Here is a 111663-nt window from a genome sequence, read left to right on the forward strand (position 1 = left end):
AACCCGGGCCCACTTCACTGACTACCCCGGAGCATTCCAGGCCAAGGGCCTTGCTGGCTCCGGGAGGTGGGGGATAGAGCCCCGCACGCTGCAACAGGTCGGCCCGATTGAGGCCAGCAGCCGCCACCCGAATGCGAACTTGCCCCACATCACAGGCCGGACTTGGCTCTTCCACCCACTCCACATGACCTTCAACGCCTTGCAATGCTTTCACAGTGCCTCCATAGTGAGTCTGGACTGAGCCCGGAGCGGTAGCACCGGGCTTTTTGCATTATGCGACCGGTCCTTATGGAACCGGCGACTTCAAAGACGGCCTAATATGCGTTATCAATTGCCCCCGCGTCGAATCAGCATGAAGCATTTGTTCCCCAGCACCGCCCTCGCTCTTTTCATTGGTTTCGGCCTGCTGCCGATGTCGACCAATACGTTCGCAGCCAATAGCTGGGACAATCTTCAGCCCGATCGCGATGAGGTAATTGCCAGCCTCAATGTCGTTGAACTGCTCAAACGTCATCACTACAGCAAACCGCCGCTGGATGATGCGCGCTCGGTGATCATCTACGACAGCTACCTGAAGCTGCTGGATCCGTCGCGCAGCTACTTCATGGCCAGCGACATCGCGGAGTTCGACAAATGGAAAACCCAGTTTGACGACTTCCTCAAGAGCGGCGACCTGAACGCCGGGTTCACCATCTACAAGCGCTATCTGGACCGGGTCAAATCCCGCCTGGACTTCGCCCTGGCCGAGCTTAACAAGGGCGTCGACAAGATCGACTTCACCACCAAGGAAACCTTGCTGATCGATCGCAAGGATGCTCCTTGGCTCAAGACCACCGCCGAACTCGACGACCTGTGGCGCAAGCGCGTCAAGGACGAAGTGCTGCGGATGAAGATCGCCGGCAAGGATCCCAAGCAGATCCAGGAAACCCTGACCAAGCGCTACAAGAACCAGCTGGCGCGCCTGGACCAGACCCGTGCCGAAGATATCTTCCAGGCCTACATCAACACCTTCGCCATGTCCTACGACCCGCACACCAACTATCTGTCGCCGGATAACGCGGAAAACTTCGACATCAACATGAGCCTGTCGCTGGAAGGCATCGGCGCCGTGTTGCAGAGCGACAATGATCAGGTCAAGGTCGTGCGCCTGGTGCCGGCAGGTCCTGCCGACAAGACCAAGCAGGTAGCCCCTGCGGACAAGATCATCGGTGTGGCCCAGGGCGACAAGGAAATGGTCGACGTGGTGGGCTGGCGCCTGGACGAAGTAGTCAAGCTGATCCGTGGTCCGAAAGGCACCCTGGTACGCCTGGAGGTAATCCCGGCCAGCAATGCGCCAAACGACCAGACCAGCAAGATCGTGCCGATCACCCGCGAAGCGGTGAAGCTCGAAGACCAGGCGGTGAAGAAGTCGATCCTCAACCTCAAGCAGGACGGCAAGGACTACAAGCTCGGGGTGATCGAGATCCCGGCCTTCTACCTGGACTTCAAGGCCTTCCGCGCTGGTGATCCGGATTACAAGAGCACTACCCGCGACGTGAAGAAACTGCTGACCGAGTTGCAGAAAGACAAGGTCGACGGTGTGGTCATCGACCTGCGCAACAACGGCGGCGGTTCCCTCCAGGAAGCCACCGAGCTGACCAGCCTGTTCATCGACAAGGGTCCTACCGTGCTGGTGCGCAACGCCGACGGCCGGGTGGATGTACTGGAAGATGAAAACCCCGGCGCCTTCTACAAAGGCCCGATGGCACTGCTGGTCAACCGTCTCTCGGCTTCGGCTTCGGAGATCTTCGCCGGCGCCATGCAGGACTACCACCGCGCCTTGATCATCGGCGGCCAGACTTTCGGCAAAGGCACCGTGCAGACCATCCAGCCGCTGAACCACGGCGAGCTGAAGCTGACCCTGGCCAAGTTCTACCGGGTTTCCGGGCAGAGCACCCAGCACCAGGGCGTGCTGCCGGATATCGGCTATCCGTCGATCATCGACACCAAGGAAATCGGCGAAAGCGCCCTGCCTGAAGCCATGCCATGGGACACCATCCGCCCGGCCATCAAGCCTGCGGTAGACCCGTTCAAACCGTTCCTGGCTCAGCTCAAGGCCGAACACGAAAGCCGTTCGGCGAAAGATCCGGAGTTCGTGTTCATCCGCGACAAGCTGGCCCTGGCACAGAAGCTGATGGCGGAAAAAACCGTCAGCCTCAACGAAGCCGATCGCCGGGCACAGCATGCCGACATCGAAGCCAAGCAACTGGCCCTGGAAAACGCCCGTCGCAAGGCCAAGGGCGAGGAGCCACTCAAAGAGTTGAAGAAAGAAGACGAGGACGCGCTGGCCGCTGCCGAGCCGGACAAGACCAAGCCGGAAGACGACGCCTACCTGAGTGAAACCGGGCGCATCCTGCTGGACTATCTGAAGCTCAACACCTCGGTGGCCAAGCACTGAGGATGATGGCAATTTAATTCGATCACGCCTCGGATCGTCATTAAACAGTCATCATTCTGTCGTGAAATAAAGGACCGGGCGCCGCTCTCTAGCCAGAGCCGCGCCCGGTCCTTTTTTTATCGACAGAGATCGCCATGACCACGACCGAACAGCTCAGTGCATTGAGTTCAATCCTGGCTCAAAGCGGTTTGCACAGCCTGTTCCAACCGATCATTTCCCTGTCCGAGCGGCGCATCCTGGGTTATGAGGCCCTGAGTCGCGGCCCCTCAAACAGCCCTCTGCACTCCCCTGTCGCGCTGTTCGCCGTCGCGCGCCAGGCCGGGCGCCTGAGCGAGCTGGAGATTGCCTGTCGGCAAAGCGCCTGCAAACGCTTCAGCGAACAACAACTGCCCGGCAAGCTGTTCCTCAACGTTTCACCGGAATCCCTGCTGGAGGCCGCCCACCAACCAGGGCGTACCTTGCAGCTGCTTGAGGACTTCGGCATACCCCCCAGCCAGGTGGTGATCGAGCTTACCGAACAGACCCCGATCGACGATCTCCAGTTGCTGCAGAACGCCCTGCACCATTACCGCGACATGGGTTTCTCCATCGCCCTGGACGACCTGGGCGCCGGTTATTCGAGCCTGCGCCTGTGGTCGGAACTGCGCCCGGACTACGTGAAAATCGACCGGCACTTTATCGACGGCATTCACCAGGATGCCCTCAAGCGCGAGTTCGTCGGCTCGATTCTGCAAATCGCAAAAGCCTCCCGCGCCCAGGTGATCGCCGAAGGGATCGAACTGACCGAAGAACTGGCAGTGCTGACCGAGATGGGCGTCGACCTGGTCCAGGGCTACCTGTTGTGTCGCCCCCAGGAACAGCCGCCGAGGGACGCTCGGGCAATGATGCCCAAGCATGATCACACCAGCGTGGCCCTCAACGATGATGGCAGCGACCTCAGTGCGCTGCTCAACGAGCAACCGGCCGTTGCCCGCAATACGCCCACCGCCAACGTCCTGGAAGCCTTTCGCCGGCAAGCCAACCTCAACTCCCTCGCGGTGCTGGACGAACAGGGGCAGCCTTGCGGCATCGTCCATCGGCACTCGCTCTCCGACGCCCTGCTCAAGCCCTTTGCCACCGACCTGTTCGCCCGCAAGCCCATCAGCCGCCTGATGAACGATGACTTTCTCGCGGTCGAACTCAGCCAGTCCCTGCAGCAGGTCAGCCGCCTGATCACCAGCCGCGCCCGCCAACGCATCGAGGAAGATTTCATCATCACCTTGAATGGCCATTATCTGGGGCTGGGGCGGGTCATCGATGTGCTCAAGCTGATTACGGAGCTGAAGATCCAGCAAGCCCGCTACGCCAACCCGCTGACTCTGCTGCCCGGCAATGTGCCGATCCAGCAGTGCCTGAGCCGCCTGCTGCAGCAAGCACGGGAATCGGTGATCTGCTACGTCGACATCGACAGTTTCAAACCCTTCAACGATATCTATGGCTATGGCCGCGGCGATGAGGTGCTGCTGTGCCTGGCCCAATGCCTGAACGACCGGGTAGACCCGAGCCGCGACTTCGTCGGACATATCGGTGGGGATGACTTTCTGCTGGTGCTGGGGCCGGAAGACTGGCGCCGACGGCTCAACCAGTTGCTGGATGACTTCCACAGCCAGTGCCGGCGCTTCTACCGCAGCGAACACCTGGAGGCTGGCTGCTTTGTCGCCCCCAATCGGCAAGGTATCCGTCAGGAATTTCCCTTGCTGTCACTGTCCATCGGCGTAGTGCACCTGTATCCACAGGCCTGTGGCCAACTGGACTCCAGCCAACTGGCGGAGCTGGCCTCCCAGGCCAAGCATCACGCCAAGAATATCCAGGGCTACAGCATCCATGTGATCGACAGCCTGGAAGCGGCAGCCAGCCTGGGAGCGCAAAACCTCAGTGAGCCGCTGCGGGATCAGTCGGCTGATCGAGCTGCGTCAGTTTGAGCGCCGCAAGAGGATGCCCGGCCTGGGCCGAAAGCGTCCACCAGCGCGCCGCTTCGACAGCGTCGGGAGCCTTGCTGGGCGAGCCGGCCAGGCTGATCACGCCCAACTGATAGGCTGCCTTGCCATCCCCCGCCAGTGCAGCCAGACGCAGCAGGCGTTGACCTTCTTGACGGGCGCCAAGCCCCTGCCCACGAAAAGTCAGGATGTGCCCATAAAAGCTCAGCGCACCGACATTGCCCAGATTGGCCATGCGCGCGAACTGACCTTCCATCCAACGCCAGACACGGGGTTGGCGGACAAACCACGGCCAATGAAACAAACGGCGCGCCAGCCAATAGCCGAGTCGCGCCTTGAGTGCCAGGAACATTCAAGCCTCCGCTGATTCGGGATACTCGTACTCGAAGACCCGCACCACTTCCGAGGCATGCCATGAAGCCGCGGCAACACCGTCGGAAGGGCCGGAAAAACGCCCCAGACGCTCCACGCACTCGAAGAAGCCGGTACGCGGCAAGCGGCTGGCCCCCTGGCTGATCACCAGGGAACTGCGCAAAGGCTGTTCGGCCCGTGCATCCAGCGCTGCCAGATGCTCCAGCGCGGCTGTCAGGGTCTGCATGGCCGGGCTGGGCAGTTGCAAGCGCTCCAACAAGGCTCGATAGGTTAAAAGATGCCGCTGACGACGGGCCTGATCCAGCTCACCCAACAGCCCATCCCAGTGCTGACGACTGATCCTTACACTCACGATTGCTCCCTCCACCCCGGCACCGTCAACTCCCAGGCCAGGCTGCGGCGAATCGCAGCGTCGGGTTGACGCTCGCCACTTTCAATCAGGGCCAGGTAAGACGGACTGATACCAACTTTGCGGGCCAGCGCCTCGATGGCGATGCCCTTCCCTTCGCGCAGACTGCGCAATTGATCCAGGCCCGGAAGATTCTGGGCTGGTGGCGCTGCCTGAGAAGTTGCGACAGCGTGCGGTGGTTGTTCGGTAAGACCTGCGGCTGACAATAAAGCTTGATACTGAGCCCACGGCAGAACCGCATATTCGGGCTCGCCATCGCGTTCAATAATCTGAATATCCATTACTACCCCGTAGGACAACGACACTTAGCGAGTCGGACTTTTCCCTTGAAGTGTAATCCTAACAGCGGCAATGGTCGCGGGGAGCATGATTGTTGTGGGAGGCGGTGAATACCCTTAGTTTTTCTGCGGTCCTTCCAGCAGCAATTGCTCCGCAGTGTCCGGCAAGCGCTCGACAACCGCGAGCTTTTCCGGCATTTGCCGATTGCGCCAGGCTCGGAAGGCGTTGAGTTCGTCATCCAGGGTTTTCATCAGCCAAGCCAGAACGGCGATATCGTCAAGCATGCCGAACACAGGAATAAAGTCGGGAATGGCATCCACCGGGCTGAGGAAATACATCAAGCCTGCCACCACCGACAGCAGCGCCTTGGGGCTGATGGCCCGGTACTCGCCACGCCAGTAGGCCAGGCACAGTGCCTGCAACAAGCGCAGGTCCTGCTTGACCTTGCCCAGGCGTCCGCCCTGGCTGGCGCCTTTGCTCGCCACGGCGAACAGCAGCGTGGGCAAACGACCGCGGCTCAGCAAGCGCCCCGCCAAAGGCAGGAAACGAGCAAAATTCCAGGGTGCTTTCATCATCACTCCCACTGAAATGTTATCCACACAAATTGTGGATAACCTTGTGAACAGAGCTATTTTTCACGGCTGAAAGCCCCGTTTCATAAGGGCTGAGCTCAGATCGGGCGTTTTTTACTCACATAAAAAAACCCATAATTTCATTGACTTGGCAGGCTCCAGCGACTAGCTATCGCTCATACCCTGTTCAGACCACCCACACTGCCGTCGGTTCGGATAATTTGCCAGCAGCAACCTGCAGAAACGACAACGCCCCGTAAGAACGGGGCGTTGCTTCAGGCGCTAACGCAGGTTACTTGGCGGCGTCCTGCTTGGCTGGATCCTTGATACCCAGCAGCTCCAGTTCGAAGACCAGCACCGAGTTGGCTGGAATCGCCGGGCTCGGACTCTGGGCGCCGTAGGCCAGGTCGCTCGGGATGTACAGCTTGTACTTCTCGCCCACGTGCATCAGTTGCAAGCCTTCGACCCAACCCGGGATCACGCCGCTGACCGGCAGATCGATCGGGCTGCCACGCTCTACCGAGCTGTCGAACACAGTGCCGTTGGTCAGGGTGCCGGTGTAGTGAACAGTCACGACATCAGTCGGCTTGGGCTGAGGACCGTCAGCCTTTTTCAATACTTCGTACTGCAGACCGGAAGCGGTGGTGGTCACACCGGTTTTCTTGCCGTTCTCTTCGAGGAATTTCTTGCCGGCAGCCGCCGACTCTTCGCTCATCTTGGCCATGCGCTCTTCGGCACGCTTTTGCAGCGCGGCGAAGGCTTCGACCAACTCTTCATCCTTCAGCTTCTGTTCTTTCTTGCCGACGGCATCTTCGATGCCCTGGGCGACCGCTTTGGAATCCAGGTCATCCATGCCTTCCTGAGCCAGACTCTTGCCCATGTTCAGGCCGATACCGTAGGAAGCTTTTTGCGCCGGGGTTTTCAGCTCTACGCTGGTCTGCGAATCACAACCCGCAAGTACCAGGCTAACCAGGGCCACCGCCGCCGCCAACCGATGCTGTTTCATGCTATTTCCTTGTTCATGCGCCTAAAGGGCAATCGAATAAAGCCGCGAGCTTATCAGGCGACCACGACCAATGGCTACCGGCGTAAGAGTAGTAAATGGCCGATAAGTTCACGTCTTTAAACGCGTTTTCATGCTCTGGGGTACACCCTGCCCAGGCCGCTTACCGAGGCGCTTGAACGGGCGCGAATAACCATAGCTCAAGTAATGGCTACTTGCCGCGTCAGATGAGCTCAGGCATAAGGAAACGAAATTCGACAAGGAAGTACATCTTGCGCCTCATCTATCGTGTGTTGCTGTTGATTGCCGTGCTGATCGGCATTGTCCTGGCTGTGGTCCTGTACTACGTGGCCAATCCGAAACTCCCCGACTATGTACCCGTTGAACAGGTGCACTACCTGGACCAATGGGATGCCAAGGATCGCCAGACCTACTATTTCACTCCCCAGGGCACCCAGGTCAAAGGCCTGCGCTATGAATGGTTCAGCGCTCTGGAACTGCCGTTCTCCGAGCAGCCCTTTGCCGCTCCCGAGTACCTGGCCCGCTTCGGCTTCCTGGTGGAGCCGGGGCAGAAAGCCACAGCGCAGAATCCCGGCAACCTGCCCGTGGGCTTCGCCCGCCATCAGAATCCGGGCAGCGCGGAACAATACCTGGACATCACCTGTGCTGCCTGCCACACCGGCGAGCTGCGGTTCAACCATCAAGCCCTGCGCATTGATGGCGGCTCGGCGCAGCACGTACTACCGTCCAGTGTACCGACCCTGCGTGGTGGCAGCTTCGGCCAGGCCCTCGTGGCCAGCCTGACCAGCACCTACTACAACCCCTGGAAATTCGAGCGCTTCGCCCGCAAGGTGCTGGGCGCCGACTACGAAGCCAGGCACGAACAGCTGCGCAAGGACTTCAAGGTCTCGCTGGATAACTTCCTGCGGGTGGCCTGGAATGATACCCATCGCGGCCTCTATCCAACCGAAGAGGGTCCGGGCCGTACCGACGCCTTTGGCCGCATCGCCAATGCCAGCTTCGGCGACGCCATTTCCCCTGAGAACTATCGGATCGCCAATGCCCCGGTGGACTACCCGCAACTCTGGGATATCTGGACCTTCGACTGGGTCCAGTGGAACGGCTCGGCGCAGCAACCCATGGCGCGCAATATCGGCGAAGCCCTGGGGGTTGGCGCCACCCTGAACCTGTTCGACGCCAACGGCCAACCCCTCACCGGCGAGGCCCGCTACCCTTCCAGCGTACGTGTCCGCGATCTCAACCTGATCGAGGAAACCTTGCAGCGCCTCAAGCCACCGGCCTGGCCAGAAGCCTTGCTGGGCACGATCGACAAGCCGCTGGCCGCCAAGGGCCGCGAGCTGTTCGCCAGCAACTGTGCCGGCTGTCATGTACCCTCGGTCAGCGACAACAACGGCCGCCCCGTGCAGCAGTTGAAAATGCTTCCGGTAGCGGTGATTGGCACCGACCCGAATTCGGCGAGCAATATCGCCGACCTGCGTTATGACCTGAGCTCCTTGCAGTGGGATACCGCCGAACTTGCCAGGTCCAATGTCGAGCTGCACCCGACACCCAGCGAACCGCTGGACCTGCGTCAACTCTCGGCTGCCAAGGGCCTGGCCTACATCACGGCCTTTGTCGAAGAGCGCGCCTATAGCGACGCCAAGGTCACCCCCGAGGAGCGCCCGCGGCTGGACGGCTACGGGCTGCCGATCGGCGTACGCGAGTTGCGCGCCTACAAGGCCCGCCCGCTGGCCGGGGTCTGGGCCACACCGCCGTACCTGCACAACGGCTCGGTACCCAACCTCTATCAACTGCTGTCTCCGCAATCAGAGCGCTCGACAACCTTCTACCGCGGCACCTTCGAGTACGATCCCAAGCACCTGGGCTATCGCCCGGAAGCCTTCAAGAACGGTTTTGAATTCGATACCCGCATCAGCGGCAACCACAACAGCGGCCACGAATTCCGCGCCGGCCAGCGCGGCAATGGCGTTATCGGCCCACTGCTGCAGCCAGAAGAACGCTGGGCCTTGCTGGAATACCTAAAAGTGCTGGGCGGACCATTGGAGTCGCAATTGCCATGAAACTCGATCTCGCCAGAAAACGACCGTCCCTGCTGGCCCGACTGTGGCTGCGCCTCGGCGCCTTGCTGGGCAGGGCCCTGTTATTGCTACTGGTCATCAGCCTGCTGGGCTGGGCACTGTCCAGTGCCTGGTTCGCCTGGCACCACCGAGGCCCGGTAGCGGTGCAGGAGCAGGTTCCTGCCGATGAGGCAGCCCGCACCCAGGACATCATCCAGACCGCGGTGCGCATCGTTGACCAGCACCGCGAAGGCACCCGCTACCTGCGCGATGCCCATGCCAAGGCTCACGGTTGCGTGAAGGCGCAAGTCCAGGTCCTCAACGACTTGAGCCCGCCACTGCGCCAGGGAGTATTTGCCACCCCTGGCCAGACCTGGCAGGCCGTCGTACGCCTGTCCAACGGCAACGCCTACCCGCAGTTCGACAGTATTCGCGACGCCCGCGGCATGGCGATCAAGCTACTGGATGTTCCCGGGCAACAATTGATGGCGTCGGAATCACAACGCCGTGAACAGGACTTCGTGATGTTCAATCATCCGAATTTCTTCGTCAGCGACGTAGCCGAATATCAGCAGAACATCGCCGCCCAGGCGGACGGCAAGAAAGTCGGAGCATTCTTCCCCGGGTGGGATCCGCGCACCTGGCAGGTACGGCATCTGTTCATCGCCCTGGCGACCCTGTCACCGGCCCCGGCCAGCCCGACCCAGACCATCTACTACTCGGTCTCGCCCTACAAGTTCGGCAATGCCAACGCCAAATTCCGGGTCATGCCGGACCCCGAGAGTTGCCCGGCCTACAGCCTGCCAGCACAGAACCAGGATCTGCCCAACTTCCTGCGCAGCGCCCTGACCCAGCAGCTCTCCACCGATCGGGTTGCGGCCTGTTTCGTACTGCAGGTCCAGCGCCAGGACCCGAACCGTTTCATGCCGATCGAAGACACCAGCATTGAGTGGAAAGAAAGTGACGCCCCCTTTGAAACGGTGGCGCGGGTAACCCTTCCCGCCCAGGACTTCGATACCCCGGCGCAAAACCTGGCTTGCGACAACCAGTCCTTCAACCCCTGGTTCGGCCTGGAAGCCCATCGCCCCATCGGCGGCATCAACCGTCTGCGCAAGGCTGTGTATGAAGCCGTCAGCGACTACCGGCACAGCCGTAACGCCGAGCAGTAGGCAAAAACGCAAAAAGCGGCCCTCGGGCCGCTTTTTTCATGCGCAGGATTCGAACCGATACAAATCCCAGACAGCAAAAAGCCCGCATTGAGCGGGCTTTGTGTGGCGACCTGGCGTTCAGTGTTCCAGGTTGCCGAATATGGCGCAGCGGACGGGACTCGAACCCGCGACCCCCGGCGTGACAGGCCGGTATTCTAACCGACTGAACTACCGCTGCGCGTAGCGTTGAAAGTAAGTGGTGGGTGATGACGGGATCGAACCGCCGACATTCTGCTTGTAAGGCAGACGCTCTCCCAGCTGAGCTAATCACCCTTTACCTTCGTTGCGGGGCGCATTATGCCACAGAAATCCTTAAAATGTTGATTTAATTAATAATTTTATTAAAAAAACCAAATTTCCATGTACAGCAACACAACCCACGTAACTCTTTACAGCAAAAAGCCCGCGTTAGCGGGCTTTCTGTGGTGACCTGGCGTTCAGTGTTCCAGGTTACCGAATATGGCGCAGCGGACGGGACTCGAACCCGCGACCCCCGGCGTGACAGGCCGGTATTCTAACCGACTGAACTACCGCTGCGCGTAACACTGAATGCGAATGGTGGGTGATGACGGGATCGAACCGCCGACATTCTGCTTGTAAGGCAGACGCTCTCCCAGCTGAGCTAATCACCCTTCACGTTCGGTGTGGCGCGCATTCTACGGAGCAGCCCCCACTCTGGCAAGCACTTTTTATAATAATTTTTTCAGGCCTTCCAAAGGCTTAGCGAAGGGTTGGCCTGAGCAGCAGCGAAGAGAATAATGCCCTCCTTTGTATAAAGGAGAGATTCACCCCATGTGGTTCAAAAACCTGCTGATCTATCGCCTGACCCAAGATCTGCCTTTTGATGCTGAGGCGCTGGAAACTGCACTGGCGACCAAACTGGCGCGCCCCTGTGCAAGCCAGGAGTTGACCACTTACGGTTTCGTCGCCCCTTTCGGCAAAGGTGAAGACGCCCCGCTGGTTCACGTCAGCCAGGACTTCATGCTGGTAGCCGCGCGCAAGGAGGAACGCATCCTGCCTGGCAGCGTGGTGCGCGATGCGGTGAAGGAAAAGGTCGAAGAGATCGAAGCCGAACAGATGCGCAAGGTCTATAAGAAGGAACGCGACCAGATCAAGGATGAAATCATCCAGGCCTTCCTGCCCCGTGCGTTTATCCGTCGCTCCTCGACCTTCGCCGCCATTGCCCCGAAACAGGGCCTGATCCTGGTCAACTCGGCCAGCCCGAAGCGCGCCGAAGACCTGCTCTCCACCCTGCGCGAAGTCCTCGGCACCCTGCCGGTTCGCCCGCTGACCGTGAAGATCGCTCCCACCGCGATCATGACCGAATGGGTCAAGACCCAGAAAGCCGCCGACGACTTCTTCGTACTCGACGAGTGCGAACTACGCGACACCCACGAGGACGGCGGCATCGTGCGTTGCAAGCGCCAGGACCTGACCGGCGAGGAAATCCAGCTGCACCTGAGCACCGGCAAGGTGGTCACTCAACTGTCCCTGGCCTGGCAGGACAAACTGTCCTTCATGCTCGACGACAAAATGGTGGTCAAGCGCCTGAAGTTCGAAGACCTGCTGCAGGATCAGGCGGAACAGGACGGCGGTGATGAAGCCCTCGGCCAGCAGGATGCCAGCTTCACCCTGATGATGCTGACCTTCGGCGACTTCCTGCCGGCGCTGTTCGAAGCCCTGGGCGGCGAGGAGATTCCGCAGGGCATCTGACGCCTTGCCCGGATAACCGCTACGCACTAGACGCCACCGCCTTCGGTGGCGTTTTCACATAATAAGGAACAGGTCATGCGCGCACTGGCTGCACTGAGCCGCTTTGTCGGCAACACCTTCGCTTACTGGGTACTGATCTTCGCCATCCTGGCATTCTTCCAGCCTGGCTGGTTCGTCGGTCTCAAGGGCGCCATCGTGCCGCTGCTGGGCCTGGTGATGTTCGGCATGGGCCTGACCCTGAAACTCGAAGATTTCGCCGAAGTGGCCCGCCACCCATGGCGCGTGGCCCTGGGAGTGGTGGCCCATTTCGTGATCATGCCCGGGGTGGCCTGGGTGCTCTGCCAGGCATTTCACCTGCCGCCGGAAATCGCCGTCGGGGTGATCCTGGTCGGCTGCTGCCCAAGCGGCACCTCTTCCAACGTGATGACCTGGCTGGCCCGCGGCGACCTGGCGCTGTCGGTGGCCATTGCAGCGGTTACCACTCTACTGGCCCCACTGCTGACCCCGGCGCTGATCTGGTTGCTGGCCTCGGCCTGGCTACCGGTCTCGTTCATGGAGCTGTTCTGGTCGATCCTGCAAGTGGTGCTGCTACCGATCGTGCTGGGAGTGCTGGCCCAGCGCCTGCTGGGCCAGCGGGTGCAGCACGCGGTGGAAGTACTGCCGCTGGTTTCCGTGGTGAGCATCGTCATCATCGTCACCGCGGTGGTGGCCGCCAGCCAGGCGAAAATCGCCGAGTCAGGCCTGCTGATCATGGCCGTGGTGATGCTGCACAACAGCTTCGGCTACCTGCTGGGCTACTTCACGGGTCGTCTGTTCAAGCTGCCACTGGCGCAACGAAAATCCCTGGCCCTGGAAGTCGGCATGCAGAACTCCGGCCTGGGCGCGGCCCTGGCCAGCGCTCATTTCTCGCCACTGGCGGCGGTACCCAGCGCCTTGTTCAGCGTCTGGCACAACATTTCCGGGGCCCTGCTCTCGACCTATTTCCGGCGAATGGAAGATCCAGCCGAACAAAAGCTGGAAATACAGCGAGGCCATGACTGAGGAAAAAAATACTCGCCCACGTGAGAGTGGGCAGTATACTGCGCATCGCGAGGACGACCTCGCGACTCATTCGAGCGATCAATTCCGGGGACGACCCCATCAACCGATGAGGTAGGCATGTCCTGGATCATTCTGTTTTTTGCCGGTTTGTTTGAAGTGGGCTGGGCCGTCGGCCTGAAATACACCGATGGCTTCAGCCGCCCGCTGCCCACCGCCCTGACCATCATTGCCATGGCCATCAGCCTCGGCCTGCTGGGCCTGGCGATGAAGGAACTGCCCCTGGGCACGGCCTATGCCATCTGGACCGGAGTCGGCGCCGTCGGCACGGTGATCGCCGGCATCATCCTGTTTGGCGAATCCATGGCTCTGGTGCGCCTGGTCAGCGTGGCGCTGATCATCGCCGGCCTGGTGGGCCTGAAAGTCAGCGCCAGCTGAAAAGCCCAGGCAGAAATGAAAACGCCCGCAAATGTGCGGGCGTTTTCGTATCCGGCAGCTAGCGCCGTGGGCCCCGCAACTGCGCCACCATGGCCTGCAACTGCGCCGGTTCGGCCGCGTCCACCGCCACCGATGGCCCGGCCACCAGGGTCACTCGCGACCAGAAGCGGTGGAAGAAACCCTTGCTCGGATCGCGACTGAAGAAGCTGCCCCACAAGCCTTGCAGAGCCATGGGAATCACCGGCACCGGGGTTTCCTCGAGAATCCGTGTCAGCCCGCCCTTGAACTCGTTGATCTGGCCATCGGCAGTCAGCTTGCCCTCGGGAAAAATGCACACCAGCTCGCCATCGCGCAGGTACTGGGCAATGCGCTGGAAGGCTTTTTCATAGATCTGCAGGTCTTCATGCCGACCGGCGATGGGAATGGTTCCAGCGGTACGGAAGATGAAGTTCAACACCGGCAGGTTGTAGATCTTGTAGTACATGACGAAGCGAATCGGCCGACGCACCGCACCGCCAATCAGCAAGGCATCGACGAAAGACACGTGGTTGCACACCAGCAGGGCAGCACCTTCATCAGGGATCAACTCCAGATTGCGATGCTCGACGCGGTACATGGAATGGCTGAGCAGCCAGATCATGAAACGCATGCTGAACTCGGGCACCACCTTGAAGATGTAGACGTTGACCGCAATGTTGAGCAGCGACACCACCAGGAACAAGTGGGGAATGGTCAGCTGGACCATGCTCAGCATCACGATAGAGACAATCGCCGAGACCACCATGAACAGCGCATTGAGAATGTTGTTGGCGGCTATCACCCGGGCCCGCTCGTTTTCCGGGGTACGGGACTGGATCAGGGCATACAGCGGCACTATATAGAAGCCACCGAAGATCCCCAGGCCAAGGACATCGAACAGCACCCACCAGGCATGGGCAAAACCCAGCACTTCAATCCAGCCATGACCCGTGGCGCTTTCCGGGATACCACCGGAATGCCACCACAGCAGCAGGCCGAACACCGTCAGGCCAAAGGAGCCGAACGGTACCAGACCGATCTCAACTTTGCGCCCCGACAGCTTCTCGCACAGCATCGAGCCTACGGCAATCCCCACCGAGAACACCGTCAGGATCAGGGTTACCACGGTCTCGTCGCCGTGCATCCATTCCTTGGCATAGGCCGGAATCTGGGTCAGGTAGATGGCGCCGACGAACCAGAACCAGGAGTTGCCGACAATCGAGCGCGACACCGCCGGGGTCTGCCCCAGCCCCAGGCGCAAGGTGGCCCAGGACTGGCTGAAGATATTCCAGTTCAGGCGCATCTCCGGGGTCGCCGCGGCAGCCCGGGGAATGGCGCGGCTGGCCAGGTAGCCCAGTACCGCCACACCGATCATGGCGCTGGAGACTATCGGCGCGTAATGCTCCGAGGACATCATGACCCCAGCGCCGATAGTGCCGGCCAGGATCGCCAGGAACGTGCCCATTTCCACCAGGCCGTTGCCTCCCACCAATTCCTCTTCACGCAAGGCCTGGGGCAGGATCGAATACTTCACTGGGCCGAACAGCGCCGAGTGGGTGCCCATGGCGAACAGGGCCACCAGCATCAGCGACAGGTGATCGAAGGCGAAGCCCACCGCCCCCACCACCATGATCGCGATCTCCCCCAGTTTGATCAGGCGGATCAGCGAGTCCTTGGCGAACTTCTCGCCAAACTGCCCGGCCAGGGCGGAAAACAGGAAGAACGGCAGGATGAACAGCAAGGCACAGAGGTTGACCCAGATCGACCGGTCACCCTCGATGCTCAGCTTGTAGAGAATGGCCAGGATCAGCGACTGCTTGAAGATGTTGTCGTTGAAGGCACCGAGGGATTGCGTGATGAAAAACGGCAGGAACCGCCGCTTGCGAAGCAAGGTGAACTGCGAAGGGTGACTCATCTTCCATGTCCCTGAGTGGCGTGGATACTGTTATTGGAATGTCGAATATCGATCCAGGCCACAACCTTACCTATCTTTGCCGATTATTTCCGTAACCCCGCAATGCACGGCGAGACAAACAGCTCTCCTTTATAAGCCCCCTGCACCGTTCGCTTGGCCACGATCAGCCACATCACCGCCAGCGCCGCCACCAGTACCGCGCCAAACACACTGAAAAACCCCAGGTGCAAGGTGCTGCCCAGTTTAAGGGTGGCCAGCGAATACACGCCCAGAGGAAAGGTAAAGCCCCACCAGCCAAGATTGAAGGGTATGCCTTCGCGCAGGTAACGGCGGGTGATGAGCACGGCCATCAACATCCACCACAGACCGAACCCCCACAATGTGAGCCCCGCCACCAGGCCCAGGCCGGCGGCAATCTCACCGACGCCGGGCAAGCCATTGGCAGCAAAGATCGCCGGTGCATCGGCGCCCAGTACCAGCATGCCCAGGGCACCGGTGCCGATTGGCCCCAGGGCCAGCCAGCTCGACGCCGCCATGCTTTCATGGGGCAGTTTGTGCAGCGCCATGCGCAACAGCAGGATGGTCAGGATGCTGAACGCCACCGGCAGCGAAAAGGCCCACAGCACGTAGCTGGTGCTGAGCATTACTAACTGCCCGTGGGCATCCAGCAGATGAGGCGCAAGCAGGCCGCCACTGGCCGCCGCCACTTCGGCCGCCACCACTGGCAGCAGCCAGACCGCGGTCATCTGGTCGATGCTGTGTTCCTGGCGGGTGAACATCATGTAGGGAATCAGGATCCCGCAGGCCAGGGACATGGCCACATCCAGCCACCACAGCAGTTGCGCCACCTCCACCACACCATCGCCCCAGCGAGGTATGCCGAACACCAGCAAGCCATTGATGATGGTCGCCAGGCCCATGGGGATGGTGCCGAAGAACATCGAGACCGTGGAGTGCCCGAAAATCCGCCGCGCCTCGTCGAAGAACAGTACCCAGCGTGCGGTATACATCGCGGTAAACAACAGGAACAGGGCGATGGTCAGCCACCAGAAACCCTCTGCCACCTGGTGCAAGCCGGGAACCTCGGCCGGCCACTGGGCCAGCGCCAAGGCCAGAACCCCGGTGCCCATGGTGGCGGCGAACCAGTTGGGGGTGAATTGGCGAATGGCTTCGAGGGGATGCGGCAGATGGCTCAATGGCCAGTGGCCGGTTTTAACGCTATTGGGGCATGTCATGGTCGTGTCTCCTGTCCTCCGATGAGGTAGGAAACATGGTAGAACCTAATCGAATATCTATATAACGGGTAATTTCTCTATCTGTTATCTATTTTGCAGATAAACATCTATGCACGGCCCCAGGAGCGATCACCGCAATCGGACCGCGCCCGGCGACACGCCCGTATCTGATTGGCGTACAGCACCTCTCCCCTGCGGCTTCCCAGGCACAATCCCGCAGCCCTTGAAGCCTCGGGCTCAAAGCCCCGACGCCCCACACGCCGTCACCGGGCGCTGGCGCATCAGGGCCAGCAGTGCCCCGAGGGACAAGAGAACCAGTACCGCACCATAGCCGTCGGTAGTAGCGATCAGGCCGAAGCTGCGGGTCAGGTTGCCAGCCAACAACGCCGGCAGACAGAAGGCCAGATAGCTCAGCACATAAAACGCCGACATCAGACCCGCACGCTCATGAGGCAGGGCCAGTGGCACCACACTGCGCAGCGCACCGAGAAAACCGGCACCAAAGCCGCTGCCCAGCACCAAGGTGCCAAAGAAGAACAACGGCAGGCTGGCGCTATGCACCGCAGCGAGGATCAGCATCACTCCCGTCGCCAGCATCCCGGCGCCCAGGCGCAGCACCCTGTCTGCAGGACGCTGACGCAGGGAATAGATCATCAGCGCGCCGCTGAGTGTCAGCACCGCCACCAGGCCACCGCCGATCAGGTTCGAGGTGGAGCCGGTCGCCGCACGGACCAGCGAAGGCGCCAGCGACAGATAGAAGCCGCCCACCGCCCACACCGCCACGTCCACCGGCAAGGCCAGCCATAACGCGCGCCGCGCTTGCACCGGCACATGCAGCGTGGGTTTCAGCGAAGCCCAGGCACCGGGTTGCGGGCTGACACTTTCCGGCAAGCGCCAGACATACCCGGCCTGGAGCACGAACACCCCGAGCAGCAGCCAGTAGCTCAATTGCAGCGGCCAGGGCGCAAACTCCACCAACAGGCTGGCCCCCATGGCACCACAGGCCATGCCCAATAGCGGCGCAACGCTATTGACCAACGGCCCCTGCTGGCGATCGGTATCCAGCAGGGCCGCCCCCAGCACACTGGTGGCCATGCCGGTGGCAAAGCCTTGCATCACCCGCGCGGCAATCAGCCACTGCACTCCGCTTTCATTGATGAACAGCAACATCGCCAGGATATTGAGCAGCAAGGCGACAAAAATCACCGGTCGCCGCCCCAGGTGATCCGACAGCGACCCTACGGTCAGCAGAGCCGCCAGCAGGCTTATCGCGTAGACCCCGAATATCAGGGTCAGCACCGCCGGGGAAAAGTGCAGGTTTTCCTGATACAGGTGGTACAGCGGGGTCGGTACGCTGGAGGCAGCCAGAAAACTCAACAGGGTAATGGCCAGAAACACCAGACTGCGACGGTTGGACACGCAAGTGTCGATAGCACCGGACATAAGCACGCTCCACTAAAGCTAATATTTTGCTTTTGCGCAGTGTGCTACCCGCCAATGCTTAAAGCAAATTCTTTGTGTTAAGGTGCCGCCCCATGGCTATCAAAGAAGGTCTGCGCCCCGGCGGCCGTAGCGCCCGGGTCCAGGAATCCATTCACACCGCGGTCCGCGAGCTCCTTGAAGAGCAGGATCGCTCGTCCCTCACCGTGCCGCAGATCGCCGCCCGAGCAGGCGTCACTCCGTCGACCATCTACCGGCGCTGGGGCGACCTGTCGGCCCTGCTGGCCGATGTCGCCCTGGAACGAATGCGCCCGGACAGCGAACCGGCCAATACCGGCAGCCTGCGCGGCGACCTGCGGGCCTGGGCCGAACAGTATCTGGACGAAATGAGCTCGGAGCCCGGGCGCAACATGATGCGCGATGTGCAATGCAGCGCGACCCCGGGCTATTGCGTGACCATCCTCAGCGGGCAGTTGCAGTGCATCCTCGAGCGCTATCAGGGCCACACGGAAAACCTGCCGGACATCGACCGCCTGCTGAACCTGCTGGTAGCACCCACAGTGTTTCGCATCCTGTTCTCCGCCACGCCACTGCCGGTTCAGGAACTCCATGAACTGATCGAGATCGCTCTGCAGCCGTAGCCCTTCCCCGCCTCGGCTCAGCCCTGCGACATCAGGCCGCGCTGATACCTTGGTCGACACTGACGCCAATCCAACATCGTGCCAGACTGTCTGGCCGGGCTGAGGTGCCCGGTGTCTTTGTTCCGGAGTTTCCATGTCGTTGTCCAGCGGGCTGATCGCCGCCGTTGCCCTGGCCTATATGGCCATCATGTTCGCCATCGCCTTCTACGGTGACCGCCGCAGCGCGCCACTTCCGCCGCGGGTGCGGGCCTGGGTATACAGCCTGTCGCTGGCGGTCTACTGCACCAGCTGGACCTTCTTTGGCGCGGTGGGCCAGGCGGCCGAGCAGCTCTGGGCCTTCCTGCCGATCTACCTCGGCCCCATCCTGCTGCTGGTGTTCGCCCCCTGGGTGCTGCAGAAGATGGTGATGATCAGCAAGCAGGAGAACATCACCTCGATCGCCGACTTCATTGCTGCCCGCTATGGCAAATCCCAGTCGCTGGCGGTGGTGGTGGCGCTGATCTGCCTGGTGGGGGTACTGCCCTACATCGCCCTGCAGCTCAAGGGCATCGTGCTTGGGGTCAACCTGCTGATCGGTGCTGGTGCAGACGCCATGGGCACCCGCGCCCAGGACACGGCGCTGATCGTGTCGCTGATCCTGGCCCTGTTCACCATCGTCTTCGGGACCCGCAACCTCGATGCCACCGAGCACCACCGCGGCATGGTGCTGGCGATTGCCTTCGAATCCCTGGTCAAGCTGTTTGCCTTTCTCGCCGTCGGCGCCTTCGTCACCTTCGGCCTCTATGACGGCTTCGACGACCTGTTCAACCAGGCCATGCTGGCTCCGCGACTGGAGCAGTACTGGAAGGAAACCATCAACTGGCCGTCGATGGTGGTGCAGACCGGAGTGGCGATGATGGCGATCATCTGCCTGCCGCGGCAGTTCCACGTCACCGTGGTGGAAAACATCGAACCCCAGGATCTGCGCCTGGCCAAATGGGTGTTCCCGGCGTACCTGGCCCTCGCCGCGCTGTTCGTGGTGCCCATCGCCCTCGCCGGGCAGATGCTCCTGCCCAGCAGCGTATTGCCGGACTCCTTCGTCATCAGCCTGCCCCTGGCCCAGGCCCACCCCGCCCTGGCTCTGCTGGCATTCATCGGCGGCGCCTCGGCGGCCACCGGCATGGTGATCGTCGCCAGCGTGGCGCTGTCCACCATGGTCTCCAACGACATGCTGCTGCCCTGGCTGTTGCGCCACAAGAATGCCGAGCGGCCGTTCGAAGTCTTCCGCCACTGGATGCTCTCGGTGCGCCGGGTGAGCATCGTGGTCATCCTGTTGCTGGCCTACGTCAGCTATCGCCTGCTGGGCTCCACCGCCAGCCTGGCCACCATCGGCCAGATCGCCTTCGCCGCCGTGACCCAGCTGGCACCGGCCATGCTCGGGGCGCTGTACTGGAAACAGGCCAACCGCCGCGGTGTATTCGCCGGCCTGGCTGCCGGTACCTTCATCTGGTTCTACACCCTGATCCTGCCCATCGCCGCCCACAGCCTGGGCTGGTCCCTGAGCAGTTTCCCCGGCCTGGCCTGGCTGCACGGCAATCCGCTGAACCTGCCGATCACCCCGCTGACCCAAGGCGTAGTGCTGTCCCTGGCGGGCAACTTCACCCTGTTCGCCTGGGTCTCGGTGCTCTCGCGCACCCGAGTCTCCGAGCACTGGCAGGCCGGACGCTTCATCGGCCAGGAAATCAGCGGCCGCCTCAGCTCCCGCTCGATGCTGGCGGTACAGATCGACGACCTGCTGAAACTGGCCGCGCGTTTTGTCGGTGAGGAACGTGCGCGCCAGAGCTTCATCCGCTTCGCCTATCGTCAGGGCAAAGGCTTCAACCCGAACCAGAATGCCGACGGCGAGTGGATCGCCCATACCGAGCGCCTGCTGGCCGGTGTGCTCGGCGCCTCTTCCACCCGCGCGGTGGTCAAGGCCGCCATTGAAGGCCGGGAGATGCAGCTCGAAGACGTGGTGCGCATCGCCGACGAAGCGTCCGAGGTGCTGCAGTTCAACCGGGCCCTGCTGCAAGGGGCGATTGAAAACATTACCCAAGGCATCAGCGTGGTCGATCAGTCGCTGAAGCTGGTGGCCTGGAACCGCCGCTACCTGGAGCTGTTCAACTACCCCGATGGGCTGATCAGCGTGGGCCGGCCAATTGCCGACATCATTCGTCACAATGCCGAGCGCGGCCTGTGCGGACCTGGCGAGGCAGAAGTCCATGTGGCCCGGCGCCTGCACTGGATGCGCCAGGGTCGGGCTCATACTTCCGAGCGGCTGTTCCCCAATGGCCGGGTCATCGAACTGATCGGCAACCCCATGCCCGGCGGCGGCTTTGTCATGAGCTTCACCGACATCACCCCGTTCCGCGAAGCCGAGCAGGCCCTCACCGAGGCCAATGAAGGGCTGGAACAAAGAGTGGCTGAGCGTACCCACGAACTGTCGCAACTCAACGCAGCACTGACTGAGGCCAAGGGCACGGCGGAAGCGGCCAACCAGTCGAAGACGCGTTTTCTGGCCGCGGTCAGCCACGATCTGATGCAACCGCTGAACGCCGCGCGCCTGTTCTCCGCGGCCCTGTCCCACCAGGACGACGGCCTGTCCGCCGAAGCCCAGCAACTGGTGCAGCATCTGGACAGTTCGTTGCGCTCCGCCGAGGACCTGATCAGCGACCTGCTGGACATCTCGCGCCTGGAAAACGGCAAGATCACCCCTGATCGCAAGCCCTTTGCCCTCAACGAACTGTTCGACACCCTGGGAGCCGAATTCAAGGCCCTGGCCCAGGAACAGGGCTTGCAGTTCCGGGTGCGCGGCAGCCATCTGCGCATCGACAGCGACAGCAAGCTGCTACGTCGGGTGCTGCAGAACTTTCTGACCAATGCCTTCCGTTACGCCAAGGGCCCCGTTTTGCTGGGAGTGCGCCGCCGTGGTGAAACGTTGAGCCTGGAAGTCTGGGACCGGGGGCCGGGTATTCCCCAGGACAAGCAGCAGGTGATCTTCGAAGAATTCAAGCGCCTGGACAGCCACCAGACCCGCGCCGAGAAAGGCCTGGGCCTGGGCCTGGCGATTGCCGATGGCCTGTGCCGGGTGCTCGACCATCCGTTGCAGGTACGTTCCTGGCCCGGCAAAGGCAGCGTATTCAGCGTCAGCGTGCCCCTGGCCCGCAGCAGCGTGGTGGCTCCAGGCAAGGCAGCCGAGCTCAACGGCCAGCCCCTCAATGGCGGGCAAGTGCTCTGCGTCGATAATGAAGACAGCATTCTGATCGGCATGAACAGCCTGCTCACCCGCTGGGGCTGCCAGGTCTGGACCGCCCGCAACCGCGAGGAATGCGCGGCGCTGCTCAAAGAAGGCATCCGCCCGCAACTGGCCCTGGTGGACTACCACCTGGATAACGGCGAGACCGGAACCGAGGTCATGGCCTGGCTGCGCACGCAACTGGGCGAGCCGGTACCGGGGGTCGTGATCAGTGCCGATGGGCGCCCTGAAATGGTCGCCCAGGTCCACGCAGCGGGCCTGGACTATTTGGCCAAGCCGGTGAAACCGGCGGCCTTGCGCGCCCTGCTGAGCCGGCACCTGCCCCTGGGCTGACGGGCCTTTGCCGGATTACTCCGGCAATTCCAGCTCGCGTCCTTCGGCGTCGGTCATGGCCCGCTCCAGCAAGTCCGCCGGCAAGCTCTTGCTGGCCCGGGCGCCAAGCAGCTTGAGCTGCTCGCTACGGCTGACCAGGTTGCCACGCCCTTCAGTCAGCTTGTTACGTGCAGCGGCGTAGGCCTTGTCCAGTTGTTGCAGGCGATTGCCCACTTCATCCAGGTCCTGGATAAACAGCACGAACTTGTCGTACAGCCAGCCGGCGCGCTCAGCGATCTCCCGGGCATTCTGGCTCTGGCGTTCCTGCTTCCACAGGCTGTCGATCACCCGCAAGGTGGCCAGCAACGTGGTTGGGCTGACGATCACGATATGCCGGTCAAAGGCTTCCTGGAACAGATTCGGCTCGGCCTGCAGAGCCGCGGAAAACGCTGCCTCGATGGGCACGAACAGCAGCACGAAATCAAGGCTGTGCAAGCCTTCAAGGCGCTTGTAATCCTTGCCGGCCAGACCTTTGACGTGATTGCGCAAGGACAGCACGTGCTGTTTCAGAGCCGCCTGGGCGACCTGCGGATCGTCGCTACCGACGTATTGCTGGTAAGCCGTGAGGCTGACCTTGGAATCCACTACCACCTGCTTGTCACCCGGCAACATGATCAGCACGTCAGGCTGGAAGCGCTCGCCATCCGGGCCCTTGAGGCTGACCTGAGTCTGATACTCGCGGCCCTTTTCCAGGCCGGCGTGCTCCAGCACTCGCTCCAGAATCAGCTCGCCCCAGTTGCCCTGAGTCTTCTGGCCCTTGAGGGCACGGGTCAGGTTGGTGGCCTCATCGCTCAGGCGCAGGTTCAGCTGTTGCAGGCGCTCCAGCTCCTTGGCCAGGGAGAAGCGCTCCCGGGCTTCGGCCTGATAGCTTTCCTCGACCCGCTTCTCGAAGGACTGGATGCGCTCCTTGAGCGGGTCCAGCAACTGCCCAAGGCGCTGCTGGCTGGTCTCGGCGAAACGCTGTTCGCGCTCATCGAAGATCTTGCCCGCCAGCTCGGCGAACTGGGCCCGCAACTCATCCCGCGAGCCTTGCAGATCGGTCAGGCGCTGCTGGTGGCTGTCCTGCTGCTCACGAAGCTCGGCATTCAAGGACGCCGCCAGGGCATCCAGCCGGCGCAATTCGTTTTCTTTGGCGGCCCGTTCCAGGTTCCAGGCGTGGGCGGCATCACGGGCGTTATCGCGCTCGATCTGCAGCAATTCGACCTCGCGGCGCAGGGCTGCCAGGTCCGCCTGCTTCAGAGCATTGGCCTGGCTCAGGTCGCTGACTTCATCGCGGCTGGCATCCAACTGTGCTGCCAACCCCTCCTGGGCCAATTGGGCCGTGGCCAGGCGCTCTTCCAGCAGGCTCAGCTCAGTCTGGCTGGAACTGGCCCGGCGTTGCAGTTGCCAGGCCAGAACCAGTAGCGGCAGCGCCGCTCCCGCCAGGCCAAGCAGCAAGCTGGTCAAGTCCATAGCCATAGCGATTCCTGCCGTAGAAAGAAGAAATGAAGGTTAACCAAGCGTCCGAGTGTTGGACAGCTCAGTCTTCGATCCGGCCCAGCTCCAATTGCGCACGGCGGTCGCCGGCACGGGCAGCCTGGCGCAACAGGTCATGGCCGATGCGACGATCACGGGCGTTGCCGCATTCGCGGCACATCAGCTGGCCCAGGCGACTCTGCGCCGCGACCACGCCTTCCCGGGCCGGCTGCTTGAGCAGGCGTCCAGCAAAATGCTTGACGTTGGGGTTGTGACCAAGGCGCGGGCTGTCCAACAGCCAGAGAGCAACGCGCAGGGAAAACCGCTTGGGTTCGGTAACACTGGCAGGGGTCGCGGTAACAGAAGGTGATACGGAGCGAAACTTCATAAAGCACTGTGGGGCAGATCGGAAGGCGCGCCACTCTACTCCTTTTTTCGCCCGGGTAAAGCCTAAAAGAGCCAGCACGCCCGTCCTAGAGCAAGCGCTTGGGACAATCCACAGAAGCTGTGGATAACTCAGTGGACAACCCCTCCACAACCCTCCCAAAGCCCCATGAGACGGGCCTTGCAGTCAAACTGACGATTTTTTCACCAGTAAAAAAAAGCGATGTTTATCATTGACTTAAATTCTCGAGACAGGCTAGGGGGCAGGCGTTGGGGAAGGTGACAACGGGGTGACACGCTGCGCAACAAGTGTGCACAACCTTGCGCAGATTAACGCCGGTAACGCACTGTTTTCGTACACGCCACAACAGCAACGGTTACACAGCTGATGCTTGAGCCTCTGGCCTCTTCTGAAAGTTTTTTCCTAGCACACTTGCATTATGTCGTTCAACTCAATAGAATTCTCGCCGTTAGTACCAAGCTGAAAGTCAATTCTGGTCGAACAAGTCCCATCGACAGCGTCTCCAACCGAGCACAACGTCGAACACCAAGGACCGACCACCTCGATGGTTTCCAGGTAAAGCTCACCCTATCGCCCTTGATACGAATTCAACGGCAGTGCTCGAGCCATTTACTCTGACCGAACCAACCTGCAAATTGATCAGGATCTCCACCCTGGGCCCCGAACCTTTGCCCTTGCTGTGTTGCCTGCCCTCCTAAGTACCTACCTGCCAGCCCTAGCGCAACCAATCAACGCGCTGCAACTGGCTGCTTTGTTCCAGTCAGGTTCTTCGTTTGACCAATGCTGGTCGACGTTTACTGGAACGTTTTAACGTTGCACGGTTCTTAACCGTGTCATTTGTAGGAACACCTAATAATTATGTCTACTCAAATCCAGACTCAGGATGCCATTCGCACCCTAACCCACGCCTTTGCACCGTTGAACTGCCTGATCATGGCCGCTCGCAAAGGTTGCTTCAGCTTCACCCTGGTCAACGAACATGGGATCGCCCGTCACAGCGAACGCCTGTATCCCGACCAGTATTCCAGCGCCGAACCGCTGCAGGCAGTGATCGAACGTGCGCGCCAGGCACTGGTTGCCTGATACGCCGAACTGCTGAAAACCCTGAAAAGCCTCGCCTGATCGCGGGGCTTTTTATTGCCTGCGATTTGCCCATTTACCCTACAGAGCAAAGTACCAATCGATATAAGGCTTATAACAAGAGGACGGAAATATTTTAAAAACAGTCCTTTACAGCACAGATATGACACTACACTTCAACTCGAGCGGCCTGAACCGCTTCCGGCAAACCTGATCCTTTTTTGCTGCCAAGCGCCCTTCAGGTTTCGCCGGCCATTTCACGCTTCGAGGGCTTTATGGGTATCGCCGCCAGCGAGTTGTGCCGCTATGTGATCCGCCCGACGCTGATGTACCTGGGCAGCCATAGCAAAACCGCTGAAGTCCTGCTGCTGGGCATTGCCGCCAGCCAATCGGCGCTGGGCTCAGCCCTGCACGATCGTCGTGGCCACGGCCTCTACCGCATCACCGAGTTGCGCCATCAAGCCCTCTGGGACCAGTACCTGGCACTGGATCCGGAACGGGCCAGCCTGGTTCGCGGGCTGGCCAGCCAGCATGCGTTCCTCAGCGGGCCGCACCTGGAACTGACCGTCAACCTGCGTTACGCCACCGCCATTGCCTGGTTGCTGGTGGAAGAGCAACACACGCCGCTCCCCGCTGCCGACGACCTGCTCGGCATGGCCCGCATCTGGAGGAAGACCTTTCAACCACAAGGACGTTTAAGAGATTTCGCCTACGCCTGGCAGACCTGCATTGCACCGTTAAACCAGGTCGCCTGCTGACAACGACTTTTGCAAAATCGGAGAAAGAAGCCGATTTTGGTCGGATTGTCCTACAAAACCGCTCTAAATCAACTGTTGCAGCCTATAGCGCCGAGATCGAAATGTTGGTAATTTTCGCCTCGGTGATCACCAGGAGTTCTAATAATGAAAAAAGTAATGCTCAAATCCACCATAAGTCTCGCGGTTGCACTTGCCTCTACCCAACTTTTCGCCAGCGGTTTTGCTCTTAACGAACAAAGCATCAGCGGCATGGGTACCGGCTTCGCGGGTCGTTCCTCTTCTGCCGAAGATGCCAGCACCGTTTACGGTAACCCTGCCGGCATGTCCCTGCTGCAACGTGACCAGGTAACGGTCGGTGTAGCGGCAATCGATGCCAAGACCAACCTGAAAAACGTCAAGGGCGGCCCACCCGGCGGCACCAGCGACGGCGACATGGTTCCGTTCACCAGCGTTCCTATGGGGTTTTTCGTCAAACAACTGGGCAACGGCTGGGCATTGGGTCTGGGCGCCTATGCACCCTTCGGCCTGGTTACCAACTATGAGTCCACTTCTGCCAGCCGTTATTACGGCGACAAGAGCGTAGTCAAGGTCGTCACCCTGCAACCGACCGTCAGCTATGCCTTCAATGACATGGTATCGATCGGCTTCGGCCCGACCATCAACCGCCTGAGCGGTGAACTGACTTCCGCGACCCCGTTTCCAAACCCTGCGCTCTTCGGCCGCAATGATGGCAGCGTGAAGATCAAGGGTGACGATACCGCCATCGGCTACAACGTCGGCATCATCGTACAGCCTACCGACACTACTCGCCTGGGCCTGACCTACCACTCGAAGGTCAAGTACAAGCTGGAAGGCCACACCAACATCGCCGGCCCGGGCTTCGGTCCGTTCAATGGCGGCCGGTACGACGCCTCGCTGGACATCACCACTCCGGAAGTCGTCGACTTCTCTGTCACCCAGAAACTGGATGACCAGTGGACCGTCTACGCAGGTAGCACCTGGACTCGCTGGAGCCGCCTGAAAGACATCACCGTGAACAACGAAGGTGTTCCTGCCCTGCTTGGCGGTTCCAGAGGCCCGATCGGCACCATCACCGAGCCACAGAACTGGCACGACACCTGGGCCTCGGCTGTTGGTGTTTCCTACAAGGTCAACAAAGAGTGGGTTCTGCGCAGCGGCCTCTCGGTTGACCAGGCGCCAACCAACAACACCGACCGTTCCGTACGTATCCCTACCGGTGACCGTAAGGCCATCAGCTTCGGTGCCGGCTACAGCCCGACTGAAGACCTGACTCTGGACCTGGCGGTTTCCTACCTGAAGGAAGAAGACGTCAACGTCAACAGGACCGGCAAAGGCAATGCCTACAGCGCTACTTACCAGAACAGCGCATGGGGCTACGGCCTGGGCGCCACCTACAAGTTCTAACGAACTCTAGGACGCGCAGTTTCAAACCAATAAAAAACCCGCAGATGCGGGTTTTTTATTGGCTAATGAATAGGCTTTCTCAGGATTTCGACGCCAATGCCTTCTCCACCGCTTCGATGAATTCCGGATTGTCCGGCTTGGTCAGGCTGGAAAAATTGGCAATCACATTGCCCTGGCGATCCACCACGTATTTATAGAAATTCCACTTCGGCGCGCTGCTCTGCTGCGCCAGCACCTTGAACAGGTGCACCGCATCCGCCCCCCGAACCTTCTGCGGCTCGGTCATGGTGAAGGTCACGCCGTAATTGACATAGCAGACCTTGGCAGTCTCCGCGCCATCCTTGGACTCTTGCTTGAAGTCATTGGAGGGCACGCCCACCACTTCCAGCCCTTGATCCTTGTAACGCTGGTACAGCGCCTCGAGGCCTTTGAATTGCGGAGCAAACCCGCAGAAGCTCGCCGTATTGACCACCACCAGCGGCTTGCCGGCAAAGCGCTGGCACAGATCGATGGATTCCTTGGCGTGCAATTTGGGCAAGGAGCCCTGCAACAGGGGCGGACAGTCCACCGCCCATGCAGAGCCGGCCAAGGTCGCGAGTAAAGCTGGGACCGCAAACCAGCGCATAGCCATGTCCAGAATCCTTGTCAAAGTGTCGGGCTACGACGTTACTCGCCCCCTCGTTCCCCTAGCAAGCGCCCATGCCCAACTGCATCAGCGCCAGCCCGCCCCGGTGCCAGCCCCACCAGGCCAGCAGCAACAATAGAATGCCGAGGCCCAGGCCGGCACCGCGCAGCAGCCAGCGGTTCATGCCGCGCTGGCCTGCAAACGCGCCACCGGCCGCTCGCGCACCGGCCAGTTCAGTGCTGCAGCCAACAGACTAAGGAGAATCGCCACCTGCCAGATCAAGTCGTAGCTCCCGGTACGGTCATACACCACGCCCCCCAGCCAACCACCAAGGAAAGACCCCAATTGGTGGAACAGGAACACAATGCCGCCGAGCATGGACAGGTTGCGCACGCCAAACAAGGTGGCCACGGTGCCGTTGGTCAAAGGCACGGTGGACAGCCAGAGAAAACCCATGGCCATGCCGAACAAGTAGGCGCTGGTCTGAGTCACCGGCAACCACAGGAACAGCCCGATCACCACCGCCCGTAGCAGATACAGGCCCGTCAGCAGGCGCGGCTTGGACATCCGCCCACCCAGCCAGCCGGCGGTATAGGTACCAAAGATATTGAACAGGCCAATCAGGGCCAGCACCGTGGTGCCCACGGTCGCCGGCAAGTGCTGGTCCACCAGATACGCCGGCAGGTGCACGCCGATGAACACCACCTGGAAGCCACAGACGAAAAAGCCGAATGCCAACAGCCAGAACCCTGAATGGGAACAGGCTTCACGCAAGGCCTCCATTAGGCTCTGCTCATGCCCCAGCGCCGGCAGCGGTTTGTCCTTGAGCATGCTCACCAATGGCACGATCAAGGCCACCAGCAAGCCCAGCACCAGCAGCGCCGTAGACCAGCCCAGCCAGCCGATCAGCCCCAGGGTTCCGGGGAGCATGGCAAATTGACCGAAGGAACCTGCCGCACTGGCAATCCCCATGCCCATGCTGCGTTTTTCCGGCGGCAAGGCGCGGCCGACAACACCGAGAATTACCGAGAAGGACGTACCCGACAGACCTATGCCGATCAGCAGCCCGGCACTCAGGGACAGGGTCAGGGCCGAATCCGACAGCCCCATGAACACCAGCCCGACCGCGTACAGCACGCCACCCACCAGCACCACTTTCGCCGCACCAAAACGATCGGCCAAGGCTCCGGTAAAAGGCTGGGCCAGCCCCCAGATCAGGTTCTGCAGGGCAATGGCGAAGGCGAAGACTTCGCGCCCCCAGCCAAACTGCGCGCTCATGGGCGGCAGGAACAGGCCGAAGCCATGCCTTATCCCCAGCGACAAGGCCAGGATCAATGCGCTGCCGAGAAGCACCCAGCCACTAGTACGCCACATCGATGACATTTTTATTCTCCAGTTACGGGTATGTACCCGCTTATAGTCGAACGAAAGGCGCTCAAGACAGTTCGTTCAGCAAGGCCAACAAGGTTTCACGCTTTTCCACCCCCAGGCGATCGATCAACCGCTGCTGAGCCGCTTCCCACGCAGGCAAGGCCGCCACCAGCCGCTCATGCCCGGCCTCGGTCAACAGCACCAGCCGGTTTCGCTGATCGTCGCCTTCCTGCAGGCGCACCAGCCCTGCAGCTTCCAGGACCCGCACATTGCGCCCGAGCGTGCTGCGATCCAGCCCCATGGCTTCCGCCAGGCTGGAAATGCTTGGCTGATCAAGGCGCAGCAGGTTGTTCAGCAGAGAATACTGGGCAACGTTGATCCCGAAGCCATCAAGGGCGCCGTCGTAGTACCTGCTGACGCCACGGGCGGCGCGACGCAGGTTGGTGCACAAACACTGAGAGGGAAGCATGATGCGTGTATATACCCGTGATTATTCCAAGGCAAGATTTTTCATGAAAATTGTCAATCCCGTGCTCCACTCAAAACAGCGCCACCCCGAACAATACGGCAGTTTCCAACAGTTCAAGCACAGCCCCGGCAGTGTCTCCAGTGGTACCACCCAGGCGCCGCATCATCACTTGCCGCAGCCAGAAGAACAGCACAGTGGCCAGCAGCACTGCCCATAACCCGCTGTAGCCCCCCAGCAGCAAACAGGCCAGTACGCTCAGGCCCAGCACTTGCCGCCCGGCCAAACGTGGCAGGTGGTCAGCCAGCGCCTGCCCCAGCCCACCGGCACGCACATAAGGCGTGCAGAGAAACAGGCCTAGCAATGCCCCGCGGCCGATCAGCGGCGCCAGCAACAAGGCAAAGCCCTGCTGCTGTTCGATCAGCGCCACCAGGGCGGTGAACTTGAGCAGCAGCACCAGCACCAGGGTCACCACGGCGATCGGACCACTACGGGGGTCCTTCATGATGCTCAGAGTCCGCTCTCGATCGCCAAAGCCCCCCAGCCAGGCATCGGCACTGTCCGCCAGGCCATCCAGGTGCAGACCACCGCTGAGCAGGACCCAGGCGGTCAACAGCAAGGCCGCATGCAGCAACAGGGGAACACCACCCAGCATGGCATTCAGCACCCACAACAGCACGCCGAACAGCAGCCCCACCAACGGATAGAACAACAGCGAGCGGCCCAGCTCTTCAGGCCGAGGCATGCCCGGCAGGCGGACCGGCAGGCTGCTGAGAAACTGCAAGGCAATCCAGAACGGCAACATCTCAGCCCTCCTCGCTCATCCGGCCTTCGCTGGCGACCTGCAGGCGAAACAGCGCGCCATGACCCACTTCAACGTTCAACAACTGCTGGCGCGGCAGCCCTCGAGCCCGGGCCAGCAGCAAGCGCATGACCCCGCCATGGCTGACCAGCAGCACACGCTGCCCGGCGCAGGCCTGGTACAAGCGCTCTATCGCCCCCAGCACCCGCAGGGAGAACAGCTCTACCGGCTCGCCCCCAGGCGGGGTGAATGCATAGGGATCGGCCCAGAAACGCCCCAGGTCATCGGCGTCGGTTTCCATCAGCGCCGCCGCGCTCTGCCCTTCCCAGGCGCCAAAGTGCAGCTCCTGAAGGTCGGGCTCAAGGCTCAGCGGCAACTGCAACTGCCCCGCCAGCTCTTGGGCGAAACGCGCACAGCGCTGCAATGGCGAACTCAGTACCCGGTCCCAGGGCCCCCGCCCCTGGACGGCTTCGCGCATCTGTTGCCAGCCCGTTGCAGTCAACGCATCGTCCAGGCTGCCGCGCAGGCCACCACCCAGTTCGGTTTCACCGTGGCGCAACAGGTCCAGGTACAAGGTCATGCCGGACGATCCGCCACCGCTGCTTCGGCGAAAGTCGCCATCTGCCCGTGCAGGTCACAGGCCAGCCGCAGCAACGGCACTGCCAGGGCGGCGCCGCTGCCTTCACCCAGGCGCAGGCCCAGGTCCAGCAAGGGTTCGGCTTGCAGGGTCTGCAGCACATGCCGGTGCCCGGGCTCGGCGCCCTGGTGGGCGAACAGCAACCAGGGCGCGCAGGCCGGATTCAGACGCACCGCCACCAACGCGGCGACGCTGCAGATGAAACCGTCCACCAGCACCGCAATGCCCTCCTGGGCACACGCCAGGTAAGCCCCCGCCAGCGCCGCCACTTCAAAGCCACCCAGGTTGAACAGGGTCTGCAAGGCATCGCCGCGAGAGGCATCGTGCAGCGCCAGGGCACGCTCGATAACCTGCGCCTTGTGATTGACCCCCTCGGCATTCAGGCCGGTGCCCGGCCCGGCCAGTTGTGCCACTGGAATACCCAGCAGGGCACAGGCAATGGCACTGGCCGCGGTGGTATTGCCGATGCCCATTTCACCGCCGATAAACAGCTGGGCGCCGTCGGCATGAGCCCGCAGCGCGCTGTCGCGGCCGGCTTGTAGGGCCTGCTCGCCCTGTGCACGGGTCATCGCCGGCCCCTGGACAAAATTCTGCGTGCCGGGCCCCAGGTTCAGGTGGCGCACCCCCGGCAGGTTCAAGCCTGGCGTCACTGTTCCCAGATCCACCACCTCCAGTTGCGCCTGCAGTTGCCGGGCCAGCACGCTGATGGCCGCTCCGCCGCTGACGAAGTTCAACAACATCTGCCCGGTGACTTCCTGCGAGTAGGCGGAAACGCCCTCGGCCACCACCCCATGGTCACCGGCGAAGATGGCGATCCATAGCCGCTCGATGCCGGGCTTGAGCCGTCCTTGCAGGCCCGCCAGGCGTACCGCCAGTGGCTCCAGGCGCCCGAGAGAGCCGGCCGGCTTGGTCAGTTGCTGCTGACGCGCCAGGGCCTGCTCGACCATCTGGGTGTCGATTGCCTTGCAGGGTTCCAGCCACCAGGAGTTACTCATAACGCAGTTCCTTTCAAAGTCAGGGGCAGGCCGGCGACCGTCAGCACCACTCGCTGACAACGCTCGGCCAGGGCTTGATGCAGCCAACCGGCTTCATCCACATAGCGGCGAGTCAATTCGCCCAACGGCACGACACCCATTCCGGTTTCGTTGCTGACAAAAATGATCTCCCCCGGCAAGCTCGCCACACACTGCAACAAGGCCTCGCGTTCGGCGGCCAGGCGCTCGGGGTCCTCAAGCATCAGCAGGTTGGTCAGCCACAGGGTCAGGCAGTCCACCAGCAGGCAGCGCCCTTCGCCGGCAGATTCCTGCAGCACACGAGCCAGCTCCAGCGGCTCCTCGATCAAACCCCAATGGGCCGGACGCCGATCGCGATGATGGGCAATGCGTTGATTCATCTCGCCATCCAGGGGCTGGCTGGTGGCGATGTAGGTCACCGCCAGGGCGCTGTCGCCGGCGAGCTTTTCAGCGAGGCGGCTCTTGCCGGACCGGGCACCGCCGAGGATCAGTTGCAACATGCTTGGGCACCTCTGATAGGGAAGACGGCCTGGGTTGAGCGCTCAAAGGCCACAGAGCCGACGCAGTGCAGCGGTGTCCAGGTGATGCTCCACCAGATCCGCCAGACGCTCGATATCGCGTTCACGCAAGGCGTGGTAATCCACCTCCTGCACCGCTTCGAGCCCGGCCCAGCGCAACAGCGCACTGCAGGCCGCAGGGGTTTCGAACAGACCGTGCAGGTAGGTGCCGAGGATCTGCCCGTCGGCGCTGCAGGCGCCATCGCTGCGACCGTCGTCCAGTTGCACGGCGGCAAGCTCCAGGGCCGGCCCGCGAGTGACCCCGGCGTGAATTTCATAACCACTGACAGCGGCATTCTCCAGGCTCAGGCGACCGCTGACGTTACGCAGCTGCTTCTCTTCTTCGAGCACGGTTTCAAATGCCAGCAGGCCCAGGCCGGGGCTGGAGCCCGCAGCGTCTTCGAGCCCGAGCGGGTCATGCACCTGCTCGCCAAGCATTTGCAGGCCTCCACAGATGCCCAGCACTTTGCCGCCGTAGCGCAGGTGGCGGGCAACCGCCCGATCCCAGCCGTTGCTGCGCAGGTAGGCCAGATCGCCCCGTACGCTTTTCGAGCCGGGGAGGATGATCAGATCGGCAGCAGGAATCGCCTGGCCGGGGCCGATGAATTGCAAGTCGACCTGAGGATGCAGGCGCAACGGATCGAAATCCGTGTGATTGCTGATGCGCGGCAGCACCGGCACCACCACCTTGAGCAACTGTTCGACCTTACCCACCTGGCGCTGGTCGATACCGTCCTCGGCTTCCAGGTGCAGGTCCAGGACATAGGGCAGCACGCCGATCACCGGCTTGCCGGTGCGGGCCTCCAGCCAGTCCAGGCCCGGTTGCAGCAACGCCAGGTCGCCACGAAAGCGGTTGATGATGAAGCCCTTTACCCGGGCCTGCTCACTGGGAGACAGCAGTTCCAGGGTGCCCACCAAATGGGCGAAGACTCCACCGCGGTTGATGTCGGCGATCAGCAGCACCGGGCAGTCCACCGCCTCGGCAAAGCCCATGTTGGCAATATCGCCGGCCCGCAGGTTGATCTCCGCCGGCGAGCCGGCGCCTTCCACCATCACCACCTGATAAGCGCTTTTCAGGCGCTCATGGGAAGCCAGTACGGCCTGCATGGCGATGGCCTTGTAGTCGTGATAGGCCACCGCGTTCATGCTGGTCACGGCGCGGCCGTGAATGATTACCTGAGAGCCGGTATCGCTGTTGGGCTTGAGCAGCACCGGGTTCATGTCGGTGTGGGGCGCCAGATTGGCCGCCTGGGCCTGGACGGCCTGGGCCCTACCGATCTCGCCGCCATCGGCAGTCACCGCACTGTTGAGGGCCATGTTCTGGGGCTTGAACGGCACCACGCTGAAACCCTGGCGCCGCAGCCAACGGCACAGGGCCGTCACCAGGGTGCTCTTGCCGGCATCCGAGGTGGTGCCTTGAACCATCAGAGTGCTCATGGATATTCCTTGCGATAGGCCTGCAGCGCCTGTTCCAGGCGATCCCAATCGGCCTCCTCGGCGGGCAGGCCGAAGCGCAGGCTGCTGTTATGGGTAAACAGCCGCAGGAGAATGCCGCGGCGCGCCATGAAGTGATAAAGCGATTCGGCCTCGGCACTGATCAGCCACTGAAACAGCGCACAACCGCCCTGGGGCTTGAGACCATGGCGCTCGAGGACTTCAACCAAACGCTCGCTCGCCGCTTCGCTGCGCAACCTTTGCCGGGCGTGCCCCTGGGTATCGCGCAGGCAGGCCTGCCCCACCACCCGGGTCGGCCCGCTGACCGCCCAGGGTCCGACCTGCTCCGCCAGCAGTTTGAGCAGCCGGCGCTCGGCCAGGACAAAACCCAGGCGTACTCCGGCCAGACCAAAGAACTTGCCGAACGAACGCAACACAATCAGCCCCACCTGATGGGCGTGGCGGGCCAGGCTCAGGTGCGGGGTGTTATCCATGAAGGCTTCGTCCACCACCAGCCAGCCGCCACGCTGAGCCAGGCGCGCGTGCCAGTCCAGCAGGCGCTCCGGGGTCAGGCTCAGTCCGGTAGGGTTGTTCGGGTTGACCACCACCAGCACATCGAGGCTGTCGAGGAAGAAATCCACTTCCTGCTCCAGCACTTCGCGTACCCGGTAGCCGCTGCGGCGCCAGGCTTCGGCATGTTCGGCATAACAGGGCGACAGCACACCGACCTTGCCCGCTCGACGCAAGCGCGGCAGCAACTGGATTGCTGCCTGGGAGCCGGCCACCGGCAGCACTTCACTGGCGCCGTAGTATTCGCGGGCCGCCTGTTCCAGTCCGTCATCGGTTTCCGGCAGGCGCGCCCAGGCACGCAGCGCAATGGGCGGCAGGGGAAACGGCCAGGGCGCCAACCCGCTGGACAAGTCCAGCCAGGCATCTTCGGCAATCCCGTATTGCTCGGCCGCCTTGCGCAGTCGTCCGCCGTGCTCAAGCATAGAATTCAGCCCCCAGGCAAAGAATCAGCAGCCACAGCCAGACACCCCGCTGCACCAGCTGCCAGCCACGATCAATGGAACCGGCACTGGCCGGCTCGCCTTCACCCAGTTGCGGGCGCTGATGCAGCTCACCGTGATAAATCGCTGCGCCACCCAGCTCCACTCCCAGGGCGCCCGCCCCGGCCGCCATCACCGGGCCAGCATTCGGGCTGTCCCAGGTCGGGCCCTGGCGGTGCCAGCACTTGAGTGCCAGTCGGGTCTTGCCCAGCAAGGCGTAAGTCAGGGCCACCAGGCGCGCGGGAATGTAATTGAGCAGGTCGTCAATCTTCGCCGCAGCCCAGCCAAAGCGTTCGAAGCGCTCGTTGCGGTAGCCCCACATCGCATCCAGGGTATTGCTCAGACGGTAGAGCACCACCCCGGGCGCGCCGGCCACGGCAAACCAGAACAGCGCGGCGAACACCGCGTCGCTGCCGTTTTCCAGCACCGATTCGGTGGCCGCGCGGGCCACTTCGGTGGCGTCCAGTTCACTGGTCTGGCGACTCACCAGAAACCCCACCCGGCGGCGCGCTTCTTCCAGATCGTCACTGCGCAACGCCTGGGCCACCGGCTCCACATGCTCGCCGAGGCTGCGCAGGCCCAAGGCGCAGTACAACGCCAGGATTTCCACCAGCCAGCCGACGTAGGGCAACCAGGACAGCGCTGTGGCCACCAGGGTCAGGGGCACCACCGCCAGCACCCAGGCGGTGACGCCATGGCTGCGCCAGCCACGGCCGGCGGAGTTGAAACGTTGCTCGATACGATCGGCCACACGGCCGAACGCCACCAGCGGATGCCAGCGCCTGGGTTCGCCCAGCAGCGCATCCAGCGCGACCCCGGCGACACTCAGCAAGGCCACACTCATTGACTCACTCCCCAGTAATTCTCATACAACAACTCACTCAGCGGCCGCGGTTGCGCCCAGCCTTCCAGGGCCAGCATCGGCGCCGGGTAGAATTCGGTGACCGGGCCCAGGCACAGCACGGCCACGGGCTTGGCACCTGCCGGCAGCCCCAGCAGATCGGCCAGGGCCTGAGGATCGAACAAAGACACCCACCCCATTCCCAAGCCTTCGCTGCGGGCCGCCAGCCACAGGTTCTGGATGGCGCAGGACAGGGACGCCAGGTCCATCTCCGGCAGGGTCCGACGGCCGAAGATGTGTCGTTCGCGGTCATCCATCAAGGCGGCCACCAGCACCTCGGCACAATCGTTGATGCCTTCGACCTTGAGCTTCATGAACTCGTCGGAACGCTCACCCAGGGCTTGGGCGGTGCGCACCCGCTCCACCTCCACCAACTGCTGGATGTGCTTGCGCAACAGGCGGTCGCTGATGCGAATAAAACGCCAGGGCTGCATCAACCCGACACTGGGCGCCTGATGCGCTGCTTCCAGCAAGCGCCGCAACACTGCCGGCTCGACACTGCCACCCGCGAAATGACGCATGTCGCGGCGCTCGGCGATGGCCCGGTAGACCCCCTCGCGCTGCGCCTCAGAGAACCCCTGCTCACTCACCCGCCACGCCCTCGGCTAAAACCGGCTCAACAGGCGCGCCCGGCGCAAACAACGCCGCCACCGCCGCCGGATTGGACGGGAAATAGAAGTGCACATAAGAGGCCGTCATCCGTCCCTGGCGATACACCGCTTCCGCGCCGCGCCCGCCGTTGGGGCTGAGCCCACGGGCGATGGGCAGCAGCTCGGTGCTGGTCAGGGAATGGTGATAGGTGTGGCCGCGCAGACTGCCTTCGGGCAAATCCACCGCCTGCAAGGCCAGTGCCGCCAGGCGCTTCTGCATTACCGCATCTCCGGGCAGCAGGCCCAGGAGCTCGGCACGCTGGCCTTCGACATCGGTCAGGGAGTCCAGCAGGTAGAGCATGCCGCCGCACTCGGCGAGCAGCGGCTTGCCGGCCGCGTGATGGGCACGAATGGCCTGCAGCATGCTGCTGTTGCGGGCCAGGGCCTGATGGTGCAATTCGGGATAGCCGCCGGGCAGGTACAGGCTGTCCGCGTCGGGCAGCTGGGTATCGTGGATCGGCGAGAAGAAGCTCAACTGCGCCCCCATGGCTCGCAACAGATCGAGGCTGGCGCCATAGGTGAAGGCAAACGCCTCGTCCCGCGCCACGGCAATCCGCACGCCCTTGAGCAGCGGCGCGCAAGCCACCGGCGTGGGTGCGGCAAAACTCACCGCTGGCGGCAGTTCCACCTGGCAACTGCTGGCCAGGGCCTCGGCGGCGGCATCCAGGCGCAGGTCCAGATCATTCAACTCGCTGGCCTGCACCAGCCCCAGATGGCGGCTGGGCAGCTCGATATCGGTTTCCCGGGACAAGGCGCCATACCAGCGCAAGCCTTCCGTCAGGCTGCCTTCCAGCAACTGCGCATGGCGCAGGGTACCAACCCGGTTGGCCAGCACCCCGGCAAACGGCAGGTCCGGCTGGTAGCGCGCCAGGCCCAAAGCCAGGGCGCCGAAGGTCTGGGCCATGGCGGTGCCATCGATCACCCCCAGCACCGGCACGCCGAAATGCCGCGCCAGATCGGCGCTGGAAGGGGTGCCATCGAACAGGCCCATGACCCCTTCGATCAGAATCAGGTCGGCCTCTCCCGCCGCCTCCCAGAGCAGACGGCGGCTTTCCTGCTCGCCCACCATCCACATGTCCAACTGGTACACCGCGGCACCACTGGCGCGCTCAAGAATCATCGGGTCGAGAAAATCCGGGCCGCACTTGAAGACCCGGACCTTGCGCCCCTGGTTGCGGTGCAAGCGGGCCAGGGCCGCGGTCACCGTGGTCTTGCCCTGGCCGGAAGCCGGTGCGGCGATCAACACTGCCGGGCAATGACGAACATCAGTCATGAATTCACGCTCACAGCTCGACACCTTTCTGCGCCTTGATCCCGGCCTGGAAGGCGTGCTTGACCATGCCCATCTCGGTCACGGTATCGGCCAGCTCGATCATCTCCGGCTTGGCGCCGCGACCGGTCACTACCACATGCTGCATGGGCGGACGGGCCTGCAGGTCACTGAGCACCTGATCCAGGTCCAGGTAGCCGTGCTTGAGGGCAATGTTCAGCTCGTCGAGCACCACCAGGCCAATATCCGGGTTGCTCAGCAACTCCCTGGAAACCGCCCAGGCGGCTTCAGCCGCAGCGATATCGCGCTGGCGATCCTGGGTTTCCCAAGTAAAGCCTTCGCCCATCACGTGAAAGCGCACCTGCTCGGGGAAACGCCGGAAGAACAGTTCTTCGCCGGTGCTGTTACGCCCCTTGATGAACTGCACCACGCCACACTGCATGCCGTGGCCCATGGACCGCGCCAGCATGCCGAAGGCCGAGCTGCTCTTGCCCTTGCCGTTGCCGGTCAATACCAGCAGCAGGCCGCATTCGTTGGGCGAGTTGGCAATGCGTTCATCGATCACGGCTTTTTTGCGCAACATGCGCGCCAGATGGCGCTCGTCACGATCGGGGGATTCACTCATGGGGCAGCTCTCCGTTGGGGCTGGGGAACGGGGGGCAGGGAAAAGGAACAGACGGCGCTAGCCTGGCATCGCCCACCGTGATGCCGTTGGATGGATCAGGCCGGTCTCCGGGCTCATGAGCGGCATGGCTGCCGGACTGCGCGCCTTCCCGTGTCATTGACACAGTGGCGTCAGGCGCAGTCTTGACTCATCTACCGTTGCGGGGGCAGCGCCGGAATCGTCGTCGGCTCCATCACTGGAACAGACCCTGACCGGCTTCCCTGTTTCACTCTGTCGGCCACGGGCCACAGAGCACCTGAAACAAGTCGCGAAGGTTAGAGGGTTGGGGGTGGAGCGTCAATTAAAGCCGGCCGTCGCCCCCAGCACAAAACTGCACTGCATCAATAAACTGACGCCAATCTTGTGCCACACTCAGAGCAATGATATCAAATAGCCACTTTTCAGCGCCCCAGGCGCCAACCACACAACAATAAGGGGTGAGTTCGATGCAAGGCATGATCATCAGCAATCCGAAGCTGGAATTCCTGCGCCCGATGCTGGAACGCTGGTTCGATTGCATCGATCGCTACAACGCGGTTCGCGGCGATAACGAAACGCCCTACTGGTTCGACGAGCAGGCCAATCTCGGGCTGCTCAGCGCGTCGGCCTGGATGGCCGAGATGGTCAGCCTGGAACACAGCCCCAGCAGGAAACAGCAGGAAGAAGGTGCGCGCAACGCCCGCACCGACCTGTACCTGGCCACCAAGGAAGAGCGCGCCTACATCCACGCCACCCAGCGCTGGCCAAGGGTCAACAGCCTGAACCTGACCCAGGCACTGCTGGACGTTGCCCAGGATGCAAAAAAGATCAGCTACGCCAGCGACCTGAGACTGGGTTGCCTGTTCGTTGCCCCACAAAAATCCCAGCACAGCGCTACGCCGGAAGAGCTCCAGGACATGCTCGACGAACTGCAGAAAGAGCACTGCTGCGCCGTGGCCTGGTACTTCCCCTACGCGTATCGCAAGCTGCACAACGAGGCCGGCCACTACCACCCGGGCGTCGCCGTGCTCTTCAAGGAGGCCCGCTGATCAGGCGGAACCATCGACTGGCTATGCTTCTCTATGACTACGACGTCCGTGCACTCATAGGGAAATTCGCATGCTCAAGCTTCAGCACAGCCTACTGATCGCCATCGCCGCCGGCCTCGCCGCCTGCGGCGAAACTTCCAGCCTGCAGGTGTCCGACGGCACCGGCCCCAACCCCAAGCTGCCGGAACCCAACCCGACGCTGATCCCCACGGTCAACATCGCCCCCGCCATCGGCTGGCCGCAAGGCGCAAAACCCCAGGCCGCGGCCGGCACCCAGGTCAAGGCTTTCGCCGAGAACCTCGACCATCCACGCTGGCTCTACGTCCTGCCCAATGGCGATGTGCTGGTGGCGGAAACCAACGCCCCGCCCAAACCGGATGACAGCCAGGGCATTCGCGGCTGGATCGCCGGCAAGGTCATGGGCCGTGCCGGGGCGGCCGTGCCCAGCGCCAACCGCATCACCCTGCTAAGGGACCAGGATCACGATGGCGTGGCGGAGACCCGCACAGTGTTTCTGGAGAACCTCAATTCGCCCTTTGGCATGACCCTGGTGGGCAATGACCTGTATGTGGCCGATACCGACAAGCTACTGCGCTTTCCCTACCAGAGCGGCGACACCCAGATCAGCGCAGCCGCCACCAAGGTGGTCGACCTGCCCGGCGGCACCCTCAACCATCACTGGACCAAGAACGTCATCGCCAGCAAGGACGGCAGCAAGCTCTACGTCACCGTGGGCTCCAACAGCAACGTCGGCGAAAACGGCCTGGACAAGGAGCAAGGCCGGGCGGCGATCTGGGAGGTGGACCGTGAAAGCGGCCAGCACCGCCTGTTCGCCACCGGCCTGCGCAACCCCAATGGCCTGGCCTGGGAGCCGGCCAGCGGCGCACTCTGGACCGCAGTCAACGAGCGGGACGAAATCGGCAGCGACCTGGTGCCGGACTACATCACCTCGGTCAAGGATGGCGCGTTCTATGGCTGGCCCTTCAGCTACTACGGGCAACATGTGGATGTACGGGTCAAACCGCAGAACCTCGACCTGGTGGCCAAGGCCATCGCCCCGGACTACGCGGTAGGCCCGCACACCGCGTCGCTGGGGCTGACCTTCGCCGACGGCAGCAAGCTCCCCGCCCCCTTCACCGAAGGCGCCTTCATCGGCCAGCACGGTTCCTGGAATCGCAAGCCCCATAGCGGCTACAAGGTGATTTTCGTGCCATTCAGCGCCGGCAAGCCCAATGGAGCGCCGATCGATGTGCTTAGCGGCTTTCTCAATGCCGACGAGAAAGCCATGGGACGCCCGGTCGGAGTGGTGATCGACCAGCAAGGCGGGTTATTGGTGGCCGACGATGTCGGCAACAAGATCTGGCGAGTCTCCGCCGCCAAAGCCCCCTAGGCTCAACGCTTGCGGCACAGCGTCAGACCATCTCCCAGCGGCAGCAGCGACAGATCGATACGCGAGTCATCCTTCAAGGCGCGATTGAGCGCCTGGATGGCTCGGGTATCCTCGCTCAGGGAATCGGTCTCCAGCACGCGCCCGCTCCACAGGGTGTTGTCGAACACCAGCAGCCCGCCAACTCGCAACAGGCCCAGCGCGGCCTCCAGGTAGGCCGGGTAGTTGGCCTTGTCGGCATCGATGAAGATCAGGTCGAAACAACCAAGCTGCCCCGCTCGCTCCAGGCTGGCCAGGGTATCCAGGGCCGGGGCCAGGCGCAGTTCGATGCGCTGACCCACCCCCGCCTCCTGCCAGTAGCGCAGGGCCGTAGCGTTGTAGTCCCCGGGAATGTCGCAGCAGATCAGAGAACCGTCTTCAGGCAGCGCCTGGGCCATGCACAGGGCGCTATAGCCGGTGAAAGTGCCGACCTCCAGCACGCGACGGGCGCCGGTCAACTTCACCAGCAATGCGAGGAATTGGCCCTGCTCGGGCGCCACCTGCCAACGGGCTGTGGGCAATACCTGGGTTTCGTCCCGCAGACGACGCAGCAGAGGCGTTTCACGCAGGGAAACGTCCAGCAGGTAATGGTAGAGAGCATCGTCGAGGTTCAGCGTCCGAGCGGTCACAGGCACCTCGACCAGAGAAGATTAGGGATTGCGCGCCAGGTGTTCTGGCTGCAGGACGCGCTTGGCGCTCAGGTAGGCCTTCTGCCAATAGGCCTTGGACAGGCTGTCGAGCTTCACCGTGCCGCCAGTGGCCGGCGCATGCACGAAGCGCCCTTCACCCACGTAGATGCCCGCATGGCTGACCTGGGAGCCGCCATTGGTGGCGAAGAAGATCAGGTCGCCGGTCTGCAGCGCGTTCTTGCCCACATCCGGCGCCTGCATGCCGATCATTTCCCGGGTTGAACGCGGCAGGGAAATACCCGCCGCATCGCGGTAGACGTAACCGATCAGGCCACTGCAGTCGAAACCGGAATCCGGGGTGTTGCCGCCCCAGCGATAAGGCGTGCCCACCAGTCCAAGGGCGCGGAATAGCACGTCTTCGGCAACCGGAGAGAAGGTTTGGGAGGAGTTGAACACCGGAGCACGCACCACAGGCGCAGGCGGCGGGGTACGGCTGGCACAGGCGCTGAGCAGCGCTGCGAGGGCAATGAGAGCGAAACGGGCTGAGGTCGACATAAGCTGGACAATCCTGATCGGGATGCGGCTTTCTCTGCCGTGGCACTGAAAACAAAACCGCGTAAGCAAGGCTTACGCGGTTAGTTTCAACAATAGATCAGGATTCTAGCGCCTACACGCCAAACTTCAAGTAAGACTTTAACTTCGCCCTACAAATAGTCCGCTTATTTACGTGCAGTGACCACGGTTGGAGCCATGGCGAGTGCGCGCTTGGCTTCGATGAAGGTCTTGCTCCAGTAGCTATCGCCCAGGCTGTCGACCCGCACACCGCCACTGCGACGGCTGCTGGAGTGGATGAACTGGTCATCGCCCAGGTAGATACCTGCGTGGCTGACGCGCCCACGGCCGTTGGTGCTGAAGAACAGCAGATCACCCGGCTTGAGATTGTTGCGCGCTACCAGAGGCGCTTTCACGTTGATCATTTCGCGAGTGGAACGCGGCAGGTTCATGCCCGCCTCTTCACGAAACAGATAACCGATGAAACCGCTGCAATCGAAGCCGGCTTCCGAGGTACCGCCGAAACGGTAACGGGTACCAATCAGGGACATGCCGCGCTCGAGGATGCTGTCAGCCAGAACTGGCAACTGGTAAGGCTTGCTGTCAGAGAACTCTGCCAGTTCCTTTTCAGTTGCCAGCTCTTCCTGATAAACAGCGGAAGACTGGTTTTTGACGGAGACTTGAGCCTGCTGGACAGGTTGCTGCTGGGACACCGGAGTGTGGGAGGCGCAACCAAACAACAGGGTGACGAGTGCGAGAGGCACGAGGGGTGCGAAGCGATTTAGCATGGGCACGACCGTGGCTTGAAATAAAAGAAGACGCGACTATGCCTTCTATCGCCCTCATTTGCAAATTCAATCGATCAGAATGTGACTTATGAGTTTCTTCCGTACATCTAAGGCTTTAAGCCCATTTTAAGTCCGCCCACCCCTGGAACCCCTTCCAAAGGTGCGTTTTCTGGCGCCTGGAATATGCCGAAGGTCGCTCCAGAAAGCCCTGGAAGCCTTGTCGTTACCAGCCCAGGGTCTCTTTCAGAAAAGGGATGGTCAGCTTGCGCTGGGCCTGCAACGAAGCCTGGTCGAGGCGCTCGAGAAGCTCGAACAGGGCACTCATGCTGCGAGTACCGCGGGTCAGGATGAAATGCCCGACCTCGTCGGTCAGATGCAGCCCCCGGCGGGATGCCCTTAGCTGCAAGGCACGCAATTTGTCTTCGTCGGAGAGCGGGCGCATCTGAAAGATCAGCGCCAGGGTCAGGCGGGACTTCAAATCCGCCAGCTTCACCGGCAACTCGCGAGGCGAGGTCGAGGCCGCGATCAACAGGCGCCGACCACTGTCGCGCAAGCGGTTGAACAGATGAAACAGCGCTTCTTCCCAATCCGCCTTGCCAGCCACTGCCTGCAGGTCATCCAGGCAGACCAGCTCGTACTGTTCCAGGTTGTCGAGAATCTCGATACCGCGATCCAGAAGCTCCGCCAGCGGCAGATACACCGCCGGCTCCCCCAACTGCTCGAAACGCAGGCACGCGGCCTGCAGCAAGTGCGTGCGGCCCACGCCATCCTTGCCCCAGAGGTAGATCAGGCTTTCGGTCCAACCGGCGTCGGCTTCGCAGAGGCGCTCGACGTAGCCGAGTGCTGCGGCATTGGCGCCTGGGTAGTAGTTGATGAAGGTGGCGTCATCACGCAGACGCACACCTAGGGGCAGCTGAATCGGTTTCATGCTGACTGAACAGTTCCAAACGAACCGTTAGTGGCCTCTGTGTAAAGTTTGCAAAGTTTATACCCGTGACGCCGAGCGCACAATGCAGCAGACCACAAGCAAAATCAAAGGTTTGCGACAGCCAAACCCAATCGAAGGGCGTTCCTTGACAGCTACCCTGACGGCCGGCCAAACGCCGCCAACCGTCACGAAGGCCCGCGCGCCCCTTTACAACTCGGGGTCTTCAGCACCGCTGTAGAGATCCGAATCCTTGTACAGATCATGCACATGACGCACCAGCACCATGATCACCGCCGCCACCGGCAGCGCCAGCAGCACCCCGGTAAAACCGAACAGTTCGCCGCCGGCAAGAATGGCAAAGATCACCGCCACCGGGTGCAGGCCGATGCGATCGCCCACCAGCAACGGCGTCAGCACCATGCCCTCAAGGGCTTGCCCCACCATGAATACCGCGACAATGCCGATCATCGGATACAGGTCGCCACCGAACTGGAACAGCCCGGCAATCAGCGCCGCGCCAATGCCGATGACAAAGCCCATATACGGCACGATTGCCGCCAGACCGGCAATCAGACCGATCAACAGCCCCAGCTCCAGCCCCACCAGCATCAGGCCCGCGGCGTAGATCACCCCGAGAGCCAGCATCACCAGCAATTGCCCGCGAACAAAGGCCCCCAGCACTTCATGGCACTCCCCGGCCAGAGACACCACCTGCTCTTCGCGGCTGCGTGGCAACAGGCTGCGGATCTTGGCCATCATCAAGTCCCAGTCCCGCAGCAGATAGAAGCTGACCACCGGGATCAGCACCAGATTGGCCAGCCAGCCGATCAGCGCCAGGCCCGAAGCCGTTGCCTGGCTCAGCACCACGCCGACGATATCGGTGGTCTGGCCCATGTGCTCGCTGATGGCCGCCTTGACCTTGTCGAACTTCCAGAAGCCGTCCGCCAGACCGAGCTTGGACTGCACCCAGGGCATGGCGCTGTGCTGGACCCAATCGAGCATCTGCGGCGCCAGTTCATAGAGCCGCACCAACTGCTTGGCCAGCATGGGCACCAGCACCAGCAGCAGGGTCATGACGATCAGGGTGAACAGGGCGAATACCGCCACCACGCCCCAGGTCCGCGACAACCCCCATTGCTCCAGCCGGTCCACCAGCGGATCGAACAGGTAGGCCAGCAACAGCGCTACCAGGAACGGACTGAGGATCGGGTGCAGCAGGTAGACGAACCCGCAGGCCAGGAGCACGACACCCAACCAGACCCAACGACGCGTATCAGCCATATACCTCTCCAGCTTCTATATAGAAGGAAACAACCTGCTACCAACGAAAACGCAGTTGGGCCTGCGGCGCCACCGGGGCGGCCCCTTCAGCGCCTTGTGCAGGAGCTTGCGGCGCAGGCGCTTCACTCGCCGGAATCTCTTGCAGCTTGGCCAGCGACAGTTGCGCCCGCAGTTGCTCCGCACTGCCGTTGACGCGATAGACGATCCGATCACCGTCAACGCTCTGCAACTGCGCACCAAAAGGCTCCAGCAAGTGCCCAAGGGCCGCGTAATGCTCCAGAGTCATGCCCTGCACTTCCAGCAACTGCTCACTGGAAGCACCAGGACGAGTGACGAAACGGGGCGCCAGACGCTGGCTCACCGCCAGCAACACCCCATCGGCCAGGGCCGCGGTATCGGCGCCCTGGACAGTGCCCTGCTCCTTCTGATCGCCCAGCCACAGCCGCCACTTGGCTTGCCATTGGCCACCTTCTTCCCGGGCATGTACCGCCAGCAACGCATCAGCACCGTAACGCTCGGAGGCTTCACGCAGCGGCGCCGGATCGGAACCTTCAAGATTCGGCGCCGTGGCGACGATCTGCTCGTTCAGATCCCCCAGCGGCAGGCGCAGGGGCAAGCCACGATGTTGAGCCGCACGCCGCAAGGGCGCCGCGCTGGCCTGGCCATCACCCACCAGGCTCGAGCCTTCGGTGGAATCACTCAGCCACCAGCCGATGATCGACGGCCGGTTGTTGCCCCAGAGCGATAGCCCGGCCTGACGCAGGGCGCGATCGGTGGTGACCGGATCGAAATCCACCTGCAGGCTTTCCGGCGGGCCGGCGTCGTAGCCGTACTGACTGATGATCTGCTGCGGGTCCTTGCGGATCGCCGCCAGCCCTGGCCCCTGGGCGGCCTTGGCGTCGCCAGTGAGGCGCAGCACCAGGGTTTCCAGGGCCCGTTGCGTGGCCTGGTCGCGCTCTTCGGGCGACTGGCTGCTCACAGGCTCACGCACTTGATACAGGCCATTGAGGGTTTCGGCATGACTCGCCAGGCTGACCAATGACAAACAGCCCACAAACAGAAATTTACCCAGACGCATGGAAGATTCCCGACGACAGAAAACGATTGAAACAGCGCACTTGAACCGCGGCGAGCAAGGCTGTGACCACAAGCCTGGGCAAAACATTCACCCGGCGCTCGATAGTTTTCGCGCTGTCATAACGATAGCCACTTGAGCGCTATACCTTATACAGGCATGGGCAGGAGCACCAACACGGCCAATCGCGGTTTTTTTAACAGGATATGCCTCTCCCCGTCGGCCCGAGGATGGCCGCTGCCCCTCAAGCCTGATAAAATCGCGCGCCTTCGCAGACCGGCATCAGCTGGGCACCCTGAAACACTTTTCCTGTGTTTCCGGCAGTCTCACTGATTCGGTCGATACCCCTGAATCCCCCCTAAAGGCCTGGATCATGAGCAAGCAACCCTCCCTGAGCTACAAAGACGCCGGTGTAGACATCGACGCCGGTGAAGCATTGGTCGAACGCATCAAGAGCGTCGCCAAGCGCACTGCGCGCCCGGAAGTCATGGGCGGCCTGGGCGGTTTCGGCGCCCTCTGCGAAATCCCGGCCGGCTACAAGCAACCGGTGCTGGTCTCCGGCACTGACGGCGTCGGCACCAAGCTGCGCCTGGCCCTGAACCTGAACAAGCACGACAGCATCGGCATCGATCTGGTGGCCATGTGCGTCAACGACCTGGTGGTCTGCGGCGCCGAACCGCTGTTCTTCCTCGACTACTACGCCACCGGCAAGCTCAACGTCGATACCGCAGCCCAAGTGGTAACCGGCATCGGCGCTGGCTGCGAGCTGTCCGGCTGCTCCCTGGTGGGCGGTGAAACCGCTGAAATGCCCGGCATGTACGAAGGCGAAGACTACGACCTGGCCGGCTTCTGCGTAGGCGTGGTGGAAAAGGCCGAGATCATCGACGGCTCGAAAGTTGCCGCCGGCGATGCCCTGCTGGCCCTGCCCTCCTCCGGCCCGCACTCCAACGGCTACTCGCTGATCCGCAAGATCATCGAAGTCTCCGGCGCCGACATCGAAAGCATCCAGCTGGACGGCAAACCACTGACCGACCTGCTGATGGCGCCGACCCGCATCTACGTCAAGCCACTGCTGAAGCTGATCAAGGACACCGGCGCGGTCAAGGCCATGGCCCACATCACCGGTGGCGGCCTGCTGGACAACATCCCGCGCGTGCTGCCAAAAGGCGCCCAGGCCGTAGTCGACGTGGCGAGCTGGCAGCGCCCGGCGGTCTTCGACTGGCTGCAGGAAAAAGGCAACGTCGACGAGCACGAAATGCACCGCGTGCTGAACTGCGGCGTGGGCATGGTCATCTGCGTGGCCCAGGATCAGGTCGAGAACGCCCTGAAGGTCCTGCGCGAGGCGGGCGAGCAGCCATGGGTCATCGGCCAGATCGCCACCGCAGCCGAAGGCGCGGCCCAGGTCGAGCTGAAGAACCTCAAGGCTCACTGATGCAAGAGCGGATGTCGCCGACCTGTGATGTTGTGGTGCTGTTATCCGGCACCGGCAGTAACCTGCAAGCCTTGATCGACAGCGTGCACACCGGCGACAGCCCGGTGCGCATCGCCGCCGTGATCTCCAACCGCGCTGACGCCTATGGCCTGCAGCGTGCCAAGGACGCGGGTATCGCTACCCGCTTCCTCGATCACACCGCCTTCGAAGGCCGGGAGGCCTTCGATCAGGGGCTGATCGAGCTGATCGATACCTTCCAACCCAAACTGGTGGTCCTGGCCGGATTCATGCGTATTCTCAGCGCCGGATTCGTCCGCCACTACGAGGGCCGGCTGCTGAATATCCACCCCTCGCTGCTCCCGAAATACAAAGGGTTACACACTCATCAGCGGGCGCTGGAGGCCGGAGATACGGAGCATGGCTGCAGTGTGCACTTCGTCACCGAGGAACTCGATGGCGGCCCTCTGGTCGTACAGGCTGTGATCCCGGTAGAGTTGCACGACTCGCCGCAGAGCCTGGCGCAGCGAGTGCACGTCCAGGAACACCGGATTTACCCCATGGCCGTACGCTGGTTTGCCGAAGGTCGGCTGACGCTCGGCGGTCAGGGTGCTTTACTGGATGGTCAAATACTGGCCGCCAGCGGCTATTTGATTCGAACCTAGGAGATTTTATGCGTCGCGCCCTGCTCTTCGCTTGCGCTCTGTTCGCCCTGCCGGCTGTGCAGGCGGCAGACCTTCACCCGTTCTCCGCCAGCTACACCGCCGACTGGAAGCAACTGCCCATGAGCGGCACTGCTGAACGCAGCCTGGAAAAAACCGCCAATGGTGCGTGGAAACTCAGCTTCAAGGCATCGATGATGATCGCCAGCCTGAGCGAGGAAAGCACCCTGACCCTGGACAAGGACACCCTGGTGCCCCAGTCCTATCGCTTCGAGCGTGGTGGTCTGGGCAAAGCCAAGAAAGCCGACCTGGATTTCGACTGGAAAGCCAAGATGGTCACCGGCACCGACCGTGGTGATGCGGTCAAGCTGCCGCTGAACACCGGCATGGTGGATAAGTCCACCTACCAGTTGGCCCTGCAGCACGATGTGGCAGCCGGCAAGAAGACCATGAGCTATCAAGTGGTCGACGGCGGTGAAGTCGACACCTATGACTTCCGTGTCCTGGGCTCGGAGAAGGTTGACACCAAGGCTGGCCAGATCGATGCGATCAAGGTCGAGCGCGTTCGCGACCCGACACAGAGTAAACGCATCACCGTGATGTGGTTCGCCAAGGACTGGGATTACCTGCTGGTGCGTCTGCAACAAGTAGAAACCGACGGCAAGGAGTACAACATCATGCTCCTCAACGGCACCGTTGACGGCAAGACGGTCAAAGGCAGCTGAGCCGCAGCAGTCTCGAAGCCTCGCGAAAGCGGGGCTTTTTTTTGCCCGGGATTTGGCTCCTCGCCCGCGCAGCAAGCCCCGGCACAAGCCCTCGAAGATGAAACTTTTGTCATGAAGCGGTACGCCCTGCGGCGAAATGTCACGGTTTACGCGGGCTGCAGGATTCTCTTCGATTCTGCAAAGGTTTGTTGCAGCGTCAGGCAATTTACTTAGCAAGCTAACAAAATATATAACAGAGTCCTGCACACGCCTTGCTGCAGATCAACAGAGATTGGAGCTAGCAGATGACTGTAAAAGTAACTGAACGCGACGATTCACATATGTCCCATGAAGGCGTAGCCGCGGGTGTACGGATATGGGATGTACATCAACAAGACATGCTGGTGGGCATGTTCCACTCCGAGAGCGACGCCCACAGCTACAAGGCTGAATTGGAAAAACTCGAGCAGAACCGCGCGCCCCAGAGCTCCTGACTCGACCTCAGTGCCGGAGTGCCGGGATCTCCACGCGGATCAACGGCCTCCCCCACAAACGACAAACCCCGCCATGAGCGGGGTTTGTCGTTATTCAAGGCTTACCACATCAGATCGTCGGGGATCTGGTAGGCCGCGTACGGATCATCTTCATCCGGCGCTTCGGTAGGCGTATTGAGCTGCACGATACGGCGCGGGTCGCGCTCCTGGATCTTCAGCGCGGCTTCCCGCGGAATCACCTCGTAGCCGCCGCCATGGTGGACGATGGCCAGGGAGCCGCTGCTCAGCTTGTTGCGCATAAGGGTATTCACCGACAGGCGCTTGACCTTCTTGTCGTCGACGAAGTTGTAGTAGTCCTCGGTGTTCAGCTTGGGCAGCCGCGACACTTCGATCAACTGCTTGACCTGCGCCGCACGGGCTTTCTGCTCGGCCTTTTCCTGCTGCTGACGGTTGAGCTCCTGGTCGCGCTTGACCTTCTCGGCCATGGCTTCCTGGGCCGCACGCTGCTGGGAGTCATCGAGTTCGATCTGGCCTTTGTGGGCCAGGCGCTGCTGCTTCTGTTTGTCTTTGCTGACCTGCTTGGCCTGCTTTTGGTTGACCAGCCCTGCTTTGAGCAACTGGTCGCGAAGGGAAAGGCTCATGGTGCTTACTCACTTAGGCAACGGCCTCAGCCACAGCTGGGCAAATTCTTTTCCTGACGTTTGGCTTCGCCCCACAGGGCATCCAACTCTTCGAGGGTGCAATCTTCCATGGGACGGGCAGTGTCGCGCAATGCCTGCTCGATAAATCGGAAGCGTCGGTCGAACTTGGCGTTGGCACCGCGCAGGGCGGTTTCCGGGTCGACCTTGAGGTGCCGGGCCAGGTTGACCACGACAAACAGCAAGTCGCCGATTTCATCGGTGATCGCCGCCGCATCGTTGTCGGCCATGGCTTCCAGCACTTCATCCAGTTCTTCACGAACCTTGTCCACCACCGGCAGGGCTTCGGGCCAGTCGAAACCGACCTGGGCCGCACGCTTTTGCAACTTGGCGGCGCGGGACAAGGCCGGCAAGGCCACCGGCACATCATCGAGCAGGGACAACTGCTGGGGAGCCTCGGACTTCTCCGCGCGCTCCTCGGCCTTGATCTGCTCCCAACGCTCCTTGACCTGGTCTTCATCGAGCCGCGGGATGTCCAGCGGCGCGTACAGGTCCCCGGTGGGAAATACATGGGGATGCCGGCGGATCAGCTTGCGCGTGATGCCGTCCACCACCGCGTCGAACTCGAAACGCCCCTCCTCCCGGGCCAGCTGGCTGTAGTACACCACCTGGAACAGCAGGTCCCCCAGCTCGCCCTGCAAGTGGTCGAAGTCGCCGCGCTCGATGGCGTCGGCCACTTCATAGGCCTCTTCCAGGGTGTGGGGGACGATGCTGGCGTAGTTCTGCTTGATGTCCCACGGGCAGCCGTACTGAGGGTCGCGCAGGCGCGCCATGAGGTGGAGCAGGTCTTCAAGGCTGTACATCAGCTCATCCATTTCATACTGGCATCAGGGGGTCCGGTTGCGCCGGGTCTCGATGATGTTAGGCAACTGGGAAATCCGCCCCAACAGGCGACCCAACGCGTCCAGCCCCGGGATCTCGATAGTCAGGGACATCAACGCGGTGTTGTCCTCCTTATTCGAGCGGGTGTTGACCGCCAGCACGTTGATCCGCTCGTTGAGCAGCACCTGGGACACATCACGCAGCAGGCCGGAACGGTCGTAGGCGCGGATGATGATATCCACCGGATAGGTCAGCACCGGCACCGGCCCCCAGCTGACCTGGATGATCCGCTCCGGCTCGCGCCCGGCCAGTTGCAGCACCGAGGCGCAGTCCTGGCGGTGAATGCTCACGCCGCGGCCCTGGGTGATGTAGCCGACGATCGCATCCCCCGGCAATGGCTGGCAGCAGCCGGCCATCTGGGTCATCAGGTTGCCCACGCCCTGGATCTGGATGTCGCCACGCTTGCCCGGCTTGTAGCCGGCAGCCTTGCGCGGAATCAACTCCAGTTGCTCGTTGCCCCGCTCCGGCTCCACCAGTTGCTGGGCCAGGTTGACCAGTTGCGCCAGGCGCAGGTCGCCCGCGCCCAGGGCGGCGAACATGTCCTCGGCGATCTTCATGTTGGCCTTCTCGGCCAGCTTGTCGAAATCCACCTGTGGCAGGCCGAGTCGGCTCAGTTCGCGTTCCAGCAGGGTCTTGCCGGCGGCGACGTTCTGATCGCGGGCCTGGAGCTTGAACCAGTGGACGATCTTCGCCCGCGCCCGGGACGTAGTGACATAGCCCAGGTTCGGGTTCAGCCAGTCGCGGCTCGGCGTGCCGTGCTTGCTGGTGATGATCTCCACCTGCTCGCCGGTCTGCAGGCTGTAGTTGAGCGGTACGATGCGCCCGTTGATCTTCGCGCCCCGGCAGTTGTGGCCGATCTCGGTGTGCACCCGGTAGGCGAAATCCAGCGGCGTGGCGCCCTTGGGCAGATCGATGGCGTGACCGTCGGGGGTGAAGATGTACACCCGGTCCGGTTCGATATCCACCCGCAGCTGTTCGGCCAGACCGCCGATATCCCCCAGTTCCTCATGCCATTCGAGCACCTGGCGCAACCAGGAGATTTTCTCTTCGTAATGGTTGGAGCCGGACTTGACGTCGGTGCCCTTGTACTTCCAGTGCGCGCAAACCCCCAGCTCCGCCTCTTCGTGCATGGCGTGGGTACGGATCTGCACTTCCAGCACCTTGCCCTCAGGGCCGATCACCGCCGTGTGCAACGAGCGGTAGCCGTTCTCCTTGGGGTTGGCGATGTAGTCGTCGAACTCTTTGGGGATGTGCCGCCACAGGGTATGCACGATGCCCAGCGCGGTGTAGCAATCGCGCATTTCCGGCACCAGCACCCGCACCGCACGCACGTCGTAGATCTGGCTGAACTCCAGGCCCTTGCGCTGCATTTTGCGCCAGATGGAATAGATGTGCTTGGCCCGCCCACTGATGTCGGCGTTGACCCCGGTGGCCTTGAGTTCGTTCTGCAGCTGGTTCATCACGTCGCTGATGAAACGCTCGCGATCCAGGCGCCGCTCATGCAGCAGCTTGGCGATCTGCTTGTACTGCTCGGGCTCCAGGTAACGGAAGGACAGGTCTTCCAGCTCCCACTTGATATGCCCGATACCCAGGCGGTGAGCCAGGGGTGCGTAGATGTCGAAGACTTCCCGGGCAACCCGGTTGCGCTTCTCTTCGTCGGCGCTTTTTACCGCTCGAATCGCACAGGTACGCTCGGCCAGCTTGATCAGTGCAACCCGCACGTCATCCACCATGGCCACCAGCATCTTGCGCAGGTTTTCCACCTGGGCCTGGGTGCCCAGCACCAGGGACTGGCGGGGGCTGAGGCTGGCGGTAATGGCCGCCATGCGCAGCACGCCATCGATCAGCTTGGTGACCACCGGACCAAACCGCTGGCTGACCGCCGGCAACTGGATCTGGCCCTCGCGGACACCCCGGTAGAGCACCGCGGCAACCAGGGAGTCCTGATCCAGCTTGAGATCGGCGAGGATCTCGGCGATCTCCAGGCCCGTGCTGAAACTCGACACGTCCTCGGGGCTGAGATTCTTCGTTGCTATGTGCTGCAGTTCCGCCTCGCGGGCGAACTCGCAGGCTTCTTTCAAGGCTTCACGGTCCAGTGCCATGTCGACGCTGACCGTATGATCGAGCCATGCCTCGAGATTGATACTGCCGTCGGTGTTGATCGGCTGGTGCGCTCTCACCTGTACCATCTTGCTTTACCTTCCCTACGACGCACATTCAATGCGTCAAATCGCTGACCTTCAACGCTCGGGTGCGGCTCGCAGGGCCAGCGCGCCACTCCCGAAAGACCAGTCGGATTAGACAAGCCATCCTAGCTCGCTTCGAATAACGCCATGGCCTCGACATGCGCCGTCTGAGGAAACATATCGAGAATCCCGGCACGTTTTAACCGATAGCCCTGCCTGATCAATTCGACCGTGTCACGGGCCAAAGTTGCCGGGTTGCATGACACATAGACCAACCGCTTGGCGCCGAGGGTCGCCAGCTGGCGGACCACCTCGAAAGCACCGTCGCGAGGTGGGTCCAAGAGTACCGCAGAAAAGCCTGCATCGGCCCACTCGGCAGCACTCAAAGGCTGGGATAAATCGGCTTGAAAAAAGCGCGTGTTATGCAAATTGTTGCTGGCGGCATTCTCCGCGGCGCGCGCCACCATGGTCGCTACGCCCTCTACCGCCACCACTTCCCGCACCTGTCGGGCCAACGGCAAGGCAAAGTTGCCCAGGCCGCAAAACAGGTCCAGCACCCGCTCATCAGCTTGCGGCGCCAGCCACTCCAGGGCCTGGGCGACCATCGCTTCATTGACCCCCGCATTGACCTGGACGAAGTCACCCGGCCGATACGCCAGGTGCAGGTCCCAGGTCTCCAGGCGGTAGCCCAGAGCCTGCGATGGATCAAAGGGTTGCGGCTCTCCTTCACCGTGCAGCCACAATTGCGCCTGATGGAAATCGCAAAAGTCCTTGAGGATCGTCAGGTCGCTGTCGGACAACGGCGCCATGTGGCGCAACAGCACCGCCAGGGCCGAACCGCTGAACAACTCCACATGCCCCAATGCCTGAGGCTTGCTCAAGCGTCGCAGCATGGCGGGCAAACGGTTCATGACAGGTTGCAAGGCCTGTACCAGCACCGGGCAATCGTCGATGGCGACAATGTCCTGGCTACCGGCAGCGCGAAAACCCACCTCAAGTTGCTTGACCTTGGCGTCCCAGCGCACCGCCACCCGGGCACGGCGCCGATAGCCGAACTCGGGACCGCTCAAGGGGGCGGCCCAGGCCTCGGGCTCGACACCCGCGACCTTGGACAACTGCTCGGCGAGCATGCGCTGTTTCAGGGCAAGCTGTTCGTCATGGGGCAAGTGCTGGACACTGCAACCGCCGCAACGCCCGGCATGGGCACAGGCCGCCGGGCGACGCAGATCACTGGCGTTGAAGATGCGCTCGGCACGGGCCTCCACCACTTTGCCGTGGCTGCCCAACACCCGAGCTTCGACTTCTTCACCGGCCAGGGCACCGCTGACAAACCAGGTACGCCCTTCGACAAAGGCAATGCCACGGCCGTCGTTGGCCAGACGCTGAATCGTCAAACGCTGTTTCTTGCCCACTGGAATCTGCGGCGCCCGGCTACCGCCCGCCGGCTGGAAGCGCAGGCCTCTATCGTGCTTAGCCATCAGTTGGGCGCATCGAAAATGCCGGTCGACAGGTAACGATCGCCACGGTCGCAGATGATCGCGACCATGACCGCGTTTTCCACTTCCCGGGACAGGCGCAGCATCGCTGCCACCGCACCGCCGGAAGAGACGCCACAGAAGATCCCTTCTTCACGGGCCAGGCGCCGAGTCACGTCTTCGGCCTCGCTCTGGGCCATGTCGACGATCCGGTCGACCCGACTGGCCTGGTAGATCTTCGGCAGGTATTGCTCGGGCCAGCGGCGAATGCCGGGAATGGCCGAGCCTTCCATCGGCTGCAGACCGACGATCTGCACCGCCGGGTTCTGCTCCTTCAGGTAACGCGAGGTGCCCATGATGGTGCCGGTGGTGCCCATCGAGCTGATGAAGTGGGTAATGCTGCCCTGGGTCTGGCGCCAGATTTCCGGGCCGGTGCCGCTGTAGTGGGCCTCAGGGTTGTCGCCGTTGGCGAACTGGTCGAGCACCTTGCCGCGGCCTTCGGCCTGCATTCGCTCGGCCAGATCGCGGGCGCCTTCCATGCCTTCTTCCTGGCTGACCAGAATCAGCTCGGCGCCGTAGGCGGTCATGGCCGCCTTGCGCTCGGCGCTGGAGTTGTCGGGCATGATCAGGATCATCTTGTAGCCCTTGATCGCTGCAGCCATGGCCAGGGCGATGCCGGTATTGCCCGAGGTCGCTTCGATCAGGGTATCGCCGGCCTGGATCTGCCCGCGCAACTCGGCGCGGGTGATCATCGACAGTGCCGGACGGTCCTTGACCGAACCCGCCGGGTTGTTGCCCTCGAGCTTTAGCAGCAGGGTATTGCTGGTGGCGCCGGGCAGGCGCTGCAGGCGGACCAGGGGGGTGTTGCCGACGCAATCGGCGATGGTTGGGTACTGCAAGGTCATGGCGTATTCGCAATCCAGACTGCGGGGGCGCCTATCATACCGGCAAACGACCGAGCGCCATATCACGCAAAGTGCGAGCCTTATGGCTTATTGGAATAAGGCAGCCCAGGGCAAGCCTCAGGCCGCCAGCAGGCGCACGTGGATGCGCAAGCCCTGGGCCAGGTTTTGCGCCCACAACTGCCCACCCTGACGCCCTACGGCATTGCGGGCGATGCTCAGGCCCAGGCCGAAACCGCCATCCCCCGGCCGTGACCCATCCAGACGAGTGAAGGGAGCGAAGATCCTTTCCAGATCCTCTTCAGCCACCCCCGGCCCTTCGTCATCCAGCCACAGGTGCCAGTACTTGCCCTCGCGCTGGCCTCCGAGGCTGACCCGTGCTCCGACCGGCGAATGCCGAATAGCGTTGCGCAGGATGTTTTCCAGGGCCTGGGCCAGGGTATTGAGGTGCCCGCGAACCCAGCAATCGGCCTCCAGCTCGCAACGCAGCTGCTGCGCGGACCAGCCACTCTCGAAGCAGGCATTTTCGCTGAGCATCTCCCACAACGCCTGGACCTGGATCTGCTCTTGCGGCAGTGGCGCACGCTCGGTGTCCAGCCAGGCCAGTTGCAGGCTGTCCTCCACCAGGCGCTGCATGCCGTCGACCTCCCGCGCCAAGCGTTCGCGCAGCGCGGCAAGATCACGCTCGCCATCGCAGGCCACGCGCAGGCGGCTCAGGGGGGTGCGCAACTCGTGGGACAGGTCCCGCAACAACTGCTGCTGCACCGCCACGGTACTCTGCAGACGTTCGGACATCTGATCGAACGCCCGTCCCAGTTCGCCCAGCTCGTCCCGACGCTGGGTGGTTTCACTGGACAGCCGCACGTTCAACTGCTCCGCCCGCCAGGCGTTGGCCTGCTCGCGCAACTGGTTCAGCGGCACCACCAGCAAGCGATACAGGCCGACACACAGCAACAAGGTGAACAGCCCGGGAATCACCCCATTGGTAATCACCTGCCAGAACACCCGGTAGCGCCCCGGCATGAAACGTTGCGGCAACTCGATCACCAGGCTGCCCAGGGACGGATCCTCGGGAAAGGGTACTTTCAGCCACGGCAGGCCCCGGGCGTGCCGGCTCACCGGCCAGTCGGCACCGCGCAGGAACGTCAGGCGCTGGGCCTCCGCCGGCGTCAACGGGTAGCTGCTCAGGGATTGCAGGTCACTGCCAATCACGCCGATCCAGGTTTTCTCGCGGCTGGCGATCTGCTTGATCCAGGCATCGACACCGGCACTCTGGCCGCCCTTCCAGGCCTGCTCGGCCTCGCGGGCGTAGCTGCCCAAGGTGGCTCTGGCCTCATCGGAGAGGTAGAGGTTCTTCTGCTCCACATAACGCCCCCAGGACCAGCTCAGCCAGATCATCAACAGGCAGAAAGCTACCAACAGGCACGCCAGCTTCCAGAACAGCGAATGCCGCCCCGGCAGATCAGACCAGTTCATCTAAGGCACTCAGCACATAACCCTTGCCCCACACGGTTCGCAGCTCACGCTCGCTGTAGCCCAGCGCCTTGAGCTTGCGGCGGATCTGGCTGACATGCATGTCCAGGCTGCGGTCGTGGGCCGCATAACCGCGTTGCAGTACATGCTGATAAAGGAAGGCCTTGCTCAACACCTCGTCGCCATTGCGGTGCAAGGTATCCAGCAGGCGGTATTCACTGCGGGTCAGGCCGGCCCATTGCTCGGCAAAGAACACGTCGCTGCGCTCATCGTCGAAGCGCAGGCTCTGGGCCAGGCTGACGGGTACCGGCGGCATCGGTCGCCGGTCCAGGGCGACCCGGCGCAGGATGGCCTCGATGCGCACACGCAGCTCGGCCATGCTGAATGGCTTGGGCAGGTAATCGTCGGCCCCCAGGCGGAAACCGCTGATTCGGTCGGCTTCCGCTCCCAGGGCGGACATCAGCAGCACCGGCGTGGAATGGCTCTGGCGAAAGTGCGTGAGCACTTCCAGGCCATCCATTCCGGGCAACAGGATATCCAGCAGCACCACATCGAAAGGTCGGCGCCGGGCAATGCCCAGCCCTTCCGGGCCGTTCTGGCACCAGGTCACGGCAAAGCCACAATGCTCCAGTTGCTCGCACACATAGGCACCCAGCACCGGGTCATCTTCAATGGTCAGAATACGTGGCGGCTCAACAGATACGGGAGTCATTGACTTCTGCAAGTGATTCTCAGTTGGGCGATTATTCAAGATTGCCCGGATCGCGGCAACCAGTGCCTTGGTCGCAGCCCGGCTTCAGGCATTTCAGGCGACGGCCGCCCTGGCGCAATTTGCCAAGATCAGCCCCCGGCAAATCGTTACACTGCGCAGGTGGCGCATCACGGACGTGCCCGTAGACCTTTCAAAACAGCGTGGAAGCAGGAGAGTTGCGTGCTCAAGAAACTGGGAATCAAAGGCCGCGTACTGTTGCTGACCTTGTTGCCAACCAGTCTGATGGCTTTGGTGCTGGGCGGCTACTTCACCTGGATGCAGCTCTCGGACCTGCAGACCCAGCTCCTGCAGCGTGGCGAGATGATCGCGGAACAACTGGCCTCCCTGGTGGCCCCGGCCATGGGCAACCACAACACCCAGATGCTCGAGCGCATTGCCACCCAGGCGCTGGAACAGCAAGACGTGCGCGCCGTATCGCTCCTTGCCCCGGATCGCAGCCTGCTGGCCCACGCCGGCCCCAGCATGCTCAACCCGCCTCCCGCCGGTAACAGCAGCCACATGATGCAACGCTCCGGCAGCGACGCGACCCGCTATCAACTGCCGGTCTTCGGCCGGCACCGCAACCTGGCCGGCGACCTGATTCCCGATGAGTCCGACCGCCTGCTGGGCTGGGTGGAACTGGAGCTGTCCCACAGTGGCATGCTGCTGCGCGGCTACCGCAGCCTGTTCGCCAGCCTGCTGTTGATTGCCGCCGGGCTGGCCGGCACCGCCCTACTGGCAGTGCGCATGGGCCGCACCATCAACAACCCGCTGACCCAGATCAAGCAGGCCGTGGCGCAACTCAAGGACGGCAACCTGGAAACCCGCCTGCCACCCCTGGGCAGCCAGGAGCTGGATGAGCTGGCCTCGGGCATCAACCGCATGGCCAGCACCCTGCAGAATGCCCAGGAAGAATTGCAGCACAGCATCGACCAGGCCACCGAAGACGTGCGCCAGAACCTGGAAACCATCGAGATCCAGAACATCGAGCTGGACCTGGCGCGCAAGGAGGCCCTGGAGGCCAGCCGGATCAAGTCGGAATTTCTGGCCAACATGAGCCATGAAATCCGTACACCGCTCAACGGCATTCTCGGCTTCACCCACCTGTTGCAGAAAAGCGAGCTGACACCACGCCAGCTGGACTACCTGGGCACCATCGAGAAATCCGCCGACAGCCTGTTGGGCATCATCAACGAGATCCTCGACTTCTCGAAAATCGAAGCCGGCAAACTGGTGCTCGACAGCATCCCGTTCAACCTGCGGGACTTGCTGCAAGACACCCTGACCATCCTCGCCCCGGCCGCCCACGCCAAGCAGCTGGAACTGGTGAGCCTGGTCTATCGCGATACGCCGCTGTCGCTGGTGGGCGACCCGCTGCGGCTCAAGCAGATTCTTACCAATCTGGTGAGCAACGCCATCAAGTTCACCCGCGAAGGCACTATCGTCGCCCGGGCCATGCTGGAAGAAGAACACGAAGACAGCGTGCAACTGCGCATCAGCATCCAGGACACCGGTATCGGCCTGTCGAACCAGGATGTACGCGCCCTGTTCCAGGCCTTCAGCCAGGCTGACAACTCGCTGTCGCGGCAACCCGGCGGCACGGGGCTTGGGCTGGTGATTTCCAAGCGCCTGATCGAACAGATGGGCGGCGAGATTGGTGTCGACAGCACCCCGGGCGAAGGTTCGGAGTTCTGGATCAGCCTCAACCTGCCGAAAACCCGCGACGACGCCGAGGACCTGCCCGGCCCGCCGCTGCTGGGGCGGCGCGTGGCGGTATTGGAAAACCACGAACTGGCGCGCCAGGCCTTGCAACACCAGTTGGAGGACTGCGGCCTGGAGGTGACCCCGTTCAATACCCTGGAGGCCCTGACCAACGGCATTACCGGCGTGCACCAGAGCGAACAGGCCATCGACCTGGCGGTACTGGGCATCACCACCAACGACATGTCGCCGGAACGCCTGAGCCAGCATATCTGGGACCTCGAACACCTGGGCTGCAAGGTCCTGGTACTGTGCCCGACCACCGAACAGACACTGTTCCATCTGTCGGTGCCCAACCCTCACAGCCAGTTGCAGGCCAAGCCCGCGTGCACCCGCAAGCTGCGCCGGGCCCTGTCCGACCTGGTGACCCCGCGCCGGGCTCGCAGCGAACCGGAGGAAACTCTTTCCAGCCGCGCGCCGCGAGTGCTGTGTGTCGATGACAACCCGGCCAACCTGCTGCTGATCCAGACCCTGCTGGAGGACATGGGCGCCAAGGTGCTGGCGGTGGACAACGGTTACGCCGCGCTGAACGCGATCCAGACCGAACCCTTCGACCTGGTAATGATGGACGTGCAGATGCCCGGCATGGACGGCCGGCAGAGTACCGAGGCGATCCGCCAGTGGGAAAGCGAGCGGCACGGTACGCCGCTGCCCATCGTCGCCCTTACCGCCCACGCCATGGCCAACGAGAAGCGCGCCCTGCTGCAAAGCGGCATGGACGACTACCTGACCAAGCCCATCAGTGAGCGCCAACTGGCCCAGGTGGTGCTGAAATGGACCGGCCTGGCCCTGCGCAACCAGGGCCCGGAGCGGGCCAGCGAGCGCCCGGAACTGGGGCTGGAGCTGCAGGTACTGGATCAGGATGAAGGCCTGCGCCTGGCCGCCGGCAAGGCCGATCTGGCGGCGGACATGCTGGCCATGTTGCTGGCGTCCCTGGACGCCGACCGCGAAGCCATCAAGGCAGCGCGGGCCGCCAATGACCAGAACGCCCTGATCGAACGGGTCCATCGCCTGCACGGTGCCACCCGCTACTGCGGTGTGCCGCAATTGCGCGCCGCCTGCCAGCGCAGCGAGACCCTGCTCAAGCAGGAAGATGCCAAAGCCTTTGCCGCCCTGGATGAACTGGACCACGCCATCGGCCGCCTGGCTGCCGAAGCGCGGACCAACGCCTGACCCAGGGCAAGACCTGCCCGGCGCCCAGCCGCCATGCTGGGCGCCCCGAACAAGGATGCAGCCATGCGTACGATTCTTTTCAGCAGCCAGAACTACGACCGCGAGAGTTTCCTCGGCGCTCAACTGCCAGCAGGCATCGAACTGCAATTCCAGGCCGCCCGCCTGAGCCTGGATACCGCCGCCCTGGCTGAACGCCATGAAGTGGTCTGTGCCTTTATCAACGACGACCTCAGTGCCCCGGTACTGGAACAGCTGGCTGCCGGTGGCACCCGCCTGATCGCTCTGCGCTCGGCCGGCTACAACCACGTCGACCTGAGCGCGGCCCAGCGCCTGGGGCTGGATGTGGTGCGGGTCCCGGCCTATTCCCCCCATGCGGTCGCCGAACATGCCGTGGCCCTGATCCTGGCGCTCAACCGCCGCCTGCACCGGGCCTACAACCGCACTCGCGAAGGCGACTTCACCCTGCACGGCCTGACCGGCTTCGACCTGGTGGGCAAGACCGTGGGCATTGTCGGCACCGGCCAGATCGGCGCGACCTTCGCCCGGATCATGGCCGGCTTCGGCTGCCAGCTGCTGGCGTACGACCCCTTCCCCAATCCCGCCGTAGAAGCCCTCGGTGCCCGTTACCTGGACCTGCCCGAGCTGCTGGCCCAGTCGCAGATCATCAGCCTGCACTGCCCGTTGACCGAGGACAGTCGTTACCTGATCAACCAGCAGAGCCTGGCCCACATGCAACCGGGAGCAATGCTGATCAACACCGGGCGTGGCGGCCTGGTGGACACCCCAGCGCTGATCGAGGCGCTCAAGAGTGGCCAACTGGGCTACCTGGGGCTGGATGTCTATGAAGAAGAGGCGCAATTGTTCTTCGAGGACCGCTCCGATCTACCCCTGCAGGATGACGTGCTGGCGCGGCTGCTGACCTTTCCCAACGTGATAGTCACTGCGCACCAGGCGTTCCTGACCCGCGAAGCCCTGGCGGCCATCGCCGAGACCACCTTGCACAACATCGCCAGCTGGGCAGCTGGCCAGCCGCAGAACCGGGTCCACGGCTGAAATCCGCGCCACGGGCTGATCGAAGGTCACCTGCCCGCAACCTGCGCCGCAGGGGCCCGTGCTAGCATACGCGGCAGATTTGGAGGACCCATGGTCGAACACGATTTCCGCTACAACCTGATGAACCCGCAACACACCCTGATCGAATGCCGTGCCCTGGTGCCCGGCCGCTATCAAGTCACCGGCAACGGTGGCTCGATCCGTACCGACGACGTGCTTCTGGTCACCCTCAAGGGCAGCAAGGACCTCTCCATGCGCCTGACCGTGGACACCGTGCGCCACTTGATCAACCCCGTCGGCCAGTGGGTCGCCGTGGCGCGTGGCCCGGTATTCGGCGAACTGGCGATCCACCAGTGGCAGGTCAATTGCGACAGCTGCGACGCCACCCTGGACTTCGAGTTCGCAGTGGATGCCAAGCTGGGCAGCAAGGCCCAGAAGCCTGCCGCCAGCGCGCGCATTGCCGAGCTCGGCTGGCGTAGCGAGGGTGAGCATCACCGCTGCCCGAAATGCCAGCAGGCCGGCCAATGAAACGCCTGATACTGACTGCGGCGCTGGGGGCCGGCCTGCTGGGCTGCGCCGCCGAGCCGCTGAAGTTGCAGCAGGACCGCAGTTACGTCCTGGAATGGATTGGCGAGCGTCCGCTGATCGATTACAGCCACCTGACCATCACCCTCGGCGAGGACGGTCGGGCCTATGGCAATGGCGGCTGCAACCACTGGTTCGCGCCCTACACCCTGGACGGCGAAAAACTCAGCTTCGGCAAGGTCGGCAGCACCCGCAAACTCTGTGCACCGGCGTTGATGGAGCAGGAGCGGCGCTTCCTTCAGGCGCTGGAAACCGTTGAGCGCTGGGACATCTCGCCGATCGAGCAGGTGCGGTTCTGGCCTGCCGAGGGCAAGCCGTTGCGCTGGTGGCTGGAAGAAGGCTGATAGTGCGCTAGCCGCTGCCGAGCCCGCGAGGCTGCGAACGGGACTCCAGGATGTTCCTGGATGAATCTCTGGCGAGTTTCAGGCCCCCGCGTCACTTGAGGGCGCCCGCACTGCGCGGCAGCGGCTCCAGATCCTCGCGCCCTCAATGCCCGCGCAAGGCCTGCAGTTTCGCCAGCACACCGGCTGCAGTCTGCTCGCCCATCATCTGCTCACGTACCTTGCCCTTGTCGTCGATGATGTAGGTCACCGGCAGCGCCTCGCTGCGTGGCAGATCGAAGAGCTCCGCGGGGTTCCGTGCCAGCACGGTAAACTTGATCCCCAGCTTCTCGCTGGCGCTCTTTAGCTCTTCACCCTGCACATTGTCGAAGTTGACCCCCATCACCGATGCCGACTGCCCCTTGAGCTGCTCGTTCAGGGCATTGAGTTCCGGGATCTCGGTACGGCAAGGCCCGCACCACTCGGCCCAGTAGTTGAGCACCAGCCACTGCTTGTCGATACGCTCGGCGGCGACTTTCTGGCCATACTGGTCGACCCCGTAGTCATTGCCACAACCGCCCAGCAGCAGGGTTGTGATGATCGCCAATACCGCCGCCAATTGCCTTGCCATGCGCTGTTTCCTGTCTTGAAAGATGTCTTGAAAAATAACCGTCGACCCAGGGTCGCTGCGACCTAACGACTCCCAAGGTTCAGGAGTGCCCGTCGCGCGGGTAGAATAGCCGCCACCTTACGCAAGATGCGACCCGCACATGACCGATCTGACGCTTTATCACAACCCGCGCTGCTCGAAATCCCGCGGTGCGCTGGAACTTCTGGAACAACGCGGCCTGGCCCCGACCGTGGTCCGCTACCTGGAAACCCCACTGGATGCCGCCCAGTTGCGCAGCCTTCTGGCCAAGCTCGGCCTCAGCGCGCGCCAGCTATTGCGCACCGGCGAGGACGAGTACAAGACCCTCAACCTGGCCGACCCGAGCCTCAGCGAAGAGCAACTGGTCGCCGCCATTGCCCAGCACCCGAAACTCATGGAGCGGCCGATTCTCGAAGCCGGCGACAAGGCCATCATTGGCCGGCCGCCGGAGAACGTGCTGGAGATCCTGCCTTGAGCGCGCCCTATATCCTGGTCCTGTACTACAGCCGCAACGGCTCGACCAACGAGATGGCCCGGCAGATCGCCCGCGGCGTCGAGCAGGCCGGCCTGGAGGCTCGTCTGCGCACTGTCCCGGCGATCTCCGCGGAATGCGAGGCGGTCACCCCGGACATCCCCGACAGCGGCGCCCTGTACGCCAGCCTCGACGATCTGAAGCACTGCTCAGGGCTGGCCCTGGGCAGCCCGACCCGCTTCGGCAACATGGCAGCGCCGCTGAAGTATTTTCTCGACGGTACCAGCAACCTCTGGCTGACCGGTGCCCTGGTGGGCAAGCCTGCCGGCGTGTTCACCTCGACCGCCAGCCTGCATGGCGGCCAGGAAGCCACCCTGCTATCGATGATGCTGCCATTGCTGCATCACGGCATGCTGATCACCGGCCTGCCCTACAGCGAGTCGGCCCTGCTGGAAACCCGCGGTGGCGGCACGCCGTATGGCGCCAGCCACCATGCCGGAGCAGATGGCAAGAGCCCACTGGACGAACACGAGATTGCCCTGTGCCGGGCCCTGGGCCTGCGTCTGGCGAAAACCGCCCTGCGACTGGAGAACGGCCGTGGCTAAGAAGCCGAAGATCCTGCCCCCGGTGGAATGGCTGGAGCCCCGGGTCCGCCTGATGCGAATCCTCAGCCTGGTCTGCTTCTTCGGCCTGGTGGGGCTGCTTTGCGGGTATTACCTGCTGGTGGCCGATCTGCACGGTGCCCGCCCCTGGGTCATCCTGCTGATCGAGCTGGTGCCGCTGCTGCTGATGGCCCCCGGCATGCTCAGCGGCAGTGCCCGTGGCCATTCGTGGATGTGCTTCGTGGTCAACCTGTACTTCATCAAGGGCGCCCTGGCGGCCTACGACCCGAACCGCCAAATGTTCGGCCTGCTGGAGATGTTCGCCAGCCTGGCCGTGTTCACTTCGGCGCTGCTCTACGTGCGCTGGCGCTTCCAGCTTGATCGCCGGCTCGCGGGCGAAGGCGCCAGCCCGGCCTGAATCCGCCCCAGGTTCCCCGGCCCCCGGGGAACTTGTAATGCCGCCAAAGGCCCCAACCTTGGTCAACAGACTTTCCGACCCTCCCGACCGTCCCGGAGCAGGCATGCACGATTACAAATGGCTGAATGAATACTGTCTCAACCGCTTCGGTTCCGCTGCGGCCCTGGAAGCCCAGTTGCCCACCCCGGCCAGCGACGACTACCTGCGCGCATTGAGCGCCGATCGCTACCTCTCGACCCTGGCTCTGCGGGTTTTCCGCGCCGGGCTCAAACACAGCCTGGTGGACGCCAAATGGCCGGCGTTCGAGCAGGTGTTTTTTGGCTTCGATCCGGAGAAGGTCGTGCTGATGGGCGCCGAGCACCTGGAGCGGCTGATGCAGGACACGCGGATCATCCGCCACTTGGGCAAGCTCAAGAGCGTGCCGCGCAACGCGCAGATGATCCTCGATGTGCAAAAGCAGCACGGCAGCTTTGGCGCCTTCATCGCCGACTGGCCGGTGCATGACATCACCGGGCTCTGGCAGTACCTGGCCAAACATGGCAACCAGATGGGCGGGCTGTCTGCCCCGCGCTTCCTGCGCATGGTGGGCAAGGACACCTTTATCCCCACCTGGGACGTGGTCGCGGCCCTCAATGCCCAGAACATCATCGACAAGGTGCCCAGCAGCAAACGCGACCAAGCCCTGGTGCAGGAAGTATTCAACCAATGGCAGCACGAGAGCGGCCGGCCACTGTGCCAGCTGTCGGCAATGCTGGCCTACACCGTCAATCACTGAGCCGCCCGCTCCCCGGCATCACTTCCTGCCCGAAACAACGGGCAGGAAAACCTCCCTTCTCATGCCCGTCCTCCAGCCCAAGCTGACAATAAGCTGAACTAAACGCGAGGTTTTTTCATCCGCTGTTTTTTATCGGATAAAGTTCGCCTCGCACTTGCCTCAACGATAAAAACGAAACTCCGGGAATAACCTCTCGAAGCCATCTGACGTGCATAACCGGATAACAAAGCAGCGTTCGGGCCAACAACCTGAACAAAGGCTGTCTGGTTTTAAAAGAACTGCCGTCGACCATTCGTTTTTTTCACATTGCTTTCACTCTTCGCCCACCTGGCCCGACCTAAATTGGCCCCAGTTGCAGTGCGGGCTCCAGTGACTGCATGTCGTTCGTCTTCAGCGCACCAGTTCCAACCCGAATAACCAACACTCGGCAAAAGCCTACTCAGGTACACCTCGTGCTCAACACCGCTGAATCCGGCACTGGCAACAAGCCCCCCCGAACCTGGCGAGTCGTCGGTGGCGTCTGTGCGGCGACCCTGGCAATCCTGGTCAGCGGCTTTGTCCTGTGGCCCGTCACGCCTCGCGACCTGGGGGTCGGCAACCAGATGCAGCAGGCCAACATCTACCGTCACTGGCAAGGGGGTGAAGTGATAGTCCTGGTCCGCCATGCCGAGCGTTGTGACCGCTCCGCCAACCCCTGCCTGGGGCCCGCCGATGGTATTACCCAATTCGGAAGCCACAGCGCCAGCGACCTGGGACGAGCCTTTCGCACCCTGGGCATGGCCGCCACTGATGTCATCAGCAGCCCCGCAACCCGCACCCGGCAAACGTCGGAATTCATGTTCAGCGGTGCGGCGCAGACCCAGGACTGGCTGGCCACCTGTGACGAGCATTTCCAGCAGACGATCAAGGCGCACAAGTCACTCAGGCGCAATCTGATCCTGATAACCCACAGCGACTGCATCAGCAGCCTGGAACGCCAACTGGGCTACCCGCACGCCCTGGCCAGCGAATACACCAGCTCGCTGTTTATCACCCTGGATCCGCAAGGCCACATGCAAGTACTGGGAACCCTGGATGCAGGCAGCTGGCAGCGTGTACTTGATCAACCCCTTGAGTAACTAGTAACTGTTTTTAACAACATACCAACAGACTTTATTAGGGGAAGCGACACACTTGCCGGCTAATTAATTGACTTAACAAGTTTCTGTACTAATAAGAAACGGAAAGCCGCATTTATGAAAAAACTCTCAAACAAATGAATGCTGCCCGCTGAAACTTCGCGAACTTTGGAAAGCCAGTAATTCGACCAAATTGACGCTTTGTCAGCAACCCCCAGCAAATAACGAAATCGCTATCGGCCAATGACTTCGAGGATACAAATGCACCGCACTTCGCCGCCCCCTGCTTATGGAGCAAGCGCCCCGCCGTCCGGCTTTACCCTCGGCGCAAGTACAACCAGCACTCTCCAGCGCTGGGCACTTCCTCTGTTGCTCGTGGCCTTCGGCCTGTTCTACCTGGTACCTCTGACCAGCCACGGCCTGTGGATTCCCGACGAGACCCGCTACGCCCAGATCAGCCAGGAAATGCTGCTCAGTGGCGACTGGGTGGCGCCACACTTCATGGGCATCCGCTATTTCGAGAAGCCCATCGCCGGCTATTGGTTGATCGCCATCGGCCAAGCGATCTTTGGCGACAACCTGTTCGGCGTGCGCATTGCCTCGGCCCTAAGCACCGGCCTGAGCGTACTGCTGGCCTACCTGATCACCCGCCGCATGTGGAACGACCCGCGAAAGAGCCTCGCCGCCGCCTTGCTTTATATGAGCTTCGGCCTGATTGCCGGGCAAGCCGGATACTCCAACCTTGATCCGCAGTTCACCTTGTGGGTCAACCTGAGCCTGGTAGCCCTGTGGTTCGCCCTGGACGGCCGGACCACCCGCGAACGCCTGCTGGCATGGGCCGGGCTGGGCGTCGCCTGTGGCATGGGCTTCATGACCAAGGGTTTCCTGGCCTGGCTGTTGCCCGTACTCATCGCCCTGCCCTACATGATCTGGCAACGCCGTCTGGGTGAACTGCTGCGCTACGGACTGGTGGCCGTGCTGGTAGCGATCGGCATCAGCCTGCCCTGGGTATTGAGCATTCACGCCCACGAGCCCGACTTCTGGCGCTTCTTCTTCTGGCACGAGCACATTCGCCGCTTCGCCGCCGACAACGCCCAACATACCCGCCCCTGGTGGTTCTACCTGCCGCTGCTAGTGGCCTCCAGCCTGCCCTGGGCAGCCCTGTTGCCGGGCACATTCATGCAAGCCTGGAAAGACAAGCGCCAGGCCCCGACCGGTTTCCTGCTGCTGTGGTTCCTGCTGCCCCTGGCGTTCTTCAGCCTGAGCCGCGGCAAGCTGCCAACCTACATCATGCCGTGCCTGCTGCCTCTGGCCGTGCTCATGGGCAGCGCCCTGATCGACCGTATCAACGCCAGCCAGGGCCGGAGCATCCGCATCAACAGCCTGCTCAACCTGCTGATCGGCGTGGCGGCCATGGTGGCCCTGCTGTACATCCAGCTCACCCGGCCGGTCTACGGCCACAACGAGATGCTCGGCCTGTCCCTGGTGTTCATCATGCTGATGGGCTGGATCATCGCCAACCTGCTGCCGGCCGCCCGTCCGCTGCAGTACTGGGCGGCCCCGGCCCTGGGCATCTGGTTGCTGGTGGCCCTGCTGCCGGCGGGCATGCCGGGGTTCATCGTGCATAACCAGATGCCGGACCAGTTCATCAAGGAACATATCGAAGAACTCAGGCAGACCAAGAGCCTGCTGAGCAATGACCTGGGCACCGCCTCGGCCCTGGCCTGGCGCCTGCAACGCCCGGAGGTGACGCTGTACAACACTGAGGGCGAATTGAAATATGGCCTGGCTTATGCTGATTCGGCGCAGCGCAAGGTAAGCATGGCCGAGGTCGGGCAGTGGGTCAGCGAGGCCCGCAAACAGGGTTCGGTGGGTGTGGTGATGCGGGTCAAGGACGTGGTGGAAAGCGAGGAAGTGGCGCTGCTGCCGCCCGGAGGCAAGCGCTATGAGGAAGGCAATATGCTGGTCCTGATCCTGCCACAAAGCCAACCCTGACCCTGGGTACCCTTGTAACGATAGCGCCGACCAGGGTTGGCGCTGGCTTTTCTTCACGCTTCGATGCCCTGGATGGCTGCGACTTTTCCCACCGCCGCTCTGGAAATCCATCTATGAATCTGTTTCGCAGCGAACGCGGGGCCCTGGCCCTGCTGCTCGGCGTGTCTGCCTTGATCCTGCTGCTGGGCCTGGGCTCCCGTGAACTCTGGGGGCCGGAGACCCGCTGGGCCAACATCGCTTTGCAGATGTTGCAGAGTGGCAACTATTTCGACCCTTACCTCAAGGGCGCTCCCTACTACGACAAGCCCCTGCCCTCCTACTGGCTGATTACCGCTAGCGCCTGGCTGATGGGGGGCCTGGGGCACTGGTCGCTGCGCCTGTCCTCGGTGATCGCCGCATGGCTGAGCATCTGGCTGGTTTACCTGATCGGCGAACGGCTGTTCCACAAAGGCACTGGGCTGATCGCCGGCTGGATGCTGGCCACCACCTTCTATTTCGCCTTCTGGGCGCGGGTGGCCACGGCCGACATCCTGACCGTCTGTGGCGTATTGGCTGCAGTGTGGTGGTACTGGCGCGGCCCGGGAGATACCCGCCTGGGCCGCTATACGGTGTTCTTCCTGATACTGGCGGCGACCTCGCTGCTCAAGGGGCTGATCGGCTTCGTCCTGCCGGGGCTGATCCTGTTGCCACACCTGCTGAGCCAGGGGCGCTGGAAACGCCACCTGAACCTGCGCCTGGTGCTGGCCTTGAGCATCGCCGCGCTGTTCTACATGGTGCCCTTCGTTCTCTCGCACCTGTACGGCGCTCCCAGCTACGGGGAAAGCGGCCTGAGCCTGGTGTTTCGCGAGAATGTGGTGCGTTTCTTCAACCCCTTCGACCATGTCGGGCCGATCTACACCTACCTGATCTACCTGCCGGCCTATACCTTGCCCTGGGCACCCTGCTGGATCCTCGGCCTATGGCTGGCGGCCCGGCACTGGCGCCAGTTGCAACCCAATGAACGCTGGCTGGTGTGGGCCCTGGGGCTGCTGTTCCTGTTCTTCACCGCCAGTGGCAGCCGGCGCAGCTATTACGTTCTGCCCCTGGTGCCTTTCGCTCAGTTGCTCGGTGCCTGGTGGCTCAACCGTCGGCTGCAGCTACGCCAGGCCGCCGGCAAACCCGTTTCCCGTGGCTGGCCCCTCGGCTTCTCCTGTGCGGCCCTGGTCATGCTGCTGGCGCTGGGGGTTGCCTACCCCTGGAGCAACAGCGGCGGGGGGGTGATGCAGTTCAGCGCCGATACCCGCGCTGCCGCGAGCCGGATCGCTCCCTGGAATCAATGGCGGATGGTCATGGTGGAAATCGATAACAAACTGCCGATGTACCTGCAGAACCAGGGCGCTCCCTTCTACTACGTGGCAGAAACTGCGGATTTCCCGCGTAACGGCAGCAGCGCGGACTTCATGGCCTGGCTGGACAAGACCAGTGGCCAGCACTGGGACCCGCAGCGCACCCTGATCTTCGTCCAGCAGAAGCACGATGAACCGCTGATGCTGGGGTATCTGGGCGAAGATCATCAACTGCTCCGCACCATCCCGACCAACGGTGAGCGCCTGGCCAAGAAACCGGCGCAAGGCAGCGTGGCCTTCATTCCCCGCATGCCGGGGAGCTGAATGACCGGGCTGCGCAAGCGCAGCCCGGATTCACCAGGATCGGATCAGAGGTTCACCACATTGACGAAACGCGGCGTGGCGCTGTCGTCGATGCGCAGGCTGGTGAAGTCGAACAGAGTGCGGTCCGCCAGTTGCGAGGGGATCACGTTCTGCAGGCCGCGGAAGATGCTTTCGGTACGCCCTGGAGTCTTGCGCTCCCATTCCTGAAGCATCTCCTTGACCACCTGGCGTTGCAGGTTCTCCTGGGAACCGCAGAGGTTGCACGGGATGATCGGGAACTGCTTGAGGTCGGAATAGGCCTGGATGTCCTTCTCGCTGCAGTAGGCCAGCGGCCGGATTACCACGTTGCGCCCGTCATCGGCCAGCAGCTTGGGCGGCATGGCCTTGAGCGAACCGTTGTAGAACATGTTGAGGAAGAAGGTCTCGACGATATCGTCGCGGTGGTGACCCAAGGCCATCTTGGTGGCGCCTATTTCGTCGGCGAAGGTATACAGGGTGCCGCGACGCAGGCGCGAGCACAGCGAGCAGGTGGTCTTGCCTTCCGGGATCAGCTCCTTGACCACCGAATAGGTGTCCTTCTCGACAATGTGGTACTCGATCCCCAGTTCCTTGAGGTAGGCCGGCAGCACGTGCTCGGGAAAGCCTGGCTGTTTCTGGTCCATGTTCACCGCGACGATCTCGAACTTGATCGGCGCCACCTTCTGCAGGTGCAGCAGCACGTCGAGCATGGTGTAGCTGTCCTTGCCGCCGGACAGGCAGACCATGACCTTGTCGCCCTCTTCGATCATGTTGAAATCGGCGACCGCCTCGCCCGCCTGGCGGCGAAGACGTTTCTGCAGTTTGTTCTGGTTGACCGTAAGAGTGCCCATGGCGCTTGAAATCCGCGAGGTATGTGACGAAAAGCCGGACATTTTACGCAAAAACCCCAGCCCCGTGAAAGCGCCGCAGAGCAGCGGTGCCGGTGCTGCAATGACAGATGCAGCAGCGATTAGCCCGGGGGTTTACAGCGCAATTTGCTCTAAAGGTGCGCACATCTGCGGAAAACTCCTCCCTATACTGCGACATAAGGTCGCACGCACATATAGACCTATACTGACTGTGCCACTTGGCTGTAAGCGCTCCGTTGGGGGGCGATGGCAACAATAAAGGAGTGACTGACCATGATTCATCATGTCGTAGGACTCTTCACCCACCCCGATCAGGAATGGCGAGACATCCGTGGCGATGCCGAGGAAAGCATCAGCCACATGTACCTCACCCATACGCTGATCCTCGCGGCAATCCCCGCCATTTCGGCTTTTATCGGCACCACCCAGGTCGGCTGGGTCATCGGCAATCGCGCGCCGGTGATGCTGACCATGGAAAGCGCCCTGTGGATGACCATCATGTCGTACCTGGCCATGCTCGGCGGCGTGGCGGTGATGGGCGCGTTCATCCACTGGATGGCCCGGACCTATGACGCCAGCCCGAGCCTGGCACGCTGCGTGGCCTTTGCCACCTACACCGCCACACCGCTGTTCGTCGGTGGCCTGGCGGCGCTGTACCCGCACATGTGGCTGGGCATGATCGTCGGCACTGCCGCCATCTGCTACACGGTCTACCTGCTGTATGTCGGGCTGCCGACCTTCATGAATATCCCGTCGGACGAGGGGTTCCTGTTTTCCAGCTCAGTGCTGGCAGTAGGCCTGGTGGTACTGGTCGCGATCATGGCCTTCACCGTGATTGTCTGGGGCCTGGGCGTCGGCCCCGTGTACACCAACTGACGCCGCACCAATAATAATCCTCTGTCTGCCAGCACAGGCCGCCGCAAGGCGGCCTTCTTATGGGCGCAGGATGGATGACCATTCGGCGCCTGGGCGATTCGGAATCCCCCCTGTTTGCGGCATACTCACTCCCTCTGGAGAGCCGTTAAGCATGCCCGAGCAACTCAATACCCGCGTCGAAGATTGTTTCCAACTCGCTGAATCCTTTTTCAAACGTCCTTTCAAACGCCCGGTGGTCAGCCTCAAGTTGCGTGGCCAGAAAGCCGGTGTCGCCCATTTGCACGAGAACCTGCTGCGCTTCAACCCGCAGCTGTACCGGGAAAACACCGAGGACTTCCTCAAGCAGACCGTGGCCCACGAAGTGGCACACCTGATCGCCCACCAACTGTTTGGCGAACGTATCCAGCCCCACGGTGAAGAGTGGCAACTGATCATGCGCGGGGTGTACGAACTGCCGCCCAATCGTTGTCATACCTACGACGTCAAGCGTCGCAGCGTGACCCGCTATATCTACCGCTGCCCCTGCGCCGAGAGCGATTTCCCGTTCTCCGCCCAACGCCACAAACTGGTGGCCCAGGGGCGTCGCTATCTGTGCCGGCGTTGCCGGCAAACCCTGGTCTACAGCGGGGAAACCAGGGTCGAGTGACAGTTTTAAAGCACTGCCTCGGCAAACCCGCAGCTACGCGATGACCCGCTCGCGCCGCAGTGCCTCGATGCGCTCGGCGCTGTAGCCCAGTTCCTCCAGCACCTGATCGGAATGCGCCCCCAACCTGGCGCCGATATGCCGCGGCTCTGGCAGCCCCTCGGAAAACTTCAACGGGCAGGCCATCTGCGCCTGCCGGCTGCCGTCTTCACGGGGCACCTGGCTGACCAGTTGCCTGGCCTGCAACTGCGGATGTTCCAGGGCCTCGCCCAGGCTCAGCACCGGCTCGACGCAGGCATCGAAACCAGCGAACAGCTGGCACAACTCGGCGAAATCGTGTTTCTCGAATTCGACCTGCAAGGCCTGCTTCAGTGCCTGTTGCTGTTCGGGCAAGGGAGACAGCCCTTGGGCCGCCAGTTCCGGGCGGCCCAGGGCCTGACACAACTGCTGCATGAATACCGGCTCCAGACTGCCCACCGACAGCCAGCGCCCGTCCCGGCTGCGGTAGTAGTCATAAAAGCTGCCACCATTGAGCACCTGCTGCTCCATTCCGGGCTCGACCCCACAGGCCAGGTAGCCGGCACCGGCCATGGCGTTCAGGCTGAACACGCAGTCGGTCATGCTCACGTCCAGGTACTGTCCCTGGCCGCTATGCTGGCGCGCGATCACCGCCGCCAACAGGCCGATCACCCCATGTAGCGAGCCCCCGGCGATATCCGCGGCCTGGATGCCCAGGGGTAATGGCCCCTGATCGCGGCGGCCGGTCTGGCTGGCCAGCCCGGCCAGGGCCAGGTAGTTGATGTCATGCCCGGCGCGGTCCCGGTAGGGGCCGGTCTGGCCATAGCCGGTAATGGAGACGTAGATCAGCCGCGGGTTGATCGCCTTCAAGGCCTGGTAACCCAGCCCCAGGCGCTCCATCACGCCCGGGCGGAACTGTTCGAGAACAATGTCGTAGTCCTGCACCAGTTGCCGCACCACCTCCAGCGCTTCGGGACGCTTGAGGTCCAGGGCCAGGCTGCGCTTGTTGCGGTTGAGATAGGCATGGCTGGCGGAAACCCCGGCATCGTGGGGCGGCAACACCCGCAACAGATCCATGCGGGTCGGCGACTCGATGCGCAGGACCTCGGCGCCCATGTCCGCCAGCAGCAACGAGGCGAAGGGCCCCGGCAGCAGGGTGGAGAAATCCAGTACCTTGAGTGACGCCAACGGCCCTTGCATAGCCCTCTCCTCTTGATCGGCAGCCCACAGAGTAGGCAGCCGCGACGCCCGCAACAATCACCGCAACAGTCAGCCGGGCTGACCGTTGCGCTCAATCGCCAGGCAATAAAAAACCCGCCGAAGCGGGTTCTTTATATAGCTCAAGGCTTACTTGATGCTCGGTGCCGGGCCTTCGGCCACACCCAGGTCATCGGTTTCACGGGTGTCGGTAATCGGCCGGCCACCGGAAGCCAGCTCGGATTGCAGCTTGTCTTCGTCCAGCTCCTTGACCCACTTGGCAACCACTACGGTAGCCACGGCGTTGCCCACCAGGTTGGTCAGGGCGCGAGCTTCGGACATGAAGCGGTCGATACCCAGGATCAGCGCCAGGCCGGCCACCGGCAGGTGCCCCACGGCCGACAGGGTCGCGGCCAGGACGATGAAGCCACTGCCCGTCACACCGGCAGCGCCTTTGGAAGACAGCAGCAGCACCAGCAGCAGGGTGATCTGGTGAGTGATGTCCATGTGGGTATCAGTGGCCTGGGCGATGAACACCGCAGCCATGGTCAGGTAGATCGAAGTACCGTCGAGGTTGAACGAATAACCGGTAGGGATCACCAGGCCGACCACCGACTTCTTGGCGCCCAGGCGTTCCATCTTGATCAGCATGCGCGGCAGGGCCGATTCCGAGGAGGAAGTCCCCAGCACGATCAGCAGTTCTTCACGGATGTAGCGGATCAGCTTGATCACGCTGAAGCCGTGGGCGCGGCAGATTGCCCCCAGGACCACCAGTACGAACACCACGCAGGTGATGTAGAAGCAGATCATCAGTTGGCCCAGTTGCACCAGGGAACCCACACCGTAGGCACCGATGGTGAACGCCATGGCGCCCAGCGCACCCAGGGGCGCGAGCTTCATGATCATGTTGATGATGTTGAACATCACATGGGCGAAACGGTCGATGAAATCCAGCACCGGCTTGCCGTAGGCACCCAGGCGATGCAGGGCGAAACCGAACACCACGGAGAACATCAGCACCTGCAGGATATCGCCATTGGCGAAGGCGCCGACGATGGTGGCCGGGATGATGTTGAGGATGAAGCCGACGATGCTCTGGTCATTACCGGCAGTCACGTAGGCTGCAACTTTCGAGGCGTCCAGGGTCGAAGCGTCGATGTGCATGCCGGCCCCCGGCTGCACCACGTTGACCACGATCAGGCCGATCAGCAGGGCGATGGTGGAGACGATTTCGAAGTACAGCAGCGCATAGCCGCCGGTCTTGCCCACCGACTTCATGTTCTGCATGCCGGCGATACCACTCACCACGGTACAGAAAATGATCGGAGCGATGACCATCTTGATCAGTTTGATGAAGCCGTCACCCAGGGGCTTGAGAGCCACGCCGGTCTGAGGGTAGAAGTGGCCGAGCAGGATGCCGATGGCGATGGCAACGATCACCTGGAAATACAGGGATTTGTACAGTGGCTGACGAGTCGTCATTGCAAGTTTCCTCAAGAGCCCCGGCATGCACTTTCCGTCGATGCATGCGGTGCCTAAAGTGCGAACCCTCCTGCGCTGGAGGGATTTGTTGTGTCGAGCTGCGTGCTGGCAGATCTTCCGGCTCTATCGCAAAGCCCGTGCCACCTTGTGAAAAAGCCTTGCAGGCCTTTAGACATCAGGGGTGCGAGCTGATCCTTGCATCCGTTGCGCAGGTAGAAGCTGGCGGATTTCCGCCCACTCACCCTCTCTCGTCCTACAATTTGGCGGATATCCGCCTTGCTCCCTTCCTGGGGGCTGGCTAAGATCCGCCACTCAATGGACGGACCTGCCTGCATGCGCGAACGCACCATCGCCAGCCACTTTGCCCGTGCCGCCCTGGGCGGAGCACGCCGGCACGGCTATGACTACGCGCCCCTGCTGCATCAGTTGGGCATCAGCCCCGAACTGCTGAACCAACCCAAGGCCCGTATCGCCCCCGAGCAATTCACCCGTCTATTGCAGCAACTGTGGCTGGAGCTGGATGACGAGTACCTCGGGTTCGGCCATGGCCCCAGCAAGCGCGGGACCTTCGCCATGATGTGCCACGCGCTGATCCACTGCCGTACCTTGGAAAAAGCACTCAATCGCGGCTTATTATTTTATAGCCTGTTTCCGGAAGCCCCGCGTCTGAGTCTGACGCGTGAAGGAGAAATGGCCCGGCTGAGCCTGGATGATTCCGAGCTATGGGATCCCGAGCACTTTCTCAGCGAGAGCCTGCTGGTGATCTGGCATCGCCTCGGCAGTTGGTTGATCGGCCAGCGCATCCGCCTGGAGCAGGCCTGCTTCAGCTACCCCAAACCCGATCACGGCGCGGAATACGACCTGCTTTTCCCTTGCCCGCTGCAATTCACCCAGGAGCGCAGCAGCCTGCTGTTCCACAGTCGCTACCTGGGCATGCCGCTGCTGCAGGACGAACGCACCCTCAAGCACTTTCTCGAACGCTCTCCCGCCGACCTGTTGTCGCGCCCGGATGAAGGCGACAGCCTCAGCAGCCAGCTGCGCCGCCTGCTCAGTCGCGACCGCGAGCACTGGCCCGACCTGGAAAGCGTCGCCCAGCACCTGCACGTCAGCCCGCAGACCCTGCGCCGGCATCTACGCGAAGAAGGTTCGAGCTTTCAGGAGCTGAAGGATGAGCTGCGCCGCGACATTGCCATCTACCACCTCGGCCGGGCCGACCTGTCATTGCAACAGATCGCCGAACAACTGGGCTTTTCCGAGCCCTCGGCCTTTCACCGGGCGTTCAAGAAATGGACCGGCCTGACCCCGGGCGCCTACCGCGCCCGGGAACAGTAGCCCCCCCTACAGGGCCGGAAAGTGAATCCGGAAGGCCGCCCCCCCCAGGGCCGAATCCCCCAGGGTCAGTTGCGCGCCGTAGCTCTCGATGATGTCCTTGACCACCGCCAGGCCGATGCCCTGCCCCGGGTGCTGGCGATCCAGGCGCTCACCGCGCTGCAGAATCCGCGCCCGCTGATCGGGTGGCACGCCGGGGCCGTCGTCTTCCACACACAACTCGGAGCCTTCCAGGGTCTCGCGCACGCTGATGCGCACTGAGCTCAAGCACAGGCGATAAGCGTTCTCCAGCAGGTTGCCGAGCAACTCCAGCAACGCGCCGTGCTCGATCGGCAGGTAGCAGCGTTCCGGCAAGTCGAAGGACACCCGTACCTGCTTGTCGCGATAGACCTTGTCCAGGGTGTCGCAGAGGCTTTGCAGCACCGGCCGCAGCCGCACCTGGTGGCGCACCAGGCCGCTCTTGCGCAGGCTGGCGCGCTGCAACTGGTAACTGATCTGCTGGCTCATGCGCTCGATCTGCGCCTGCAGCACCCAGGCCTGCTCACGATCCTGGGGCCGTTGCGCCATGTCCTCGCTCACGCCCTGCAACACCGTCAACGGGGTTTTCAGGCTGTGGGCCAGGTCATCCAGGGAGTCACGATAGCGGCTACGCTGCTCACGCTCGCTTTGCAGCAGGCGGTTCAACGAGCCCGTCAGGCGCAACAGCTCGCGCGGGTGCTCCTCACTGAGGCTCTGGCGGGTGCCGCTTTCGATCTGGTCCAGCTCCTGGCTCAAGCGTCGCAAGGCTTGCAAACCCCAGGTCAGGCCGAGCCAGAGCAGTGCCAGGAGCACCAGCAAGGCCGCGCCGAACCCCAGGTAGAGGTTTTCCCGAACGCCTTCCAGGGTTTGCTGGTACTCACGCACCGGCTGCAGCGCGACGATACTGAAGGCCGCGCTCTTGCCCCCCAGCAGCTTGATCTCGACGTCGTAGACGAAGAACTCCTGGCCGTTGGCTTCGCGGATCCTGGCGAACTCATTGCCACGCCCGTCGTACCGCGGCCGGTAGTTGATGTTCTCTTCCTGGGTTGCTCGCGAGCGCCAGACCAGGTGCCCTTCGCGATCGTAGATGTAGCCCAGCAGGCGGCTGTCGGCGAGGTTGAAGCGCTCGTCGGGCAATTGCGCCGGCATCTGCAGGCGGTTGTTCTCGATCCGCGCCGCACTGATCAGGGTGGTGACATCGGAAGCCAGGCGCTGCTCGATAGAATCCTGCAACGCCAGGCTGAACGCCCCCTGCATGGCTGGCAGCAGGGCCAGCATGAACAGCACCGCCAGGGTCGTGGCGGCCAGCATCAGGCGCAGGCGCAGCGATCGAATCATCGGCAACGCTCGTTGAACAGGTAGCCCAGGCCACGCACCGTATCGATCGGCTTGAAGCCCGACGGCCCCTCAAGCTTGCGCCGCAAGCGGCCCACCAGCACTTCGATGACATTCGGATCGCGCTCGTCGTCGTCCGGGTACAACTGCTCCATGAGCCGGTCCTTGGCCACCACTTGCTGATGGTGACGCATCAGGTATTCGAGAATCCGGTACTCATAGGCCGTCAGGGCCAGGGGCTGCTCATCCAGGGAGGCCTGCTTGCGATTCAGGTCCAGCAGCAGCGGCCCGGCAATGATGGTGGACTGGGTGAAGCCACTGGAGCGCCGCAGCAGCGCATTCAGGCGCGCATCCAGCTCTTCGAACTGGAATGGCTTGACCACATAGTCGTCCGCACCGGCCGCCAGGCCCTCGACCTTGTCCTGCCAGTTGCCACGGGCCGTGAGGATGAGGATCGGGAACGTCTTGCCACGGTTGCGCAACTGGCGGATCAGGTCCAGCCCGCCCATGCCGGGCAGGCCCAGGTCGATCACCGCCAGATCGTGGTTGAACTGCTCGGTCTGATACAGCGCCTCCTCGGCGTTGGCCACGGACTCGACGACATGACCGCTGTCGGTGAGGCGGGTTTGCAAATGATGACGCAACAGCGCCTCATCTTCGACGACCAGCAACTTCATAACGCTCTCCCAGGCAAAATTCGACATCTCCAGGGGCGCCCCTGCGCCCTGATGATTAATGCGCCAACGCCGGACCGTGCCCAAGGCACGATCCGGCGCGGTCCAGGCCAGGCCGCTTATCAGAAAGCGTAGTTGGCCGACAGGTAGGTCTGGGCGCTGCTGGTAAGGCTCAGCGAACCCTGCTTGCTGCCACCGCGCTCGCTCATCTCGGTCCCGGCATTGCTGCGCAGGTAACGGTAGCCGAGCTCCACCGAGGTGTTCTGTGAAACCTGTTGCAGGACGCCGGCCTGTACGCCCACCGCGTAACCAATGTCGCTGTCACGGCTGAAGCCCGGAGACTCCTGAGTCAGCTTGGTCAGGCCGGCCGTGCCGCCGCCAAAGAGTTTGGTGCTGCTGGTCACCGGCAGGAACATATCGTAGCTGCCCAGCAGATTCTGCTGGCGCAGTTTAATGCCGTTGTGGGAGCCAGACACATAATCATAGGTAGCGTAGTAGCGACCCTGGTCATTCTGTTGACCGGCGCGTACACCCCAGGTGTTGTCCTTGCCGATCACGCCATCGGCGTTCGGATGGCCCAGGTTGCTGTTGAGCTGGCTGGACTTGTTGATCTTGTCGCTGGTCTGGCCGAAGGACAACCCAACGAAGTTGCTGTCAGCGGCTTGGGCGGCGGCGCTGGCGCCGAAGACGGTAAAGGCCAGGAACAGTTTTTTCAATGAAGTCATAGGAAGTTTCCTTTGCGCTATTGGCTTTTTGGGTACGGGGCTAGAGTAAACAGCCCGCCCTGAACTCCCCCTGAACACACCCTTAACCTCGCCTGAACCAGATCGACTAGGCTGTGCTGACACCTTTTCAACCGGAGTTCCCCTCATGCGCATGCTCGTCGCATTGGTCCTGTTAGCCCTCGGCGGCCTCAGCCAGGCCGCCATCAAGACTCAGGAAATTCCCTATCGCAGTACCGACGGCACTCAGTTGATCGGCTACTACGCCTACGACGACGCCCTACAGGGCCCGCGCCCGGGCATCGTGGTGGTGCATGAATGGTGGGGCCTCAACGACTACGCCAAGCGCCGGGCCCGGGACCTCGCCGCCCTTGGCTACAGTGCCCTGGCCATCGACATGTACGGCCAGGGCAAGCACACCGAACACCCGGCGGACGCCATGGCCTTCATGCAGGCCGCGCTGAAGGACAGTGCCGCTGCCAGTGCACGTTTCAACGCCGGCCTTGAGCTGTTGAGACAGCAACCGCAGACCGATCCGCAGAAACTCGCCGCCATCGGCTACTGCTTTGGCGGCAAGATTGTCCTGGACGCCGCGCGCCAGGGCCTGCCCCTGGCCGGCGTGGTGAGTTTCCACGGTGCCCTGGCCACCGCCACACCGGCTACCCCCGGCAGCGTCAAGGCCAAGATCCTGGTGGAACATGGGGCCCAGGACAGCATGGTGACGGCGGACAACGTCACCACCTTCAAAGCGGAAATGGACAAGGCCGGCGCCGACTACCGCTTCGTCAGCCTGGAGGGAGCCAAGCATGGCTTCAGCAATCCCGATGCCGACCGCCTGAGCCATGGCGAACACGGCGGGCCGGACATCGGCTACAACAAGGCCGCCGATGAGCGTTCCTGGGCCGACATGCAGGCATTCTTCAAAAAACTGTTTGGCTAGCCGCCGTACCTGGGTTGCCGTCAGTGCGCTGCGGCAACCCTTTGCGCTTCACCCGACTACCCTCAAACGCAGCAACCCGGCACACTAGCGGCCATGAATGCTCTCCCCCCCCTCCCCGCTTGCTGCACCCCTCTGGACGCTGCCTGGCCGCTGCCGAACGTCCTGCCCCAAGCCCTCTGGCTAAGTACCCGGTTCGATCCCGGGCAACTTGCCGCGGATGATTTTCAGCGCAGCGGCATCGAAGCACCGCCGAGTATCCAGCGTTCGGTGGCCAAGCGTCAGGCCGAATTTCTCGCTGGACGCCTGTGTGCCCGGGCCGCCTTGCAGCAACTGCAACGACTGGACTGGGTACCGCCCATTGGCGATGACCGAGCGCCGATCTGGCCCGAACACATCTGCGGTTCGATCACCCACAGCAGCGGGCGCGCCGCGGCCATCGTCGCCGACAAACGACACTGGCGTGGCCTGGGAATGGACCTGGAACACCTGCTCAGTGCAGAACGTGCAGCCAAACTGGCGGAGCAGATCCTGACCCCGGCCGAACTGCAGCGCCGCGACCAGTTGCCGGCCGAGCTGCATGCACTGGCGGTAACCCTGACCTTCTCGATCAAGGAAAGCCTGTTCAAGGCCCTGTACCCGCTGGTGCACAAACGCTTCTATTTCGAACACGCCGAAGTCCTGGAATGGTCTGCCGAAGGGCCGGTGCGGATGCGCCTGCTGATCGATCTGTCCGAGGAATGGCAGCACGGCCGCGAACTGCAAGGGCAGTTCGCCGTGCAAGACGATCATCTGCTGAGCCTGGTGGCCATCAAGGCCTGAACCGGGGCCGCCCTCAGCGGGGTTCCTGATGCCGTGGCCAGCTCAGGCTGAAGCAGGCACCGCCCAGATTCTTGCTCTTGCTGATCAGGGCGCGGCCCTCGTGCCAATGGATGATCCGCCGCACAATCGACAGCCCCAGCCCATGCCCGCCGGAAGCCCGGGTGCGGCTGTCATCCAGGCGCAGGAATGGGGTGAAGATCTTTTCCCAGGCATGTTCCGGCACGCCGGGACCGTCATCTTCCACATCCACCCGGCAGCGCAACTGCCCTACCTGATAGCTGACCGTCACCTGGGACTCGGCATGACGCATGGCGTTGCCCACCAGGTTCTGCAAGGCCCGGTGCAGGTAGCGCGGCTCGGCCTCGACCCACGCACCGTCACACTCGGCGGCAGACAGGCACAGGCCACGCCGGACCTTGAGATTGGCCCGCAACGGCGCCAGTTCGCTGATCACCTGGTTGATCAGCGCATCCAGGTCGATACGCTGGAAATTCAGGGCCGGCGAGCCCTGCTCCAGGCGGGCGTAGGTCAGCATTTCGTCCACCAGCCGGTCGAGGTCCTGAATGTCGTTGTCCATGCCGTCCAGGTACTTCTGCCGGGCCTGATCGGTGCTCGCCGAAGCAATCATCTCCAGGCCGAAACGCAGCCGCGCCACGGGTGTGCGCAACTCATGGGACACCGCACGTACCAGCTCGCGCTGAATCGCCAGCAGGCGCTGCAAGTGCTCGGCCATGCCATTGAAGGCCGCCGCCAGGCGCCCCACCGAGTCCGCGCCACGGGCCGGCACGCGGGTTTCCAGGCTGCCCTTGGCGATCCGCGTGGCCGCCGACTCCAGGCCGCTGAGGCGCCGCTCCAGCTGGCGCACCAATAGATAGACGATCAGGCCGATCAGGCTCAGGCCCAGCACGGCAATCAGCACCAGCCATTGCGGCGGATAGGGATTCATCTGATACAGCGGGCCGATCTCCAGCACCCAGGGCGTGCCCACCAGGCCGGCGAAGACCCGGATCGAATCGCCACCCTTGCCCAGGGCCATCACCGTGTCGCCCTCGGCCACCCGGCGCCGCTGATCCTCGTCCATGTCGGCGGCGTCCAGAGTCGACAACTGCATATCGAAGCCGAACCCCTTGGCTTCCTTGAGTGCAGCCAGGCGCTGGGGTTGCTCTGCCACCGGATAACGCACCAGCTCATCCGCCAGCAGGTAGATAGTGGCCCGGGCCAACTGCTCGCTGATCTGCTGGACCTCGGCACTGAGCAGCAGCTGTTCCTTCTCGCTGACCAGGCGATAGACCCGGGCGGCGAAGGGGCCGGTCTGCTCCACCAGCGCCTGGCCGCGCAGCACCCGACCGCGCTGGCTACTGTCCAGGTCGGTCTGGCTGAAGGTCTTGAGACTCAGGGGAATGCCCAGCAAGCGCTCCCACACCGCCAGCGCCCGGCGACGCTCGATCTCGCTCATCGGCTGCAGGTTGTCCGCCATCAGCGAAAAAGTGCCGTGGGCCAGCCGCTCGCGGTACTGCTCGCTGCGCACCTGGTTCAACAGATGCAGGGCCAGGACCCCAAGCAACGCCACGAGGATCAGCGCGGCGCACATACCGCCGTAGATCCGCAGGAAGATCGAGTTCACGAGCGCATGTCGGCGGCGGCTTCGGGGACGAACAGGTAACCCTTGCTGCGAATGGTCTTGATCAGCCGCGGGTGCTCCGGATCGTCACCGATCTTCGGGCGGATGCGCGAGATCCGCACATCGATGGAGCGGTCCTGGCCGTCATAGCCGATGCCACGCAGGGCGGTGAAGATTTCTTCCCGGGACAGGATCCGCCCGGCATTGGCCACCAGCAGCCACAGCAGGTCGAACTCGGCACTGGTCAATTCGATCCCGGCATCGCTCAGCCAGGCCTCGCGCAGGGCATTGTCCACCACCAGCGGGCCGAACTGCAGGCGGCGGGTTTTCTCCACCGCCGGCTCCGGCGCTTCGCTACGGCGCAGCAGGGCCTGGATGCGCGCCAGCAGCAACCGCGGGCGCACCGGCTTGCAGACATAGTCGTCGGCACCCAGGTCCAGGCCCATGATCTGGTCCATGTCATCGGTACGGGCGGTGAGCATGAGGATCACTCCGTCATAACGATCCCGAACCTTGCGGCAGATGCTCAGGCCGTCTTCACCGGGCAGCATCAGGTCGAGGATCACCAGATCCGGCTGCTCGGCAATGATCCTGGCCGCGGCCCGGGCACCGTTGCCCTCGATCGCCACCTGCAGGCCATTGCTTTCGAGATATTCACGGGTCAACTCAGCCAGACGCTGGTCATCCTCGACAATCAGTACCTGCCAGGCTTCCTGTTCCACGCACGACCTCTTCTTGTTCTATTGCCAGTCCACCTTGAGCAGTAAAGCCCCCGTCTTTCTGTCATGAAAAAGGCGGATAACACGCTCTGGGAAAGGTGGCTGGTTTGCCATGGGAAAGGCCGGGAAACCCCGGTCGATCGCTGCCGATTGTAGCAACCGGCACAGGCGCCGACACAAGCGGCTAAAACGACTCGGTCAGGGCGTTTTTTTGTGATAGGGTTCGCGCCCGCAAAAATCCGCCCAAGGCAATTTTCGACGGTAAAAAACAGTGACAAACGGTTCCATCCACTGGGACTGCGGGCTGCGTGAGTTTTACCCAGTCCATACACAATTTACGCACAACCTTATCCACAGGCAGTACGTTGCAATCAGCCCCCCAAACGCATTATCTTGTAGCCCGGCGGCTAAAAATCCCTATATCTAGGGTTTTGCGCAAAAAACCAAACACAATTCAGCCAAGAAACTCAAGCCCTTTTCTTGCCCCGTTTGGTGGAACCAATCGCTGTTTCAGAAGACCAAGACCGCGCGTGCGGATGGCATCGTTTTCCACCCTGTCCAGGAGAAAGCGGTACGGGTGTTGCAGCAACAAGACTGTCACCCACCAGGAATAAGGTGCCGAGCCCCGGCTCGGCACCCATGACTTCGGCATGGAAGCGGCGCCTATAGCCCCCTTCCTGAACTGTCCCGAAGTCGTTATGCCCGGCCTCTGCCGGCTGTAGTGCTTCAGGACGGAACGGTGGGCACCCAAACGGTGCCCAAACAAACATAGAGAACGTGGAGACACCCATGCAAACCGACACAACTCGCGAGAACCCGCAGGCCAATGCGCCGCAGGCCGCCGATTCCACTCAGGATCTGTCTGCTACCGCACCCGGCCAATTGCGCGTGATCAAGCGTAACGGCACTGTCGTTCCTTATACCGATGACAAGATCACCGTCGCGATCACCAAAGCGTTCCTCGCAGTTGAAGGCGGCACCGCCGCTGCCTCGTCGCGAATCCACGACACCGTGGCGCGCCTGACCGAACAGGTCACCGCAACCTTCAAGCGTCGCATGCCTTCGGGCGGCACCATCCACATCGAAGAGATCCAGGACCAGGTCGAACTGGCCCTGATGCGCGCTGGCGAGCAGAAAGTCGCCCGCGACTACGTGATCTACCGTGACTCCCGCGCCAAGGAACGGGCCACCCGCTCCACCAGCGAAGAGCCGGTACAAGCCCACCCTTCGATCCGCATCACCCGCACCGATGGCAGCTTCGCGCCCCTGGACATGGGCCGCCTGAACACCATCGTCAGCGAAGCCTGCGAAGGCCTGGAAGAAGTCGACGGCGACCTGATCCAGCGCGAAACCCTGAAGAACCTCTACGACGGCGTGGCACTCAAAGACGTCAACACCGCCCTGGTGATGACCGCCCGCACCCTGGTCGAGCGCGAGCCGAACTACTCGTTCGTGACTGCCCGCCTGCTGATGGACACCCTGCGTGCCGAAGGCCTGGGCTTCCTCGAAGTAGCCGAAAGCGCCACCCACCACGAAATGGCCGAGCTGTACGCCAAGGCGCTGCCGGCCTACGTCGCCAAGGGTATCGAGTTCGAATTGCTGAACCCGGTACTGGCTGAGTTCGATCTGGAAAAACTCGGCAAGGCGATCAACCACGAGCGCGACCAACAGTTCACCTACCTGGGCCTGCAGACCCTGTACGACCGCTACTTCATCCACAAGGATGGCGTGCGTTTCGAACTGCCACAGATCTTCTTCATGCGCGTGGCCATGGGCCTGGCAATCGAAGAGAAACAGCGTGAAGACCGCGCCATCGAGTTCTACAACCTGTTGTCGTCCTTCGACTACATGGCTTCCACCCCGACCCTGTTCAACGCCGGCACCCTGCGTCCACAGCTGTCGAGCTGCTACCTGACCACCGTTCCGGACGACCTGTCGGGCATCTACGGCGCCATCCACGACAACGCCATGCTGTCGAAATTCGCCGGCGGCCTGGGCAACGACTGGACTCCGGTACGTGCACTGGGCTCCTACATCAAGGGCACCAACGGCAAGTCCCAGGGCGTCGTGCCTTTCCTGAAAGTGGTCAACGACACCGCGGTAGCCGTGAACCAGGGTGGCAAGCGCAAGGGCGCTGTCTGTGCCTACCTGGAAACCTGGCACATGGACATCGAGGAGTTCATCGAGCTGCGCAAGAACACCGGTGATGACCGCCGTCGTACCCACGACATGAACACCGCCAACTGGATCCCCGACCTGTTCATGAAGCGCGTCTTCGACGACGGCAAGTGGACCCTGTTCTCGCCATCGGAAGTGCCTGATCTGCACGACCTGACCGGCAAGGCCTTCGAAGAGCGCTACGAGTACTACGAAGCCCTGACCGAGTACAACAAGATCAAGCTGTTCAAGACCGTCCAGGCCAAAGACCTGTGGCGCAAGATGCTGTCCATGCTCTTCGAGACCGGCCACCCATGGCTGACCTTCAAGGACCCGTGCAACCTGCGCAGCCCGCAGCAGCACGTGGGCGTGGTCCACAGCTCGAACCTGTGCACCGAGATCACCCTGAACACCAACAAGGACGAGATCGCAGTTTGCAACCTGGGCTCGATCAACCTGCCGAACCACATCGTCGACGGCAAGCTGGATACCGCCAAGCTGCAACGCACCGTGAACACTGCCGTGCGCATGCTCGACAACGTGATCGACATCAACTACTACTCGGTGCCACAGGCGAAGAACTCCAACTTCAAGCACCGTCCGGTCGGCCTGGGCATCATGGGCTTCCAGGATGCGCTGTACCTGCAGCACATCGCCTACGGCTCCGATGCAGCCGTCGAGTTCGCCGACAAGTCCATGGAAGCGGTCAGCTACTACGCAATCCAGGCTTCCTGCGACCTGGCCGACGAGCGCGGCGCCTACGAGACCTTCCAGGGTTCGCTGTGGTCCAAGGGCATCCTGCCGCTGGATTCGCAACAGATCCTGATCGAAGCCCGCGGCCAGAAGTACATCGATGTGGACCTCAACGAATCCCTGGACTGGGCACCGGTTCGCGCCCGTGTACAGAAAGGCATTCGTAACTCCAACATCATGGCCATCGCACCGACCGCCACCATCGCCAACATCACCGGCGTGTCGCAGTCGATCGAACCGACCTATCAGAACCTCTATGTGAAATCCAACCTGTCGGGCGAATTCACCGTGATCAACCCGTACCTGGTTCGCGACCTGAAGGCTCGCGGCCTGTGGGACTCGGTCATGATCAACGACCTGAAGTACTACGACGGTTCGGTACAGCAGATCGAGCGCATCCCGCAGGAGCTCAAGGAGCTCTACGCAACTGCCTTCGAAGTGGAAACCAAGTGGATCGTCGACGCCGCCAGCCGTCGCCAGAAGTGGATCGACCAGGCTCAGTCGCTGAACCTGTACATCGCCGGCGCTTCGGGCAAGAAGCTGGACGTGACCTACCGCATGGCTTGGTACCGTGGCCTGAAAACCACCTACTACCTCCGCGCCCTGGCCGCCACCAGCACCGAGAAGTCCACCATCAACACCGGCAAGCTGAACGCTGTTTCCAGCGGCGGCAACCACGGTGACGACTCGGTCCTCGCGGCTCCAGCCGGTCCAGCTCCTGTACCTAAGGCTTGCGCCATCGACGAGCCGGATTGCGAAGCTTGCCAATAAGCTGAGCCGACAGGTGCCTGCGGGCACCTGCCCCAACCCTCGATAGACCTCCGGTTTATCGGGGGTTTTCTTTTGCCCGCAACAAAGCTGCAGAAGCCTGCTTGCCAGCGAAGAGCCCCGAAGCCTTGCACTGCACCGAGAGCACCCTCGCTGACAAGCCAGCCCCTGCGGCAGCGGTTCTTGCAGAGCGAACAGCACTATCGAACAGGCACAAAAAAGCCCCTCGAGGAGGGGCTTTTCGTAAAGCGTTTCAGCCAACCAGCATCAGGTCATCTGGATGATGGTCTGCATGATGGTGCTCTGGGTGGAGATGGTCTTGGCGTTCGCCTGATAGTTGCTCTGGGCCTTGATCAGGTTTACCAGTTCGTTGGTCAGGTTGACGTTGGACTCTTCCAGGGAGTTGGACTGAATCGCCCCCAGGGTGCCAGTCTTCGGTGCGTCATAACCTGGAATACCGGACGAATAGGTCTCTTTCCACTGAGTGCCACCTACCGGCTGCAGGCCCTGCTCGTTGGTGAAGCTGGCCAGGGAGATCTGACCGATCGGCTTGGTCTGCTCGTTGCTGAAGTTGGCCAGCATCACGCCAGTGCCGTCGATGGTCAGGCTGCTGATCTGGCCAGTGGAGTAGCCATTCTGCGCGATCACCGAGCGGGTGCTTTCGCCAAACACCGAACCGGTTTTGGTCATGTCGATGCTGACACCGTTAGGTGCAGCCTTGGCGCCATTGGGAGTGAACACGCCGTTAGTGACGGTACCCGGGGTCCAGGCCGCAGCCGACATGACAATGCTGTTACCGGTAATGGTATACGGCGTGGTCCCAGGCGCAGCTGGCGGGGTCATGCTGCTGAGCTTGCCCGACGAGTCGAACTTCATGGTGATCGGCGACTGGTTGGCCATGGTGAATGCAGTACCGTCCGGGTTGCGACCATCAATCAGCGTGTAGGTTTGCCACTCATTGGCGTTCGGCGTCTTGATCATGTACTGATCCATGACGTGCTTGTTGCCCTGGGTGTCATACACAGGCGTGCTGAACTGCTTGGTGTAGGTGGTGTTGTCGGTCGGATTGAACACATAGGCCGGAGTGGTCGCACCCACATCGATCGGCGTCGAATCGGAGTTCAGGTTGATCGTCGAGGAGATCGAGTCGGTTGGCTTTGGCGCCAGGTTCGAAGTATCGATCCGCAGGTCGGTCAGCACACCGTTGATGATCTTGCCGTTGGCATCGACCGCATAACCTTGCAGGCGGGCAGTGCCGTCACTGTTGGTGATGTAGCCTTCCTTGTCGGTCTTGAAGGTACCGGCACGGGTGTAGGTCAGGGAGCCGTTGGTGCTCAGCACGAAGAAGCCCTGGCCCTGGATGCCCATGTCCAGCACATTACCGGTGTTGTTGATATCACCGTTGGTGAACTGCTGGGAAACGTTGGCCAGGCGCACACCGTTACCAATCACCTGGGTGCCGCTGCCCAGCTTGGTGGCCGAATAGACGTCGGCGAACTCCGCACGGGAGGATTTGAAGCCGGTGGTAGCGACGTTGGCGATGTTGTTGCCGGTAACGTCCAGCTGTTTGTTGGCAGCGTAGAGACCGCTAAGGCCGATATTGAAAGACATATTCCACTCCTTGTGCCGGTTAGTCGGCTCTAGATACCAATGGTTTGTACTTTGGACAGGGCAATCGGGCTGCTCATGCCGGCGAGGTTCAACATCAACTCGCCGCCGGTCTGGCTGATGGTCACGCTATTGACCGTGGCCGGCAGGTAGGTGATCAGATCAGTGCCCTTGCCATCGATGGTGGTGCTGGCCTTGAAGGTGTAGTTGCCCGGATCCGCCTTGGTGCCGTCGGTCTTGGTGCCGTCCCAGACAAAGCTGGCGTTGCCGGCCTTCTGGCTGCCCATGTCGATGGTCTTGACGGTATTGCCGTCCTTGTCGGTGACGGTCACGGTGACCGAGTTCACGCTGGATGGCACGGTGACCGAGCCGGTCATGCTCTTGCTGGTGTCGACTTGGGTAGTGCCGGTCTGCACGATGACCGAGCGCCCCACCAGGGACGAAGCCTGCAAGGCCTGGGAAGACTTGTAGTTACCCGTGATCGCATTCACCGAGGAGTTGAGGGTGGTGATGCCTTCCAGGGTGGAGAACTGCGCCAACTGCGCAACGAACGCACTGTTGTCCTGCGGATCCAGCGGGTTCTGGTTGTTCAGCTGGGTTACCAGCAGCTTGAGGAATGCGTCCTTGCCCAGGCTCTGTTTGCCGGTGGCGCTGTTGGTCGCCGCGGCCAGGCCGTCGGCGCTGGTATTGCTCGTCGTTTTCGACGAATTCGCCAGGATATCCTTGAGGGATGGGGCGTTGGTGGTATCAGTAACGCTCATGGTCTTCGCCCCTTATCACTGACCCAGGGTCAGGACCTTCTGCATCATGGTTTTGGCGGTGTTCATCATTTCAGCATTGGTCTGGAACGAACGACTGGCAGAAATCATGTCGGCCATTTCTTCCACCACGTTGACGTTGGGGTAGTAGACATAACCCTTGGCATCAGCGGCGGGATGGTTCGGCTCGTAACGAGCTTCGAGGTTGCTCTGGTCTTCGACCACACCCAGCACCTGCACGCCCTGGCCGGCAGCGTCCTGGTTCTGGAACAGCGAGTCGCTGCCGCCGCTTTGCGCACCCTGGAACATGGTGGCAAACACCGGGTGACGAGCGCGGTAGGTCTGGTCGATGCTCGACGAGACGCTCTCGGCGTTGGCGATGTTACTGGCGACGGTGTTCAGACGGGTGGTCTGGGCGCTCATGCCACTACCGGCAATATTGAAAACACTGGCGAGGGACATGGATTACTCTCCGCGCAGGGCTGCTACCAGCCCTTTGAATTTGCTGTTGAGCAGCGTGAAGCTGGCCTGAAAATCCACCGAGTTCTGCGCGTAGCTCGATTGCTCCAGCTGGGCGTCCACGGTGTTCTGGTCGATCGAAGGTTGCATCGGGGTGCGATACAGCAGCGATTCATCACCACTGCTCAAGCCCTGGGCTTCGATATGCCGGTTGTTGGTCATGTTCAACGCGAAGGTACCGTTCTGGGCCTTCTGATTCTGCTCGGCAAGCACGGCAGAGAAGTCCAGGTCCCGAGCCTTGTAGTTCGGGGTATCGGCGTTGGCGATGTTGTTGGCCAGAACTTCGGCACGCTTGGCGCGAAAGCCAAGGGCCTGTTCATGGATACCGAGCGCTTTATCGAAGCTGATGCTCATGGCGGAAACCTTTGGGTGACCTGATTTTTCGTAACTCGGATATAGCAAGCTGCGTGCCAAGTCATCAACCCCCGTATTTCAAGGGTTTGCCGGCGACGGCAAGGCGGCAATGCCAGAAAAGCGGCAACGGATTTCCGCGAAACACCGGCAAAGCGGCAACCACCCTGCCGCTTTCAGCCAGGCGCGCCAGATAATCGCAGGCACAAAAAAGGAGGCCCTATGGCCTCCTTTTTAGGTACGACGATCTGCTGGCTACTTGGCCTGGTAGATGATGCCCGGACTGCATTGCACCATCTGATAATGATCCGGCAGCCCATTGAGGGCTTCGGAAGCCCCCAGGAACAGGTAGCCGCCAGGCTTCAGGGTGCTGTGAATGCGCATCAGGATGTCCTTCTTGACCTCCGCCGAGAAGTAGATCAACACATTGCGACAGAACACGATGTCGAACTTGCCGAGACTGGCGTAACTGTCCAGCAGGTTGAACGAGCGGAACTCCACGCGGCTCTTGATCGGCGCCTTGACCACCCAACGCCCCGGCCCCTTGGGGTCGAAGTAACGCTGCAGGCGCTCGGCCGACAGGCCACGCCCAATTGCCAGGCTGTCATATTCACCGGTCTTGCAGTTGTTGAGCATGGTCCCGGACAGATCAGTGGCAACGATCTGCACCCCCATCTTCAACTGCCCCATGTTGCTACGCTCGAACTCATCGATGGACATCGACAGCGAGTAGGGCTCCTGCCCCGACGAACAGGCCGCCGACCAGATGCGCAAGCGTTGGTTGGGGCTGGCCTTGATGGCTTCGGGAAGCACCTTGTTCTTCAACACCTCGAATGGGTAGGTGTCGCGAAACCACAAGGTTTCGTTGGTCGTCATGGCATCCACGACCATCTCGCGCAAACCACTGCGGGGCTGGGTCTGAATCCGCTGGACCAGCTCACCCAAGGTTTTTATCCCTTGCTGCTCCATCAGTTTGTTGAGACGGCTCGAGACTAGATATTGCTTATTTTCCCCGAGCAAAATACCACAGGCTTTTTCCAGGAAGACCCGGAACTGTTCAAAATCCAAATTACCCGTAGACAATGCTGCCGCCTCTTAAATCTTATGTCCGCCAGGGCGAGTGCCCTTAGCTGTGATCTGCTGCTTTGATCCGGTCGACTACCCGGGATGCCAGGTCATCAGGGCGGAACTTGGCAAGGAAGTCATCGGCACCGACCTTCTTCACCATCGCCTGATTGAACACCCCTGACAACGAAGTATGCAGGATGATATGCAGCTTTTGCATGCGTGGATCATTACGTATCTCAGCCGTGAGGGTGTAACCGTCCATTTCGGGCATCTCGATGTCGGAAATCATCATGAGGAATTCCTCTTCCGGCTTCTTGCCCTCGTCCACCAGCTTGCGCAAGTAATCCAGCGCTTGCCGACCATCATTCAATGCCACTACCTCGACACCTACGGTTTGCAGGCAACGGGTGACCTGCTTGCGTGCCACCGACGAGTCATCGACGGTCAGCACCCGCAGGGAAACAGCCTTGTGCTGGGTTTCGACATCCACCACTCCTGCCGAGATCGCCTCCGAGGTCGGCGCGACTTCCGCCAGGATCTTCTCCACGTCGATGATTTCCACCAACTGGTTGTCCACCCGAGTGACCGCCGTCAGGTAGTGATCGCGTCCGGTCCCCTTGGGCGGCGGATGGATCTCTTCCCAGTTCATGTTGACGATGCGCTCCACCGAGCGCACCAGGAAACCCTGGGTCTTGGTGTTGTACTCAGTGATGATGACGAACGGATTGCTCTGGTCCTGCAGGCCACCAGAACCCGTGGCCATTGCCAGATCCAGGATCGGAATGGTCGCCCCTCGTATATTCGCGACACCGCACACCACAGGACTGGATTTGGGCATCAGGGTCAGCTTAGGGCATTGCAGCACCTCGCGAACCTTGAATACGTTGATCCCGTAGAGCTGCCCACCGTCCAGACGGAACAGCAACAACTCTAGTCGATTCTGCCCAACCAATTGCGTGCGCTGGTTCACCGAATCCATTACACCAGCCATGCCCAGACTCCCCAAAGCTTTAAGATCCGACGCACGCTCATTGCTAAACGGCACGGCGCTTGCTTTTTAACTGTTATGAACGCCAAAACGACATTTTTCCGACGCCTGACATCCCGCTACCGCACTTTGCTGTACGGGCTGTCGGCTCTGTGCATTTTAAACCCCGGCAACCCTGCCGTTGCTGATTCGGTCACCCTGCCTGATCTTCTTATCGGCGTCACTCAAGGGTTTCTTGAATTCACGGTAGAAGACTACCTGGCCACCAGTCAAACGGAAGGTCGCTATGAAATCCAGGTCAACCAACTGGACCCGCGCATGCGCATGCCCAATTGCGACAAGGAATTGACAGCCAACCTGGAAAGCCCGGCTCAACCGCTGGGGCGGGTCACCGTCAAAGTGCGCTGCGAAGGCGCCTCGCCATGGACGGTATTCGTGCCGGCGCAGGTCAAGCTGTTTCGCGAGGTGGTCACCACTGCGCGCCCGCTCAAGCGCGCCGGCATCATCGAACCGGAAGACGTGGTGCTGCGCGAACGGGACATCAGCCAGAACAATCAGGGCTATCTCACCTCAGTGGACCAAGCCATTGGTCAGAAACTTGTCCGACCAATGGTCGCCGACCAGCTCGTTACCCTGGCCCATCTGGAGCAGGCGGAAGTCGTGCGCAAGGGCGATCAAGTGGTGATTTCGGCACGCAGCGGCACGCTGAATGTGCGGATGCCGGGCGAGGCGCTGTCCAACGGCGGCATGAGCGAACAGATCCGGGTCAAGAACCTCAATTCGCAACGGGTGATCAAGGCCCGCATCACGGCGCCAGGGCAAGTGGAAGTGGCCATGTAGATAGCTGGCGCTCAACCCGTGCGTTCCCTAAACTGTGGTCGATAAAGGGTCGCAGATACCTGACCTGGTTTGTCGACAATCGAGCCTAAAGTTTTTCAGGGTATGGCCGAAAACATGGCAAGCGTCCAAATACCCAGAGGTTTACTTCATCATGGTCATCGACTTCAGCCGTTTAAACAGCTCCCCTTCACTGACAGGCAGTACGCGTACCAGCACCAGCAAGGAAACCGGTGATGCCGGCAAATCCACGCCGCTGACAACCGCCGCCGAAACCAGCAAAAGCGGGGAATCGGTACACCTGAGCAATGAGGCTCAACAGTTGCAGAAAGTCACTGACAAGCTGCGCGATCAGCCTGCCGTCGACAAAGCCCGGGTGGCCGAGTTGAAGCAAGCGATTGCCGATGGCAGCTATAAGGTCGACAGCAACCGCGTAGCCAGCAAACTGCTTAACTTCGAAGCCCAGCGCTAGCCCCAGGCTTGCGCCAGGCTTTTGGACGCTTAATCCCCAAGGCCAGCCATGCACGACACCAACCTACTGCAATTGATCAACGATGACCTTGCTCCAGCGCAACACTTGCTGGAGCTGCTACGCGCCGAGTCTATCGCCCTCCACGGCCGCGACATGCCGCTGCTGGAAGATATCCTGGCGCAGAAGCAAGCCTTGGTCATTTTGCTGGAACAGCATGGCCGTAAGCGCACGCAAATTCTTGCCAGCCTGAACCTACCGACCAACCGCGAGGGACTCGAGCAACTGGCCAGCCACTCCAGCCTGGGCGCGCAGTTGCTCGAACAGAGCAATGTCCTGACCCAATTGCTTGCCGAGTGCCAAGCTGCCAACGAGCTCAATGGTCGCTCGATCCAGATCCAACAGGCCACCACCGCCAACCAGCTGAAAATCCTCAATGGTGGCGAACCTCCTGCCCTATACGACGCCCGCGGCTCTACCTCAATGCTTGCGAAGCCACGCCCACTCAGTCAGGCTTAATCCCAAAAAATGAGCGCGCGCTACCAAGCCGTGAAACATGCTGGCAAAATGCTGGCTCCTGCGTGTAGTTGTATTTTGTCTGGAGATTGATGAACCGTGTTCAACGCCTCAAATGCGGAAGATACTCCGCAGCCACCCAAGGTGCTCACCACTGCGTTGGAGATCTCTTCCAACCTGCGGTTGCTGCAAGAGAGCCATGACCCGCTGATCATCACTTTCCACGAGCGTAGCCAGCGCTTCCAAAGCTATCTGGTGGAAGTGGACCGCGATAGCAACATGATCGCCCTCGACGAAATGATTCCCCGCGACGGTGAACGCTTCCTGCTCGCAGGCGAGCCGTTTCGCGTAGAAGGCTTTCATGAAGGCGTACGCATCGCCTGGGAAAGCAACGGCTTGCCCACCCTCGACGAATCCAACGGCGGTCGCTGCTACCGCGCCACCCTGCCGGACGAAGTGGTATACCACCAGCGCCGCAACGCCTTTCGTGCCGCCCTCAAGCTGGCACAACTGGTAGACATCGAACTGAGCGGCGAAAAACTCAAGTCGCCCCTCACCGGCAAGCTACTGGACATTTCCGCCACCGGCTGCAAATTGCGTTTCGACGGCGATATTTCCTCACGCCTGCAACTGGGCCAGGTTTACGAGCGCTTTATCGCCGCCCTGCCCTTCGGCAGCATGACGGCCCCGGTGGAACTGCGCTACCTGCACCACGAAGAACGCATCGACACCACCTTTGCCGGCGTACGCTTCCACAACATGAGCGGCCTGGTACAGCGCCAGGTCGAACGCTTCGTCTATCAACTGCAGCGTGAAGCGCGGCGCTTCGATAAAGACGACCTCTGATTCAAAGGCATCAATGAAAACGGGCAGTGCCTTGCGGCAACTGCCCGTTTTTTTGCGCCTAAGGCCTGGCCCCGCTGAGGTGTTCCCGGGCGCATTCCTCTGCAGGCGGTTCGTCCGCAGCCTGCGGGGTATCTGGTGCAGGCTCATCAGGCGCAGCTTCCGGCACGGGCGCGCTCTGCATCTGATCCTGAACCACCTGTTCGTCCACCCGCGGATCCAGAGCCGCCACCAACGGTGAACTGGACATGCTGTCCGGCATCGCCACGTGATGCAGTGGCGCATCGTCGACCTGATGCAGATTGGTCACGGCCTTCGGCCGAATCCGCCAGACCAGCACCAGGGCAAAAAAACTGAAGAAGGCGTAGAGCATTTGGCTACCGAACAACTTCATCAGCACCCCTGCCGCCAATGGGCCAATACTCGCACCCACGCCATAGGTCACCAGCAGCATCGCCGTCAGCGAGACCCGCCGGTCCCCTTCCACATGGTCATTGGAGAACGCCACCGCCAGCGGATAGAGACAGAACTGCACCAGGGAACACAGGAAGCCCAGAACAAACAGGACCTCCAGCGGCACCGAAGGCAGGATCGCCAGGGGCAGGGCCACCACCGCCAGGAACAAGGCAAAACAGCGGATCAGCAGCGCCCGGTCATAGCGGTCGGACAGCCAGCCCAGCGGCCACTGCACCACCAGCCCGGCGAAAATGCAGCTACCCATGAACAGACCCACCTGCTCGGTGCTCAAGCCCTGCTGCGAGGCATAGAGCGGCGCCAGACCGTAGAACGAACCGACGATCAGCCCCGAACCCAGTACCGTGCTCAGCGATTGCGGTACACGCTTGATAAAGAAGCGCGGCTCCATGGGTGCAGGGCGCAAGGGTGCCGGGTGAATGCGCCGCGTCATGGCCACCGGCACCAGGCACAGGGCAAAGCACAGCGCCACCAGCATCAACAGCTCCAGGCCCAGGGCCGGGTGCATGACCAGTATCAACTGCCCCAGCACCAGGCCCAGGTAAGAGGCAATCATGTAGCCGCTGAACACCAGCCCGCGCTGCTTGGCGTCGGCCTGCTCATTGAGCCAGCTTTCGATGACCATGTACTGGCACATCATCCCCAGGCCCACGATCATCCGCAGCACTAGCCAGGCCGGCAACCAGTCCACCAGGCCGTGGCCCAGCACTGCCGCGCCGACAATCCCGGCACAGGTGGCGTAGGCACGGATATGCCCGACCCGGGCAATCAGTCGGTGCCCCAGCTTGCCCCCCAAAACCAGGCCGAAATAGTTGGCTGCCATCAAGGCCCCCACCCATAGCCCGTCGACATGATCGGCGGCCAGGCGCAGGGCCAGATAAGTGCTGAGCAGGCCAGAACCGATCAGCATCATCAGCGACGCGAAATAAAGCGCTCGAAAGGATTTCCAGATTTGGCGCATCGGCGTTCCGAGCGGCTCCTTGAATGAGGTATCGAGCCCCGGCAAACCAGAGCCCGACCAGCGACGGTTCGGTTATGCCTGGGCCGCTAACACACGCCGCTCCCAGGGAGTAATTTCATCAAAGAAACTGGTCAACTCCATGGTCTTCGAAGCAATGTAGCCTTCGATGAACTCGTTGCCGAACAGTTCCCTGGCCAACTGGCTACGTTTCAGACGCTCTAGGGCCGCATGCAAGGTACAGGGCAACGAAAGATTGTCCGGCACTTCGAACTCACCCTGGATGGCAGCGGTTGGCTCCAACTCGTTCTCGATGCCATGCAAACCTGCTGCCAGGCTCGCGGCGATCGCCAGATAAGGATTGGCGTCCGCCCCCGGCAGACGGTTTTCCACCCGTCGCGCCACCGGTGAACTGGCGGGAATCCGCAGGCCAGCGGCCCGGTTGTCGTGGGACCAGCACGCATTGTTCGGCGAAGCGTAAGGATGACACAAGCGCTGATAGGAGTTCACATTGGGGGCGAACAAGGCGGTGAAGTCGGCGAGGCCGGCCTGCAGGCCGCCAATGAAATGCCGGAACATCGCCGTAGGTTGCCCGGCGTCGTCACTGAAAACGTTACGGCCGTTACCCATCTCCACCAGGCTCTGGTGTATATGCATCGAGCTGCCCGGCGTGTGAGCCAAGGGCTTGGCCATGCAGACCACGATCAGGCCGTGCTTGAGCGCCACCTCCTTGAGCAGGTGCTTGAACAGGAAGGTCTGGTCCGCCAACAACAGCGGGTCACCGTGCAACAGGTTGATTTCGAACTGGCTGACGCCCATCTCGTGCATGAAGGTATCGCGGGGCAGGCCCAAGGCGGCCATGCCTTCGTAGACCTCCTTGAAGAATGGCCGCAGACCATTGTTGGAACTCACGCTGAACGCCGAATAGCCTTCCTCCCGGCGCCCATCCAGGCCGACCGGCGGCCGGAAGGGCTGCGCTGGATCGTCATTGGCCGCAAACACGAAGAACTCGAGCTCGGTGGCCACCACCGGCGCCAGGCCCAGGGCGGCATAACGGGCGATTACCTGTTTGAGCTGCCCACGAGTGGAGAGCCGCGAACTCTCGCCGCTGAGCTCATCGGCGTCACAGATGGCCAGCGCTCTGGGCGTTTCGCTCCAGGGCAGGCGGTGGATCTGCCGGGGGTCGGCATTGAGCGCCAGGTCGCCGTCGTCGCTGCCGTAGAAACGTGCTGGCGGATAACCGCCCATGATGCATTGCAGCAGCACCCCCCGCGCCATCTGCAAGCGCCGCCCTTCGAGGAATCCCTCGGCGGTCATTACCTTGCCCCGCGGCACGCCATTCAGATCCGCGGTGACACATTCGATCTCATCAATGCCCGTCAATCGCTCGGCGAGTGAACTGTGGCCATCGGTTGTCATGACTCAATCCTTGTTGTTATACGAGCCGCGAACGGCGACCCGTACAAAATACGCACCACCCGTTCAGGATTTCAAGCAGGCGCGAGTAAAATCCCCGGCCCTGCCCCCACTGGCGGGGCAAGCAGGCCGCCAGCCTTGTTACAGGTCCATGGTGTCCATCAATCAGGACAAGGGAGTAGGCTCGGCACGTCGCCTACGCCAACTTGAGGGAGCGCCCATGCTGGGAAGCCTGGCCGATATTGATTTGCGGATGCTGCGGGTGTTCTGCGCCATCGTTGATGCCGGCGGGTTCACCGCAGCCCAGGCACGGCTCAACACCAGCCTGTCGCGACTGAGCGTGGTGGTCCGGGACCTTGAGGAGCGCCTGGGCTACTCCCTGTGCAGGCGCGGTAGCAGCGGATTTCAGCTGACCGATCAGGGCCAGGAGCTGTTCGAGGCAGCACAATTGCTGTTCGCCGACATCGAGCGCTTTCGCCAGCACGCCAACCGCCTCGGCCCCATCACCCGCGAGCAGTTGCAGATCGGCAGTGTCGACAGCCTGATCAGCCTGCCCTATGCCCCCCTGTCCCTGGCCCTGGGCCATCTGCGCCGGCGCCTGCCCCAGGTACGGCCGAACCTGCACCTGATGCGCCCCGACGAACTGGAACAGGCCGTGCTCGACGAACGCCTGCACCTGGCCATCGGCGCTTTCCACCATCAACTGTCGGGGTTGCACTATCAGCACCTGTTCGAGGAGGAACAGAACCTCTACTGCGCCAACGGCCATCCGCTGTTCCTGCGCACCGACGAAACACTGACCCTGGAAGAAATCTGCGCCGCCGACTATGTGAGCCGGGGCTACATGGCGGAACACCAGCGTCCCCATGACCTGCACTTCAACCAGAGCGTCAGCGCCTACGCCATGGAGGCCATCGCCACGCTGATTTTCTCCGGCACCTACCTGGGTTACCTGCCCAGCCACTATGCAGCGGCCTGGGTGGCCAAGGGCCAACTGCGCGCCTTGCTACCCGAGCGCCTGGCCTACCGCTCGCACTTTCACTGCATCACCCGCCAGGGCCAGGAACCCAAGGTCGCACTGGCAACCTTTCTGGAATGCCTGGCCCTGGCCGGGCGGCAACTGGGCGAGGCACACCTTCAACCACTCGTGGCTCAGGGCAAGTAGAGCTTGAACAACCCGCCGCCCAATGGGCCGCCATTGCTGATCCGAGTGTGGCCGCACACGCCATTGCGCTGATGCAATTCGGCAATGCGCCCGGCAAAGTACAGGCCCAGCCCGGTGCTGCCGCTGCTTTGATTGATGCCCTGCACATAGTCGGCCTGACGCTCGATCATCCCTTGGGGATAGCCTTCGCCATCGTCGTTGATGGACAGCACCACCTGCCCTTCCTCATCACTGACGCTGATCAGCAGGGCATGACGTGCATGGCGAATGGAATTGTTGATGCAATTGGCCAATACCGAGGCGATCAGCTCACGATCGAAGAACCCCAGGGGGCTCAGCGGATCGACTTCATAGGCGGCGGAAATGCCACGGCTCTTGAACACGTCCTGGTGGCTCACCAGTTGCGCTTCGATGAAGTCATCCAGTTCGTGGTAGGCCGGCTGCAACGGCAGCTGGTTGATCCCCAGCTTGTATAGCCCCAGCAGTTGCACCAGCATGCCGTTGAGGTGGGCGAACTGATAGTCGATCACCCCCTGCTCTGGCGCATTCTGCTGCTCGGGCAAGCGCGCCAGCCACTGGGCGTGAGCCTGCATCAGCATGGCCAGGGAGTTCTTCATGTCATGTACGGTGGAGGCGATCACCGTGGAAAAGTCGAGCGCCTGTTGCTTTTCGATCATTGGCCAAACGCCTTGCTTCGCAGCTTCTGATAGCGCGGATAACGCGCGTCGGTATCGGGCATCATGCCCACCAATTTAAGGCACGCCCGGCATTCTTCCAGGAGTGCCGCGTCCGGATTGGCGTCGGCGCCGTGCAGCAGCGACTGGGCCATGTTCAGGGCAATACTGATGTTCTTCGGTTGCATGGCCAGGGCCTTGCGGAACAACTCCCGCGCTTCCACGAGGTTGCCGCCCTTGTAGCTGCGCACGCCCTGACGGTTGATATCGGCGGCGGCATTGGAAGAACTGAGGATAGTCGGGTCGTCGGTCAGCTTGGCGATGTTCTGCATGACCTTCGGATCATCACCATAGATCTCCGCACAGTTCTTGAGCATCGAAGCACCGGCACTGGCCTGCCCCAGCATCTGCAGTTGCTTGGCCACCAGCAGCGCCGCTTCGGGGCTCATGAACTGCTCCATGCCGTCCAGGCGCAGCAACGCCTGCTCGGTGAGTTTTTCCGCGGTCTCGGCATCATTGAGCAACAGGCTCGTGGCCTTCATCAGCCGCGCGCGAATCTGCAGGCCCGGGTCAGTGGGATTCTCCTTGGCCACGGCACTCAGGGTCTGGTTGATTTCCAGTCGGGTGCGCGTGTCCAGGCCCCTCTCGCTGCCCTTGCTGATCAGGGCATGGGCCAGCCCGAGGTTGCTTTCCGGGTCCTTGAAACGCGACTGCGCGCCCTGGGACACCGCCTGGCGATAAGCCCGGGAGGCGCTGTCAAAGTCTTCGTTGGCCATGGCCAGCTTGCCCAGCAATGCCTGGCGCCGCACGGCCAGGGGAGAAAGGCGCACCGCCTCTTCCAGCACGTTCTGGGCCCGCTGGGTATCGCCTTCGGCTACCAGCACCTCTGCCAGACCGTCGTAGAGGCCCGGCATCATCGGAAAGGCCTTCAAGGCCTTTTCATAAACCGCCTTGGCCTCGCCAACCTGCCCGCGCTTGAACAGCAGGCGCCCCAGCCCGACGTAGGCCCAGGGCAGCGGCCGGTCCGCCAGGATGCTGTTGTACAGGCGCTCCAGGGCCTCGTTCTGATGCATGTCGCGCAGGGCATCGGCGCGGTAGCGCAAGCACAACGGCGCATAACGCGGGTCCTGCTTGCACAGGGCGATGCAGGCGTTGAGCACCTCCACCGGCTTGCCCCGGTCAAGGGCCTGGAGAATGGGTTTGAGCAACGTCTTGCGCTGCTGCAGGCGCTCCAGGCGCTGGGCCAGACCGGAGCGGTTGAAAGGCTTGGTCAGGTAGGCATCGGGCTCATGCTCCAGGGCACTGAGCACCATGGCCTGGCTGCTCTCGGCGGTGACCATGAGGAACACGCTCTCATGGCTGATGAGCTTTTCCAGCATCAGGTCTTCGAGCACCTGCTGGCCGTTTTTCTTGCCGTCGCCCAGGTGATAGTCCTGGAGGATGAAGTCGTAGCGCTTCTGCGCGCACATGCGCAGGGCCTGCTCGCCAGTGTCGGCGGTGTCTACATCCTTGACGCCCAGCTCACGCAGCATCGAACGCACCGAACTGCGGAAGTCCGAGAAATCATCGACGATCAAAAAGCTCTTTTGGTGGTACGCCAGCATCGAAGATTCCAGGCAAGTAAGAAGATCAATCCAAAGACAGCAGGACCCACCCGGCTTCGCAGCCTGTTTTTGGCGCGCAGATAATAGCTGCTGGCCACGGGCTATCAAGCACTTTCCGGTCGGCCTGTGATCCAGGCCGTCACTTGGGAACACAATTGTCCACTGAGGTTATCGGCCGGATTACGCATTCCCTTATAGCCGACAGGCGGCATTTCACCGCGGATTGCACAAGTCTCGACCAGCCCGTGTACTCGGCCGTAAAAGAGGCCCGTTTGCACGCTCAAACCTTGGATTCTGAAACATCACCTGATAGCGTGCTGCGCCTCACAGCCTCGATCGTTTCTGGCCGGAAATACCCCTGCATTGCAGAGGGTCTGCCGCGCAATAAAGGGTCCATCAGTCGCAAGCGTCGCAGGCTTGCGACCCGGGTGTCGAAGGATCGGCATGACACCCCACGGCGGTACCAACGACGAGCAAATGCCGGTCTGCCAGGCAGTGCATCACGTGATGCGCAGGTCATTATCAAATGGAGTTAACGATGGCGCATAACAGCAGTGCGATAACCGGCATTGAACTGGAACAGTTCATGGACCGCCTGGAGGCGCAACAGCAAGAACAGGAATCCGATGCCCTGCTGGCTCAGTTGCAGGCACAACCGCTGCAGGCCGACTCCCTGGCGTCCATCGACCGCCTGCACACCCTGTGGATGCAGGCCGGTGATTCAGCGGCAGCCCGGGCCGTCATCGATCAGGATGGCGACGCTCTTGTACAAGCCGCCCCAGAGCCGGCCCGCGCCGAGCTGATGATGAACCTGGCTATCCTGCGCCTGCGGGTCGCCAACTACCTCGATGACGAGCCAACCCTGATCGAAGTGCTCGGACAGCTCGAACAGATGGCCACGCAAACCCTGGATTTCAATGTCGAGCATTACCGCCGCTATCGGATCTTCGACGATCTGGAACGCGCTAGTTGTGAAATAGCACTGAAAACCATCGAAGTGCGCTACGCCCTGACCTTGGGCAACCCTGCCCGCGCGGCCCTGCGTGCCTGGGATGCCGCCGATCAGTATCAGCGCCGCGCCCGAGTCCTGGCCTACCACGACCGCAATGAAGAGGCCCGTAGTGCAGCCCTGGAGGCGGTCAACGCCGTACGTACCGCCGGCCCGGACCAGGATATCGATGAAGGCGACTGGCTGTGGTTGGGCAACTCGCTGATCGAGATCATTCCGCTGCGCCTGGCACTGTTCGAGCAACCCATCGCGCAACTGACCGCTGGCCGCTCCCTGCCCCAGCGCCGCGAATGGGAAGTGCGCACCGCACGCTTGGCGGCCCGCGCCCTGCACGCCCAGGGCGACCTGGCCGGCGCCCTGAAGATCTGCAATGCCGCAGCCCTGAGCCTGGATTCCGACGGGGGCAACAACTTTATCGAATACGAATTGCCCTGGCTGATGGAAGCTGGCCGCATCGACGAAGCCGGATTTCGCGCATTCATCGATGTCTATGACAGGCAAACCGAGCTATGGCCAGCCACCGCCCGCCTGGTACTCGATCGCCTGCAAGACCCTGATGAGCGCAGTGCCTGGTGGCCGATTTGCGTGATGCGTGCCTGTATCACCGAGGAAGTGCTGCAGAGCTTCCTGCAAGCACTGCCAAGTATCGAAACCAGCGAGTCTGCCACCACGCCACTACTGGCCGCCCTCTCCCTGGCCATGGAGGACCTGCAAGCTGGCGAAGCGCTGTATACCGAAGCTCGTGCAGAAGCGGTGCGTCGCGCGCCCGATCACCCCTGGATCACCCGCCTGGCAGCGGTGCATGACGCTGAGCACGGCCTGATCGATGCGGCCACTGAAGCCAGCCTGCTGCAAACCGCCATCCAGGCGGGCCGCATGCAAGACAACCGCAGTGCGTTTTCGCTGTTTGCCGCTCGGATCAACAGCCAGGGGATTATCGAGGCACTCAAAGCGCCCAAGCCCGTCCTGTCCTGCGGCAAGCACGCCTACAACTACGCACTGGGCATTGAAGACCTGGCCGAAGCAGAAGCCGACAAACTGCCCTCGGACGCCCGGGACCAGGCCTATTCGTTGCTGCGCGAAGCCCAGAGAGATGCCTACGAGCAGGGCCAGGCCCATATGGAGCGCTATTTCGCCAGCGGCAGCGGCCACCCCTACGATGCCTGCGCGCACCTGTATTCCATGCTCTGCAACAACCTGGCGATCAACTACCGCTACTACAACCCGATTCGCTACGAAGACGCCATCGAACTGCATACACGGGGCATCGTCGCCAGCCCGTTCGCCGAACACTACAACGGGCTGCTCAGTGCGCGTATCAGTCTGGAGGATCTGCCCGGCATTATCGATGCCGCGGAACAGCTTTGGCATTACTCGGCCGAGTTCGGCTACAGCCGCCACAACCCGGATGAATACGTAGCCTCGGTGGCGTACGCCCTGTACAAGCTCGATCGCGACAATGAGATCCTCATCTGGCTCGAACGCCTGCTCAAGTGGCAGGAAGAGCAAGGCGTCAGCGATCAGCAACTGGACAGCTCGGCGCTGTTTGCCCGGATCCAGGTCGCACGCTACCTGGCCCATGCCCATCCGGACAACGCCGACAGCCTCTGGCAGCGTTACCAGCCGGCGGTACTGTCCTTGAACGAAGTCTCGGTCATGTCCGCCTCGGTGGACTTCCTCAAGGCCCGGGGGCGGGCCGCCGAAGCCATTGACTACTGCGCACGCACCCTGGCCCTGTGCACCCCGGACGATGACTACGACATCCGGTGCCGTGCCCGGATCGAGCAAATCCTGAGCGAGCTGCAAGCCCCGGCTCAACCGGCCGGCAAGAAAAACTGGTGGCAGATATGGAAGTAAGCGCCGACAAGCGCAGCCCCAGCTACGCCCCGCGCAACCTGCTCAATGCCGATGAACTGAAACGCGGCATCACCCAGCGCAGCCAGCAGCGCAAGGACGAGCAAGCAGTGCAGGGCTGGCTGTTGAACCACTTCTATCGCCACCTGGCGGGCAACTTCGAACCGGCACGGCGCATCCAGTCCCTGGATGACGCCTGTACGGCCCTGGGTAGCGACTCTCTGCCGACCTGGGTGAGCGGCTATTTCGAGCACGCCGCCAAGGCGCAATCCGAAGATTGCGCCAAAGCCCTGGCGCCTCTGGTCTGGGTCAACCCGCAGGACCCGCAGCTGCTGCACCAGGAAGCCCAACTGGTGGAGTTCCTGACCTCACGCAAAGGCACAGCTCTTGAGGGCAAGCTGGATCGCATCACCTGCCTACAAGCGCTGGCATTGTGGGAAAGGGAGCATGCACAAATGGCGGCCCGGGTCGACCAGGGGTGGCGCCAGAGCTCTGCCGAAGCCCTCAACGTGATCCTCACCTGTGCCGAGCACACCTGGGTCGAACTGCGCCCGCACAGCCCGCTGTTGCGGGCCGAGATGGCCTTTGAAAGCTACGTGATGCGCCATTGTCTCGGGCAGTTCGCCGACCGTCGGGCCCTGACCGGCGGCTACGGAGAGCGTTACGCCGAAGCGATGGAACAACAGGGCATACGCGTGTTCAGCCTGCGCGATGCTCAAGGCCAACCCCACATCACCGTCAGCCTGATCATCCAGGACGACGGTGCACTGACGGTGGAGCAGGTCAAAGGCAAGCAGAACCGCCCGCCCGTCGAACGTTATTTCCACGACCTGCTGCGCTTTCTCAACACCCTGGGCACCGACCAACAGACCCCGGCCGACTGCATTGCCATCGGCATAGTGCGTACCGAGGCGGGTTGGCTGCGTATCGAAGAAGTCAGCGACCCTCAAACCCAGACCCGTCTGGTGGCCCGTTACCCACAGTTGTTCCGACGGCTGGAAGCCCCTTCGGCCATGGTCGAGTGGCTGGTCGCGGCACGCCAGTCCGACCTGCTGCTGGAGGTCGCGCCTCAGGCGCCGACTGTCAAGTACGCCACCCGTCACATCTTCAAGAAAAACCCCTGGCTACCCCGTCAGGCCGAGGACCCGCAGTATCGGACCGAAAGCGTGCCCTGGTCGGATATGTCCCCATCCCTGGCCGAAGAAATCAGCACATGGCAAAACAGAAGCAGGTAATACGCAGATGATGACGGTAATTGTCGTGCTATTGGGCGCCTGGCTGGGCTGGCGTCACTTTCGCCGCCCGCCGGGAACATCCCTGGTGGTATTCACACCACGCAAGCGTTGGGCACTGACACTGGCACAACCCATGGTCGATGCCACCGGAATGACCGGTTTCTACGACCCCGATACCACCCACTTCATGGATCAGGCGAAAAACACCCTGCGGGCCTCGTTGCTGCACCAGATCGGTTTTCGCAGCAACGCCACCGACGACGAAGTCTGCGCCCACCTCAATGGCACCCTGGAGCGCCAGTGGTTTCGTATTGACCTGCATGGCCTGAATCCCAGTGACGACCCGCGAGCAGCCATGGCCTTCGCCTGCGTGCGCAGCGCATTTTTTGTCCGTTGCGCCATGTTGATGAGCTGGCTCGAACCTGAAACAGGGTGGCGCATCATGCTGCTCAACGCCCAGCGGGCCCAGGACTGCTTCAACGACTGGGAAGACTTCGGCAAGGCCTTCATGCTGGGCCGCCAGCAATGGATAGCCGCATTCAGGGCCGATTCCCTGGGAGCTTCATTCAATGAAACGAAGCTGAACCAGTTGCTGGCACCCGGCAGCGGAGTGTGGGCAAGGGTCGACTGGAAGGGATTGCCGGCGCTCTGTCCGGTAGCGGATTGATATTTCTGGCCCTGGCGACAAGCAGCCAGATCAGCAAAACAACGTGAATCCTTGCAGGCCATCAAAAAACACTCACTGTGGCCCTATTCACAAGCACGTAGCCCCACGCTGGTCAGGCTGTCACCAATACAAGAAAAAGAGCCCGTTGTTTAACGTGCCCCTCTGATAGACGAAAACAAAAAAGCCCCGCCCGAGCATCGCCCGGTGGGGCTTTTCTTTATTCTTTCGCTCCGGGGTCCAAGAACAGATCAACCGCGCAGGGATCAGCCCAGAAAGATACGAATTATATGGTGTCCCAGGGCAGGTTCGAACTGCCAACCTTCCCCTTAGGAGGGGGATGCTCTATCCAATTGAGCTACTGAGACAAAACAGCGAGCGCCATTGCGGCACGGCGCGGAGGACGGCGTGCATGTTAACGGCCAAGGCTGCATTTGTCATGTGATCCATAGGGCTTTTTGCAGGAAGCATCAGGCTCGCCCCGCGGCTTCGATGCCGCGTCGTGCAAATTGCATCACTGCAAAAAGCCATCATTGCAAAATGCAATTAAAGAGACTTTAAAAATCAGCTCAACATATTGTTTTTAAAGACTTTATCGCCAGGTAAACTCTTGGCACGCAGGCTGCTTGTTCAGTGGATAAACACTGAGGAGATGCCGCCCATGAATAGCGCTCTGTTGCTCTTGAATGCGATTGCCATTGCCGTATTGGCGGCCTTTCACTTTCAACCTGCAGATGACGCTGCCCCTGGCGGGTCATCCTTCGCCCATTACCAGCAACGCCTGGCACCCCAGCTGGCAGTCATGAACACCCAGATTGAGCCTGGCTCAGTGACCCGGGTTACCCAGGGAAAAGCCTCGCAACAGCCAGGCGCCGCACCCACTGAACGCTGGGTATTTTGAGACCGAGACTACAGGAGCCATTTATGTCCACCGCTGCCAAAAGCCTGCTTGTTCTGACGCTACTCAGCGCCATTGCCGCTGTGTTCCTGCCTGAAGAACCTCTGGGCAGCGCGCCACTGATCATCAGCGGCTCACTGTTCGGCCTGTTTCTGCTGGCACTGCTGGCTGGCCGCAAGATCAAGTTCGACCCTGTATTGCGCTGATACCGTGCTCTTGCAATATGTCTAAGAGGCGCCTCAAGGTAACCTGTAATTCGGCAGAATTATCCAGGCGAACCACTCCCTCCTCATCCAGCCAGCCGGCATGGGCAAACTGTTCATTACGCTGCAGGCGCTCTTCTATCTCCGGCAGGCTTTCCCTGGCCCGACGCAGCAAGCGACGGCGTAATACTTCGTTATCAACCGTCAGAACTATCGGAATCAGATCGGGATACCGAGCTCGCGCCCTGGACAGATAGCCTCTGGACCCGTTGACCAGGACATTGCGCCCCTGCGCCAACCAGCTATCGATCACCACGGGAATCCCATAACCCAGGCCATTGGCCTGCCAGAACAAAGCGAAATCCCCCCGGCCTACTCGTCCCGCGAACTCCTCGGCGGTGACCTCAATCGCCTCCTCTCCCACCGACTCGGCAGAGCGCGTGATCACCCTTCTTGCCACTTCACAGCCCAACGCACTTAAAGGCTGCCGGGCCGCATCAATCAGGCTATCCTTGCCGGCCCCTGAAGGCCCCATCAAGTAGATCAACCTACCCGGCATGGGTGGCTGCTCCGCAGAGCACAACTAGTAAATCGGCCATTTGCCACTATCCTCTGACAGGTAGGGATTACACTTTCATCCGCATAGCATGCACCTTCGTCGGTGCACTGACACTCCCGCAGGATGGGAGAGTGCGGCCACTAACGCGGACCCGACGAACTTTTCAAACCAGTCCGCATTTCTGATAATTGGTGCTGGCATAACGCCTTTATCCAGTTCAATATTTGTCACAGAATTGACGCCAAGGATCTGGCAATTTTGAGGCATGATGCGGGCCTCTTAACAATTCAGGTTGAACATTTGGCATTCAGGCTTGTCCTAAAAGACAGCCCGCGGCCAATTCCGAGAACCGCTCCCCCTGAACTAACCGGTTAAATATATGCGCCCATTGAAACAGGCAATTTATTCCAGCCGTACGGCTGACAAGTTCGTCGTACGTCTACCCGACGGGATGCGTGAACGCATTGCCGAGGTGGCTCGCAATCATCACCGCAGCATGAACTCCGAAATCATCGCGCGCCTGGAACAGAGTCTTATTCAGGAAGGCGCCTTGGGTGAAGAGCTGAGCATGCGCCTGGACAGCCCCGAACTGTCCTTGCATGAGCGCGAACTGCTTCAACGTTTCCGCCAACTCTCACATCGCCAGCAAAACGCTTTGGTTTCGCTGATCGCCCATGACGCCGAAATGGCCGCAGACGCCACCTGATTGCATCTCGCAAGCTCAAGCCAGCCTAGTCGCTGGCTTTTTTTTGCCCCGCCAAAAGCAGCGAAGCGCCATTTAGGCGCTTCGTCGGTAACCAACAGGGAAAAACGGCTCAAAGCAGGAAAATGGTCGCCAGGCCGAGAAAGATGAAAAAGCCGCCGCTGTCAGTCATGGCGGTGATCATCACGCTAGCGCCCATCGCCGGATCACGCCCCAGGCGCGCCAGGGTCATGGGGATCAGAACCCCCATCAGCGCCGCCAGCAGCAGGTTCAAGGTCATGGCAGCGGTCATGACCACCCCCAGCGACCAGCTCCCGTAGAGCATGTACGCCACGACACCGATCACCCCACCCCAGACCAGGCCATTGATCAGGGCTACTGCCAGCTCTTTACGCATCAAGCGCGAGGTATTGCCAGTGCTCACCTGGTCCAGGGCCATTGCCCGGACAATCATAGTGATGGTCTGATTACCCGAGTTGCCACCGATACCCGCAACGATGGGCATCAGGGCCGCCAACGCCACCAGCTTTTCAATCGAGCCCTCGAACAGGCCAATCACCCGGGACGCGACAAACGCGGTAATCAGATTGATCGCCAGCCAGGCCCAACGGTTGCGCAGGGATTTCCAGACCGAGGCGAAGATGTCTTCCTCTTCCCGCAGACCGGCCATGTTGAGGACTTCGGTCTCACTTTCCTCACGAATCAGGTCGACCATTTCGTCGATGGTCAAACGGCCGATCAACTTGTCGTTCTTGTCGACCACAGGGGCCGAAATCAGGTCATAACGCTCAAACGCCTGAGCCGCGTCGTAGGCGTCTTCATCCGGGTGAAAACTCACCGGATCACTGGCCATGACCTCAGCGACCTGCTTGTCCGGGTCATTGACCAGCAGACGTTTGATCGGCAACACCCCTTTGAGCACGCCGTCGTAGTCCACCACGAACAGTTTGTCGGTGTGGCTTGGCAATTCTTTCAGGCGACGCAAATAACGCAGGACCACTTCCAGGCTGACATCCTCGCGGATGGTCACCATCTCGAAATCCATCAGCGCACCGACCTGCTCCTCGTCATAGGACAGCGCGGAGCGAACGCGCTCACGCTGCTGACCGTCGAGAGCCTCCATCAGCTCATGGACGACGTCTCGCGGCAGCTCGGGGGCCAGGTCAGCAAGTTCGTCAGCGTCCATCTCCTTGGCGGCAGCCAGGAGCTCGTGATCGTCCATGTCGGCGATCAGGGTTTCACGTACGGAATCGGATACTTCGAGGAGGATGTCGCCGTCACGCTCAGCCTTGACCAACTGCCAGACGGTCAGACGCTCTTCCAGAGGCAAGGCTTCAAGGATGTAGGCGACGTCAGCAGAGTGCAGATCATCGAGCTTGCGTTGCAACTCGACGAGGTTCTGCCGATGGACCAGGTTCTCGACCCGGTCATGATGATGGCCTTCCTGACGGTGCGTCAGGTCTTCAACTACTCGCTGGCGCTGCAGCAGTTCAACGACTTGAGCCAGGCGGTCTTGCAGGCTTTCCTGCGTTTTCTTTACTTCTACTTCGGTCATAGGCGAACTCCACTCCCAGCAGAGGAGCACGCCGGAAGGATCAATCAGTCAATTCATGATTGTTAAAACGGGATACTGAGTAACTACTGGGTAAGTCCATGGAGGTATTCCACAAGCCCCGGCGGGGCTGACGGGCGCAATCATACACCGCTTGACGGTTTTAAACGTTAAAAAATCGCGGCAAGAACAAGCGCTTGCGGCATAAAGCTGAGCAACGTCCGAATCTATGAGACTGCGACGCCTCGACAGAAAAAGAAAACACACGGCACAGGAAAAAAGTCGGAGAGACAGGCTCACAGGCATTGCATTCGACTTCCGCCGGGCAAAGCCGTTCCAGCCCAGGAGGGCAAAAGAGATAAAGGAGGATAAAAAAGGCAGAAAGCAAAAAGCCCGCATCTTTCGATGCGGGCTTCCTGGTGTATGGTGCACTCGACAGGATTCGAACCTGTGACCGCTCGGTTCGTAGCCGAGTACTCTATCCAGCTGAGCTACGAGTGCATTTTGTGTTTTTAGACCAGACCACAACTGGTTGAAGCCAAGTTAACTACATAACTGTAACTAACTCTTAAATGGTGCACTCGACAGGATTCGAACCTGTGACCGCTCGGTTCGTAGCCGAGTACTCTATCCAGCTGAGCTACGAGTGCATTTGTTGCCGCGCATTATAGGCCGTTAAATCTTTTTGTAAAGCACTTTTTCTAGTAATTTCAACAACTTACAGAAGAAGCCAGATTACAACGTACTAAGCAAATAATGGCGGAGAACGGGGGATTCGAACCCCCGACACCCTTTTGAGGTGTACTCCCTTAGCAGGGGAGCGCCTTCGGCCACTCGGCCAGCTCTCCGCAACACGGGGCGTATAT

105 protein-coding genes, 8 tRNA genes and 1 riboswitch (1 of these 114 running past the window's edge) are annotated in these 111663 nt (G+C 61.8%); of the genes, 46 read left to right on the plus strand and 67 right to left on the minus strand.

Going from position 1 to position 111663, the window contains the following annotated elements; translation table 11 throughout:
- Positions 1 to 214, minus strand: partial view of an NAD(P)H-quinone oxidoreductase gene (locus tag BLS75_RS08840; protein ID WP_011062662.1) — the 5' end (the start) only. It extends 749 nt beyond the left edge of the window; the window shows 214 of its 963 coding nt (coding positions 1-214); its start codon is at positions 212 to 214; the stop codon falls past the left edge of the window.
- 138 nt (positions 215 to 352) lie between these two features.
- Between BLS75_RS08840 and BLS75_RS08845 the strand changes: the two genes are divergently transcribed.
- Together BLS75_RS08845 and BLS75_RS08850 are read left to right on the plus strand one after the other, a co-directional pair.
- The gene (locus BLS75_RS08845; protein ID WP_174395633.1) at positions 353 to 2437 is read left to right on the plus strand and encodes a carboxy terminal-processing peptidase; all 2085 of its coding nucleotides are present in this window, start codon (positions 353 to 355) and stop codon (positions 2435 to 2437) included.
- A gap of 134 nt (positions 2438 to 2571) precedes the next feature.
- The gene (locus BLS75_RS08850; RefSeq protein WP_072450672.1) at positions 2572 to 4398 is read left to right on the plus strand and encodes a bifunctional diguanylate cyclase/phosphodiesterase; all 1827 of its coding nucleotides are present in this window, start codon (positions 2572 to 2574) and stop codon (positions 4396 to 4398) included.
- Here BLS75_RS08850 and BLS75_RS08855 read toward each other — a convergent pair.
- The 5 genes from BLS75_RS08855 to BLS75_RS08875 all read right to left on the minus strand — a co-directional run bounded on the left by BLS75_RS08855 (position 4349) and on the right by BLS75_RS08875 (position 7051).
- Entirely contained in the window at positions 4349 to 4765 is a 417-nt protein-coding gene (locus BLS75_RS08855; protein WP_011062665.1) for an SEL1-like repeat protein, read from the minus strand. The genes BLS75_RS08850 and BLS75_RS08855 overlap by 50 nt on opposite strands.
- Positions 4766 to 5137, minus strand: a complete 372-nt coding sequence (locus tag BLS75_RS08860; RefSeq protein WP_003179080.1) for a hypothetical protein — start codon at positions 5135 to 5137, stop codon at positions 4766 to 4768. It abuts the gene before it with no gap.
- Positions 5134 to 5475, minus strand: a complete 342-nt coding sequence (locus BLS75_RS08865; protein WP_026020021.1) for a helix-turn-helix domain-containing protein — start codon at positions 5473 to 5475, stop codon at positions 5134 to 5136. The genes BLS75_RS08860 and BLS75_RS08865 overlap by 4 nt, the downstream gene beginning before the upstream one ends.
- Positions 5476 to 5589: 114 nt before the next feature.
- Entirely contained in the window at positions 5590 to 6045 is a 456-nt protein-coding gene (locus tag BLS75_RS08870; RefSeq protein ID WP_019093616.1) for a YkvA family protein, read from the minus strand.
- A 292-nt stretch (positions 6046 to 6337) separates the two neighbouring features.
- Positions 6338 to 7051: a BamJ family beta-barrel-assembly machinery protein gene (locus tag BLS75_RS08875; RefSeq protein ID WP_011062667.1), complete on the minus strand. Its 714-nt coding sequence runs from the start codon at positions 7049 to 7051 to the stop codon at positions 6338 to 6340.
- A gap of 269 nt (positions 7052 to 7320) precedes the next feature.
- On the opposite strand from BLS75_RS08875, the gene BLS75_RS08880 reads away from it, so the two are divergent.
- Both BLS75_RS08880 and BLS75_RS08885 read left to right on the plus strand, forming a co-directional pair.
- A complete protein-coding gene (locus BLS75_RS08880; RefSeq protein ID WP_176876737.1) occupies positions 7321 to 9129 on the plus strand; it encodes a di-heme-cytochrome C peroxidase in 1809 nt (602 codons plus the stop codon).
- Entirely contained in the window at positions 9126 to 10295 is a 1170-nt protein-coding gene (locus BLS75_RS08885; protein WP_072450674.1) for a catalase family protein, read from the plus strand. Before BLS75_RS08880 ends, BLS75_RS08885 begins: the two co-directional genes overlap by 4 nt.
- Before the next feature lie 140 nt (positions 10296 to 10435).
- On the opposite strand, the gene BLS75_RS08890 is transcribed toward BLS75_RS08885, so the two are convergent.
- The 4 genes from BLS75_RS08890 to BLS75_RS08905 all read right to left on the minus strand — a co-directional run bounded on the left by BLS75_RS08890 (position 10436) and on the right by BLS75_RS08905 (position 10966).
- Positions 10436 to 10512: transfer RNA gene (locus tag BLS75_RS08890), tRNA-Asp, on the minus strand.
- Between the two features lie 19 nt (positions 10513 to 10531).
- Positions 10532 to 10607: transfer RNA gene (locus BLS75_RS08895), tRNA-Val, on the minus strand.
- Between the two features lie 187 nt (positions 10608 to 10794).
- Positions 10795 to 10871 (minus strand) — tRNA-Asp (locus tag BLS75_RS08900).
- A 19-nt stretch (positions 10872 to 10890) separates the two neighbouring features.
- A tRNA-Val gene (locus BLS75_RS08905) sits at positions 10891 to 10966 on the minus strand.
- Positions 10967 to 11126: 160 nt separating this feature from the next.
- Between BLS75_RS08905 and rdgC the strand changes: the two genes are divergently transcribed.
- The 3 genes from rdgC to sugE all read left to right on the plus strand — a co-directional run bounded on the left by rdgC (position 11127) and on the right by sugE (position 13523).
- Positions 11127 to 12047 carry a recombination-associated protein RdgC gene (rdgC, locus tag BLS75_RS08910; protein WP_072450675.1) on the plus strand — a complete coding sequence of 307 codons (921 nt, stop codon included), beginning with the start codon at positions 11127 to 11129 and terminating at the stop codon, positions 12045 to 12047.
- 75 nt (positions 12048 to 12122) lie between these two features.
- Positions 12123 to 13088, plus strand: coding sequence for a bile acid:sodium symporter family protein (locus BLS75_RS08915; protein WP_011062671.1), 966 nt, complete (start codon positions 12123 to 12125; stop codon positions 13086 to 13088).
- A 117-nt stretch (positions 13089 to 13205) separates the two neighbouring features.
- Positions 13206 to 13523: a quaternary ammonium compound efflux SMR transporter SugE gene (gene sugE, locus BLS75_RS08920; RefSeq protein ID WP_011062672.1), complete on the plus strand. Its 318-nt coding sequence runs from the start codon at positions 13206 to 13208 to the stop codon at positions 13521 to 13523.
- 58 nt (positions 13524 to 13581) lie between these two features.
- Here sugE and BLS75_RS08925 read toward each other — a convergent pair whose 3' ends face one another.
- From BLS75_RS08925 to BLS75_RS08935, 3 genes are all read right to left on the minus strand, one after another.
- Positions 13582 to 15456 (minus strand): MFS transporter, encoded by a 1875-nt coding sequence (locus BLS75_RS08925; protein ID WP_011062673.1) that lies wholly within the window; start codon positions 15454 to 15456, stop codon positions 13582 to 13584.
- A gap of 83 nt (positions 15457 to 15539) precedes the next feature.
- Positions 15540 to 16691 carry a TDT family transporter gene (locus tag BLS75_RS08930; protein WP_072450676.1) on the minus strand — a complete coding sequence of 384 codons (1152 nt, stop codon included), beginning with the start codon at positions 16689 to 16691 and terminating at the stop codon, positions 15540 to 15542.
- Between the two features lie 237 nt (positions 16692 to 16928).
- Entirely contained in the window at positions 16929 to 18134 is a 1206-nt protein-coding gene (locus BLS75_RS08935) for an MFS transporter (protein ID WP_072450677.1), read from the minus strand.
- 92 nt (positions 18135 to 18226) lie between these two features.
- Here BLS75_RS08935 and BLS75_RS08940 point away from each other — a divergent pair, with 92 nt between their 5' ends.
- Both BLS75_RS08940 and BLS75_RS08945 read left to right on the plus strand, forming a co-directional pair.
- Positions 18227 to 18772 (plus strand): TetR/AcrR family transcriptional regulator, encoded by a 546-nt coding sequence (locus tag BLS75_RS08940; RefSeq protein WP_047337532.1) that lies wholly within the window; start codon positions 18227 to 18229, stop codon positions 18770 to 18772.
- Between the two features lie 133 nt (positions 18773 to 18905).
- Complete coding sequence (locus BLS75_RS08945; protein ID WP_072450678.1) at positions 18906 to 22379, plus strand: hybrid sensor histidine kinase/response regulator; 3474 nt, start codon at positions 18906 to 18908, stop codon at positions 22377 to 22379.
- A gap of 15 nt (positions 22380 to 22394) precedes the next feature.
- Here BLS75_RS08945 and rmuC read toward each other — a convergent pair whose 3' ends face one another.
- Both rmuC and BLS75_RS08955 read right to left on the minus strand, forming a co-directional pair.
- On the minus strand, positions 22395 to 23762 hold the full coding sequence (rmuC, locus tag BLS75_RS08950; protein WP_162865008.1) for a DNA recombination protein RmuC: 1368 nt from the start codon (positions 23760 to 23762) through the stop codon (positions 22395 to 22397).
- 175 nt (positions 23763 to 23937) lie between these two features.
- The gene (locus BLS75_RS08955; RefSeq protein ID WP_011062679.1) at positions 23938 to 24261 is read right to left on the minus strand and encodes an SEL1-like repeat protein; all 324 of its coding nucleotides are present in this window, start codon (positions 24259 to 24261) and stop codon (positions 23938 to 23940) included.
- A gap of 876 nt (positions 24262 to 25137) precedes the next feature.
- On the opposite strand from BLS75_RS08955, the gene BLS75_RS08960 reads away from it, so the two are divergent.
- The 3 genes from BLS75_RS08960 to BLS75_RS08970 all read left to right on the plus strand — a co-directional run bounded on the left by BLS75_RS08960 (position 25138) and on the right by BLS75_RS08970 (position 27542).
- Positions 25138 to 25362 (plus strand): hypothetical protein, encoded by a 225-nt coding sequence (locus BLS75_RS08960; RefSeq protein ID WP_011062680.1) that lies wholly within the window; start codon positions 25138 to 25140, stop codon positions 25360 to 25362.
- A 272-nt stretch (positions 25363 to 25634) separates the two neighbouring features.
- Positions 25635 to 26117 carry a hypothetical protein gene (locus BLS75_RS08965; protein ID WP_072450679.1) on the plus strand — a complete coding sequence of 161 codons (483 nt, stop codon included), beginning with the start codon at positions 25635 to 25637 and terminating at the stop codon, positions 26115 to 26117.
- 144 nt (positions 26118 to 26261) lie between these two features.
- On the plus strand, positions 26262 to 27542 hold the full coding sequence (locus BLS75_RS08970; RefSeq protein ID WP_011062682.1) for an OmpP1/FadL family transporter: 1281 nt from the start codon (positions 26262 to 26264) through the stop codon (positions 27540 to 27542).
- A gap of 79 nt (positions 27543 to 27621) precedes the next feature.
- Here BLS75_RS08970 and BLS75_RS08975 read toward each other — a convergent pair whose 3' ends face one another.
- The 14 genes from BLS75_RS08975 to cobO form a co-directional block, all read right to left on the minus strand.
- Complete coding sequence (locus BLS75_RS08975) at positions 27622 to 28173, minus strand: glutathione peroxidase (RefSeq protein WP_072450680.1); 552 nt, start codon at positions 28171 to 28173, stop codon at positions 27622 to 27624.
- Positions 28174 to 28228: 55 nt separating this feature from the next.
- Entirely contained in the window at positions 28229 to 28351 is a 123-nt protein-coding gene (locus BLS75_RS32720; protein ID WP_015636629.1) for a hypothetical protein, read from the minus strand.
- On the minus strand, positions 28348 to 29541 hold the full coding sequence (locus BLS75_RS08980; protein ID WP_172682030.1) for an MFS transporter: 1194 nt from the start codon (positions 29539 to 29541) through the stop codon (positions 28348 to 28350). The genes BLS75_RS32720 and BLS75_RS08980 overlap by 4 nt, the downstream gene beginning before the upstream one ends.
- A 61-nt stretch (positions 29542 to 29602) precedes the next feature.
- The gene (locus BLS75_RS08985; RefSeq protein WP_015636631.1) at positions 29603 to 30007 is read right to left on the minus strand and encodes a MarR family winged helix-turn-helix transcriptional regulator; all 405 of its coding nucleotides are present in this window, start codon (positions 30005 to 30007) and stop codon (positions 29603 to 29605) included.
- Positions 30008 to 30077: 70 nt separating this feature from the next.
- Positions 30078 to 30809, minus strand: a complete 732-nt coding sequence (locus BLS75_RS08990) for an adenosylcobinamide-GDP ribazoletransferase (protein WP_072450681.1) — start codon at positions 30807 to 30809, stop codon at positions 30078 to 30080.
- A 1-nt stretch (position 30810) separates the two neighbouring features.
- Positions 30811 to 31386, minus strand: coding sequence for an alpha-ribazole phosphatase family protein (gene cobC, locus BLS75_RS08995; RefSeq protein WP_072450682.1), 576 nt, complete (start codon positions 31384 to 31386; stop codon positions 30811 to 30813).
- Entirely contained in the window at positions 31383 to 32438 is a 1056-nt protein-coding gene (gene cobT, locus BLS75_RS09000; RefSeq protein WP_072450683.1) for a nicotinate-nucleotide--dimethylbenzimidazole phosphoribosyltransferase, read from the minus strand. The genes cobC and cobT overlap by 4 nt, the downstream gene beginning before the upstream one ends.
- On the minus strand, positions 32435 to 32956 hold the full coding sequence (gene cobU / locus BLS75_RS09005) for a bifunctional adenosylcobinamide kinase/adenosylcobinamide-phosphate guanylyltransferase (RefSeq protein ID WP_072450684.1): 522 nt from the start codon (positions 32954 to 32956) through the stop codon (positions 32435 to 32437). The genes cobT and cobU overlap by 4 nt, the downstream gene beginning before the upstream one ends.
- 42 nt (positions 32957 to 32998) lie before the next feature.
- Positions 32999 to 34450: a cobyric acid synthase gene (locus BLS75_RS09010; RefSeq protein WP_072450685.1), complete on the minus strand. Its 1452-nt coding sequence runs from the start codon at positions 34448 to 34450 to the stop codon at positions 32999 to 33001.
- Positions 34447 to 35439: a threonine-phosphate decarboxylase CobD gene (gene cobD, locus BLS75_RS09015; protein WP_011062691.1), complete on the minus strand. Its 993-nt coding sequence runs from the start codon at positions 35437 to 35439 to the stop codon at positions 34447 to 34449. Before cobD ends, BLS75_RS09010 begins: the two co-directional genes overlap by 4 nt.
- A complete protein-coding gene (gene cbiB, locus BLS75_RS09020; RefSeq protein ID WP_015636637.1) occupies positions 35432 to 36340 on the minus strand; it encodes an adenosylcobinamide-phosphate synthase CbiB in 909 nt (302 codons plus the stop codon). Before cbiB ends, cobD begins: the two co-directional genes overlap by 8 nt.
- Complete coding sequence (bluB, locus tag BLS75_RS09025; protein ID WP_072450686.1) at positions 36337 to 36987, minus strand: 5,6-dimethylbenzimidazole synthase; 651 nt, start codon at positions 36985 to 36987, stop codon at positions 36337 to 36339. The genes cbiB and bluB overlap by 4 nt, the downstream gene beginning before the upstream one ends.
- Positions 36980 to 38320 carry a cobyrinic acid a,c-diamide synthase CobB gene (locus BLS75_RS09030; protein ID WP_072450687.1) on the minus strand — a complete coding sequence of 447 codons (1341 nt, stop codon included), beginning with the start codon at positions 38318 to 38320 and terminating at the stop codon, positions 36980 to 36982. The genes bluB and BLS75_RS09030 overlap by 8 nt, the downstream gene beginning before the upstream one ends.
- A 10-nt stretch (positions 38321 to 38330) precedes the next feature.
- Complete coding sequence (cobO, locus tag BLS75_RS09035) at positions 38331 to 38942, minus strand: cob(I)yrinic acid a,c-diamide adenosyltransferase (RefSeq protein WP_015636640.1); 612 nt, start codon at positions 38940 to 38942, stop codon at positions 38331 to 38333.
- 80 nt (positions 38943 to 39022) lie between these two features.
- A riboswitch (cobalamin riboswitch) is annotated at positions 39023 to 39256 on the minus strand.
- 171 nt (positions 39257 to 39427) lie between these two features.
- Between cobO and BLS75_RS09040 the strand changes: the two genes are divergently transcribed.
- A complete protein-coding gene (locus BLS75_RS09040) occupies positions 39428 to 40009 on the plus strand; it encodes a hypothetical protein (protein ID WP_072450688.1) in 582 nt (193 codons plus the stop codon).
- Positions 40010 to 40079: 70 nt separating this feature from the next.
- A complete protein-coding gene (locus BLS75_RS09045) occupies positions 40080 to 41399 on the plus strand; it encodes a PQQ-dependent sugar dehydrogenase (RefSeq protein WP_072442785.1) in 1320 nt (439 codons plus the stop codon).
- 2 nt (positions 41400 to 41401) lie between these two features.
- Here the strand turns inward: BLS75_RS09045 and BLS75_RS09050 are convergent, their stop codons facing one another.
- The 6 genes from BLS75_RS09050 to BLS75_RS09075 all read right to left on the minus strand — a co-directional run bounded on the left by BLS75_RS09050 (position 41402) and on the right by BLS75_RS09075 (position 46691).
- Positions 41402 to 42064 (minus strand): class I SAM-dependent methyltransferase, encoded by a 663-nt coding sequence (locus tag BLS75_RS09050; RefSeq protein ID WP_072450689.1) that lies wholly within the window; start codon positions 42062 to 42064, stop codon positions 41402 to 41404.
- A 21-nt stretch (positions 42065 to 42085) separates the two neighbouring features.
- Positions 42086 to 42619 (minus strand): C40 family peptidase, encoded by a 534-nt coding sequence (locus tag BLS75_RS09055; RefSeq protein WP_011062699.1) that lies wholly within the window; start codon positions 42617 to 42619, stop codon positions 42086 to 42088.
- A gap of 164 nt (positions 42620 to 42783) precedes the next feature.
- Entirely contained in the window at positions 42784 to 43404 is a 621-nt protein-coding gene (locus tag BLS75_RS09060) for a C40 family peptidase (RefSeq protein ID WP_015636644.1), read from the minus strand.
- 223 nt (positions 43405 to 43627) lie between these two features.
- On the minus strand, positions 43628 to 44332 hold the full coding sequence (gene hda, locus BLS75_RS09065; RefSeq protein ID WP_007898944.1) for a DnaA regulatory inactivator Hda: 705 nt from the start codon (positions 44330 to 44332) through the stop codon (positions 43628 to 43630).
- A 207-nt stretch (positions 44333 to 44539) separates the two neighbouring features.
- Positions 44540 to 45613, minus strand: coding sequence for an AI-2E family transporter (locus BLS75_RS09070; RefSeq protein ID WP_011062701.1), 1074 nt, complete (start codon positions 45611 to 45613; stop codon positions 44540 to 44542).
- A 37-nt stretch (positions 45614 to 45650) separates the two neighbouring features.
- A complete protein-coding gene (locus BLS75_RS09075; protein WP_072450690.1) occupies positions 45651 to 46691 on the minus strand; it encodes a DUF2066 domain-containing protein in 1041 nt (346 codons plus the stop codon).
- 370 nt (positions 46692 to 47061) lie between these two features.
- Between BLS75_RS09075 and purM the strand changes: the two genes are divergently transcribed.
- The 4 genes from purM (at position 47062) to BLS75_RS09095 (ending at position 49977) form a co-directional block, all read left to right on the plus strand.
- Entirely contained in the window at positions 47062 to 48120 is a 1059-nt protein-coding gene (gene purM, locus BLS75_RS09080) for a phosphoribosylformylglycinamidine cyclo-ligase (RefSeq protein WP_011062703.1), read from the plus strand.
- A gap of 11 nt (positions 48121 to 48131) precedes the next feature.
- The gene (purN, locus tag BLS75_RS09085; protein WP_072450691.1) at positions 48132 to 48782 is read left to right on the plus strand and encodes a phosphoribosylglycinamide formyltransferase; all 651 of its coding nucleotides are present in this window, start codon (positions 48132 to 48134) and stop codon (positions 48780 to 48782) included.
- An 8-nt stretch (positions 48783 to 48790) separates the two neighbouring features.
- On the plus strand, positions 48791 to 49504 hold the full coding sequence (locus BLS75_RS09090; RefSeq protein ID WP_011062705.1) for a DUF3108 domain-containing protein: 714 nt from the start codon (positions 48791 to 48793) through the stop codon (positions 49502 to 49504).
- 284 nt (positions 49505 to 49788) lie between these two features.
- Positions 49789 to 49977, plus strand: a complete 189-nt coding sequence (locus BLS75_RS09095) for a hypothetical protein (protein WP_011062706.1) — start codon at positions 49789 to 49791, stop codon at positions 49975 to 49977.
- 101 nt (positions 49978 to 50078) lie between these two features.
- Here BLS75_RS09095 and BLS75_RS09100 read toward each other — a convergent pair whose 3' ends face one another.
- The 7 genes from BLS75_RS09100 to BLS75_RS09130 all read right to left on the minus strand — a co-directional run bounded on the left by BLS75_RS09100 (position 50079) and on the right by BLS75_RS09130 (position 58305).
- Positions 50079 to 50618, minus strand: coding sequence for a DUF2058 domain-containing protein (locus BLS75_RS09100; RefSeq protein WP_011062707.1), 540 nt, complete (start codon positions 50616 to 50618; stop codon positions 50079 to 50081).
- Between the two features lie 26 nt (positions 50619 to 50644).
- The gene (mazG, locus tag BLS75_RS09105; RefSeq protein WP_011062708.1) at positions 50645 to 51478 is read right to left on the minus strand and encodes a nucleoside triphosphate pyrophosphohydrolase; all 834 of its coding nucleotides are present in this window, start codon (positions 51476 to 51478) and stop codon (positions 50645 to 50647) included.
- A 24-nt stretch (positions 51479 to 51502) separates the two neighbouring features.
- Positions 51503 to 53746, minus strand: coding sequence for a GTP diphosphokinase (relA, locus tag BLS75_RS09110; protein ID WP_011062709.1), 2244 nt, complete (start codon positions 53744 to 53746; stop codon positions 51503 to 51505).
- Positions 53747 to 53868: 122 nt separating this feature from the next.
- Positions 53869 to 55221 (minus strand): 23S rRNA (uracil(1939)-C(5))-methyltransferase RlmD, encoded by a 1353-nt coding sequence (gene rlmD, locus BLS75_RS09115; protein WP_072450692.1) that lies wholly within the window; start codon positions 55219 to 55221, stop codon positions 53869 to 53871.
- Positions 55221 to 56123: a cysteine synthase CysM gene (cysM, locus tag BLS75_RS09120; RefSeq protein ID WP_011062711.1), complete on the minus strand. Its 903-nt coding sequence runs from the start codon at positions 56121 to 56123 to the stop codon at positions 55221 to 55223. Before cysM ends, rlmD begins: the two co-directional genes overlap by 1 nt.
- A gap of 117 nt (positions 56124 to 56240) precedes the next feature.
- Positions 56241 to 57596, minus strand: a complete 1356-nt coding sequence (locus BLS75_RS09125) for a sensor histidine kinase (protein ID WP_072450693.1) — start codon at positions 57594 to 57596, stop codon at positions 56241 to 56243.
- Positions 57583 to 58305: a response regulator transcription factor gene (locus tag BLS75_RS09130; RefSeq protein WP_072450694.1), complete on the minus strand. Its 723-nt coding sequence runs from the start codon at positions 58303 to 58305 to the stop codon at positions 57583 to 57585. The genes BLS75_RS09125 and BLS75_RS09130 overlap by 14 nt, the downstream gene beginning before the upstream one ends.
- Positions 58306 to 58524: 219 nt before the next feature.
- Between BLS75_RS09130 and BLS75_RS09135 the strand changes: the two genes are divergently transcribed.
- The 4 genes from BLS75_RS09135 (at position 58525) to BLS75_RS09150 (ending at position 63260) form a co-directional block, all read left to right on the plus strand.
- Complete coding sequence (locus tag BLS75_RS09135) at positions 58525 to 61278, plus strand: response regulator (RefSeq protein ID WP_011062714.1); 2754 nt, start codon at positions 58525 to 58527, stop codon at positions 61276 to 61278.
- Between the two features lie 63 nt (positions 61279 to 61341).
- The gene (locus tag BLS75_RS09140) at positions 61342 to 62331 is read left to right on the plus strand and encodes a 2-hydroxyacid dehydrogenase (RefSeq protein ID WP_011062715.1); all 990 of its coding nucleotides are present in this window, start codon (positions 61342 to 61344) and stop codon (positions 62329 to 62331) included.
- 90 nt (positions 62332 to 62421) lie between these two features.
- Positions 62422 to 62859: a hypothetical protein gene (locus BLS75_RS09145; RefSeq protein WP_011062716.1), complete on the plus strand. Its 438-nt coding sequence runs from the start codon at positions 62422 to 62424 to the stop codon at positions 62857 to 62859.
- Positions 62856 to 63260 carry an META domain-containing protein gene (locus tag BLS75_RS09150; RefSeq protein ID WP_019094589.1) on the plus strand — a complete coding sequence of 135 codons (405 nt, stop codon included), beginning with the start codon at positions 62856 to 62858 and terminating at the stop codon, positions 63258 to 63260. The genes BLS75_RS09145 and BLS75_RS09150 overlap by 4 nt, the downstream gene beginning before the upstream one ends.
- A 142-nt stretch (positions 63261 to 63402) precedes the next feature.
- Here BLS75_RS09150 and BLS75_RS09155 read toward each other — a convergent pair whose 3' ends face one another.
- The gene (locus BLS75_RS09155; RefSeq protein ID WP_011062718.1) at positions 63403 to 63867 is read right to left on the minus strand and encodes a TlpA disulfide reductase family protein; all 465 of its coding nucleotides are present in this window, start codon (positions 63865 to 63867) and stop codon (positions 63403 to 63405) included.
- A 139-nt stretch (positions 63868 to 64006) separates the two neighbouring features.
- Between BLS75_RS09155 and arsC the strand changes: the two genes are divergently transcribed.
- The 7 genes from arsC to BLS75_RS09190 all read left to right on the plus strand — a co-directional run bounded on the left by arsC (position 64007) and on the right by BLS75_RS09190 (position 70914).
- Positions 64007 to 64360, plus strand: coding sequence for an arsenate reductase (glutaredoxin) (gene arsC, locus BLS75_RS09160; RefSeq protein WP_041119496.1), 354 nt, complete (start codon positions 64007 to 64009; stop codon positions 64358 to 64360).
- A complete protein-coding gene (gene wrbA / locus BLS75_RS09165; RefSeq protein ID WP_041752480.1) occupies positions 64357 to 64962 on the plus strand; it encodes an NAD(P)H:quinone oxidoreductase in 606 nt (201 codons plus the stop codon). The genes arsC and wrbA overlap by 4 nt, the downstream gene beginning before the upstream one ends.
- A complete protein-coding gene (locus BLS75_RS09170) occupies positions 64955 to 65377 on the plus strand; it encodes a DUF2069 domain-containing protein (protein WP_041752482.1) in 423 nt (140 codons plus the stop codon). The genes wrbA and BLS75_RS09170 overlap by 8 nt, the downstream gene beginning before the upstream one ends.
- 103 nt (positions 65378 to 65480) lie before the next feature.
- On the plus strand, positions 65481 to 66152 hold the full coding sequence (locus BLS75_RS09175) for a DNA-3-methyladenine glycosylase I (RefSeq protein WP_072450695.1): 672 nt from the start codon (positions 65481 to 65483) through the stop codon (positions 66150 to 66152).
- A gap of 452 nt (positions 66153 to 66604) precedes the next feature.
- Positions 66605 to 67270, plus strand: coding sequence for a lipopolysaccharide core heptose(II)-phosphate phosphatase PmrG (locus BLS75_RS09180; RefSeq protein WP_072450696.1), 666 nt, complete (start codon positions 66605 to 66607; stop codon positions 67268 to 67270).
- A gap of 243 nt (positions 67271 to 67513) precedes the next feature.
- On the plus strand, positions 67514 to 69265 hold the full coding sequence (gene arnT, locus BLS75_RS09185; protein ID WP_072450697.1) for a lipid IV(A) 4-amino-4-deoxy-L-arabinosyltransferase: 1752 nt from the start codon (positions 67514 to 67516) through the stop codon (positions 69263 to 69265).
- Positions 69266 to 69378: 113 nt separating this feature from the next.
- Positions 69379 to 70914 (plus strand): ArnT family glycosyltransferase, encoded by a 1536-nt coding sequence (locus tag BLS75_RS09190; protein ID WP_072450698.1) that lies wholly within the window; start codon positions 69379 to 69381, stop codon positions 70912 to 70914.
- Between the two features lie 44 nt (positions 70915 to 70958).
- Here BLS75_RS09190 and ttcA read toward each other — a convergent pair whose 3' ends face one another.
- Positions 70959 to 71783: a tRNA 2-thiocytidine(32) synthetase TtcA gene (ttcA, locus tag BLS75_RS09195; protein ID WP_072450699.1), complete on the minus strand. Its 825-nt coding sequence runs from the start codon at positions 71781 to 71783 to the stop codon at positions 70959 to 70961.
- A gap of 291 nt (positions 71784 to 72074) precedes the next feature.
- Here ttcA and BLS75_RS09200 point away from each other — a divergent pair, with 291 nt between their 5' ends.
- Positions 72075 to 72677: a Yip1 family protein gene (locus BLS75_RS09200; RefSeq protein WP_011062727.1), complete on the plus strand. Its 603-nt coding sequence runs from the start codon at positions 72075 to 72077 to the stop codon at positions 72675 to 72677.
- Positions 72678 to 72828: 151 nt separating this feature from the next.
- Positions 72829 to 73323 (plus strand): SprT family zinc-dependent metalloprotease, encoded by a 495-nt coding sequence (locus BLS75_RS09205; RefSeq protein WP_011062728.1) that lies wholly within the window; start codon positions 72829 to 72831, stop codon positions 73321 to 73323.
- Between the two features lie 33 nt (positions 73324 to 73356).
- Here the strand turns inward: BLS75_RS09205 and BLS75_RS09210 are convergent, their stop codons facing one another.
- Both BLS75_RS09210 and BLS75_RS09215 read right to left on the minus strand, forming a co-directional pair.
- A complete protein-coding gene (locus BLS75_RS09210; protein WP_019094596.1) occupies positions 73357 to 74538 on the minus strand; it encodes a CaiB/BaiF CoA transferase family protein in 1182 nt (393 codons plus the stop codon).
- Positions 74539 to 74685: 147 nt separating this feature from the next.
- A complete protein-coding gene (locus tag BLS75_RS09215) occupies positions 74686 to 76017 on the minus strand; it encodes a dicarboxylate/amino acid:cation symporter (protein WP_011062730.1) in 1332 nt (443 codons plus the stop codon).
- A 333-nt stretch (positions 76018 to 76350) separates the two neighbouring features.
- Here BLS75_RS09215 and BLS75_RS09220 point away from each other — a divergent pair, with 333 nt between their 5' ends.
- A complete protein-coding gene (locus tag BLS75_RS09220; protein ID WP_041752486.1) occupies positions 76351 to 77349 on the plus strand; it encodes an AraC family transcriptional regulator in 999 nt (332 codons plus the stop codon).
- 6 nt (positions 77350 to 77355) lie between these two features.
- On the opposite strand, the gene BLS75_RS09225 is transcribed toward BLS75_RS09220, so the two are convergent.
- The 3 genes from BLS75_RS09225 to BLS75_RS09235 form a co-directional block, all read right to left on the minus strand.
- The gene (locus BLS75_RS09225) at positions 77356 to 78702 is read right to left on the minus strand and encodes an ATP-binding protein (RefSeq protein ID WP_011062732.1); all 1347 of its coding nucleotides are present in this window, start codon (positions 78700 to 78702) and stop codon (positions 77356 to 77358) included.
- The gene (locus BLS75_RS09230) at positions 78699 to 79376 is read right to left on the minus strand and encodes a response regulator (RefSeq protein ID WP_011062733.1); all 678 of its coding nucleotides are present in this window, start codon (positions 79374 to 79376) and stop codon (positions 78699 to 78701) included. The genes BLS75_RS09225 and BLS75_RS09230 overlap by 4 nt, the downstream gene beginning before the upstream one ends.
- Before the next feature lie 119 nt (positions 79377 to 79495).
- Positions 79496 to 80098 carry an outer membrane beta-barrel protein gene (locus BLS75_RS09235; protein ID WP_011062734.1) on the minus strand — a complete coding sequence of 201 codons (603 nt, stop codon included), beginning with the start codon at positions 80096 to 80098 and terminating at the stop codon, positions 79496 to 79498.
- A 145-nt stretch (positions 80099 to 80243) separates the two neighbouring features.
- Between BLS75_RS09235 and BLS75_RS09240 the strand changes: the two genes are divergently transcribed.
- Positions 80244 to 81035 carry a dienelactone hydrolase family protein gene (locus BLS75_RS09240; RefSeq protein ID WP_072450700.1) on the plus strand — a complete coding sequence of 264 codons (792 nt, stop codon included), beginning with the start codon at positions 80244 to 80246 and terminating at the stop codon, positions 81033 to 81035.
- A 93-nt stretch (positions 81036 to 81128) separates the two neighbouring features.
- The gene (locus BLS75_RS09245; protein ID WP_072450701.1) at positions 81129 to 81854 is read left to right on the plus strand and encodes a 4'-phosphopantetheinyl transferase family protein; all 726 of its coding nucleotides are present in this window, start codon (positions 81129 to 81131) and stop codon (positions 81852 to 81854) included.
- A 13-nt stretch (positions 81855 to 81867) separates the two neighbouring features.
- Here BLS75_RS09245 and BLS75_RS09250 read toward each other — a convergent pair whose 3' ends face one another.
- A complete protein-coding gene (locus BLS75_RS09250) occupies positions 81868 to 83478 on the minus strand; it encodes an ATP-binding protein (RefSeq protein WP_011062737.1) in 1611 nt (536 codons plus the stop codon).
- Positions 83475 to 84197: a response regulator gene (locus BLS75_RS09255; protein WP_011062738.1), complete on the minus strand. Its 723-nt coding sequence runs from the start codon at positions 84195 to 84197 to the stop codon at positions 83475 to 83477. Before BLS75_RS09255 ends, BLS75_RS09250 begins: the two co-directional genes overlap by 4 nt.
- Before the next feature lie 786 nt (positions 84198 to 84983).
- Between BLS75_RS09255 and BLS75_RS09260 the strand changes: the two genes are divergently transcribed.
- Positions 84984 to 87875, plus strand: a complete 2892-nt coding sequence (locus BLS75_RS09260) for a ribonucleoside-diphosphate reductase subunit alpha (protein WP_072450702.1) — start codon at positions 84984 to 84986, stop codon at positions 87873 to 87875.
- A 264-nt stretch (positions 87876 to 88139) separates the two neighbouring features.
- Here the strand turns inward: BLS75_RS09260 and flgE are convergent, their stop codons facing one another.
- The 6 genes from flgE to BLS75_RS09290 form a co-directional block, all read right to left on the minus strand.
- Positions 88140 to 89483 carry a flagellar hook protein FlgE gene (flgE, locus tag BLS75_RS09265; RefSeq protein ID WP_072450703.1) on the minus strand — a complete coding sequence of 448 codons (1344 nt, stop codon included), beginning with the start codon at positions 89481 to 89483 and terminating at the stop codon, positions 88140 to 88142.
- A gap of 29 nt (positions 89484 to 89512) precedes the next feature.
- Positions 89513 to 90241 (minus strand): flagellar hook assembly protein FlgD, encoded by a 729-nt coding sequence (gene flgD / locus BLS75_RS09270; RefSeq protein ID WP_011062741.1) that lies wholly within the window; start codon positions 90239 to 90241, stop codon positions 89513 to 89515.
- A 15-nt stretch (positions 90242 to 90256) separates the two neighbouring features.
- Positions 90257 to 90700, minus strand: coding sequence for a flagellar basal body rod protein FlgC (gene flgC, locus BLS75_RS09275; RefSeq protein WP_011062742.1), 444 nt, complete (start codon positions 90698 to 90700; stop codon positions 90257 to 90259).
- Between the two features lie 3 nt (positions 90701 to 90703).
- The gene (flgB, locus tag BLS75_RS09280) at positions 90704 to 91111 is read right to left on the minus strand and encodes a flagellar basal body rod protein FlgB (RefSeq protein ID WP_011062743.1); all 408 of its coding nucleotides are present in this window, start codon (positions 91109 to 91111) and stop codon (positions 90704 to 90706) included.
- A gap of 252 nt (positions 91112 to 91363) precedes the next feature.
- The gene (gene cheR / locus BLS75_RS09285) at positions 91364 to 92191 is read right to left on the minus strand and encodes a protein-glutamate O-methyltransferase CheR (protein ID WP_011062744.1); all 828 of its coding nucleotides are present in this window, start codon (positions 92189 to 92191) and stop codon (positions 91364 to 91366) included.
- A 43-nt stretch (positions 92192 to 92234) separates the two neighbouring features.
- On the minus strand, positions 92235 to 93167 hold the full coding sequence (locus BLS75_RS09290; protein WP_011062745.1) for a chemotaxis protein CheV: 933 nt from the start codon (positions 93165 to 93167) through the stop codon (positions 92235 to 92237).
- A gap of 75 nt (positions 93168 to 93242) precedes the next feature.
- Between BLS75_RS09290 and flgA the strand changes: the two genes are divergently transcribed.
- The 4 genes from flgA to BLS75_RS09310 all read left to right on the plus strand — a co-directional run bounded on the left by flgA (position 93243) and on the right by BLS75_RS09310 (position 95832).
- Positions 93243 to 94004: a flagellar basal body P-ring formation chaperone FlgA gene (flgA, locus tag BLS75_RS09295; RefSeq protein ID WP_072450704.1), complete on the plus strand. Its 762-nt coding sequence runs from the start codon at positions 93243 to 93245 to the stop codon at positions 94002 to 94004.
- 151 nt (positions 94005 to 94155) lie between these two features.
- Complete coding sequence (gene flgM, locus BLS75_RS09300; RefSeq protein WP_011062747.1) at positions 94156 to 94473, plus strand: flagellar biosynthesis anti-sigma factor FlgM; 318 nt, start codon at positions 94156 to 94158, stop codon at positions 94471 to 94473.
- A 48-nt stretch (positions 94474 to 94521) separates the two neighbouring features.
- Positions 94522 to 94989 (plus strand): flagella synthesis protein FlgN, encoded by a 468-nt coding sequence (locus BLS75_RS09305; RefSeq protein WP_011062748.1) that lies wholly within the window; start codon positions 94522 to 94524, stop codon positions 94987 to 94989.
- A gap of 96 nt (positions 94990 to 95085) precedes the next feature.
- On the plus strand, positions 95086 to 95832 hold the full coding sequence (locus BLS75_RS09310; RefSeq protein ID WP_072450705.1) for a flagellar brake protein: 747 nt from the start codon (positions 95086 to 95088) through the stop codon (positions 95830 to 95832).
- 58 nt (positions 95833 to 95890) lie between these two features.
- Here the strand turns inward: BLS75_RS09310 and BLS75_RS09315 are convergent, their stop codons facing one another.
- Both BLS75_RS09315 and BLS75_RS09320 read right to left on the minus strand, forming a co-directional pair.
- Positions 95891 to 97264, minus strand: coding sequence for an MFS transporter (locus BLS75_RS09315; RefSeq protein WP_072450706.1), 1374 nt, complete (start codon positions 97262 to 97264; stop codon positions 95891 to 95893).
- 72 nt (positions 97265 to 97336) lie between these two features.
- Positions 97337 to 98578, minus strand: a complete 1242-nt coding sequence (locus BLS75_RS09320) for a glutamine synthetase family protein (protein WP_169892267.1) — start codon at positions 98576 to 98578, stop codon at positions 97337 to 97339.
- 319 nt (positions 98579 to 98897) lie between these two features.
- Between BLS75_RS09320 and BLS75_RS09325 the strand changes: the two genes are divergently transcribed.
- Entirely contained in the window at positions 98898 to 99842 is a 945-nt protein-coding gene (locus BLS75_RS09325) for a LysR family transcriptional regulator (RefSeq protein WP_072450707.1), read from the plus strand.
- Here the strand turns inward: BLS75_RS09325 and BLS75_RS09330 are convergent.
- Together BLS75_RS09330 and BLS75_RS09335 are read right to left on the minus strand one after the other, a co-directional pair.
- Positions 99830 to 100519: a sensor histidine kinase gene (locus BLS75_RS09330; protein WP_011062753.1), complete on the minus strand. Its 690-nt coding sequence runs from the start codon at positions 100517 to 100519 to the stop codon at positions 99830 to 99832. The two genes, BLS75_RS09325 and BLS75_RS09330, sit on opposite strands and share 13 nt — an antisense overlap.
- A complete protein-coding gene (locus BLS75_RS09335; RefSeq protein ID WP_011062754.1) occupies positions 100516 to 102120 on the minus strand; it encodes a tetratricopeptide repeat-containing response regulator in 1605 nt (534 codons plus the stop codon). The genes BLS75_RS09330 and BLS75_RS09335 overlap by 4 nt, the downstream gene beginning before the upstream one ends.
- A gap of 538 nt (positions 102121 to 102658) precedes the next feature.
- Between BLS75_RS09335 and BLS75_RS09340 the strand changes: the two genes are divergently transcribed.
- From BLS75_RS09340 to BLS75_RS09350, 3 genes are read left to right on the plus strand one after another with little or no spacing between them, the layout of a single operon-like run.
- A complete protein-coding gene (locus BLS75_RS09340; RefSeq protein ID WP_072450708.1) occupies positions 102659 to 104986 on the plus strand; it encodes a hypothetical protein in 2328 nt (775 codons plus the stop codon).
- Positions 104977 to 106218, plus strand: a complete 1242-nt coding sequence (locus BLS75_RS09345; RefSeq protein ID WP_072450709.1) for a hypothetical protein — start codon at positions 104977 to 104979, stop codon at positions 106216 to 106218. The genes BLS75_RS09340 and BLS75_RS09345 overlap by 10 nt, the downstream gene beginning before the upstream one ends.
- A gap of 7 nt (positions 106219 to 106225) precedes the next feature.
- Complete coding sequence (locus BLS75_RS09350) at positions 106226 to 106885, plus strand: DUF1266 domain-containing protein (RefSeq protein ID WP_072450710.1); 660 nt, start codon at positions 106226 to 106228, stop codon at positions 106883 to 106885.
- A gap of 288 nt (positions 106886 to 107173) precedes the next feature.
- Here BLS75_RS09350 and BLS75_RS09355 read toward each other — a convergent pair.
- Positions 107174 to 107250 (minus strand) — tRNA-Arg (locus BLS75_RS09355).
- Between the two features lie 293 nt (positions 107251 to 107543).
- Between BLS75_RS09355 and BLS75_RS09360 the strand changes: the two genes are divergently transcribed.
- On the plus strand, positions 107544 to 107783 hold the full coding sequence (locus BLS75_RS09360) for a hypothetical protein (RefSeq protein WP_065365406.1): 240 nt from the start codon (positions 107544 to 107546) through the stop codon (positions 107781 to 107783).
- A 23-nt stretch (positions 107784 to 107806) separates the two neighbouring features.
- Positions 107807 to 107986 carry a PA3371 family protein gene (locus BLS75_RS09365; protein ID WP_041119533.1) on the plus strand — a complete coding sequence of 60 codons (180 nt, stop codon included), beginning with the start codon at positions 107807 to 107809 and terminating at the stop codon, positions 107984 to 107986.
- On the opposite strand, the gene phnN is transcribed toward BLS75_RS09365, so the two are convergent.
- On the minus strand, positions 107961 to 108542 hold the full coding sequence (phnN, locus tag BLS75_RS09370) for a phosphonate metabolism protein/1,5-bisphosphokinase (PRPP-forming) PhnN (RefSeq protein ID WP_072450711.1): 582 nt from the start codon (positions 108540 to 108542) through the stop codon (positions 107961 to 107963). The genes BLS75_RS09365 and phnN overlap by 26 nt on opposite strands.
- Before the next feature lie 379 nt (positions 108543 to 108921).
- Here phnN and BLS75_RS09380 point away from each other — a divergent pair, with 379 nt between their 5' ends.
- Positions 108922 to 109248, plus strand: coding sequence for an Arc family DNA-binding protein (locus BLS75_RS09380; RefSeq protein ID WP_003204761.1), 327 nt, complete (start codon positions 108922 to 108924; stop codon positions 109246 to 109248).
- A 109-nt stretch (positions 109249 to 109357) separates the two neighbouring features.
- Here BLS75_RS09380 and mgtE read toward each other — a convergent pair whose 3' ends face one another.
- The 4 genes from mgtE to BLS75_RS09400 all read right to left on the minus strand — a co-directional run bounded on the left by mgtE (position 109358) and on the right by BLS75_RS09400 (position 111645).
- On the minus strand, positions 109358 to 110800 hold the full coding sequence (gene mgtE / locus BLS75_RS09385) for a magnesium transporter (protein ID WP_011062760.1): 1443 nt from the start codon (positions 110798 to 110800) through the stop codon (positions 109358 to 109360).
- 421 nt (positions 110801 to 111221) lie between these two features.
- Positions 111222 to 111298, minus strand: a tRNA-Arg gene (locus BLS75_RS09390).
- 72 nt (positions 111299 to 111370) lie between these two features.
- Positions 111371 to 111447: transfer RNA gene (locus tag BLS75_RS09395), tRNA-Arg, on the minus strand.
- Positions 111448 to 111554: 107 nt separating this feature from the next.
- A tRNA-Ser gene (locus BLS75_RS09400) sits at positions 111555 to 111645 on the minus strand.
- Between the last annotated feature and the right edge of the window lie 18 nt (positions 111646 to 111663).

The sequence above is a fragment of the Pseudomonas sp. NFPP12 genome (assembly GCF_900103205.1).
Lineage (GTDB): Bacteria > Pseudomonadota > Gammaproteobacteria > Pseudomonadales > Pseudomonadaceae > Aquipseudomonas > Aquipseudomonas protegens.

What these genes read in the sequence shown, in the direction of transcription:
- BLS75_RS08845 (WP_174395633.1), top strand. Translation starts at nt 353, where the DNA reads ATGAAGCATTTGTTCCCCAGCACCGCCCTCGCTCTTTTCATTGGTTTC.
- BLS75_RS08850 (WP_072450672.1), top strand. Translation starts at nt 2,572, where the DNA reads ATGACCACGACCGAACAGCTCAGTGCATTGAGTTCAATCCTGGCTCAA.
- BLS75_RS08855 (WP_011062665.1), bottom strand. Translation starts at nt 4,765, where the DNA reads ATGTTCCTGGCACTCAAGGCGCGACTCGGCTATTGGCTGGCGCGCCGT.
- BLS75_RS08865 (WP_026020021.1), bottom strand. Translation starts at nt 5,475, where the DNA reads ATGGATATTCAGATTATTGAACGCGATGGCGAGCCCGAATATGCGGTT.
- BLS75_RS08870 (WP_019093616.1), bottom strand. Translation starts at nt 6,045, where the DNA reads ATGAAAGCACCCTGGAATTTTGCTCGTTTCCTGCCTTTGGCGGGGCGC.
- BLS75_RS08875 (WP_011062667.1), bottom strand. Translation starts at nt 7,051, where the DNA reads ATGAAACAGCATCGGTTGGCGGCGGCGGTGGCCCTGGTTAGCCTGGTA.
- BLS75_RS08885 (WP_072450674.1), top strand. Translation starts at nt 9,126, where the DNA reads ATGAAACTCGATCTCGCCAGAAAACGACCGTCCCTGCTGGCCCGACTG.
- rdgC (WP_072450675.1), top strand. Translation starts at nt 11,127, where the DNA reads ATGTGGTTCAAAAACCTGCTGATCTATCGCCTGACCCAAGATCTGCCT.
- BLS75_RS08915 (WP_011062671.1), top strand. Translation starts at nt 12,123, where the DNA reads ATGCGCGCACTGGCTGCACTGAGCCGCTTTGTCGGCAACACCTTCGCT.
- sugE (WP_011062672.1), top strand. Translation starts at nt 13,206, where the DNA reads ATGTCCTGGATCATTCTGTTTTTTGCCGGTTTGTTTGAAGTGGGCTGG.
- BLS75_RS08925 (WP_011062673.1), bottom strand. Translation starts at nt 15,456, where the DNA reads ATGAGTCACCCTTCGCAGTTCACCTTGCTTCGCAAGCGGCGGTTCCTG.
- BLS75_RS08930 (WP_072450676.1), bottom strand. Translation starts at nt 16,691, where the DNA reads ATGACATGCCCCAATAGCGTTAAAACCGGCCACTGGCCATTGAGCCAT.
- BLS75_RS08935 (WP_072450677.1), bottom strand. Translation starts at nt 18,134, where the DNA reads ATGTCCGGTGCTATCGACACTTGCGTGTCCAACCGTCGCAGTCTGGTG.
- BLS75_RS08940 (WP_047337532.1), top strand. Translation starts at nt 18,227, where the DNA reads ATGGCTATCAAAGAAGGTCTGCGCCCCGGCGGCCGTAGCGCCCGGGTC.
- BLS75_RS08945 (WP_072450678.1), top strand. Translation starts at nt 18,906, where the DNA reads ATGTCGTTGTCCAGCGGGCTGATCGCCGCCGTTGCCCTGGCCTATATG.
- BLS75_RS08955 (WP_011062679.1), bottom strand. Translation starts at nt 24,261, where the DNA reads ATGAAGTTTCGCTCCGTATCACCTTCTGTTACCGCGACCCCTGCCAGT.
- BLS75_RS08960 (WP_011062680.1), top strand. Translation starts at nt 25,138, where the DNA reads ATGTCTACTCAAATCCAGACTCAGGATGCCATTCGCACCCTAACCCAC.
- BLS75_RS08965 (WP_072450679.1), top strand. Translation starts at nt 25,635, where the DNA reads ATGGGTATCGCCGCCAGCGAGTTGTGCCGCTATGTGATCCGCCCGACG.
- BLS75_RS08970 (WP_011062682.1), top strand. Translation starts at nt 26,262, where the DNA reads ATGAAAAAAGTAATGCTCAAATCCACCATAAGTCTCGCGGTTGCACTT.
- BLS75_RS08975 (WP_072450680.1), bottom strand. Translation starts at nt 28,173, where the DNA reads ATGGCTATGCGCTGGTTTGCGGTCCCAGCTTTACTCGCGACCTTGGCC.
- BLS75_RS32720 (WP_015636629.1), bottom strand. Translation starts at nt 28,351, where the DNA reads ATGAACCGCTGGCTGCTGCGCGGTGCCGGCCTGGGCCTCGGCATTCTA.
- BLS75_RS08980 (WP_172682030.1), bottom strand. Translation starts at nt 29,541, where the DNA reads ATGTGGCGTACTAGTGGCTGGGTGCTTCTCGGCAGCGCATTGATCCTG.
- BLS75_RS08985 (WP_015636631.1), bottom strand. Translation starts at nt 30,007, where the DNA reads ATGCTTCCCTCTCAGTGTTTGTGCACCAACCTGCGTCGCGCCGCCCGT.
- BLS75_RS08990 (WP_072450681.1), bottom strand. Translation starts at nt 30,809, where the DNA reads ATGTTGCCGTTCTGGATTGCCTTGCAGTTTCTCAGCAGCCTGCCGGTC.
- cobC (WP_072450682.1), bottom strand. Translation starts at nt 31,386, where the DNA reads ATGACCTTGTACCTGGACCTGTTGCGCCACGGTGAAACCGAACTGGGT.
- cobT (WP_072450683.1), bottom strand. Translation starts at nt 32,438, where the DNA reads ATGAGTAACTCCTGGTGGCTGGAACCCTGCAAGGCAATCGACACCCAG.
- cobU (WP_072450684.1), bottom strand. Translation starts at nt 32,956, where the DNA reads ATGTTGCAACTGATCCTCGGCGGTGCCCGGTCCGGCAAGAGCCGCCTC.
- BLS75_RS09010 (WP_072450685.1), bottom strand. Translation starts at nt 34,450, where the DNA reads ATGAGCACTCTGATGGTTCAAGGCACCACCTCGGATGCCGGCAAGAGC.
- cobD (WP_011062691.1), bottom strand. Translation starts at nt 35,439, where the DNA reads ATGCTTGAGCACGGCGGACGACTGCGCAAGGCGGCCGAGCAATACGGG.
- cbiB (WP_015636637.1), bottom strand. Translation starts at nt 36,340, where the DNA reads ATGAGTGTGGCCTTGCTGAGTGTCGCCGGGGTCGCGCTGGATGCGCTG.
- BLS75_RS09030 (WP_072450687.1), bottom strand. Translation starts at nt 38,320, where the DNA reads ATGACTGATGTTCGTCATTGCCCGGCAGTGTTGATCGCCGCACCGGCT.
- cobO (WP_015636640.1), bottom strand. Translation starts at nt 38,942, where the DNA reads ATGAGTGAATCCCCCGATCGTGACGAGCGCCATCTGGCGCGCATGTTG.
- BLS75_RS09040 (WP_072450688.1), top strand. Translation starts at nt 39,428, where the DNA reads ATGCAAGGCATGATCATCAGCAATCCGAAGCTGGAATTCCTGCGCCCG.
- BLS75_RS09045 (WP_072442785.1), top strand. Translation starts at nt 40,080, where the DNA reads ATGCTCAAGCTTCAGCACAGCCTACTGATCGCCATCGCCGCCGGCCTC.
- BLS75_RS09055 (WP_011062699.1), bottom strand. Translation starts at nt 42,619, where the DNA reads ATGTCGACCTCAGCCCGTTTCGCTCTCATTGCCCTCGCAGCGCTGCTC.
- BLS75_RS09060 (WP_015636644.1), bottom strand. Translation starts at nt 43,404, where the DNA reads ATGCTAAATCGCTTCGCACCCCTCGTGCCTCTCGCACTCGTCACCCTG.
- hda (WP_007898944.1), bottom strand. Translation starts at nt 44,332, where the DNA reads ATGAAACCGATTCAGCTGCCCCTAGGTGTGCGTCTGCGTGATGACGCC.
- BLS75_RS09070 (WP_011062701.1), bottom strand. Translation starts at nt 45,613, where the DNA reads ATGGCTGATACGCGTCGTTGGGTCTGGTTGGGTGTCGTGCTCCTGGCC.
- BLS75_RS09075 (WP_072450690.1), bottom strand. Translation starts at nt 46,691, where the DNA reads ATGCGTCTGGGTAAATTTCTGTTTGTGGGCTGTTTGTCATTGGTCAGC.
- purM (WP_011062703.1), top strand. Translation starts at nt 47,062, where the DNA reads ATGAGCAAGCAACCCTCCCTGAGCTACAAAGACGCCGGTGTAGACATC.
- purN (WP_072450691.1), top strand. Translation starts at nt 48,132, where the DNA reads ATGTCGCCGACCTGTGATGTTGTGGTGCTGTTATCCGGCACCGGCAGT.
- BLS75_RS09090 (WP_011062705.1), top strand. Translation starts at nt 48,791, where the DNA reads ATGCGTCGCGCCCTGCTCTTCGCTTGCGCTCTGTTCGCCCTGCCGGCT.
- BLS75_RS09095 (WP_011062706.1), top strand. Translation starts at nt 49,789, where the DNA reads ATGACTGTAAAAGTAACTGAACGCGACGATTCACATATGTCCCATGAA.
- BLS75_RS09100 (WP_011062707.1), bottom strand. Translation starts at nt 50,618, where the DNA reads ATGAGCCTTTCCCTTCGCGACCAGTTGCTCAAAGCAGGGCTGGTCAAC.
- mazG (WP_011062708.1), bottom strand. Translation starts at nt 51,478, where the DNA reads ATGTACAGCCTTGAAGACCTGCTCCACCTCATGGCGCGCCTGCGCGAC.
- relA (WP_011062709.1), bottom strand. Translation starts at nt 53,746, where the DNA reads ATGGTACAGGTGAGAGCGCACCAGCCGATCAACACCGACGGCAGTATC.
- rlmD (WP_072450692.1), bottom strand. Translation starts at nt 55,221, where the DNA reads ATGGCTAAGCACGATAGAGGCCTGCGCTTCCAGCCGGCGGGCGGTAGC.
- cysM (WP_011062711.1), bottom strand. Translation starts at nt 56,123, where the DNA reads ATGACCTTGCAGTACCCAACCATCGCCGATTGCGTCGGCAACACCCCC.
- BLS75_RS09125 (WP_072450693.1), bottom strand. Translation starts at nt 57,596, where the DNA reads ATGAACTGGTCTGATCTGCCGGGGCGGCATTCGCTGTTCTGGAAGCTG.
- BLS75_RS09130 (WP_072450694.1), bottom strand. Translation starts at nt 58,305, where the DNA reads ATGACTCCCGTATCTGTTGAGCCGCCACGTATTCTGACCATTGAAGAT.
- BLS75_RS09140 (WP_011062715.1), top strand. Translation starts at nt 61,342, where the DNA reads ATGCGTACGATTCTTTTCAGCAGCCAGAACTACGACCGCGAGAGTTTC.
- BLS75_RS09145 (WP_011062716.1), top strand. Translation starts at nt 62,422, where the DNA reads ATGGTCGAACACGATTTCCGCTACAACCTGATGAACCCGCAACACACC.
- BLS75_RS09150 (WP_019094589.1), top strand. Translation starts at nt 62,856, where the DNA reads ATGAAACGCCTGATACTGACTGCGGCGCTGGGGGCCGGCCTGCTGGGC.
- BLS75_RS09155 (WP_011062718.1), bottom strand. Translation starts at nt 63,867, where the DNA reads ATGGCAAGGCAATTGGCGGCGGTATTGGCGATCATCACAACCCTGCTG.
- arsC (WP_041119496.1), top strand. Translation starts at nt 64,007, where the DNA reads ATGACCGATCTGACGCTTTATCACAACCCGCGCTGCTCGAAATCCCGC.
- BLS75_RS09175 (WP_072450695.1), top strand. Translation starts at nt 65,481, where the DNA reads ATGCACGATTACAAATGGCTGAATGAATACTGTCTCAACCGCTTCGGT.
- arnT (WP_072450697.1), top strand. Translation starts at nt 67,514, where the DNA reads ATGACTTCGAGGATACAAATGCACCGCACTTCGCCGCCCCCTGCTTAT.
- BLS75_RS09190 (WP_072450698.1), top strand. Translation starts at nt 69,379, where the DNA reads ATGAATCTGTTTCGCAGCGAACGCGGGGCCCTGGCCCTGCTGCTCGGC.
- ttcA (WP_072450699.1), bottom strand. Translation starts at nt 71,783, where the DNA reads ATGGGCACTCTTACGGTCAACCAGAACAAACTGCAGAAACGTCTTCGC.
- BLS75_RS09200 (WP_011062727.1), top strand. Translation starts at nt 72,075, where the DNA reads ATGATTCATCATGTCGTAGGACTCTTCACCCACCCCGATCAGGAATGG.
- BLS75_RS09205 (WP_011062728.1), top strand. Translation starts at nt 72,829, where the DNA reads ATGCCCGAGCAACTCAATACCCGCGTCGAAGATTGTTTCCAACTCGCT.
- BLS75_RS09210 (WP_019094596.1), bottom strand. Translation starts at nt 74,538, where the DNA reads ATGCAAGGGCCGTTGGCGTCACTCAAGGTACTGGATTTCTCCACCCTG.
- BLS75_RS09215 (WP_011062730.1), bottom strand. Translation starts at nt 76,017, where the DNA reads ATGACGACTCGTCAGCCACTGTACAAATCCCTGTATTTCCAGGTGATC.
- BLS75_RS09220 (WP_041752486.1), top strand. Translation starts at nt 76,351, where the DNA reads ATGCGCGAACGCACCATCGCCAGCCACTTTGCCCGTGCCGCCCTGGGC.
- BLS75_RS09225 (WP_011062732.1), bottom strand. Translation starts at nt 78,702, where the DNA reads ATGATTCGATCGCTGCGCCTGCGCCTGATGCTGGCCGCCACGACCCTG.
- BLS75_RS09230 (WP_011062733.1), bottom strand. Translation starts at nt 79,376, where the DNA reads ATGAAGTTGCTGGTCGTCGAAGATGAGGCGCTGTTGCGTCATCATTTG.
- BLS75_RS09235 (WP_011062734.1), bottom strand. Translation starts at nt 80,098, where the DNA reads ATGACTTCATTGAAAAAACTGTTCCTGGCCTTTACCGTCTTCGGCGCC.
- BLS75_RS09240 (WP_072450700.1), top strand. Translation starts at nt 80,244, where the DNA reads ATGCGCATGCTCGTCGCATTGGTCCTGTTAGCCCTCGGCGGCCTCAGC.
- BLS75_RS09245 (WP_072450701.1), top strand. Translation starts at nt 81,129, where the DNA reads ATGAATGCTCTCCCCCCCCTCCCCGCTTGCTGCACCCCTCTGGACGCT.
- BLS75_RS09260 (WP_072450702.1), top strand. Translation starts at nt 84,984, where the DNA reads ATGCAAACCGACACAACTCGCGAGAACCCGCAGGCCAATGCGCCGCAG.
- flgE (WP_072450703.1), bottom strand. Translation starts at nt 89,483, where the DNA reads ATGTCTTTCAATATCGGCCTTAGCGGTCTCTACGCTGCCAACAAACAG.
- flgD (WP_011062741.1), bottom strand. Translation starts at nt 90,241, where the DNA reads ATGAGCGTTACTGATACCACCAACGCCCCATCCCTCAAGGATATCCTG.
- flgC (WP_011062742.1), bottom strand. Translation starts at nt 90,700, where the DNA reads ATGTCCCTCGCCAGTGTTTTCAATATTGCCGGTAGTGGCATGAGCGCC.
- flgB (WP_011062743.1), bottom strand. Translation starts at nt 91,111, where the DNA reads ATGAGCATCAGCTTCGATAAAGCGCTCGGTATCCATGAACAGGCCCTT.
- BLS75_RS09290 (WP_011062745.1), bottom strand. Translation starts at nt 93,167, where the DNA reads ATGGCTGGTGTAATGGATTCGGTGAACCAGCGCACGCAATTGGTTGGG.
- flgA (WP_072450704.1), top strand. Translation starts at nt 93,243, where the DNA reads ATGAACGCCAAAACGACATTTTTCCGACGCCTGACATCCCGCTACCGC.
- flgM (WP_011062747.1), top strand. Translation starts at nt 94,156, where the DNA reads ATGGTCATCGACTTCAGCCGTTTAAACAGCTCCCCTTCACTGACAGGC.
- BLS75_RS09305 (WP_011062748.1), top strand. Translation starts at nt 94,522, where the DNA reads ATGCACGACACCAACCTACTGCAATTGATCAACGATGACCTTGCTCCA.
- BLS75_RS09315 (WP_072450706.1), bottom strand. Translation starts at nt 97,264, where the DNA reads ATGCGCCAAATCTGGAAATCCTTTCGAGCGCTTTATTTCGCGTCGCTG.
- BLS75_RS09320 (WP_169892267.1), bottom strand. Translation starts at nt 98,578, where the DNA reads ATGACCGCCGAGGGATTCCTCGAAGGGCGGCGCTTGCAGATGGCGCGG.
- BLS75_RS09325 (WP_072450707.1), top strand. Translation starts at nt 98,898, where the DNA reads ATGCTGGGAAGCCTGGCCGATATTGATTTGCGGATGCTGCGGGTGTTC.
- BLS75_RS09330 (WP_011062753.1), bottom strand. Translation starts at nt 100,519, where the DNA reads ATGATCGAAAAGCAACAGGCGCTCGACTTTTCCACGGTGATCGCCTCC.
- BLS75_RS09335 (WP_011062754.1), bottom strand. Translation starts at nt 102,120, where the DNA reads ATGCTGGCGTACCACCAAAAGAGCTTTTTGATCGTCGATGATTTCTCG.
- BLS75_RS09340 (WP_072450708.1), top strand. Translation starts at nt 102,659, where the DNA reads ATGGCGCATAACAGCAGTGCGATAACCGGCATTGAACTGGAACAGTTC.
- BLS75_RS09345 (WP_072450709.1), top strand. Translation starts at nt 104,977, where the DNA reads ATGGAAGTAAGCGCCGACAAGCGCAGCCCCAGCTACGCCCCGCGCAAC.
- BLS75_RS09350 (WP_072450710.1), top strand. Translation starts at nt 106,226, where the DNA reads ATGATGACGGTAATTGTCGTGCTATTGGGCGCCTGGCTGGGCTGGCGT.
- BLS75_RS09360 (WP_065365406.1), top strand. Translation starts at nt 107,544, where the DNA reads ATGAATAGCGCTCTGTTGCTCTTGAATGCGATTGCCATTGCCGTATTG.
- BLS75_RS09365 (WP_041119533.1), top strand. Translation starts at nt 107,807, where the DNA reads ATGTCCACCGCTGCCAAAAGCCTGCTTGTTCTGACGCTACTCAGCGCC.
- phnN (WP_072450711.1), bottom strand. Translation starts at nt 108,542, where the DNA reads ATGCCGGGTAGGTTGATCTACTTGATGGGGCCTTCAGGGGCCGGCAAG.
- BLS75_RS09380 (WP_003204761.1), top strand. Translation starts at nt 108,922, where the DNA reads ATGCGCCCATTGAAACAGGCAATTTATTCCAGCCGTACGGCTGACAAG.
- mgtE (WP_011062760.1), bottom strand. Translation starts at nt 110,800, where the DNA reads ATGACCGAAGTAGAAGTAAAGAAAACGCAGGAAAGCCTGCAAGACCGC.